Consider the following 115,343-nt stretch of genomic DNA (forward strand, 5'->3'; position numbering starts at 1 on the left):
GGGGGAGAACCCCTGCGAATCCGGGTGGACCCACCGGACATCGGCTGACGGGGGTGGGGGAGTGGGCGGGAGCCGTACGCCCCGGTCGCCCGCCTGTACCGGCGGCACCGGCCGACGGCACCGGGGACCCGGTCGCCCGCCCCGTTCCGGGGCCATCGGCTCACGGGTCGCCGCCTCACACGACCCGGCCGCCTCCCTCTACCGGCGAACCGGTAGTGGCAAGGCGGCCGGGGTGAGCGAGGTCAGCCGTTGCGCGGGCCGGGGAAAGCGCCTGGGCGGGCCTCTTCGCGGAGGGTGGTGGCCGTCGACTGCGGCGGCATCGTGCGGGCCGCCGGGACCGCGGGGGACGGGAGCGTGCGCGTCGGGGCCTCCGGCTCGACCGTGGCCGTCGCCGTGCCGGCGGCGGACGGCTGGGTCGTGCGGCGGGCGCCGTAGCGGCGGTGGACGGCCTGCTTGGTGACGCCGAGCGCCGAGCCCACCGCGTCCCACGAGAAGCCCAGCGAGCGGTCGAAGTCCACCGCCGCGGTCACCAGTGTCTCGACGCTGTCCCTCAGCTCCTGGGCGAGACGGACGGTCGGGGCGGGCGCCCTGCCGTACACGACGAAGCCCGTGGACGGGCCGGAGCGGCGCGGACGGTAGACGTTGCCCAGCTGGGCCGTGAGCGTGCGCAGAGCGTCCACCTGCCGGCGGACCCGCTCGATGTCCCGCACCAGGAGATGCAGGCTTGCCCGGGCTTGGGCGTCGTGGGTTGCGTGGTCGGCCATTTACAAGCCTCTCGAACCGGCGTTGAAAAGGGGCGGGCCGCACCGGGCGGCCCGTTTCGGTCAATCTGTCTTGACCAACGCGCCAGCCGCCGATGTGGTCACGCCCTGGGGGCGTATCCGCATATGCGCGGGGCGCTCACATATACGTACGCCCCCTGCCCGCCCGGCCCATAGACTGGTGAGCTGCCCGTCACCGCCCGGAACCGACCGGCGGCCGGCCGACGACGCCGCGGCGGGCGGCCACCCGCCGACACCGAAGATGCGAGGTATTTCCGAGTGAAGCTTGTCTTCGCAGGCACCCCCGAGGTCGCCGTACCCGCCCTGGACGCCCTGCTCGACTCCGGCCGGCACGAGGTGGCCGCCGTCGTCACCCGTCCCGACGCGCCCGCCGGGCGCGGCCGCCGGCTGGTCGCGAGCCCGGTCGCCGAGCGGGCCGAGGAAGCCGGCATCGAGGTGCTCAAGCCCACCCGGCCCCGGGACGAGGACTTCCTCGCCCGGCTGCGGGAGATCGCGCCGGACTGCTGCCCCGTCGTCGCCTACGGCGCCCTGCTGCCCACGTCCGCCCTGGAGATCCCCGCGCACGGCTGGGTCAACCTGCACTTCTCGCTGCTGCCCGCCTGGCGCGGCGCCGCTCCCGTGCAGCACTCCCTCATGGCCGGCGACCAGGTCACCGGCGCCTCCACCTTCCTCATCGAGGAAGGGCTCGACTCCGGCCCGGTGTACGGCGTGGTCACGGAGGACGTCCGTCCCACCGACACCAGCGGGGACCTGCTGACCCGGCTCGCGTTCGCCGGGGCCGGGCTGCTCGCCGCCACCATGGACGGCATCGAGGACGGCACGCTGAAGGCGGTCCCGCAGCCCGTCGAGGGCATCACCCTCGCCCCGAAGATCACCGTCGAGGACGCCCACATCGACTGGACCGCCCCGGCGCTCCGCGTCGACCGGGTCGTACGCGGTTGCACGCCCGCCCCGGGCGCCTGGACCGTCTTCCGCGGCGAGCGGCTCAAGCTCATCCAGACGGCGCCCGTCGCCGAGCGCGGCGAGCTCAAGCCGGGCGAGCTCGCGGTCGGCAAGAACAACGTGTACGTCGGTACCGGCTCCCACGCCGTCGAGCTGCTCTGGGTCCAGCCGCAGGGCAAGAAGCCGATGCGCGCCGCCGACTGGGCCCGTGGCGTGCGCATCGCCCCTGGCGAGCGCCTGGGTGGCGGCGACGTAGGCTGAGAGGGTTACCCCTCTTACTTTCGTCAGCGGAGCACCTTTTGAGCGAGCAGGCCCGTCGCCGTCCCCCCAGGCCCCACCGGCGCCCCCAGAAGGATCCCGTCCGGATCCTGGCCTTCGAGGCGCTGCGGGCCGTCGACGAGCGGGACGCGTACGCGAACCTCGTGCTGCCCCCGCTGCTGAAGAGGGCCCGGGAGAAGGAGGGCCCCGACAAGTTCGACGGGCGGGACGCGGCGCTCGCCACCGAGCTGGTGTACGGGACGCTGCGCCGCCAGGGCACGTACGACGCGGTCATCGCGGCCTGTGTCGACCGGCCGCTGCGCGAGGTCGACCCGCCGGTGCTCGACGTGCTCTCGCTCGGCGCGCACCAGCTGCTCGGTACCCGTATCCCCACGCACGCGGCGGTCTCCGCCAGCGTCGAGCTGGCGCGGGTCGTGCTCGGCGACGGGCGGGCGAAGTTCGTGAACGCCGTGCTCCGCAAGATCGCCCAGCGCGACCTGGACAGCTGGCTTGAGCAGGTCGCCCCGCCCTACGAGGAGGACGCCGAGGACCACCTCGCCGTCATGCACTCGCACCCCCGCTGGGTCGTCTCCGCGCTGTGGGACGCGCTCGGCGGCGGGCGCGCCGGCATCGAGGACCTGCTGGAGGCCGACAACGAGCGCCCCGAGGTCACCCTCGTCGCGCGCCCCGGGCGCGCGACGCCCGCCGAGCTTCTGGACGTGCTCGGTGAGGAGTCCGGGCTGCCGGGCCGCTGGTCCCCGTACGCCGTCCGCATGGCCGAGGGCGGCGAACCGGGCGCGCTCGCCCCCGTCCAGGAGGGCCGCGCGGGCGTCCAGGACGAGGGCAGCCAGCTGGTCGCCATCGCCCTCGCCGACGCTCCCCTCGAAGGCCCCGACGCCCGCTGGCTCGACGGCTGCGCCGGACCCGGCGGCAAGGCCGCGCTCCTCGGCGCGCTCGCCGCCGAGCGGGGCGCCGCCCTGCTCGCCTCCGAGAAGCAGCCCCACCGCGCCCGGCTCGTCGAGCGCGCCCTCGCCGGCAACCCCGGCCCGTACCAGGTCATCGCCGCCGACGGCACCCGCCCGCCGTGGCGCCCCGGCACCTTCGACCGGGTCCTGATGGACGTCCCCTGCTCCGGCCTCGGTGCCCTGCGCCGCCGCCCGGAAGCCCGCTGGCGCCGCCGCCCCGAGGACCTGGAGGGCTTCGCGCCGCTCCAACGCGGCTTGCTCACCGAGGCGTTGGCGGCCGTGCGGGTCGGCGGTGTGGTCGGATACGCCACCTGCTCGCCGCATCTCGCCGAGACCCGGGCCGTCGTGGACGACGTGCTCAAGAAGACCGGCGGCGCCGAGCTGATCGACGCGCGCCCGATGTTCCCGGGCGTCCCGGCGCTCGGCGACGGGCCCGATATACAGCTGTGGCCGCATCTGCACGGCACGGACGCGATGTACCTGGCGCTGCTCCGGCGCACCGCCTGACCCCCTCCACGGCACTGATTGTCCGGATTGGGGGTGTATCGAAGATCATTGGTACACACCGATCCGGACCCGAAACCGCTCCGCGGCAAAGAAGTGGCCAAGAGCATGGCAGGCTTGGCACATGGCCCAGATCAACCCCAGCATCCTGTCCGCGGACTTCGCCCGGCTCGCCGATGAGGCGAAGGCCGTCGAAGGCGCCGACTGGCTCCATGTCGATGTGATGGACAACCACTTCGTCCCCAACCTCACCCTGGGCGTGCCGATCGTCGAGTCGCTCAGCCGGGCGACGGACATCCCGCTGGACTGCCATCTGATGATCGAGGACCCGGACCGCTGGGCCCCGCAGTACGTCGAGGCGGGGGCCGGATCGGTCACGTTCCACGTGGAGGCCGCGGCCGCGCCCGTACGGCTTGCCCGCGAGATCCGGGCCAAGGGCGCCCGCGCCTCCATGGCGCTCAAGCCCGCCACCCCCATCGAGCCCTTCGAGGACCTGCTCCCCGAGCTCGACATGCTGCTGATCATGACGGTCGAGCCGGGCTTCGGCGGCCAGGCCTTCCTCGACATCATGCTGCCGAAGATCCGCCGCACCCGGGAGCTGATCTCCAAGCACGGCCTCGAGCTCTGGCTCCAGGTCGACGGCGGGGTCTCCGAGTCCACCATCGAGCGATGCGCGGACGCCGGCGCGGACGTGTTCGTCGCCGGTTCCGCGGTCTACGGAGCGCAGGACCCGGCCCAGGCCGTGCGCTCCCTGCGGGAGAAGGCGGAGCGCACCACCGCCGCCGCGGGCTGGGCCTGCAACCACTGAGCCACGCATGCACCACGGGCAGATGAACGCCGCCCAACAGGACTGATCAAGGCCCGTCGCATCTGACAGGATGAACGGCGAGTCCAGAGTGTGAACAGCAGTGAGGAGATCGCGGTGTCGGGTATGTCGGCGGGACGGTCAGCCCTGCGGATGGGACCCGCGGAGCTGGTGCAGGCGGCGGCCATGGCCCGCCGCTTCTACCTCGAGGGCAAGTCGAAGATCCAGATCGCCGAGGAGTTCGGCGTCAGCCGCTTCAAGGTCGCCAGGGTCCTGGAGACCGCCCTTGAGCGCGATCTCGTACGGATCGAGATCCGGGTGCCGGCCGAGCTGGACGCCGAGCGCTCCGACGCGCTCCGCGCCCGCTACGGCCTCCGCCACGCTGTCGTGGTCGAATCCCCCTCCGAGAGCGACGACGAGTCGCCCGATCCGGAGAATCTCGGCGAGGTCGCGGCGGACCTGCTGGGCGAGCTGGTGGCCGAGGGCGACGTCCTCGGACTGGCGTGGGGCCGCTCCACCATCCACATGGCGGCGGCGCTCGACCGGCTGCCGCCCTGCACGGTCGTGCAGCTCACCGGCGTGTACGACGCCGGAACCGCCGAGCGCGGCTCGGTGGAGGCCGTACGGCGGGCCGCCCAGGTCTCCGGCGGCGAGGCGCACCCCATCTACGCGCCGATGCTGCTGCCGGACCCGGCGACGGCGGCTGCCCTGCGCAACCAGACGGGGATCGCGCGGGCCTTCGAGTACTTCGACAAGGTCACCGTCGCGGCGGTGTCCATCGGCTCCTGGGAGCCCGGGATCTCCACCGTCCACGACATGCTCACCGACGAGGAGCGGGCCCACTACGCCTCGCTCGGCGTCGCCGCGGAGATGTCGGCCCACCTCTTCGATGCCGAGGGCCGCCGGGTCGGGCGCGACCTGGGGGAGCGGTGCATCACGGTCGAGGCGGACCGGCTCCGCCGGATCCCCGAGGTCGTCGCCATCGCGGGCGGCCAGCGCAAGGCGGCCGCGATCGGCGCGGTGCTCCGCTCCGGCCTGGTCACCAGCCTGGTCACGGACACCGCCGCGGCGGACTTCCTGCTCACCGAGTCCGAGCCGGGCCCGCGCCCGGCCCTGGAGCGCGCCGACCCGGACGAGTAGAGGGACGGCCGGCTTGGAGGTTCCTCCCAGAGGAACCTCCAAGACCTGGACGTTCGGACCGGGCCGTAGTTTCGCCCTGGCATGGGAGAATGAACTACGTGCTTTTTCCCCTGGCTGAAATGCCTAGGGGCCGATCCGAACGACTGGGATGTCAGCACGTGCGTTTCCTCAATGACGTCAAGCCGCCGTACGACCTCACGTACGACGATGTCTTCATGGTGCCGAGCCACTCGGCCGTGGGTTCCCGCCAGGCCGTGGACCTCGCCTCGCCCGACGGTTCGGGCACGACGATCCCGCTGGTCGTCGCCAACATGACAGCGATCGCCGGCCGCCGGATGGCCGAGACCGTCGCCCGCCGCGGTGGCCTCGTCGTCATCCCGCAGGACATCCCGATCGAGGTCGTCACCGACGTCATCTCGTGGGTCAAGAGCCGCCACCTGGTGCTCGACACCCCGATCGTCCTCGCCCCGCACCAGACCGTCGCCGACGCGCTCTCCCTGCTGCCCAAGCGGGCCCACGACGCCGGTGTCGTCGTCGACGAGGAGCACCGGCCCGTCGGTGTCGTCACCGACGCCGACCTCTCCGGCGTGGACCGCTTCACGCAGCTGACCGAGGTCATGTCCAAGGACCTGCTGCTGCTCGACGCGGACATCGACCCGCGCGAGGCGTTCAACACGCTGGACCACCACAACCGCCGCTACGCCCCGGCCGTGGACAAGGACGGCAAGCTCGTCGGCATCCTGACCCGCAAGGGTGCCCTGCGCGCGACCCTCTACACGCCCGCCACCGACGCCGACGGCAAGCTGCGCATCGCCGCCGCCGTCGGGATCAACGGCGACGTGGCCGGCAAGGCCAAGGAGCTCCTGGACGCCGGGGTCGACACCATCGTGGTCGACACCGCCCACGGCCACCAGGAATCCATGATCTCCGCGATCAAGGCCGTCCGCGGTCTCGACCCGCACGTCCCGATCGTCGCCGGCAACATCGTCGCCGCCGAGGGTGTGCGCGACCTCATCGAGGCCGGCGCGGACATCATCAAGGTCGGTGTGGGCCCGGGCGCCATGTGCACCACCCGCATGATGACCGGCGTGGGCCGCCCGCAGTTCTCCGCCGTACTCGAGTGCGCCGCCGAGGCGAAGAAGTACGGCAAGCACGTCTGGGCCGACGGCGGTGTCCGTCACCCGCGTGACGTCGCCATGGCGCTCGCCGCCGGTGCCTCCAACGTCATGATCGGCTCCTGGTTCGCCGGGACCTACGAGTCCCCGGGCGACCTCCAGCACGACGCCCAGGGGCGCGCGTACAAGGAGTCGTTCGGCATGGCGTCCGCGCGCGCCGTCCGTAACCGTACGAGCGAGGAGTCGGCCTACGACCGCGCCCGCAAGGCGCTGTTCGAGGAGGGCATCTCCACCTCGCGGATGTTCCTCGACCCGGGCCGCCCGGGCGTCGAGGACCTGATCGACTCGATCATCGCCGGTGTCCGCTCCTCCTGCACCTACGCCGGTGCGGGCTCGCTCGCCGAGTTCGAGGAGAAGGCCGTGGTCGGCATCCAGTCCGCCGCCGGTTACGCCGAGGGCAAGCCGCTGCACGCCAGCTGGAGCTAGTCAGCCCCGCACGAAGGCCCCCGCGATTCTCTCGCGGGGGCCTTCGTCGTACGTACGGGCCCGTGCGGGGCGTCAGACGTACGGGCGCAGCACTTGGGCCACCGCGGCCGCCAGGCGGGCGTGTCCGGCGTCGTTCGGGTGCAGGCCGTCCGCGAGGTCGTCCGGTCCGAGTACCGGCAGCCCCGGCAGCAGCAGGAGCCGGGGATCGTCGGCCATCAGCTCCCTGGCCGCGTCCTCCATCGCCGTACGCAGCTCCGCCAGGCTCGCCCCGAGCGCGTTGCGGACGCTCTCCGCGGCCGGCCGCAGCACCGGCGAGACCAGCAGCAGCGGGGCGTCCGGATGGCCGGAGCGGATCAGGCGGACGTAGGCGCGGACCGTCTCGTGGAGCAGGGGAGCGCTGTACGGGACCCCGGACCAGCAGTTGGTGCCGAAGGCGAGGGTGAGCAGATCGGCGGGGAGCCCCGCCAGCTGTTCGGCGGTGGGCAGTTCACCGCGGGCCGCGCCCGCGTACCCGAGGTTGACCGTGTCGAGGCCGAGCATCCGGCCGGCGGTGGCGGGCCAGGAGCGGGCGGGCCGGGTGGACCACCAGCCCTCGGTGATGGAGTCGCCGTGCACCACCCAGCGCGGGCGCGCGGGGGCGGGCGTCAGCGCCCCGCCGACGCCGCGCAGACCGAGGATCTCGGGTGCCTGTGCCTCGGGTGGATGGATGGTGAACGGGCCCGGGCGGGGCGGGAGTCCGAGTACGGCCACGGCCTCCTCGGCCGGCGCGGTGAACGACTCCCGCAGCAGCCGCTCGCCTTCCCACAGGGCGAAGCAGTGCGCCAGCTCCCGCATGCGGTCGTCCGGTTCCGGAACCGCCGCGCGGTAGTGGATCTCCACGGCGCGGGTGCCCGGTCCGGCGGTGAACTCCAGCCGTACGCCGATCGGCAGCGCCGCCCGCTCGGCCGTGTCCCAGGGGAGCCGGGCCATGTCCGCCGGATCCGCGCGCACCGCGCGGCCGCCGTCCAGCCAGGCCGTCCCGCGCAGGAAGGGCTCCGGTTCCAGCCAGCTCACAGGGGCCTCCGATCCTCGAGTGCGGAAGGTCACATCTACCCCGCCGGGGGCGCCTCCTACGCGCCGCCGCGAGGACCCGGCGGGCGCGTCCCACCCTGGGGCCCAATGTGTCGATTCGTGCGGCAGGGCGCAATGTTTCCCCGTCTGTGCCCCGAGCGCGCAATGATCATTCGAGGGTGCGCAACAACGATGCATTACAAGCGCGAAGCGCGTGCCGTTAGGGTGATGCCTCGTACCAAGTGTGGCGGCGACCGCCTGCTCGGCGGTTTCCTCATCCCTCGCGGCTGATCCGCCCTGCCCGCGAGCCGCCGTCGGTCGTCTCCCCCCGACAGGCAGCGATGAAGGAGCCTCCGTAGTGCTGGACCAAGGCGCAGCCCCGCCGGCCACCGAAAACATGGCCCCCAAGCCCTCCGGGCTCGCCGCGCTGATGCGCCGCAAGCCGGTGGAACGGCTGGTCGAAGAGGGTGGGCAGGGTGAAGGCGGTTCGCTCCGCCGCACGCTCTCCATGTGGCAGCTGACCATGATCAGCATCGGTGCCACGCTCGGCACCGGCATCTTCGTCGTCCTCGGCGAGGCCGTTCCGCTGGCCGGCCCGGCCGTCACGGTCGCCTTCGTCTTCGCAGGGCTCACGGCGCTCTTCTCGGCGCTGTCGTACGCCGAGCTGGCGGGCACCATCCCGGTCGCGGGCTCTTCGTATTCGTACGCTTACGCAACGATGGGCGAAGTCGTCGCCTGGATCTGCGGCTGGTGCCTGCTCCTGGAGTACGGCGTGTCCGTCGCCGCGGTGGCGGTCGGCTGGGGCGACTACCTCAACGAGCTGCTCGACGGCACGATCGGTGTGACCCTGCCGGCGGCGCTCTCCGCGCCGCCCGGTGACGGCGGGATATTCAACCTGCCGGCGCTGATCGTCGTGATGCTGGCGATGATCTTCCTGCTCGGCGGAGCCAAGGAGTCGGCCCGCGCCAACACGATCATGGTGGTCGTCAAGATCGCCGCGCTCGTGCTGTTCTGCACCATCGGCTTCATGGGCTTCAAGGCCGGCAACTACTCCGACTTCATGCCGCTGGGCGCGACCAGCATCGGCGCGGCCGGAGCCATCCTGTTCTTCTCGTACATCGGCTTCGACGCCGCCTCCACCGCCGGTGAGGAGGCCAAGAACCCCAAGCGGGACCTGCCGCGCGCGATCATGCTGTCGCTGGTCATCGTCACCGCGCTGTACGTGCTGGTCGCGGCCGTCGCCGTGGGCGCCTGGGACTGGAAGAAGTTCGAAGGCTCCGAGGCCTCCCTCGCCGCGATCATGAACGACGTCACCGGCCAGAGCTTCTGGGGTACCCTGCTCGCCGCCGGCGCGGTCATCTCGATCGCCAGCGTCGTCCTCACCGTGCTCTACGGCCAGACCCGCATCCTCTTCGCGATGTCCCGCGACGGCCTGGTGCCCAAGGTCTTCGGCAAGGTCAACCCCAAGACGGGCACGCCGCGCGTCAACACCGTGATCGTCTCGCTGTTCTGCGGCATCCTCGCCGCCGCCGTCCCGCTCGGCGAGCTGGTCAACGCCACCAGCATCGGTACGCTCTTCGCCTTCGCCCTGGTCAACATCGCGGTCGTGGTGCTCCGCTACACCAAGCCGGGCCTCGACCGCAGCTTCAAGGTGCCGTTCGGTCCCGTGTTCCCCGTCCTCGGGTTCCTGTGCTGCGGCTACAGCATGTACAGCCTCGACATGATCACCTGGGTGTACTTCGGAATCTGGATGGCCGTCGGTCTCGTGGTCTACTTCGTGTACGGCATGCGCCGCTCCCGATTGGCCACGGCAGAGAAGTGATCCACCCGTAGTGCGACTCAACGACCTCGACGAACGCATCGTGCACGCCCTGGCGGAGGACGCCCGCCGCTCCTACGCCGACATCGGCTCGATGGTCGGACTCTCCGCACCGGCGGTCAAGCGCCGGGTGGACCGGCTGCGGGCCGAGGGGGCCATCACCGGCTTCACCGTCCGGGTGGACCCGGCGGCGCTGGGCTGGGAGACCGAGGGGTTCGTCGAGATCTACTGTCGCCACAACACCTCTCCCGACGACATCCGTCGCGGCCTGGAGAGGTATCCGGAGGTTGTGTCCGCGTCCACCGTCACCGGTGAGGCGGACGCGGTCGTCCAGGTCTTCGCCTCGGACATGCGCCACTTCGAGCGCGTGCTGGAGCGGATCGCGGGCGAGCCGTTCGTGGAGCGCACCAAGTCCGTCCTGGTGCTCTCGCCGCTGCTGCGGCGTTTCTCCTCCGGTTCGCCCGCGTAGCACCGTCTCGTACCCCGTCCGCCCTGGGCCTCCCCGGCCCGGGGCGGACGTGTTTCAGGCCGCCTCCCGCCTGCGGTGGAGGCGCGCGCAATGAATCACCGCGATGGCCCACAACAGCGCAACAGTTCGACGGTCGGTCCGCAACGGTCGCGCCTTGTCCGGATCGAAGCGCAAACCGTACGGTTTTGACGTCTCCCGTACGCCTTCCTTCACCCGACTGAGGTCTGCCGATGCCGCCGCTGCGCACCGCCCTGCTCCAGAGCTCCGGACGGCCCGGTGACGTCTCCGCGAACCTCGCGGCCCTCGACGACGCGGCCGCCCGTGCCGCGCGGACCGGGGCACGGCTGCTGGTGACCCCCGAGCTCTTCCTCACCGGGTACGCGATCGACGATGACCTGCCCCGGCTCGCCGAGACCGCCGACGGCTCCGGCTCCCGGGCCGTCGCCGCCATCGCCGTACGCCACGGCCTGGCGATCGTCTACGGCTACCCCGAGCGCGACCCGGCCGACGAGGAGACCCTCTACAACTCCGCGCAGCTCATCGGCGCCGACGGCACCCGGCTGGCGAACTACCGCAAGACCCACCTCTTCGGCTGCTTCGAGCAGAAGTGGTTCACCCCCGGTGAGCAGTCCGTCGTCCAGGCCGAGCTGGACGGCCTGAAGCTCGGCCTGATGATCTGCTACGACGTCGAGTTCCCCGAGAACGTCCGCTCGCACGCGCTCGCCGGCACCGATCTGCTGCTGGTGCCCACCGCGCAGATGCACCCCTTCCAGTTCGTCGCCGAGTCGGTCGTCCCGGTCCGGGCCTTCGAGAACCAGATGTACGTGGCGTACGTGAACCGGACCGGCCCCGAGGGCGAGTTCGAGTTCGTCGGCCTGTCCACCCTCGCCGGCCCCGACGGCACCGCCCGGGCCCGCGCCGGCCGCGGCGAGGACCTGGTCGTCGGGGACGTCGACCCCGAGTTCCTGGCCGCCTCCCGGGCGAACAACCCCTATCTGCGGGACCGCCGCCCCGGCCTCTACGGCTCCCTGATCTGAGCCGGTCCCCAGCCTCCTCCCTCCCCCCCGTAGTCCGTGCAAGGAGTCCGTACCCCATGACGTCCACGGTGCCCACCACCGCCGTCCCCCACAGCGACGGTCAGCCGCCGATCACCATGTTCGGTCCGGACTTCCCGTACGCCTACGACGACTTCCTGGCCCACCCGGCCGGGCTCGGCCAGATACCCGCGACCGAGCACGGCACCGAGGTCGCCGTCATCGGTGGCGGGCTCTCCGGCATCGTGGCCGCGTACGAGCTGATGAAGATGGGCCTCAAGCCCGTCGTCTACGAGGCCGACCAGATCGGCGGCCGGCTGCGCACGGTCGGCTTCGACGGCTGCGACCCGTCGCTGACCGCCGAGATGGGCGCGATGCGCTTCCCGCCCTCCTCCACCGCGCTCCAGCACTACATCGACCTGGTGGGCCTGGAGACCCGGCCGTTCCCGAACCCGCTGGCCGAGTCGACCCCCTCGACCGTCGTCGACCTCAAGGGCGAGTCGCACTACGCGGTCACCGTCGACGACCTGCCGCAGGTCTACCGCGACGTGATGAACGCCTGGAACGCCTGCCTGGACGAGGGCGCCGACTTCTCCGACATGAACCAGGCGATGCGCGAGCGGGACGTCCCGCGCATCCGCGAGATCTGGTCGAAGCTCGTCGAGAAGCTCGACAACCAGACCTTCTACGGCTTCCTGTGCGAGTCGGAGGCCTTCAAGTCCTTCCGTCACCGCGAGATCTTCGGCCAGGTCGGCTTCGGCACCGGCGGCTGGGACACCGACTTCCCCAACTCCATCCTGGAGATCCTGCGCGTCGTCTACACCGAGGCCGACGACCACCACCGCGGCATCGTGGGCGGCTCCCAGCAGCTGCCGCTGCGCCTGTGGGAGCGCGAGCCGCAGAAGATCGTGCACTGGGCGCAGGGCACCTCGCTCTCCTCGCTGCACGACGGTGCGCCGAAGCCGGCCGTCACCCGCCTGGGCCGCACCGCCGGGAACGGGATCACGGTCACCGACGCGAACGGCGACATCCGCACGTACCGTGCCGCGATCTTCACCGCGCAGTCGTGGATGCTGCTGTCGAAGATCGAGTGCGACGACTCGCTCTTCCCGATCGACCACTGGACGGCGATCGAGCGCACCCACTACATGGAGTCGTCCAAGCTGTTCGTCCCGGTCGACCGGCCGTTCTGGCTGGACAAGGACGAGGAGACCGGCCGTGACGTCATGTCGATGACGCTGACGGACCGGATGACCCGCGGTACGTACCTCCTGGACGACGGCCCGGACAAGCCTGCCGTCATCTGCCTCTCGTACACCTGGTGCGACGACAGCCTCAAGTGGCTGCCGCTGTCCGCGCAGGAGCGGATGGAGGTCATGCTGAAGTCGCTCGGCGAGATCTACCCGAAGGTCGACATCCGCAAGCACATCATCGGCAACCCGGTGACCGTGTCCTGGGAGAACGAGCCCTACTTCATGGGCGCGTTCAAGGCGAACCTGCCGGGCCACTACCGCTACCAGCGTCGTCTGTTCACGCACTTCATGCAGGACCGGCTGCCCGAGGACAAGCGGGGCATCTTCCTCGCGGGTGACGACATCTCCTGGACCGCCGGCTGGGCCGAGGGCGCCATCCAGACCGCGCTGAACGCCGTGTGGGGCGTCATGCACCACCTCGGCGGCGGCACCGACGCGACCAACCCGGGCCCGGGTGACGTCTACGACGAGATCGCGCCGGTGGAGCTGCCGGAGGACTGACCCTCCCCGGCCCCCTGACCCGGGCCGTCGTCGTGCCTTCCCCTGGGCGCGGCGGCGGCCCGTTTCCATACCCGCAGGGGCTGAGGCCGGCGTCAGCGGCGTGGGGCGAGGGGCGTGAGCAGCATGCGTCCCACCAGCCCGACCGACCGGTCGAGGCGTTCGGTGAACTCCTCGGCAAGGTCGGGCAGCCGGCGCAGCTGCCACAGCGAGCGGGCCGCGAGCCAGGCCCCGTCCCTGGCGCGCTCCAGGCTCCAGCACCCCAGCAAGTGGGTGAGCGGGTCGGCGACCTCCAGCAGGTCGGGGCCGGGCATCAGCTCCTCGCGGATCCGTTCCTCCAGCAGGGCGAGGATGTCGCCGACCCGGTCGAACTCGTCCTCCAGGTCGGCGGGCCGGCAGCCCAGCGCCCGGCAGGTGTCGACCACGGCCAGGGCCAGGTCGTGGCCGATGTGCGCGTTGATGCCGGCGAGGGCGAACTGCAGGGGACGTACGCCGGGATGGCGGCGGTACTGCAGCAGTGGCCGCCAGCAGGCGGGCGCCCGGCCCCCGGTCGCGGCCGCGTCGACCGCCGCCAGATAGCGCGCGGCGAAGGTGACGCCGAGGGCGGAGGCGGCCCGCCGGTCGGGGAAGACGCCGTCCGTGACGGCCTGCCCGATCTCTTCCGTGACGGTCAGATAGACCCGGTTGAAGACCGCGACCCCGTCCTCGGGGTGCCACGCGGCGCGGAAGGCACGCATCCGCACCACCACCGCGTCGACCGTCGTGAACTGTTCGCTCAGCGTCATGGGGGCAGCGTCCCAGCAGCCGGGCCCCGCGAGAAGTACGCGGCCCGGCTTCGCCCGGAACGGATTACCGCCGGGCGGTGTCGCCGTCCTCGCTGTCGTACGTGGACGTGCCGGAGTCGAGCAGCGGCTCCTGCTCCTTCATGTGTGCCGGGGCGAAGGCCCGCAGGACGTGGTAGCCGGTGATCACGACGAGGGTGCCGAGCGCGATCCCGCCGAGCTCGAAGGTGTCGGTGAAGGTGAGCTTCACCCCGCCGACGCCGATGATGATGCCCGCGGCGGCCGGCACGAGGTTGAGCGGATTGCGCAGATCCACCGCGGAGTTGATCCAGATCTGGGCGCCGAGCAGGCCGATCATGCCGTAGAGGATCACGGTGATACCGCCGAGGACACCGCCGGGGATCGCGGCGACCACCGCGCCGAACTTGGGGCAGAGGCCGAAGAGCAGCGCGAAACCGGCCGCGGCCCAGTAGGCGGCGGTGGAGTAGACGCGGGTGGCGGCCATGACGCCGATATTCTCGGAGTACGTGGTGTTCGGCGGGCCGCCCACCGCGGTCGACAGCATCGAGGCGGCGCCGTCGGCGGCGATCGCCGTACCGAGCTTGTCGTCCAGCGGGTCGCCGGTCATCTCGCCGACGGCCTTGACGTGTCCGGCGTTCTCGGCGATCAGCGCGATGACCACGGGCAGGGCGACCAGGATCGCCGACCATTCGAAGCTGGGGCCGTGGAAGCTGGGCAGCCCTATCCAGTCGGCCTTGGCGACGCCGGAGAGGTCGAGCCGCCAGTGGTCGGTGACCTGCCCGCCCGGACCCATCGAGTGGATCTTTCCGAAGACCAGGTCGAAGACCCAGGAAATGGCGTAGCCGAAGACCAGACCGAGGAAGATCGCGATCCGGGACCAGAAGCCGCGCAGCGCCACCACGGCGAGACCGGTGAAGAGCATCACGAGCAGGGCGGTCCACTGGTCCTGCGGCCAGTACGTGGCCGCGGTCACCGGCGCCAGGTTGAAGCCGATGAGCATGACCACCGCGCCGGTCACCACGGGCGGCATGGCGGCGTGGATGATCCGGGCGCCGAAGCGCCGTACGGCCAGGCCGGCCAGGAAGAGGACCACGCCCACGACGAGGACCGCGCCGGTGACCGTGGCGCTGGTGCCGCCGGAGGCCCGGATCGCCGCGGCCACGCCGACGAACGACAGCGAGCAGCCCAGGTAGCTGGGGACGGTGCCTCGGGTGGCCAGCAGGAAGATGATCGTCGCGACCCCGGAGAGCATGATCGCGAGGTTGGGGTCGAGGCCCATGAGCACCGGGGCGACGAACGACGCCCCGAACATCGCCACCACGTGCTGGGCACCGAGGCCGACCGTACGGGGCCAGGACAGCCGCTCGTCGGGCCGTACGACGGCTCCGGGGGCGGGTGTTCGTCCGTCGCCGTGCAGGGTCCAGCGCACGCCGAGGTTCATGGGGTGGCTCCACTTCTGAGGATTCCGCCGGCCGGAGGTGGCCGAAAAGCGATCAGCGGCCATGGTAGTGCGGGGCCGGCGGGCCCTTGAGTGGTCATGCGCCCGTCAGCGCGGGGCGGTGGTCTGCGCCTTGTCGGCCGGTACGCTCCCGCGGCCACCGGGCCGCAGCACCCCCGCGCCCAGCACCAGCCCGAAGGTGAGCAGCGTCACCAGCCCGAAGGACACCACCAGCGAGGTCACGTCCGCCAGCCCGCCGATCGCCGAGGGGGCGATCAGGCCCGAGGTGTACGTGATCGTGGCGACGCCCGCGATGGCCTGGCTGGGGTTCGGGCCGCTGCGGGCCGCCGCCGCGAAGGCGAGCGGCACGACCACGGCCACACCGAGGCCGATCAGCCCGAACCCGGCCATGGCCAGGGCCGGATGGGCGGCGGTGACCACCATGACCCCGCCCGCCGTCGCCGCCACGCCCCCGACCCGTACGGTCCGCGCCGCGCCGAACCGGTCGACCACCCGGTCGCCCACCAGCCGTGCCACCGCCATTGTCAGCGCGAACGCCGTCGTGGAAGCGGCCGCCAGACCGGCCGACGTTCCGAGCTCGTCCTTGAGGTAGACGGCCGACCAGTCCAGGCTCGCGCCCTCCGCGAAGACCCCGCAGAAGCCGATGGCGCCGATGACCAGCGCCGACTTCGGCGGCAGCGCGAAGCGCGGCGGCGGTGCCTCGTCCGGCGCGCTGCGCAGGTCCAGGACGCCCTGGCAGAACACCACGCCGAGCACGGTCAGCACGAGCGCCGCGAGGAGATGGTGCAGCCGGGCGTCGGCGCCCAGATGCGCGGCGAGCGTGCCGCCCGCCGAGCCGATCAGCGCGCCCGCGCTCCACATGCCGTGCAGACTCGACATGATCGACCGCTCCATGCGGTTCTCGACCTCGACGCCGAGCGCGTTCATGGCCACGTCCGACATCCCGGACGTCGCGCCGTACACGAAGAGCGCCGCGCACAGCCCGTAGAGGTTCGGGGCGAGCGAGGGGAGCGTCAGCGAGAGCGTCCACAGCACGAGCAGGCCGCGCAGCGCGGCACGCGCCCCGAAGCGGTGGCTGACCGCCCCGGCCAGCGGCATCGCGAGCGAGGCGCCGATCGCCGGGAAGGCGAGGGCGAGCCCGAGCTGGCCCGGGCTGACGCCCGCGTGCTCCTGGATCCACGGGATGCGGGTGGCGAAGCTGCCGGTGACCGAGCCGTGCACGCAGAAGATCGCGGCGACGGCGAACCTCGCCCGCCGCAGCCGCTCCGTACCGAACAGTTCCTTGCCGAACTGGGCCTCGCCCGCCATGCGCCCTCCCCGGAAACCGAACCATGCCGCCGTGCGGGCCGTAAACTATCAGGAACCCTGCCTGATAAATAGAGCGCTTCTCGAAGGAGTGCCCGAGCCGCTCCAGGGTGATCTGAGAGGATTCCCGGCATGCCCGCATCACCGAGCACCGCCCGGGCCATCAACGACCGCTTCGCCCTGCGGCTGCTCCAGGACGAGGGTCCGCTGACGGCCACTCAGCTCAAGACGCTCACCGGCCTCTCCCGGCCCACCGTCGCCGACCTGGTGGAACGGCTCCAGGGCTCGGGCCTGGTCAAGGTGGTGGGCGAATCGGGCGAGCAGCGCCGCGGCCCCAACGCCAAGCTGTACGGCATCGTCGCCGACCGGGCCCACCTCGCCGCGCTCGACGTACGCACCGGCGGAGTCTCCGTCGTCGTCGCCGACCTGCTCGGCACCACCCTGGCCGAGGCGGCCCTGCCCATCGGCGGCGGCACGGCCACGGAAGGGGCCGTCGAACAGGCCGTCGCCCTGCTGGAGCGCACGACGAAGGAGGCCGGCGTCGAGCGGCTGCACAGCGTCGGCGTCGGAGCGCCCGGGCTGATCGACCCCGCGACGGGGCAGCTCAACGACTCCTCGGGACTGCCCGCCTGGCACCGGCGGCTGGTTCCCGCGCTCCAGGAACGGCTGCCCGCCACGGTCCTCGTCGAGAACGAGACCAATCTGGCCGCGGTCGCCGAACAGCGGCTGGGCGCCGCGCGCGACTGCGACACCTTCGTCCTGCTGTGGCTGGGGCAGGGCGTCGGCGCGGCCGTCGTCCTGGACGGCCGGCTGCGGCGCGGGGCCTCGGGCGGCGCCGGTGAGATCGGTTTCCTGCCGGTGCCGGGCACCTCCGGGCTGCCCTCGGCGACCGGCTGCGACGGCGGCTTCCACGAGCTGGTGTGCGCGGCCGCGGTCGACGCGCTGGCCGTACGCCACGGGCTGGCCCCCGGCGCGGCCCTGGCCTCCGGCGACGGCCCGTTCCTCGACGCGCTCGCCGAGCGCCTCGCCGTCGGCGCGGCCGCCGTCGTCTCGGTCCTGGACCCCGGGTGTGTGGTCCTCGCGGGGGAGACCGGTCACGCGGGCGGCGCGGCCCTGGCGGCCCGCGTCGAGGAGCGGCTGGCCGCCCTCTCGCCGCTGCGCACCGAGGTCCGCGCCACCGCCCTCGGCGACACCGCCGTCCTGCGCGGCGCGCTGCTGGCCGCCCGCGACGCGGCCCAGGACGCACTGTTCCCGGCGGCCGGCTGAGGCCGCGGGCCATCGACGCCTAGCCGGAACCCACCTGAGACCGGGCCAGGAATTCGGTGAAGGTCCGCAGTCCCACCCGCCGTTCGGGGGTCAGGAGGCCGCCCCGCCGCAGCGCCGTGAACGTCGCGCCCGGCAGGGTGAACGGCACGCGCACCCGGCTGCGGCCACTCGCCCACAGATACAGCTCGGCCAGGTCGTGGAAGGTCAGGATCTGCGGGCCGCCCATCTCCGGCACCCGCCCGGCGGGCGGGCCCATGGCCAGCTCGGACAGCCGGGCGGCCACCTCCTCGGCCTCCACCGGCTGCACCGGCACCCCGGCCGGCACGGGCATCAGCGGCGAGCGGGCCATGCCGCGCAGCAGCCGCAGCACCAGATCGTGGAACTGGGTCGTGCGCAGCAGGGTGAAGCCAAGGCCCGACTCCTCGACCAGCCGCTCGACGGCGCGTTTGGCCCCGTAATAGCCGAGGGGCACCCGGTCCACCCCGACGATCGAGATGTAGACCAGATGCCCCACACCGGCCCGTCGCGCCGCCGCGACCAACTGCCGGGCCGCCCGCTCGTCGCCGCGCGGCGCGCTCGCGCAGTGCACGACCGTGTCCACCCCGTCGAGGGCGGCGTCCAGGCCGTCGCCCGTACGCAGATCGACGGGGTACGTCTCGGCGTGCCGGCTCAGCACGCGCACCTCGTGGCCCTCGGCCCGCAGGCGTACGGTCGTCAACCGCCCGAGGGTGCCGGTGCCGCCGGTCACCAGAATCGTGCTCACCCCAGCAGCGTGGCAGAGGGGCGCGGACCCGGCGACGGCAAGGGCCGTGAACCGCCGCCGGGCGTTTCGTGCGGTTCGTACGGGATCAGCAGGCGCCCAGGTCCTGCCACACCCCCCACTCACCGGTGGTGCCGGGCTCCTCGCCCTTCGTCCACCACTTCGCCTTCCATGTGTGCGCCTTGTGGGAGACGGTCGTGCCGCCGCCGTACTCGGCCGCCGCGCTCCACGCGGGGGCCGTGCAGGCGCCCGGGGTCGGGGTGGGCGTCGGGTTCGTCGGGTCAGGGGACGGGCCGGGGTCCGTGCCGGGCTCGACCACCCTCGTGCCGCGCGCCAGGTCGCCGGTGAGGGCGTACTTCTTCCCGCCGACGGTCACGGTCCAGTTCGACGGCGTGGACACCGGCAGGTAGTAGTTGAACGCCAGGTCGACCGAGGCGCCGGGGGCAAGCGACTGCCAGGCCGGGAGCTTCAGGGACACCCGGTGGAAGTCGCCCTTCAGACCGCCCACGTTGCTGCCCGTGTGGTCGCTGCTGATCACCTTCGTGCCGAAGCCGGACTGGTCGGACGCGTTGTTCGGCGCGGCGGTGGCGTAGTCGAACTGGAACTCCGTGCCGCCCGGCAGCGCGGTCTTCGTGTTGTTGGTGATCTTGATCTTGGGGGTCAGCGGGTAGTTGGAGTCGCCCAGCTTGAAGTCGGTGAACTCCACGCCCACGTCCACCGCTTCGGTCGGCAGGGCCGCGTTGGACTTCTTCGCGCCGTACGGACTCGCCGACCTGAACTTGTCGTACATCAGCGTGGTGAGCGTGTCGCCCATCTCGTACTGGCCCTTGGCGGCGTTCCAGTCGTAGTCGCCGGCCATCTCCCAGACCATCGTGCCGCCGATACCGCGGTCGATCACGTAGTCGGCCTTGGCCGCCACCGACTGCTCGTCCTCGGTGGAGAGGAAGACCTTCTTCTCGGCGTTCCACAGCCACGGCGCGACCAGTGTCGAGTCGTACTTACGGGCGTAGGTGCCGGTCAGCCTGGTGTCCGCCGGGAAGCCGTACCGCGTGACGTAGTCGCCGACGACACCCTTCTCCAGGTTCTTGGCGTGCCACATCGGGTTGGAGCCGGCCGGCGACTCCTTGCCCGCCGTGTCCTTGTCGTGCCACAGGTTGTCGATCCCGACGGCGCCGTCACCGCACTTGGTCAGGCCCGCGCCGGCCGGGCAGGTGGCCGCGGGCGCCTTGCCCCACAGTCCGTCCGTGCCGCCCTGCACGTTCTTGAAGCCGCGGGTGTAGTACGGCAGGCCGATGTTGATACGGCCGGCCGGCATCGAGCCACGGAAGTAGTGGTACGCCCAGTCGGTGTTGAGGTAGCCGATCCCGCCGTACTGCTGGCTGCCGTAGACGTTCGCGGCCGCGAGCTCCCCGTCCTTGCCGTCGTCGAAGAGCGAGGCGTTGGGGCCGACGTACTCGTTCCAGGCGCCGTGCAGGTCGTAGGACATGATGTTGACGTAGTCCAGGTACTTCTGGACCTGGAAGGTCTCCATGCCGCGCAGCAGATAGCCGGAGGACGGCGCGGCGACCGTGAGCAGGTAGTGCCTGCCGTCGGCGGCGCCCGCCCGGTCCAGCTTCTCGCGCAGCGTCTTCATCAGCGCGGCGTAGCCCTTGACCAGCCCGGCGCGGCGGCTGTTGGCGAGCTGCCAGTCCAGCGGGTTGCCGGCGTCCTTCATCGTCGTCGGGTATTCGTAGTCGATGTCGACACCGTTGAAGCCGTACTTCTTGACGAACGCGACGGCCGAGTCCGCGAAGGTGTCGATCCCGGCCTGGTTGACCGAACCGTCGGCGTTGGTGGCCATCGAGTAGAAGCCGCCGGAGTTCACCCGGTTGCCGCTGGCGTCGAAGTAGCCGCCGGTCTCGGCCCATCCGCCCACCGAGATCAGCGTCTTGACATCGGGGTGCTGCTTCTTGAATTTGTTCAGCAGATTGAAGTGGCCCTTGTACGGCAGGGCCGGGTCCATCTCGGCGCCCGCGACACCGGGCCAGGTCATCCCGGTGGCGGCGTTGTCCGCGCCGTCGGGGCCCACGGACAGCTTGTTGTCGCCGCCGACGTGCCCGAAGGCGTAATTGATGTGGGTGATCTTGTCCCACGGGATGTTGTTGGCCAGATAGGCGGGCTCGCCGTTCTTTCCGGTGCGCCAGCCCGTGAAGTAGCCGATGACACGGCGCTGGTGGTCCGCGCCCATCTTCTCGCGCCCCTCGGTGTCGTAGACCGAGCAGTACGGCACGTCGACACCGGGTGTCTTGTAGAGGCCGTCGGGGCGACAGCTCTCCTGGTCGGCGGCGTGCGAGACACCGCCGGCGAGCGAGCTGAGCAGCAGTCCGGCGACGGCCGCGCCGGAGGCGAGCAGCGAAGCTCTCGCTCTGGTGGGGGACAACACGATCGGTCCTCCTGGGGATAGGGGAGGGCGGCAAACACAACTGGTCGTGCGGTGGGTCGTGTTGGGCCCAGATGTGCGCACACCTCAGGCCCGTACCTTCGGAGGTGACGCAGAGATTAAGAGGACTAGACCAGTCGGTCAATAGGTCTGGACCAAAGTGGGGCCGATGGAGGGGCCTGTGAGCCAGCCCACAGCCCCTCACCCGCATGGCCGACGCGGCGACGTGGCAGACTGGCCCTGTATCAGCAGCAGCGCACTCCGGGGTCGGTGTAATTCCGAACCGGCGGTATAGTCCGCGACCCGTCCGCAGCCAGCGGCCGGTTGACCAGGTGAAATTCCTGGACCGACGGTGAAAGTCCGGATGGGAGGCAGTGCGCGGCGGGTGACACCCCAGTGGTGTGCCGGCCGTATCGACGCTGGTCGCCGTCATTGGTGACCGGTGGCGGCGGCCTCGGCATCCCCCGTGACGTGTCGTACCCGCTTCTCTGTCGTCATCGACAGCCCCGGAGTCCGTGCCCGAAGAGGCAGGAGGACCCGGTGGCCACAGCGGCCGACATCGACGCCATGCGCCGAGCCATCGCGCTCGCCGCCCGCGGACTCGGCACCACCAGCCCCAACCCCGTCGTCGGCTGCGTCCTCGTCGACGCCACCGGACGGATTGTCGGCGAGGGCCACCACCAGCGCGCCGGCGGACCGCACGCCGAGATCCACGCCCTGCGCGCGGCGGGCGACCGCGCCCGCGGCGCCACCGCCTACGTCACCCTCGAACCCTGCAACCACACCGGCCGCACCGGCCCCTGCGCCCAGGCCTTGATCGAGGCCGGGGTTCGCCGGGTCGTGTACGCGGTCGGCGACCCCAACCCGCAGGCCACGGGCGGAGCGGAGACCCTGCGCGCCGCCGGGACCGAGGTGCTCGGCGGCCTGCTCGCGGACGAGGCCGAGGCGGGCAACATCGCCTGGCTCACCTCCGTACGCCTCGGCCGCCCCTTCGTCCGCTGGAAGTACGCCGCCACCCTCGACGGCCGGATCGCCGCCGCCGACGGCACCAGCCGCTGGATCAGCTCGCCCGAGTCCCGCGCCGACGTCCACCGCCTGCGCGCCGAGGCCGACGCCGTGATCGTCGGCTCGGGCACCGCCCGCGCCGACGACCCGCACCTCGCGGTCCGCGGCATCGAGGGAGCCGTACAGCCCCTGCGGGTCGTCGTCGACACCGACGCCACCGCCGTGAAGCCCGGCGCCCGCGTCCTCGACGACGCGGCCCGCACCGTGATCGCCGTGGCCGACGACATCCCCGTCGAGGACACCGCGCACTTCCCCGAGACCTGGCGGCTGACCCGCGCACCCGGCGGCGGACTCGACATCCCCGAACTCCTCGCGGCGCTCCACCAGCAGGGCGTCCGCTCCGTCCTCCTCGAAGGCGGGCCGACCCTGGCCGGCGCCTTCGTCCGCGCCGGCGCCGTCGACCAGATCGTCGGCTACCTCGCCCCGGCCCTCCTCGGCGCGGGCCCCACCGCCCTCGCCGACGCCGGAATCACCACCATCTCCGATGCGCTGCGCCTCGAAGTGACCGAGGCCGTCCGCATCGGCCCCGACCTGCGAATCACCGCCACCCCCAAGGGAGCCTGAGCGTGTTCACCGGAATCGTCGAAGAACTGGGCGAGGTCACCGCCGTCGAGAAGCTGGCGGACGCCTCCCGCTTCCGCCTGCGCGGCCCCCTGGTCACGGAAGACGCCAAGCACGGCGACTCCATCGCCGTCAACGGTGTCTGTCTCACGGTCGTGGAGGCGGCGGACGGCGAGTTCACCGCCGACGTGATGGCCGAGACGCTGAAGCGCTCCAGCCTCGGCGCACTGGAGCCCGGCTCCCGGGTCAACCTCGAACGCCCGATGGCCGTCGGCGAGCGCCTCGGCGGCCACATCGTGCAGGGCCACGTCGACGGCGTCGGCACCGTCCTGGACCGGACCCCCTCCGAGAACTGGGAGATCGTCAAGATCTCGCTCCCCGCGCAGCTCTCCCGCTACGTCGTCGAGAAGGGCTCGATCACGGTCGACGGCATCAGCCTCACCGTCGTCGACGCCGCGGCCGACCACTTCACGGTCAGCCTCATCCCCACCACCCTCGCCCTGACCACGCTGGGCATCAAGCAGAGCGGCGACCCCGTCAACCTCGAGGTCGACGTCATCGCCAAGTACGTCGAGCGGCTGCTCGGCCCCAACGCCCAGGAGAGCCTCAAGTGAACTGGCTGAACTCCGAGGCGTTCACCGTCCTCGGCCAGCACATCCTGTGGTCCGACATGATCGGCAACACCATCGGACTCATCGCCCTGGCCCTGGGCTGGCGGCGCTCCGTGCTGACCTGGCCGGCCCAGCTGCTCTCCGGTCTGATCCTCGTCGGCGCCTACGCCTCCGCCCACCTCACCGGCGGCGTCGGCAAGCAGGTCCTGGTCATCGGCGTCGCCGCCTGGGGCTGGCACCAGTGGAGCCGCGGCCGACAGCAGGCCCAGGACGGCTCCATCGCCGTCCGCTTCGCCACCTGGAAGGAGCGCGGGCTGCTGCTGGGCGGCGCGGCCCTCGGCACCCTCGCCGTCGGCGGCCTGTTCACCGCGTACCCCTCGCTCTCCTGGAGCCCCTGGGCCGACGCGTACATCTTCGTCGGCACCCTCGTCGCGATGGTCGCCCAGGCCCGCGGACTGGTCGAGTTCTGGTTCGCCTGGCTCCTGGTCGACCTGGTGGGCGTGCCGCTCGCCTTCAACAGCGGCCTCGCCTTCTCCGGCTTCGTCTACGTCATCTACGGCGCGCTTGTCCTGTGGGGTATGCGCGACTGGTGGCTCCGTTCCCGTACGGCTCCGGTTCTGGAAGGAACACCCGCATGAGTTCTCTCTCCCTCTGGGACGCCGACCTCGCCCTCGACCCCGTCGAGCAGGCCATCAGTGACATCGCCGCCGGCCGCCCCGTCGTCGTCGTCGACGACGAGGACCGCGAGAACGAGGGCGACCTCGTCATCGCCGCCGAGAAGGCCACCCCCGAGATCGTCGCCTTCATGATGAGCGAGTGCCGCGGCCTGATCTGCGCGCCCATGGAGGCCGACGAGCTGGAGCGCCTCCAGCTGCCGCAGATGGTCGACCACAACACCGAGTCGATGCGGACCGCGTTCACCGTCTCCGTCGACGCCGGCCCCGCGTACGGAGTCACCACCGGCATCTCCGCCGCCGACCGCGCCACCACCCTGCGGATGCTCGCCGACGGCGCGCACGAGCCCGGCGACTTCGTCCGCCCCGGCCACATCTTCCCGCTGCGCGCCAAGGAAGGCGGCGTCCTGGCCCGCAACGGCCACACCGAGGCCGCCGTCGACCTCGTCCGGCTGGCCGGCCTGCGCCCCGCCGGCGCGATCGTCGAGATCGCCGGCGAGGACGGGGTGATGCTCCGCCTGCCCGAGCTGATCCCCTTCGCCCGCAAGCACGGCCTGACGATCATCTCCATCGAGGACCTGATCGCCTACCGCCGCTCCAGCGAGCCGACCGTCCGCCGCGAGGCCGAGGTCGCCCTGCCCACCGCCCACGGCGACTTCACCGCCTACGGCTACCGGTCCACCGTCGACGGCGTCGAGCACATCGCCCTCGTCCACGGCGACCTCGGCGACGGCGAGGACCTCCTGGTCCGGGTCCACTCCGAGTGCCTGACCGGCGACATCTTCCACTCGCTGCGCTGCGACTGCGGACCCCAGCTCCAGGCCTCCATGGAGCGCATCACCGAAGCCGGCCGAGGCGTCGTGGTCTACCTGCGCGGTCACGAGGGCCGGGGCATCGGGCTGATGTCCAAGCTGCGCGCGTACGAGCTCCAGGAGCGCGGCCGTGACACCCTCGACGCCAACCTGGAGCTCGGCCTGCCCGCCGACGCCCGGGACTACGCGGCCGGCGCCCAGATCCTCGTCGACCTCGGCGTCCGCAGCCTGCGGCTGATGACCAACAACCCCGAGAAGACCGCCGCACTGGTCAGGCACGGACTGAAGATCCAGGGGCGCGAGCCCATGCCCGTCCAGGCCGGCGAACACAACCTCCGGTACCTGCGCACCAAGCGCGACCGGATGGGGCACGACCTGCCGTGGCTCGATGCCTCCAAGGCATCCACCTGCGGCAACCAGTAAGTCAGAGCGTTCAAGGACCGAGGAGAGAAATGAGCGGCAAGGGCGCACCCGTCCTCAGCGTGAAGAACTGCGGCGACCTCCGGGTCGCCGTGATCGCGGCACAGTGGCACGAGAAGATCATGGACGGTCTCGTCGACGGCGCCCTGCGCGCCCTGCATGAGCTCGGCATCGACGAGCCCACGCTGCTGCGTGTCCCCGGCAGCTTCGAACTGCCGGTGGTGGCGAAGGTGCTCGCCGGACGCGGTTACGATGCCATCGTCGCGCTCGGCGTCGTCATCCGGGGCGGTACCCCGCACTTCGAGTATGTGTGCCAGGGCGTGACCAACGGCCTCACCCGGGTCTCCATCGACACCGGCGTACCCGTCGGCTTCGGCGTGCTGACCTGCGACAACGAGGAGCAGGCGCTGGACCGCGCCGGCCTCGAGGGCTCCACCGAGGACAAGGGGCACGAGGCGGTCACCGCCGCCGTCGCCACCGCGACCACGCTGCGCACGGTCAGCGAACCCTGGCGCTGAGTTCCCACCCGTCGCCCGGCCACCACCCCTCATTGGAGGCGCTGCGCGCCCGCCCCTTCACACCCCGTACTCTTAGGACCATCATGGCGAACAAAACCTTCGAAGAGCTCTTCGCCGAGCTCCAGCTCAAGGCCGCGAACGGCGACCCGGCCACCTCCCGCACCGCGGAACTGGTGGACAAGGGCGTCCATGCGATCGGCAAGAAGGTCGTCGAAGAGGCCGCCGAGGTCTGGATGGCCGCCGAGTACGAGGGCAAGGAAGCCGCCGCCGAGGAGATCTCGCAGCTGCTGTACCACGTCCAGGTGATGATGGTCGCCCGCGGGATCTCGCTCGACGACGTCTACGCCCACCTCTGAGCACCCACCCACTCCCCAGAAGACTCCCAGGCAAAGGAAGCTCATCCCATGCTGCGCATCGCCGTCCCCAACAAGGGTTCCCTCTCCGGACCTGCGTCGGAGATGCTCCATGAGGCCGGCTACCGCCAGCGCAAGGAGTCCAAGGAACTGGTCGTCATCGACCCCGACAACGAGGTCGAGTTCTTCTACCTGCGGCCGAAGGACATCGCGATCTACGTCGCCTCCGGCAAGCTCGACATCGGCATCACCGGCCGTGACCTGCTGCTGGACTCCGGCGCCAACGCGGAGGAGATCCTCCCGCTGAACTTCGGCCGCTCCACGTTCCGCTATGCCACCCGCCCGGGCACCGCCAAGGGCCCCGCGGACTTCGGCGGGATGACCATCGCGACCTCGTACGAGGGCATCGTCGCCAAGCACCTCGCCGATCAGGGCATCGACGCCTCCGTCGTCCACCTGGACGGCGCCGTCGAGACCGCCATCCAGCTGGGCGTCGCCGAGATCATCGCCGACGTGGTGGAGACCGGCACCTCGCTGCGCAACGCCGGCCTCGAGGTCATCGGCGAGCCGATCCTCAAGTCCGAGGCCGTCGTCGTGCGCCGTGCCGGCGCGGTCGCCGACGACCCGCAGGTCCAGCAGTTCCTGCGCCGCCTCCAGGGCGTCCTCGTCGCCCGCAGCTACGTGATGATGGATTACGACTGCCGCGCCGAACACCTGGAGCAGGCTGTCGCCCTCACCCCCGGGCTCGAGTCGCCTACGATCTCCCCCCTGCACAACGAGGGCTGGGTCGCCGTCCGCGCCATGGTCCCGGCCAAGGACGCGCAGCGGATCATGGACGATCTGTACGCGCTCGGCGCCCGCGCCATCCTGACGACGGCCATCCACGCCTGCCGCCTCTGAAGGCCCGAAGGAACCGCACCGCCGATGTCTGCCGAAGTCCCGCTGCCCTCCCTGCCGGTCACGTTCCGGCCGACCCGCACCCGGGTCGTCCTGCTGACCGTGGGGACGGCGATGTTCGTCGTCCTGACCGCCGTCGCGCTGATGCTGGAGAGGCTCGGCCCGGGGGAGCGCGTCAGCTTCGTCTTCACCGCCGCGCTCTTCCTCGGCGTCCTGACGATGCTGAGCCGCCCCAAGGTCGTCGCCGACGACACCGGGGTCACCGTCGTCAACATCACCCGGACGCGCCGACTGGCCTGGGCGGAAATCCTCCGGGTCAACCTCCGGCCCGGAGACCCCTGGGTCTTCCTCGACCTGAGCGACGGCACGAGCCTGCCCGCACTGGGCATCCAGCCCGGTGTGGCCAAGCAGCAGGCCATCCGCGACGCCCGCGCGCTGCGGGCCCTCGCGGACAGCCGCGGGACCGGCGCGGAAGGCGCCTGAGTCCCCCGGACGGCCGCCGCCCCCTGCCGGGGGTGGCTCCCGCGTGATTACTCTTGGGGCGGCGGCGCCGAGTGCGCCGCCGCTCCGCACCATCCGGCCACGCCACACGGCCCGCGGGGCACCTGCGACCCGAGGAGTGACTCCCTCCGGCAATGGACGGATCGTCCGGTAGTACCCGCGCCGCCCCCTCCCTGGAGGCGGCGGCATGATCGTCTCCCTGCTGCTGCTCACCGCGGCATTCCTTCTCATCCTGGCCAACGGCTTCTTCGTGGCCGCCGAGTTCGGACTCGTCACCGTCGAGAAGGCGGACGCCGAACGGGCCGCCGCGAGCGGCGACCGCCGCGCCCGCGGTGTCGTACGCGCCCTGCGCGAGCTGTCGTTCCAGCTCTCCGGCACCCAGCTCGGCATCACCCTCACCTCGCTCGTCATCGGCATGCTGGCCCAGCCCGCGCTCTCCGGTCTCCTCGACGGGCCGCTGACCGCCGCCGGTCTGCCCCACGGCGCCGTCTCCGGCATCGCGGTGGTGGTGGGCATGCTGCTCGCCTCCGCCGTGCAGATGGTGATCGGCGAACTCGTCCCCAAGAACTGGGCGGTCTCCCGGCCGCTCCAGGTCGCGAGGTTCGTCGCCGGACCGCAAGCCCTCTTCTCGACCGTCTTCCGGCCGGTCATCACCCTGCTCAACGCGGTCGCCAACCAGCTCGTCCGCCTCCTGGGCGTGGAGCCCGCCGAGGAGCTGGCCTCCGCCCGTACCCCCGGCGAGCTGGTCTCCCTGGCCCGACACTCGGCCCTGGCGGGCGCCCTGGAACAGGACACCGCCGACCTCTTCGTGCGGACCCTCACCCTCGGCGGGCTCACCGCCCGGGACGTCATGACCCCCCGGGTCAAGGTCAGCGCCCTCCAGTGGGACGCGACGGCCGCCGACGTCCTCAACCTCACCCGGGCCACCGGTCTGTCGCGTTTCCCGGTGTACCGGACCCGGATCGACGAGATCACCGGCATGGTCCACCTCAAGGACGCGCTCGCCGTCCCCCGGCCCGAACGCTCCCGCGTCCCGGCCGGCCGGATCGCCGTCCCGCCGCTGCTCGTCCCCGAGACCCTGCCCGCGCAGGCGCTCCTGGACCGGCTCCGCCGCGAGCAGCCGATCGCCGTCGTCGTCGACGAGTACGGCGGGACGGCCGGAGTGGTGACCCTGGAGGACATCGTCGAGGAGCTCGTCGGCGAGGTACGCGACGAGCACGACACGGACGGCGATGCCCGCCCCGAGCTGGCCCCGGTCGCCGCCGAGGACGGCCGGCCCGCGTGGGAGGCCGACGGCAGCTGCCGCGTGCACACCCTGCGCCGGATAGGACTCGACGTGCCCGACGGGCCGTACGAGACCGTCGCCGGACTCGTCGCCGATCTGCTCGGCCGGATCCCCGCCCCCGGGGACCGCGCCGAACTCCCGGGCTGGCGGCTGTCCGTCCGGCAGGTCGAGCGCTACCGCGCCGACCGCGTCCGCCTTGTGCGCACGGACAGCGGAGCCACCCGGACCGCCGACATCGCGGAGGCCGTCCGATGAGCCTTCTCCAACTGCTCTTCGCCGCCCTGCTGGTCCTCGGCAACGGATTCTTCGTGGGCGCCGAGTTCGCCCTCGTCTCCGTACGCCGTAGCCAGATCGAACCGCTCGGCACCGCCCGGGCCCGCCAAGTCCTCCACGGCCTGGAGAACCTGCCGCAGATGATGGCCGCCGCGCAGTTCGGCATCACCGTCTGCTCCCTCACCCTCGGCGCGGTCGCCGAGCCGACAGTTGCCCACCTGCTGGAACCGGTCTTCCACGCTGCCCGCGTCCCCGAGGGCCTGGTTCACCCGCTGGGCTTCGTCATCGCCCTCGCGGTGGTCGTCTTCCTCCACCTCGTCATCGGCGAGATGGTCCCGAAGAACCTGGCCATGGCGGCCCCCGAGCGGACGGCGCTGCTCCTGAGCCCCGGCCTGGTGGCCTTTGCCCGGATCTGCCGGCCGGTCACCCGGGGTCTGGACGCCTGCGCCCGGCAGATCCTGAGGCTCTTCCGGGTCGAGCCCAAGGACGAGGTGGAGGCCGTCTTCACCAGCGACCAGCTCGGCAAGCTCGTCGAGGACGCCGGTCTTGCCGGACTGCTCGACCCGGCGGAGCAGGAGCGCCTGGAGGACGCGCTGGAGCTGGGCAGCCGCCCGGTCACCGACGTCCTCATTCCCCGCGCCGCGCTGGTGACCGTGGCGCCCACGGTCACGCCCCGGCTGGTGGAGGAGCTGACCGTACGCACCGGCTTCTCCCGCTTCCCGGTGTGCGCCGAAGGCGGCGGCCGGTTCATGGGGTTCGTGCACGTCAAGGACGTGCTGGACCTTGAGGACGGCGAACGGGCCGTCCCGCAGCACCTCTGGCGGCCCATGGCGACCGTACGGGCCGAGCTGCCGCTCGACGACGCGCTGGCCGTGATGCGGCGCGCGGCGACCCATCTCGCCCAGGTCGCCGACGCGTCGGGGCGGGTGCTCGGTCTCGTCGCCCTGGAGGACGTCCTGGAGACCCTGGTCGGCGAGGTACGGGACCCCTCCCACCGCGTGGTCGCGCCGCCTGCGGCCACCGTCGCGGAGCCCCGCCCGGCGCCGCAGCCGGGCGTGCTCACCCACTGAGTCCGTCGGGCCCGCCCGGTTCACATACCGGGCGGGTCCTGCGGCCCCCGGTCCACCGGGCCGCGGCCCGACAGGACCTCGCCGTAGGCCTGCATCAGATCCGGCAGCCGCAGCGTGGCCAGATCGTCCCGGGTCGGGGTCAGCGCGAAGCCGGACAGCCGCAGATCGCGGTAGGCGCAGGACTTCTCGTAGAGCGTGCGCAGAAACCGCCCGTTGCCCAGCTCGTCGATCCACCCCTGGTCCACCACATGGCCGCTGATCGAGCGCAGCTCGTCGAGCGCCTCCTCGTCCCACACGTCGCCGTTCTCGGCGGCGAGCACCTCCCCGATCGCGGTGAGTTCGAGCGGGCGGTACGAGGGGAAGTCGACGCGGGTCGTGAAACGGGAGGACAGTCCCGGGTTGGTGGCCAGGAGCCGGTCCATGCCCTCGGGGTAGCCGGCGAGGATCACCACCAGATGGTCGCGGTTGTCCTCGGCGCGCTTGAGCAGCACCTGCAGCGCCTCGTCGCCGTACGCGTCGCCCTTGGTGTAGCCGGAGTTGGACAGGGCGTACGCCTCGTCGACGAAGAGCACGCCTCCGAGCGCCGAGTCGATCAGCTCGTTGGCCTTCACCGCGGTCTGGCCGAGGAACTCGCCGACCAGATCGGCCCGCTGGGCCTCCACGAGATGGTCGCCGCCGAGGAGTCCGAGGGCGTAGAAGACCCGGCCGAGAATCCGGGCCACCGTGGTCTTCCCGGTGCCAGAGGGGCCGGAGAAAACAAAGTGACGTTTCGGCGGCTGGACGGGCAGCCCCTGGCTCGCCCGCAGCCGCGCCATCTCCAGCTGCGCGGAGAGCGCCTTCACCTGCCGCTTCACCGGTTCGAGACCCACCATCCGCTCCAGCTCGGCGAGGGCCGCCGCCAGCAGGACGGGGTCGGTCGCGCTCGCCGGGAAGCGCGGCGGCGCGGGCTGGACGGGGATCCCCGCCTTCTCCCGTACCCGGTCCGGCGGGGCCGGCGGACCGGGGTTCTGGGCGGGCTGCTGCGGCGGGGTCTCCGGCCCGAGCCGCAGGCCCTCGCCGGGCGAGACGTCCGGGCCGTCCTGGGCGTCGGCCGTGTCCTGGCCGAGCCCGCCGAGGGAGACCGCGGCGAGGCCCGCAGGGTCGTCGGTGCCGTCGAAGCCGTCGTACTCGGTGATCGCGGCGAGCCGGGCGGAGGTGTCCATGAAGGCCGGATCGACGCGGTGCACCGCGCGGTAGAGCGGCAGGGCGGCGGCGCTGCGGCCGGTGCCCTCGTGGGCGCGGGCCAGCCAGTACCGCAGCTCCTTGCGCTGGGGCTGTTCGCTGCGGCAGCGCATCAGCGCGGCGGACAGCAGCGGCTCGGCCTGCCCGTACATCTCCATACGTACACGTGCCATCCCGCCGAAGAGTCCCGCCTCGATACCCAGCAGGGGGTCGTCGACCAGCGGCTCGGTGTGCCGGACGAGCTGTTCCCAGTCCTTGACCAGATACGCCCGGCAGGCGTGCAGGAAGCGCACATGGGGGTCGGTGTCCACGGGCGGCAGGCCCGCGAGGGCCCGGTCCAGCTCGGGCACATGACGGCCGTCCAGCCAGTGCGAGGCGTGGGCGAGCAGCAGGTCCCGCGGGCTCTCCAGGACGGGCTGGACCCACCAGCCCAGCCAGTACCAGGAGTTCAGTGTCCGGCGGTGGCGGCTGCGCTGTTCGCCGAAGCGCTCGCGGTTGCGGTACATCCGCAGCAGCGCGGTGGTCGTGTCGACCCGCAGCGCGTGGAGTCCGAGCCAGCCGTCGGCCATCGCGGGATCGAGCCGCACCGCGGCCCGGAACTCCTCCTCGGCCTGGGGGTACGCCCCCATCGTGTAGGCGTCGACGCCGCGCAGCCAGGCGAGGTCGGCCGGGGCCTGTGCGCCCTGCGTGCCGATGTCCATCGGGTCCCCCACAAACCGTGCCCCCGTTGCTGTCCCGCCGGGCGGGCGCCCGCCGGAGCCGTACCCAACAGCGTTCTCGTGGACGGGATTTGACCGCACCGGGGGCATCGTACCTGCGCAGGGCGGGTGTGATTAAGGGCCCGGAGGGTGAACGGCGGCAGTGACCGAGGGTGATCGAAAAGTGTGGTACGGCGCCGGGGAAGGGGAGGAAGGGGCAGAACGAAGCCCCCGATCACGGGGGAACAACCGGGGGCTTCGCGTCTGCGGCGGCTCCGAAAAGCCGCACATTGAGAACGTAAGACCTGTACGCCCCGTCGGTCAAGCAGAGTTGAAGGCTTGGCCGAGGGTGAATGCCGACTGGTCAGTACGGAGGCACGAACCCCTCACGGGGAGTGACGGGACGGTCCGCGGACGCGGTCGCAGAAGGCCCCGGCAGCCACTCGTACCCCTCTGGACACTCACGTATCAGCGCATCGGCGTAGGGACGCGAAGGGTCGCCCGCGAAATGGCGGGTCTCCGCCACTGTCCAGCCGTCCCAGAAAGTGGACTGCGCAGGTCCGTCCCGGTGCCGGCCCCGGGCCCAGGACTCCTCGGGGCCGCGCTCCATCCACAGCAGCCGCGCCAGATACGGTCGCAGCGCCCGCCTCCCGGCGCCCACCCCCTCCACCAGGACCACCGGCTCCGCGGGCAGCGCGCGCGGCGGCCCGAAGCGGCGCAGATTCCAGTCGTACGGGTGATAAAGCGCCCGCTCGCCGCGCGACAGCGGCTCGATCACCTCGGCCAGCATCCGGCCGGTCCAGGAGAACAGCTCCTCATGGGTGGCAAGATCGTCGAGCCGGAGCACGGGCGCGCCGCCCAGCGCGGCGGACAGCAGGGTCGCGAAGGTGGACTTGCCCGAACCGGCGTGACCGTCCACGGCGATCAGCCGCACCGGCCCGCACGAGGGGGGCAGGGCGCGCAGCCGGGCGGCCGGACGGTCGAGAGGGTCCATGGCGCCACCCTACGAGGCGCCGCTCTCCAGGGAGCGGACGGTTCCAGTGGTCGAGACCCATATTGGTACGGCGGCACACGGCGAATCGCTGGCACGGGCGCCGTCACAGCCGGGATAGTGAGCCCACGCCCGGCACACCCCATCCATTCCGCAGCGCCGCCGTCCCGACTGGGGGTCACCGCCCATGCCCGAATCCACCCCGCGCAGGACCGTGCTGGCCGCCGCGCTCGCCGCCGTCGCGTCCACCGCCGCCGACCCGGCCGTCGCCGCGACGCGCGCACCGGACCCGGCGCCGCCCGCCCGGCCGCCGGCCCGCACCGGACTGGTGGACAACCGCTTCTGGTCCTCGTACACCGACTGGCGCGGCGGCCACGCGGCCGGCACGCGCGCGGTGGCCGGGCGCCGCCCCGGGATCGCCATCGACTCCCCGCTGGGCCGCACCGATTACACCGACCCGCACACCGGCACCACGGCGTCCTGGGAGTACGCCACCTGGACCTCCCCGCGCCACACCGCCACCGTGCCCGCCACCGAGATCATCGCCTCCTGGAACGCGGACACCCCCGCCGGCACCTGGCTCGCCGTCGAGCTGCGCGGCACCTACCCGGACGGCGGCGAGACACCCTGGTACGTGATGGGCCGCTGGGCCGCCGGCGACGGCGACCTGCGCCGCACCTCCGTCGACGACCAGGGCGACGGCCGCAGCACCGTGTGGACCGACACCCTCGCCGTCGACGATCCGACCGGCGGCCTGCGCCTGGTCGCGTACGAGCTGCGGGTCACGCTCTACCGCGCCCCGGGGACCGCGCTCACCCCGACGGTGTGGCGGGTCGGCGCGATGGCCTCCGACATCCCCGACCGGTTCACCGTCCCCGCGTCGGCCCCCTGCACCGCGCGCGAGCTCACTGTGCCGCGCTACTCGCAGAACACCCACGTCGGCCAGTACCCCGAGTACGACAACGGCGGCGAGGCGTGGTGCAGCCCCACCTCGTCGCAGATGATCGTCGAGTACTGGGGCCGGCGGCCCACCGCTGAGCAGCTGGCCTGGGTGAACCCGGCCTTCGACGACCCGCAGGTCTGCCACGCGGCCCGGTACACCTACGACTACCAGTACGGCGGCTGCGGCAACTGGCCCTTCAACGCCGCCTACGCGGCCACGTACCCGGAGATGAGCGCCGTGGTCACCCGCCTGCGGTCGCTGACCGAGCTGGAGAGCCTGATCCGCGTGGGCATCCCGGTGATCACCTCCCAGTCCTTCCGCAAGGAGGAGCTGACGGGCGCGGGCTACGGCACGGCCGGGCACCTGATGACGGTGATCGGCTTCACCGCGGACGGCGACGTGATCGCCAACGACCCCGCCTCGCCGAACAACGACGCCGTACGCCGGGTCTACCTGCGGCGGGAGTGGGAGAACATCTGGCTGCGGACCAATCGGTACAACGCGAGCGGCAAGGTCGTCTCCGGCACGGGCGGTGTCTGTTACCTCTACTGGCCCGCTGAGCCGGCACCGAGCCAGCGCCGCGTGCTGCGGTCGCTCGGCCTGGTCTGAGCGTGTGGGAGTCGACGGGCCCCAGTTTTGAGACACGGGGAGCCGCTTGATCGGGCGAAACCTCGCGAACCGCGTGCGACGGTGATCACGGGATGCCACAGTCACGCCATGCGCAGTGACGAGGCCGGAGTGAAGGGATCAGTCACCGACCTGGCACAGGAGCGGTGGGGAGTCACGCTGGGCGGAGAGTTCCCGGCGCGGTTCGCGGAGCCGGGGTGGAGCCATGAGGGGACCGTCGACCGCCGCTGTCCCGCGTGCGGTGGCGAACTGCACGCCCTGCGCAGACCGTACGAGTCCCAGGGGCGCACCTACCAGTACACGGCGCTCGTCTGCCCTGTCTGTCCCACTGCCTTCACCCTCTCGGATCTCGGGGTTCAGCGGTACGACCAGCTGACCGAAGCCGTTCCGCTCGCGGCCTGCCCGGACGGGCCGGGGGTCACCGTGACCGCGATCGTCAGGGTTCCGGCGCAGCCGGGGCCGGGCGTGCGCGCGAGCCGGCCGAGGGGCCGGGCGGCTGCTGTGGATGTGTGAGCGCATGGCCACGCCCCCGCTCGTGCCTCGCATGTGGGACGCGGCCCGGGCCCGCGGCATCGACGCGCCCGACTGGAACGGCACGACCCCGCCAGGCGACCGCGCCCTGCCCCCGGACCGCTACCGCGCCCTCCTCGCGGAGCGGGCCACCGGCACGCGCCTCACCCTCCAGGACGACGCGGTCCGGGTATGGGCCCCGCCCGGAGCCGTGATCCGCCTGTGGAACGGTGCGACCACCGCTCTGCACCTCGCCGACGGCGAGGAGACCACGCTGCTCCTGCCGCCCGCCGACCCGGCCGCCCCATCGGCGGGGCGCTGCGGCGCGACCGTCTTCACCCGCGGTGACCGGCTGGCGGGAGGGTGGCTCGGAGAGTACGCGGCGATGCGGGCCTGACCCGGCCGGCCGCGGGCCCGAGATCAACCGGCCGGTGAGGAGGGACGGGCAGTGCCGGGCTCCGGATACGGCACCCGGGCGTCCGGAACTCTCGGCGGAAGCGGAGCCGGATGCGGATCCGGAAGACGAGCCGGAAGCGGCCGCCGGAACCGTCCGGAAACCGGCCGTCGACCTCCTCCCGGCCGGGCCCGCACCGGCGCGCGGGCCATGAGGCGGGGGCGGGGAGCACCCTTCCCGCCCTTCCCGCAGACCACGCCGTGTTCGGGCCCCGCCGGAGCGGGTACTTCCACCCCGTGACGGGAGCCGCCCGATCGGGCATACTCAACCCGCCACAGCCGCTGGTCAGCCACTTCCGTGATCCGGGGAGGCAGCATCGGCGCGTAAGTGAGACCCGGCGGCGCCGCCCAACCCTTCGCGCGCGACCGCCGTAGCGCCCGACAGGGAGGAGAGCGCCGCAATGCCCGACCGCGCCCCGCAGCCGGTGGAACGACAGCTGCCCACCGAGGAGTCCAGGGATCTCATCGCTCTGGTCCGCGACATGATCCAGCGGGAGATCGCCCCCCGCGCGGCCGAGGAGGAGGAAGCCGGCCGCTTCCCCCGTGAGGTCTTCACCCTGCTCTCCGAGTCGGGCCTGCTCGGGCTGCCGTACGGCTCGGAGCACGGCGGCGGGGACCAGCCGTACGAGGTCTACCTCCAGGTGCTCGAAGAGCTCGCCGCCGCCCGGCTCACCGTGGGCCTCGGTGTGAGCGTCCACTCGCTGTCCTGCCACGCGCTGGCCGGCTACGGCACCAAGCAGCAGCAGGCGGACCATCTGCCCGCCATGCTCGGCGGCGGCCTGCTCGGCGCCTACTGCCTCTCCGAGCCGTCCTCCGGCTCCGACGCGGCCTCGCTGCGCACCAAGGCCGTCCGGGACGGCGACGACTGGATCATCAACGGCACCAAGGCCTGGATCACCCACGGCGGTGTCGCGGACTTCTACACCGTCCTCGCCCGCACCGGCGTCGAGGGCCCCAAGGGCATCACCGCCTTCCTGGTCCCGGGCGACGCCGAGGGGCTGAGCGCGGCCGCGCCCGAGAAGAAGATGGGCATGAAGGGCTCGCCCACCGCCCAGCTGCACTTCGACGGGGTCAGGGTCCCGGACGCGCGGCGGATCGGCGAGGAGGGGCAGGGCTTCGCGATCGCCCTGTCGGCGCTGGACTCGGGCCGGCTGGGGATCGCCGCGTGCGCCGTCGGCGTCGCGCAGGCGGCCCTCGACGAGGCCGTCTCGTACGCCTCGGGCCGACGGCAGTTCGGCCACCCGATCGCGGACTTCCAGGGCCTGCGCTTCATGCTCGCGGACATGGCGACCAAGATCGAGGCCGGCCGTGCGCTGTATCTGGCGGCGGCGCGGCTGCGGGACGCGGGGCAGCCGTTCTCCAAGCAGGCGGCGATGGCCAAGCTGTTCTGCACGGACGCGGCCATGGCGGTGACGACCGACGCGGTGCAGGTGCTCGGCGGCTACGGCTACACCCAGGACTTCCCGGCTGAGCGTTACATGCGGGAGGCGAAGGTGCTGCAGATCGTGGAGGGCACCAACCAGATCCAGCGGATGGTCATCGCCCGTCACCTCGCGGGACCAGAGTCCCGCTGACCCGAGCCGTCCGGTCAGCCCAGACGGGGGCCGCCGTGAGCCTGGTCCACTCCTGGTCACGGCGGCCCGGCAGGGTTCTGCCATGGCTCGCCCACTGGCGCAGCACCGCCTTGTAGATCGGCGGCTCGGAGGCGAGAGGAACCGATTCTTCGGCGCTCGGAGCGGCCGATCGGCGCCGCCCGTAGCTCCCGGGGGAGTACAGCGAAGTCATGCCCGTCCCAACGCGCCCCGCCGGGTGCGGGTCACCGCCGGGCGGATTCGACCGGCAGTTCGCTCCTTACCCGGGATTCGTATGCCCGGTCAGGGTCCCGGTCCGCCTCCGCCCGCCGGAACGGCCGCCGAAGCGCCGCCCGCACGGCTATGGCCTCCCGCAGGAAGTCTGACGTACCGTCAACTCCCCTTCCCGCCCAGGAGGTCAGGCGTGCTGGACGACCGACCGATCGCGCTCGACGAGTACCCTGTGCACCAGGCTCCGCTCTCCATGAAGCACCACGTCAGCGGCGACCGGAACGCCTACGACCGGTGCATCTTCCATGTCTTCGACCACGGCGGCCGCGCCCTGCTCATCGTCGGCCTCGGCGTCTACCCCAACACCGGCGTGATCGACGCCTACGCCACCGTGCGCATCGGCGAGCGCCTGCACGCCGTCCGGGCCTCCGACGCGCTGGGTGAGGACCGGCTGAACCTCACCGTCGGCCCGCTGCGCATCACCGTCGACCAGCCGCTGCGCCGCATCGGCCTGCACTGCGACGCCGACCCGGACGATCCGGACTCGCTCTCCTACGACCTCACCTGGACCGCGGACTTCCCCGCCCTGTGGGAACCCCACCACACCCAGCGCCGCGGCGATCGCCTCACCCTGGAGGGGCGCCGGTTCGTCCAGGCCGGCCACTGCACCGGCACGATCCGCGTGGCCGGCGAGGAGATCCCCGTGACCGCGGGGGAGTGGACCGGAACCCGCGACCGCAGCTGGGGCGTGCGCCCCATCCCCGGCGAAGAACCCGGCCGCGCCGAGGAGTTCCGCCCCGAGGGCTTCCACTGGCTCTGGGTCCCCATGCGCTTCGAGGACCGCTTCGTGATGGTGATCGTCCAGGAGGACGCCGACGGCTACCGCGGCCTCGGCGAGGCCGTGCTCGTCCGCGACGGACGGCGCGACACCCAACTCGGCTGGCCCCGCACCGAGATCACCTACCGCTCCGGCACCCGCCACCCCGAGCGCGCCGTCATCCACCTCACCGACCCCACGGGCAAGCCGCTGGAGGTCGGCGTCGACATCCTCGCCTCCTCCCCGCTCGCCGTCGGCGCCGGCTACCCGCCCGCCACCGACTGGCAGCACGGCACCTGGCAGGGCCGCGGCTGGACCGACCGGCGCGTCTACGACCTCGCCGACCCCACCGCCCACCCCATGGCCGCCTTCGGCGTCACCGACCACGCCGCCCGCTTCACGATGGACGGCCGCGTCGGCCACGGCATCTTCGAGCACGGCTCCTTCGGCCGCCACGACCCGAGCGGCTTCACCGGCTACGACTCGGTCGCCCCCTAGCGGCCGGCAGGGAGGACGTCATGGCCACGGCACCCCGGCCCCGTACCACCACCCGCGACCCCGAGGAACTGGCCCGCCGGCTCACCGCCTGGCTGGACGCCCGCCTCCCCGGCGCGAAGATCTCAGGACTCCGCGTGCCGCAGTCCAACGGCATGTCCAGCGAGACCCTGCTCTTCGACCTCGACCATCCCGAACCGCCCGTACGGGCCTGCGCGTTGCGTCTCGCCGCCGATCCCGCCGCGTACACGATCTTCCCCGTCTACGACCTGCGCGGCCAGTACGAGACGATGCGCGACGTCGCCCGCCACACGGACCTGCCCGTCCCGCGCGTGCTCTGGCTGGAGGAGGATCCCGGCCCGCTCGGCGCCCCCTTTTTCGTGATGGAGCGCGTCGAGGGCCGCGTGCCGCCCGACGTCATGCCCTACACCTACGAGGGCAACTGGCTGCACGCCGCCACCGACGCCGAGCGCGCGACCCTGGAAGCGGCGACCGTCTCGCTCCTCGCCCGGCTGCACGACCAGTACCCCGCGCCCGCCGTCGAGGGCAGCGCGCTGCGGCGCCATGTGACGGCCGCGCGGGAGCACTACGCCTGGGTGGTGGACGGGCTGCCCCGCTCACCGCTGATCGAGTCCGGCTTCGACCGGCTGGAGGAACACTGGCCCGCCGACGAGGGCCCCCCGGTCCTCAACTGGGGCGACGCCCGCATCGGCAACGTCATCTACGACGGTTTCACTCCCGCGGCCGTCCTCGACTGGGAGATGGCGGCGCCCGCCCCGCGCGAGGTCGACCTCGGCTGGACCGTCTACCTGCACCGCTTCTTCCAGGACCTGACCGCCGGCTCCGGACAGCGGGGCCTGCCCGACTTCCTGCGCCGGGACGCCGTCGAGCGGCGCTACGCCGGACTCACCGGCCACACACCGCGCGACATGGACTTCTACACCCTCTACGCGGCCCTGCGGCATGCCGTGGTCATGCTGCGGGTGGCCTACCGCCAGGTCCACTTCGGTGAGGTGCGGGTGCCGGAGAACCCGGACTTGATGATCCTGCACCACGCCGAGCTCGCCGCCATGGTGCAGGGAACGTACTGGTAGCCGTCAGGCCGCGCGCCGCATCTGCGGCACCTTCATCGGACGCGAGCCCGGACCGCCGACGTGCGAGAAGGGCTGTGTCCGCCAGTCGAGCCCCTGCGGGAGCGTCAACAGCAGCGCGGTGTCCTGCTCCTGGACGTCGAGCGTCTCGTCGGCGGCGTGCGCGTCGGCCGCGTCACGGCCCGTGCCGGCGCAGACCGACAGCACGAACGGGTTCCACGGCGTGGGGCACAGAGCGTGCTCGGGCAGCCGGTCCTCGTCCGCGAGAAGCGCGATCGGCTGCGCGCAGTCCGGGCAGATCACCCGGACCATCTCGAAGGTGTCGTACGTGTCGTACTCCTCGGACTCGTCGAGTCCGCCGGAGACGACGCCTGTATCAGGTTCCGGTTCGGTGCGTCCGGTCCGCTTCACGCTCTGCATGGGAATCTCCCCCTCGGGTGGGCCGCTCAGGCTGCTGGCCTCGACCACAGCAAGCTTTTCCCTCCGCGGCCACTGGATAACCGTAAGGTCACGGCCGACGGCGAGACTATGCCTGTGGTCTTCGTCACATGCCTGTCGCATCTGCCCCTTCGGGTTGCCCCCGACTGTGCCGTGGACCACCCGGGGCAATAGGTTGACCGCATGGAGGAGCTGGATCGTCAGATCGTGGAATTGCTCGTCAAGGACGGGCGGATGAGCTACACCGACCTGGGCAAGGCCACCGGCCTGTCCACCTCGGCGGTTCATCAGCGGGTACGCAGGCTGGAGCAGCGCGGAGTGATCCGCGGCTACGCCGCCGTCGTCGACCCCGAGGCCGTCGGCCTGCCGCTGACCGCCTTCATCTCGGTGAAACCGTTCGACCCCAGCGCCCCCGACGACACACCCGACCGGCTGGCCGACATCCCCGAGATCGAGGCCTGCCACAGCGTCGCCGGCGACGAGAACTACATTCTTAAGGTGCGCGTGGCCACCCCGCTGGAGCTCGAGCACCTGCTCGGCCGCATCCGCTCCCAGGCGCATGTCTCCAGCCGCACCACGGTGGTCCTGTCGACCCCGTACGAAGCGAGGCCGCCACGAATCTAGGCTGGTCACCATGACCGAGAGCCTGACCGAGCCGCTGCCCGACGACGCGCACCGCACCGTGCTGCTGCGCGGCGGAGAAGTCCACAGCCCCGCCGACCCCTTCGCCACCGCCATGGTCGTGGAACGCGGCCATGTCGCCTGGGTGGGCTCGGAGGGGGCCGCGGACGCCTTCGCCTCCGGCGTCGACGAGGTCGTCGACCTCGACGGCGCCCTGGTCACCCCCGCGTTCGTCGACGCCCATGTGCACACCACCTCGACCGGCCTCGCCCTCACCGGACTCGACCTCACCGGCGCCGCCTCCCTCACGGAGGCCGCCGACCGGATCCGCGCCTACGCCGCCGCCCGCCCCGCCGACCGCATCCTCATCGGCCACGGCTGGGACGCCTCCCGCTGGCCCGAGCGCCGCCCGCCGCACCGCGCCGAACTCGACGAGCTCACCGGCGGCCGCCCGCTCTACCTCACCCGCGTCGACGTCCACTCGGCCGTCGCCACCACCGCCCTGCTCGCCCTCGTGCCCGGCATCCGCGCCATGACCGGCTTCCACGACGGCGAGCCGCTCACCGGCGACGCCCACCACGCCGTCCGCGCCGCCGCGTACGCCGCGCTCTCCCCGCTCCAGCGCACCGAGGCGCAGCGCGCCGCCCTGCGCCACGCCGCCTCCCTCGGCATCGGCACCGTCCACGAGTGCGCCGGCCCGGAGATCTCCTCCGAGTCCGACTTCACCTCCCTGCTCGCCCTCGACGAGCCCGGCCCGCGCGTCGTCGGCTACTGGGCCGACCTCGACGTCGAACGGGCCCGCGCGCTCGGCGCCCACGGCGCCGCCGGAGACCTCTTCGCCGACGGCTCCCTCGGATCCCACACCGCCTGCCTGCACGACCCGTACGCCGACAACCCGCACACCGGCCTCGCCCACCTCGACGCGGCCACCGTCGCCGCCCATGTCGTGGCCTGCACCGAGGCCGGGCTCCAGGCCGGCTTCCACGCCATCGGCGACGCGGCGATCAGCACCGTCGTCGACGGCGTCCGCGCGGCCGCCGAGAAGCTCGGCCTCGCCCGGATCCGCGCCGCCCGCCACCGCGTCGAGCACGCCGAGATGCTCATCCCCGAGACCATCGCCGCCTTCGCCGAGCTGGGCCTGACCGCCTCCGTCCAGCCCGCCTTCGACGTCGCCTGGGGCGGTGAGGACGGCATGTACGCCGAGCGGCTGGGCGCCGAGCGGGCCCGTACCCTCAACCCGTACGCCGCCCTGCTGCGCGCCGGCGTACCGCTCGCCTTCGGCTCCGACAGCCCGGTCACCCCGCTCGACCCCTGGGGCACCGTCCGCGCGGCCGCCTTCCACCGGACGCCCGAGCACCGCATCTCGGTCCGCGCCGCCTTCACCGCCCACACCCGGGGCGGCTGGCGGGCCACCGGCCGGGACGACGCGGGCGTGCTGGTCCCCGGTGCCCCGGCCGACTACGCGGTCTGGCGCACCGGCGAGCTGGTGGTCCAGGCACCCGACGACCGGGTCGCCCGCTGGTCCACCGACCCGAGGTCCGGAACGCCCGGCCTGCCCGACCTGACCCCCGGCCATGACCTGCCGGTGTGTCTGCGCACCGTGGTCTTCGGACAAACGGTTTTCGTACGGCCCAACGAGTGACGTAGGGGCATTCCGTACCCCCGGCCGCCGGTTCCCCGGCTCGTCCTCGACCTGCGGATCTTCCTCACCGGCCCCCGTCCATGGGCCGTCGCCGCAGGTCAGGGCGGTATTGACAGCAAACCGCCGACGGCCGGTAGGTTCGGCCGGGTCCACCCCAGGACGTCCGGCCGGCTGAAGGTTTCTCCCGGGCGGGGGTTCCCCGTGCTCGCAGGAGCCGGCGAGGTGCGACCCGGGTGGGGCCCGGACGTTCAGTAGACAACGGCTCTCGGTCGACCCGCAGCCAGCGGGTCCCAAGGCCGGCCCGAAGGACACCCGGGCCCCCATCCGCAGACCGGCGCCGCACCGGAAGTCCGTGTGACGCGTGAGGCTCGCTATGGTGGGGATCTGCGTACGGACGTCAAAGGGGCAGTAGTGAACGACGGTGGCCAGAGGCGATACGGCCCACTCGGCAGAACCTTGGTGATCATCCCCACCTACAACGAGGCCGAGAACATCCAGCCGATCGTCGCCCGGGTGCGGGAATCCGTGCCCGACGCGCACATCCTCGTCGCCGACGACAACAGCCCCGACGGCACCGGCAAGATCGCCGACGAGCTCTCCGCCGAGGACGACCACGTCCACGTCCTGCACCGCAAGGGCAAGGAAGGGCTCGGCGCCGCCTATCTCGCCGGCTTCCGCTGGGGCATGGACAACGGCTACGGCGTGCTCGTCGAGATGGACGCCGACGGTTCCCACCAGCCCGAGGAGCTGCCCCGGCTGCTCACCGCCCTCAAGGGCGCCGATCTGGTCCTCGGCTCCCGCTGGGTACCCGGCGGCCGGATTGTGAACTGGCCCAAGTCCCGCGAGTTCATCTCCCGCGGTGGCAGCCTCTACTCCCGCGTCCTGCTCGACGTCCCGATCCGCGATGTCACCGGCGGCTACCGGGCCTTCCGCAAGGAGACCCTGGAGGGCCTCGGGCTCGACGAGGTGGCCTCCGCCGGCTACTGCTTCCAGGTCGACCTGGCGCGCCGCGCCGTCGCCGCCGGCTTCCACGTCGTCGAGGTCCCCATCACCTTCGTCGAGCGCGAGCGCGGCGACTCCAAGATGAGCCGGGACATCCTCGTCGAGGCGCTGTGGCGGGTCACCGCCTGGGGTGTCGGCTCCCGCGCGAACAAGGTCCTCGGCCGGCGGCCCGCGAAGCGCCGCTGACCTTCGCACCGCCGCCGGTCTTTATGCCGTACCGGCGAGGCGCCAGGCACACTGGGTCCATGACGACCGGCGCCCCGCCTCCCCTCGCCCGCAAGCGCTCACGCGCCCGTACGCTCGCTCCGCTCGGTATCGCCGCCTATCTGGTCCTGGAGATCTGGCTGCTGATCCAGGTCGGCGGAGCCGCCGGCGGCCTCACCGTCCTCGCCCTGCTCGTCGGAGCCGGGGTGCTCGGCGCGGTGGTGGTCAAGCGCGCGGGCCGGCGGGCCTTCCAGTCCCTCACCGAAACGCTTCAGCAGCAGCAGTCGGGCCAGGCGCCCACCCAGGACCCCAAGTCCACGCGCAACGGCCTGCTGATGCTCGGCGGCCTGCTGCTCATGCTGCCCGGCTTCGTCTCCGACGTCGCCGGACTGCTGCTGCTCGTACCGCCGGTGCGCGGCGCGCTGGGCCGGTACGCGGACAAGGCGCTGGACCGCAAGATGCGCTCGGCCACGGCCGGCAGCTTCGGCGACGCCTTCCAGCAGGCCCGCATTCACCGCCCGGACGGCAAGATCGTGCAGGGTGAGGTCATCCGCGATGACGGCCCGTCGGCGCAGCCGCAGAACGGCGGCCCTTACGGCTCCGAGGGCCCCCGCCCGCCGCTCACCCCCTGACGGCTCCGTGTCCGGGGTCGCCCGGGCGCGCACATGCGAACAGCCGCGGGGCGCGGTACACACTCGGTGTACCGCGCCCCGCGGCTGTTGTTCGACCTGAAGTGGCGCGCTTACGCGGACTTCCGGCTGTCGCGCGGATGCACGGCGATGTTCATGGCGCCGGAGCGCAGGACGGCCAGCCTCTCGGCCAGCACCTCCTCGAGCTCCTCGCGGGTGCGCCGCTCCATGAGCATGTCCCAGTGCGTACGCGCAGGCTTGCCCTTCTTCTCCTCGGGGCCGTCCCCGTCCACCAGAAGTGCCTGGCTTCCGCAGACCTTGCACTCCCACTCCGGCGGAATCTCCGCCTCGACCGAGAAGGGCATCTCGAAACGATGGCCCTTCTCGCATGCGTACTCCACCGCCTGGCGCGGGGCCAGATCGATGCCGCGGTCGGTCTCGTAGCTGGTCACCACGAGGCGCGTGCCGCGAAGAGCTCGCTCACTCATGAATCGTGCCTCCCGGGCTTGTCGCCCACAGGACAGGTGTCGCTGTCGTCGTCATCCGGTCAACGTCCGGTCGGCGGTAAAGATTCCCGTTCCGGGTAATGCGTCGCCCGTCGTGCCGCTGCTTTTTCCCAAGCTTGGGTACCCACCAGTGCCCGGTTTGTCACATCTGGCAGCAGATGTCACCCAGCGTCTTCACGAAGTCAACACGCAGTAACGGTCCGCCTGGCAGGCCAAAGGCGTACACTACCGGCCTTTCACTTCCGCGTCTAAATTCGCGGCGAATCCGGGCCGGAACCCATGCCGTGGTTCACGCCACATCCGCCGCCGCAACCGGCCCGGGCGGCTAAATCCGGTCCGGGACAGGATTGCCCGCCGCGGCCACCGCCTGCCGCACCGGCACCCTCGCGAGCAGCACGGAACCGAGCGCGAAGAAGATCACCAGGGAGATGATGGCATCCCGGTAGCTGCCGGTCACCTGGAACGCCAGCCCGAACACGAGCGGACCGAGCCAGCTCAGGCCCCGGTCGCTCATCTCGTACGCGGAGAAGTACTCCGCCTCCTTGCCGCGCGGCACCAGATGCGAGAACAGCGAACGCGACAGCGCCTGGCTGCCGCCGAGCACCAGACCGATCGCCCCGGCCATGCAGTAGAAGAACCCCGGCGCCCGCGCGGGCAGGAAGTAGCCGGCGGCAAGGATCAGCGTCCAGACGGCCAGGGACCCGAGGATCGTCCGCTTCGCTCCGTACGTCCGCGCGAGCCGCCCCATCCCCAGCGCCCCGGCCACCGCCAGCACCTGCACCAGCAGCACCGCCGTGATCAAGGTCGTCTGGTCCAGGCCCAGCTCCTCCGACCCGTAGACCGACGCCTGCGAGATCACCGTCTGCACGCCGTCGTTGTAGACGAGATAGGCGAGCAGGAAGGAGAGCGTCAGCGGATGACGGCGCATGTCCTTGAGGGTCGCGATCAGTTGGCGCCAGCCCGCGCCGACCGCGCCCTCACCACTCGGCGCCACCCTCCGGTCCCGCAGCCGCCGCAGCGGCACCAGCGTCCACGCGCCCCACCACAGCCCGGCCGACGCCAGGCAGATCCGCACCGCCGTGGACTCGGAGAGCCCGAAGGACTCATGGCCGCTGTACAGCACCAGATTCAGTACGAGGACCAGCGCCCCGGACGTGTAGCCGAACGCCCAGCCCCGGGAGGAGACCCCGTCCCGCTCCTCCGGATCGGCGATCTGCGGCAGATAGGCGTTGTAGAGCACCATCGACACCGCGAGCGAGGCGTTCGCCACGATCAGCAGCCCGGCGCCCAGCAGATAGCGGTCCCCTGACAGGAAGAACATCCCCGCCGTGGCCGCCGCCCCGAGATAGGCCGCGGCCGCCAGCAGCGGCTTCTTCCGGCCCGTACGGTCCGCGGCCGCGCCCGCCAGCGGCATCACCAGCACCGCGAGCACCACCGACACCGACACCGCGTACGGGAAGACCGAACCGGCCCGCACCGGAATCCCCAGCGGATGCACAAAGCCGTCCGCGTCAGCCGCGGCCTTGGCCACCGACGTCAGATAGGGGCCGAGGAACACCGTCAGCACGCTCGTCGAATAGACGGAGCACGCGAAGTCGTAGAAATACCAGCCGCGTTGCTCGCGTCTGCGTGCGTCCGGACCGGCCTCCCGGCCGGAGCTCTCCTCAGTGCCGACGGTTTCGCCGCTCACGCCCGCGCCCCCTCGTTCGTCCCCGTGGTGAACGCCCCCGACCGCCGGTCAGACCCAGACTCCCCGGTCGGTCAGCACCGTGCGCAGCGTCTCCAGATGATCGGTCATGATGCCATCCACTCCCAGGTCGAGGAGAGAGGCCATCCGCTCCGGATCGTTCACGGTCCACACATGCACCTGGAGGCCACGGGCGTGCGCCGCGGCGACGAACCGCCGGTCCACCACCCGTATCCCGCTCTGGCTCTCCGGCACCTGCGCGGCCACCGCACCCCGGCGCAGCGCCGCCGGTATGCCGAGCGAGCGCAGCCGCAGCCCGAGGACCCCGCGCACGCCGTACGAGGTGGCGAGCCGCGGGCCCGCCAGCTTCAGCGCCCTGGCAACCCGGCCCTCGTCGAAGGAGCCCACGCAGACCCGGTCCCAGGCATCGGCCCGGCGTATCAGCTCGACCAGCGGCGCCAGGGCCGATTCGGCCTTGATGTCCACGTTCCAGCGGGCCTCGGGGAACTCTTCCAGCAGGTCCTCGAAGAGCGGCAGCGGCTCCTTGCCGGCCACCCTGGCCTCCCGGACCGCGCTCCACGGCAGGTCCCGGATCCGGCCCCGGGCGTCGGTCACCCGGTCCAGGGTGGTGTCGTGGAAGGCGACCAGGGCGCCGTCGGCGGTGGTGTGCACATCCGTCTCGAAGTACCGGTAGCCGCTCGCTGCGGCGCGCCGGAAGGCGGCGGCGGTGTTCTCGAGACCGTCGGCCGTCCCGCCCCGGTGGGCGAACGGGATCGGGGCCGGATGGTCCAGATAGGGGTGGCGTACGCGAGTCACCGCCGCAGTATGGCCTGCTTCGGTGTCGGGGAGGCGACGGAGGCGCTGCCGTCCTGCTGAGCGGGGATGGCGAAGACGCGCAGGAAGAACTGGGCGAGCGGCCCGATGGACAGGGCGTACAGCACCGTGCCGACGCCCAGCGAGCCGCCGAGCAGGAAGCCCGTGACGACGACCGCGACCTCGATGGCGGTCCGCACGAGCCGGATCGAGCGGCCCGTGAGCCGGTGCAGCCCGGTCATCAGGCCGTCGCGGGGGCCCGGCCCGAAGCGGGCGGCGATGTACAGACCCGTGGCGACCCCGTTGAGGACGATGCCGGCCACCATCAGCGGGATCCGCGGCATCAGGCCGTCCAGCTCGGGGACGAGCGCCAGTGTGGCGTCCATGGCGATGCCGATCACGAAGACGTTGGAGACCGTGCCGAGGCCTGGCCGCTGGCGGATCGGGACCCACAGCAGGAGCACGATCGCGCCGACGATGATGGAGACGACGCCGATGGTCAGCCCGGTGAGCTCGGCCAGACCCTGGTGCAGCACCCCCCACGGCTCCAGGCCGAGCCCGCCACGGACCAGGAGGGCCGAACTCACGCCGTACACGGCCAGTCCGATGTACAGCTGAAGGAGTCGACGGGTGAGATACGGGCCGCGCAGCGCGGACGCCATGGACAAGGAGTGCCCCCCTGGGTTGGTGGTGGTGGACCGACTCATGACACTCTGTGGCGGGGAATTGGATACCAGCCAGGGCCAATTCGAGGAAGGTGGACTGAGTTCCATGGCGCAGTGGACTTCAGCGGTTGGGCCGGCTCAGCTGGCCCGGCAGCTCAACGCACAGCAGCCCCGGCCCGCGGGGCCCGGCACCCGCAAGCCGCCCGCCTACCGCGCGCTGGCCGACGGGATCCGCTTGCTGGTCCTGGAGGGACGGGTGCCGGTGGCCGCGCGGCTGCCTGCCGAGCGGGAGCTCGCTCTCGCGCTGTCGGTGAGCCGTACGACGGTCGCCGCGGCGTACGAGGCGCTGCGCGGCGAAGGCTTCCTGGAGTCCCGGCGCGGCGCCGGCAGCTGGACCGCGGTCCCGGCCGGCAACCCGCTCCCCGCCCGCGGCCTGGAGCCGCTGCCGCCGGAGTCGCTCGGCTCCATGATCGACCTTGGCTGCGCGGCGCTCCCCGCCCCCGAACCGTGGCTCACCCGCGCCATCCAGGGCGCCCTGGAGGAGCTGCCGCCGTACGCCCACACCCACGGTGACTATCCGGCCGGGCTGCCGGCGCTGCGCCAGATGCTCGCCGACCGGTACACCGAGCGCGGGATCCCCACCATGCCCGAGCAGATCATGGTGACCACGGGCGCCATGGGCGCGATCGACGCGATCTGCCATCTCTTCGCCGGACGGGGGGAGCGGATCGCCGTCGAATCCCCCTCCTACGCCAACATCCTCCAGCTGATGCGGGAGGCCGGGGCCCGGCTGGTGCCCATCGCCATGGCCGAGGGCCTGACCGGCTGGGACCTGCCCCGCTGGCGCCAGGTGCTACGGGACGCGGCGCCCCGGCTGGCGTACGTGGTCGCCGACTTCCACAACCCGACCGGCGCTCTGGCCGACGAGGACCAGCGGCGCCGGCTGGTCGACGCGGCCCGGTCGGCGGGGACGGTGCTGGTCGTCGACGAGACCATGTCCGAGCTGTACCTGGACGACGACGTGGTGATGCCCCGGCCGGTCTGCGCCTTCGACCCGGCGGGGAGCACGGTCCTCACGGTCGGCTCGGCGAGCAAGGCGTTCTGGGCGGGGATGCGGATCGGCTGGGTCCGGGCGGCCCCCGACGTCATCCGCTCCCTGGTCGCCGCGCGCGCTTACGCGGACCTGGGCACCCCGGTCCTGGAGCAGCTCGGCGTGAACTGGCTGATGCGGACGGGCGGCTGGGAGCAGGCGGTCTCGATCCGCCGCACCCAGGCCCGTGAGAACCGCGACGCCCTGGTCGCGGCGGTCCGCGCGGAGCTCCCGGACTGGGAGTTCGACGTCCCCCAGGGCGGCCTCACCCTCTGGGTCCGCACCGGCGGCCTCTCCGGCTCCCGCCTCGCCGAAGCCGGTGAACGCGTCGGCGTCCGCGTCCCCTCGGGCCCCCGCTTCGGCGTCGACGGCGCCTTCGAAGGCTACGTCCGCCTCCCCTTCACAGTCGGCGGCCCGGTCGCCCAAGAGGCCGCGGCCCGCCTGGCAGCCGCAGCCCACCTGGTGAAGTCGGGCCCCACGCCGGGAACGTCCACGGGGCCGGGTGCGGAGCCGCCGAGGACGTTTGTGGCGTAGGGGGCGGGCCCGCCTGCGGCGGGCGGCCCCGCACTTCGTGCGGCACGAAGCCGCGAGACCGGGGCCCTGCCCCTGCCGTCCCGCGCTTCGCGCGGCGCGCAGCAACCGCCGGGGGTTCGGGGGCGGAGCCCCCGCCGCCCCAGTCCCGGGCTGCCCTTCGCGGCGCGAAGCCGCGAGGCCGGGGGGCCGCCCCAGCCGTCCCACGCTTCGCGCGGCGCGCAGCAACCGCCGGGCTTGGGGCCTGCCCCGGTCTCGGCCGGCCCTTCGCTGCGCGCAGCCGCGAGGCCGCCCCGCGCGGGGCGTGGGTCGCTGCCGAGCTGTCCGGCCTTCGTGCGCTGCCGCCACGGCAGGGTTTGGGCCTGCCCCAGCCGTCCCGCGGCGCGCAGCGCCCGCGCCGGGGGTCCGGGGGCGGAGCCCCTGGTCCCGTCAGGGTTTCGGGGAGGGGCGGGGTGGGGGAATCTCCCCGCCCACCGGACCTCCGGCTTGTGTGTGCCCCCGCATCGGTGCTTGGCGGTGCGCAGCCGCCGACGGGTTTGTGGCCTGACCCTGTCGTCCCGCGCTTCGTGCGGCGCGCAGCTGCCGCGCCGGGGGGTTCGGGGGCCGAGCCCCTGGTCCCGTCAGGGTTTCGGGGAGGGGCGGGGTGGGGGAGCTTCAAACGCCCCCGGACCCCGCCGCGCGGCCCCTCAGCCCTCCGCCGGGACCGCCGGTGGCGCGACCCGGATCACCGGGAGGGACTCCGTCGGCGGGCCCGGGTCGTCGTCCAGGGACGGGGGGCGAGGGGGGAGGAGGGCCAGGACCGCCTGGCGGTGGGGGTCGCTCGTGGCGTCGTCGTAGGGGTCCGGTGTCGCCGGGACCTGGAGCCGGAGCACCGGGCCCGTGCCGAGGCGGGCGTAGCCGCGGCCCGGTGGGACGACCGGGGTCGGGGTCGTCCGGGGCTCGGCGCCCAGGACCGCCGCGATCTGCCGCGGGGAGGCGGGGCCGAGCACGACCCGGGCCCGCGTGTGGCTCCGTACCGTCTCGTCCAGCAGCTCGACCGTGTCGAACTGCTCCGCCACCACCACCGTGACCTGCGCCGCCCGCCCGTGCCGCAGCGGCACCTGGAGCAGCTCCTGCGGGTCGGTGCGGCCGTCCGCCGCGGCCAGGTGGCCGAGGACGCTGGGCCGGTCCAGCAGGATCCACAGCGGGCGCCGGGTGTCATCCGGCGCCGGATGCCCGGCCTGCCGGGCCCGGTTCGCCGCGATCAGCCGGCGCTCGGTCTCGTGCGCCGCCCATTCCAGGCTCGTCAGCGCCCCGGCGAGCCCGCACTCGACGCCGAGGACCCCCTCCCGGCCGGTCATGCATGCGTACTCGCCCGTCCCGCCACCCTCGACGATCAGCACGTCGCCGTAGGCCAGCGCCTGCAGGGCGACGGAGCGCAGCAGCGTCGTCGCACCGCTGCCCGGCTGCCCGACCACCAGCAGGTGCGGCTCGGTGGAGCGGGGCCCCGTGCGCCACAGGACCGGCGGGGCGTCGGCGGGGCCGTCGCAGGTGAGGACCGGCACGGTCCGCTGGACCGCGGCCGCGTCGGTGAAGCCCAGGACCGTTTCACCGGGCGCGGTGACGAAGCGCTGCGCGGCGATGGTCGTCGGCAGCGCGGGCAGCACGCTCATCTCGAGCTGGTTGGCCTCCTCGTCCCAGTCGAAGAGGTACTCCCGGCCGCGGCCGGACTTGGCGTGCAGCAGCTGTTCGATCCGGGCGCGGGCGGCCGGCTCGCCGTCGGTGAAGTACGCCGGGTACTTCACCCGCAGGCGGGTGGGCCGTCCGTCGTCGAACGCGAAGTCACTGAAGGCGGCCGACCAGTCGCCGCCGTGGGTGAAGAGCGGCGCCGGGTCCTCCGGGACGGAGAAGTACGGCACCAGGGCCTCGTAGAGGGCCTTGAGGCGTTCGGTCTCCGCGTCGTCGGGGCCGGTCTTCACGGCCGGCCGCTCACGCCCCTTCCACGCGGCGGCCCCCATCAGCGACACGAGCGCGAGGAGCGGCCCGTACGGGACGAGGGCGACCACCAGGACGCAGGCCGCGACCAGGATCAGCAGGGGACCGCGGCGTTCCTTGGGTGTCGCGGCCCACTTGGCTCGCGCGGTCGCGGCCAGCCTCCGCAGACCACGAGTGATCGTGATCAGCGGGTGGAGGACGTCGGTGGCGCTGTCGGCGGCCGTACGCGCGATCTCTCGGCTGCGAGCGATCTGTGCGTTGCCGCTGCTCAGAATGCGGGGGAGTGGTCGCCGGGCCACGTCGTGCTCCTGATGGGGTGGAAGGGGTCGAGGGGCGTCAGAACTTGATCCCGCCCACGAGGCTGGCGAGGCTCTGGCCGCCCGCCGTGATGCTTGGGGCGATGGCCGTGCCCGCGAGGTAGAAGCCGAAGAGCGCGCAGACGAGTGCGTGCGATGCCTTGAGCCCGTCCTTCTTGAAGAACAGGAAGCAGATGATTCCGAGCAGCACCACACCTGAGATGGACAGGATCATTTGAGGTTCTCCTGGTTGAGGGGACAGTCACCATGAGTCCTTCCAGGTTCACGGGAAGTATCTATGCGATAAAAGGCCCATCAGGGTGAAAACCCGGCGATTTCACTTGACTGGCGGACGACAGGGAGTTCCCCGGGTGGCGCTCCGGCGGAATCGGGGGTTCAGGGGCCCTCCCCGGGCCCGTGGACACCGGCCGGATCGCGGTCATCTTTGCCATGGACAGCGCCGCTCATGTCCCTGAACGGGCAGTACCCTGTCGATTCACTCGTACGGCGGGCCCTGCCGTGCGCCCCACCAGCAGCAGTACCAGCGAAAGGCGGTCCGTCCCGATGAGCGAAGCCCCGGATCCCGAGGTGATCGAGCTGGCCTCCAAGATCTTCGACCTGGCCCGCCGGGGCGAGACCGAGACGCTCGCCGCGTACATCGACGCCGGTGTCTCCGCGGACCTCACCAACGACAAGGGCGACTCCCTGGTCATGCTCGCCGCCTACCACGGACACGCCGGGGCGGTCGAGGCACTGCTCGCGCGCGGCGCCGACGCCGACCGCGCCAACGACCGTGGCCAGACCCCGCTCGCCGGTGCCGTCTTCAAGGGCGAGGACGCCGTCATCCGCGCGCTGCTCGCCGGCGGCGCAAATCCGGAAGCGGGGACTCCGTCCGCCGTGGATACTGCTCGGATGTTTGGGAAGACGGATCTCCTGGAGCTGTTCGACCCCCGGTGAACGGGGGTTGAACGCCGGGTGGGAACGGCGCCGGAAATGTGGTCGCGGTGGCGAAATGGCTGGGTCATCATGACGTCGGGCCCGCAGGGGGCCACCGACGAGAGGCAGAGGAAGATGGTCAACAGCAAGCGAAGGACGACGAGCGGCCGATCATGTTGCTGCGCGGCCTAGGCGAACACCTTGTCCCGGTACTTCCCGGTTGCGTCGACAGCTTGATGTGAGGCATCTTCCATGTTCGATCCAGTCATAGCGCCGAGCGGCACACTGCTCGGCCTGCTGCAGAGGGGCCGCGGCGACGGCACGCTGCACGCGCTCGCCGCGCCCCGCGCCGAAGCGCTCGCCGCCCTCAACCACTGCGTCCTCGAAGACCCCCGCCACGACTGGCAGGTCGAGAACCGCTCCCTCTACTACGCGCGCCTCTTCCTGGACCTGCACGGCGGGCTCCAGGCGATCGAGGCCCACCTCTTCGCCGCCGAGGACCACTACGACGACGAGGAGGCCCGCACCGGGCTCGCCCTCGCCGTCCTCGGGCACCTCGCCTCCTACGGGCGCAGGGACGCCCTGGTGGTGCTCCGGCGGTACGCCGCCACGGGTGCCAACTGGGCCTGGGCCCTCGACGAGCTCGCCCTGCGCGACGACGACGCGGGCCTGCGCTCCCTGGCCGAGCCCGTCCTCGCCCGCTTCCCGGCCACCCCCGAGGGCGACGCCGAGCTGGCCGCCGCCGTGCGCGACGCGTTCGAGCCCCGGCCCTGGCGGCTGTGGGCCGAGGACCCCCGTGACGCCGTCGGCGCCCGCGTCCGGGCCGCCCAGGAGCAGGGCTCGTTCGACCGCTGGCAGCGGCAGATGCGCCCCAGCGGGCCCCGGCCCGGCTGGAGCGTCCAGGCGGTCTTCGACTGGGCCCAGCAGGGCCTGGAACGCGGCAGCGTGCTGCACGTGCCCGCCGCCCGCTGCCTCAGCGCCGTCGCCGGACCCGACGACCGGCCCGCGATCCTCGACGCCGCCCGCGGCGGCCCGGACGGCGCCCGATGCGCCGCCCTGCACTATCTTGCCGAGGCCCGCGACCCCGCCGTCCTCGACCTCATCGAGGCCGCGGCGAGCAGCCCGTCCCGTACCGTCGCCGAAGCCGCCGTCGGCGCCTTCGAGCGCATGTGCGGCGAGGAGGCGGTCGACCGGGCCCGCGGCTGGGCCCACCGCCCCGACGCCCTCGGCGCCTCGGCGGCCGGCGTGCTCGCCTGCCGCGGCGGTGCCCAGGACGCCCCCCTGGTCCTCGGCGCCCTGCGCGAGACCGTACGGGCCGAAGGCCCCGACGCGCCTGCGCTCTACACCCTGGTCGACGGCGCCGGGCGGCTCGGCATCGCCTGCGCCGCGCCCGTACTGCGCCACGTCTACCGCGAAACCGCCTCCTCCCAGCTGCGCGGCCGCACGGCCCGCGCACTGGCCGGCACCGACCCCACCTTCGCCACCGGCTTCGCCGTCGAATGCCTGTGGGACTGCGAGGAGACCACCCGCGAGGTGGCCGCGCTGCACGCCGAGACCGGTGACATACGGGTCGCCGAGCGGCTGCGCAGGCTCGCCGCCGACCCGGCCGAGGAGGCCGAGGTCCAGCTCGCGGTACGCAGCCGCATCGGCGGCGTACAGCCCGACGCCCTCCAGCCGTAGCGGCGTACGGATCAGGCGTACGGTCCGGGCCGGAGCAGCGGCGTACGGATCGGGCGTACGGGCCCGGCCGGAGCAGCGGTGTACGGATCGGGGAGTACGAACCGGGCAGGAGCGGACACGTGCCCGCGGGGTGACCGACCGCAGGGACGGGGGAACCGCACCACCCAGCCCGGGGCGCACGCCGCCCGCGCCCAAACGCTCATAGGACGTTCCACGGGCGGAAAGATCCACGTTGGCCGGGCCACGCCGGGCGCGACGACAACACCGGTATGCGTGTCGTCATCGTCACCGAATCCTTTCCCCCCGACGTCAACGGTGTGGCGCACTGCGCCCTGCAGACCGCACGGCACCTCGCCGCCCGCGGCCATGAACCGCTCGTCATAGCCCCGGCCGTACCCGCCGGGGACGACACGGACGCGCCCTGCCCGGTGGTGCGGGTCCCCTCCCTGCCGCTGCCCGGCTATCCGCAGGTGCGCGTCGCCCTGCCCAGCCGGCGGGTGGCTGCCGCCATCGCCGACCACCGCGCCGACCTCGTGCACCTCGCCGGCCCCTTCGTCCTCGGGGTGCGGGGGATGGCCGCGGCCACCCGGCTCCACCTGCCCGCCGTCGCCGTCTACCAGACCGACCTCGCCGGCTACGCCCGCACCTACATGGGCACCGGCGAGGGCACCGCATGGCGGCGGCTGCGGGCGGTCCACGGCGCCGCCGACCGCACCCTCGCCCCGTCCACCGCCGCCCTGCGCGACCTGGAGGACCACGGCGTCGCGCGCGTGCGGCTGTGGCCCCGCGGCGTCGACACCGAGCGTTTCCGGCCCGACCTGCGCGACGACGCCCTGCGCCGCACCCTCGCCCCCGGCGGTGAGGTGCTCGTCGGGTACGTCGGCCGGCTCGCCCCCGAGAAGCACGTCGAGCTCCTCGCCCCGGTCGCCGCCCTGCCGGGCGTCCGCCTCGTGGTCGTCGGCGACGGCCCGAGCGCCCCCGCCCTGCGCACCGCCCTGCCGGGCGCCCACTTCCTCGGCCGCCGCACCGGCGACGACCTCGCCCGCATCTTCGCCTCGCTGGACGTCTTCGCCCACACCGGCCCGTACGAGACCTTCTGCCAGACCGTCCAGGAAGCCATGGCCGGCGGCGTACCGGTCATCGCCCCGGCGGCCGGCGGACCCCTGGACCTCGTCGACCACGGTCGTACGGGACTCCTCGTCCCGCCCCACGACGCGGGCGCGCTCCGGGCCGCCGTCGCCCTCCTCGCCGCCGCCCCCGCCCTGCGCCGGGAGTACGGGCGCGCCGCGCGGGCCGCCGTCGAGGGACGCACCTGGACGGCCGTCGGCGACCAGCTCCTCGACCACTACGCCGAGGTCCTGCGCGACCGGACGGCGGTGGCCGCGTGAACGGCCTGCGGATCGTCCGCCTCGCCAACTTCGTCACCCCCACGTCGGGCGGACTGCGCACCGCCCTCTACCAGCTCGGCCGCGGGTATCTCGCCGCGGGACACGAACCCGTCCTCGTCATGCCGGGCGACACCGACAGCGACCGGCACACCGCACAGGGCCGCGTCATCACCCTCCCCGGACCCGTGCTGCCCGGCACCGGTGGCTACCGCGTCCTCGCCGACCGGCGCCGGCTGCGCCGCCTCTTGGAGAGCCTCGCCCCGGACCGTATCGAGGTCTCGGACCGCACCACCCTGCGCTGGACCGGCGAATGGGCCCGGCGCGCCCGTATCCCGTCCGTGATGGTCTCCCACGAGACCGCCGACGGCGTGCTGCGCACCTGGGGCCTGCCCGCGGCCGCCGCCACGCGCGTGGCGGACCGGCTCAACCGCCGTACCGCATGGGCCTACTCACGGATTGTCTGCACCACCGAGTGGGCCGAGCGCGAGTTCGTCCGGATCGGGGCACGCAACGTCGTACGGGCCCCGCTCGGCGTCGACCTGGACCGCTGCCGCCCCGGCCGGCGCAGCACCGTCCTGCGCGCCCGGCACGCCGACGGCGCCCGCGTGCTGCTCCTGCTGTGCTCGCGGCTGTCCGTCGAGAAGCGGCCCGGCACCGCACTGGACGCGCTCGGCGAACTGCGCGCCACCGGGACCGAGGCCGCGCTCGTGGTCGCCGGCGACGGCCCGCTGCGCGCCACCCTGGAACGCCGGGCCCGCGCCGAGCGGCTGCCCGTCCGCTTCCTCGGCCATGTCGGCGACCGCGAGTCGCTGGCGGACCTCCAGGCGGCCGCCGACCTCTGCCTGGCCCCCGGCCCGGCCGAGACCTTCGGCCTATCGGCCCTGGAGGCCCTCGCCTGCGGCACCCCCGTCGTGGTGAGCGGCTCCTCCGCCCTCCCCGAGGTCGTCGCCGACGCCGGCCTGCCCGCCGCCGACACCCCGGCCGCGTTCGCCGACGCCGTGCGTACCCTCCTCGCCCGGTCCGAGCCGCAGCGGCGCGCCGCCGCACGCGCGCGTGCAGCGCTCTTCACCTGGGAACGGGCCACCGCCGCCTTCCTCACCGCCCACGACGCGCCCCCCGCCCCGCTGCGCGTCCCGCCGCAGGGAGCGCCGGCATGACGATCACCGACCCCGCCATAGGCGGCCGCCACGCGCGCGAGGACCCGCCCTCCCCGCTGCGGTTCGCCGCCCTCGGCGACTCGCTCACCGAAGGCGTCGGCGACCGCGTGGAGGGCGCCTGGCGGGGCTGGGCCGCCCTGCTCGCCGCCGGACTCGGGCCCGCCCACGCACCCGCGCTGTTCCGTAACTTCGCCGTCAGCGGCGCCCTGTGCCGGGACGTCGCCGAACAGCAGACCCCGGCCGCCCTCGCCTACCGCCCCCACGTCGCATCCGTCGTCCTCGGCGTCAACGACACCCTCAGACGCACCTTCGACATCGAAGAACTCGCCCGCCGGCTCGACCGGCTCTGCGCCGACCTCACCGGCCACGGCGCCCACCTTCTCACCGCCTGCCTGCCCGACCCCGGCCGCATGCTCGGACTCCCCGCCCCGCTCGCCCGGCCCCTGGCCCGCCGCCAACGGGCCGTCAACACCGTCGTCCATGCCCTGTCCGCCCGCCACGGCGCCACCCATCTGCACATCGCCGACGCCGCCTGGGTCGACGACCGCACCATGTGGAGCGCCGACCGGCTCCATCCCGGCGAACGCGGCCACCGCATGATCGCCGCCCGCTTCCACACCCTCCTCACCATCCAGGGCTTCGCGCACGGCCCCGCCCCGCGCCGCGAACCCGACCAGAGCCCGCCCACCCGCACCGAGTCCCTGCTCTGGCTCGCCACCGCCGGGACCGGCTGGGTCGCCCGCCGCTGCCACGACCTGCTGCCCCAGCTCCTGCGGCTCGCCGGCGCCGAACTGCGCCACTGGGCCGACGGCACCGCCGCCCACCTCGACCACCGCGCCGAACACGCCCTCCACGCCGCCCTCGCGGCGGTGTCACTGGACGTGCCCGCGGCCAGAATGGGGGAATGAGCGGGCGCTGGGAATTCTGGATCGACCGTGGCGGCACCTTCACCGACGTCGTCGGCCGGCACCCCGACGGCCACCTCGTCACCCGCAAACTGCTCTCCCACGACCCGGACCGCCGCCACGACGCGGCCGTCGCCGGCATCCGGCTCCTCCTCGGACTCGGCCCCGACGAGCCCGTACCGCCCGATCGGGTCGGCCTGGTGAAGATGGGCACCACCGTCGCCACCAACGCCCTCCTGGAGCGCCGCGGCGAACCGACCGTCCTCGTCATCACCCAGGGCTTCCGGGACGCCCTGCGGATCGCCTACCAGAACCGCCCCCGCCTCTTCGACCGGCGCATCCTCCTCCCCGAGGCCGTCTACGACCGGGTCGTCGAGGTCCCCGAACGCATCGACGCCCACGGCGCCGTCGTCACCCCCCTCCGGCTCGACACCGTGACCGAAGAACTGCGCCACGCGCGCGAGGCCGGATTCACCAGCGTCGCAGTCGTCCTCCTGCACGGCTACCGCCACCCCGGCCACGAGACCCAGGTCGCCGAATCCGCCCGGACCCTCGGCTACACCCAGGTCAGCTGCTCCCACGAGGTCAGCCCGCTCATCAAGCTTGTGCCCCGCGGCGACACCACCGTCGTCGACGCCTACCTCTCACCCATCCTGCGCCGCTACGTCGACGAGGTCGCCGCCGAACTCGCCGGAATCCGGCTGATGTTCATGCAGTCCAACGGCGGGCTGCGCGAAGCCGCCCACTTCCGCGGCAAGGACGCCGTCCTGTCGGGCCCGGCCGGCGGAGTCGTCGGCATGGCCCGCACCTCCGAACAGGCCGGATTCGGGCGGGTCATCGGCTTCGACATGGGCGGCACTTCCACCGACGTGTCGCACTACGCCGGAGAGTTCGAGCGTGAACTCGGTACACAGGTCGCCGGGGTGAGGATGCGCGCCCCGATGATGAGCATCCACACCGTCGCCGCCGGCGGCGGCTCGATCCTCCACTTCGACGGCAGCCGCTACCGCGTCGGCCCCGACTCGGCGGGCGCCGTCCCCGGCCCGGCCTGCTACCGCCGGGGCGGCCCCCTCACCGTCACCGACGCCAATGTGATGCTCGGCCGGATCCAGCCCGACCACTTCCCCGCCGTGTTCGGGCCCGGCGGCGACATGCCCCTCGACGCCGACGTCGTACGGGAACGCTTCCAGGCCCTCGCCGAACGCATCGGCGGCGGCCGCACACCCGAGGAGGTCGCCGCCGGATTCCTGGAGATCGCCGTCCTCAACATGGCCAACGCCGTCAAGAAGATCTCCGTCCAGCGCGGCCACGACGTCACCCGCTACGCCCTCACCAGCTTCGGCGGCGCGGGCGGCCAGCACGCCTGCGCCGTCGCCGACGCCCTGAGCGTCGACACCGTCCTCGTACCGCCGCTCGCCGGGGTGCTCTCCGCGTACGGCATCGGCCTCGCCGACGCCACCGCCATGCGCGAACACTCCGTCGAGCTGCCCCTCGACGACGACCGCACCGCCGGCCGTCTCCAGGCCCTGTGCGACCGGCTCACCCGGCAGACCCGCGACGAACTGCGCGCCGACCACATCCCCGACGACGCCGTCACCAGCCACGCGCGCGTACTGCTGCGCTACGCCGGAACCGACGCGAGCCTCCCCGTCACCCTGGACAGCCCGCAGGCCATGGCCGCCGCGTTCACCGCCGCACACCGCGCCCGGTACGCGTTCACCATGGACAAGCCTCTGGTCGTCGAGGCCGTCTCCGTCGAAGCCGTCGGCACGGCCGGGCCCCACGCCCCCGTCACCACCCCCGTCAGCAGCGCCCCGGCCGCGCGGCCCGTGACCGTCGGCATGTTCGTCGCCGGCAAGCGCACCGACACCCCGCTGTACCGGCGCGAGGACCTGCGCCCGGAACAGACCGTCACCGGCCCCGCGATCATTGCCGAGGCCGACGCCACCACCGTCGTCGACCCCGGCTGGCAGGCCGCCGCCACCGCCACCGGGCACCTCCTGCTCACCCGCGTACGGCCCAGGCCCGGCCGCGTCGCCGTCGGCACCGACGTCGACCCCGTCCTCCTGGAGGTCTTCAACAACCTCTTCATGGCCATCGCCGAGCAGATGGGCGTCCGCCTGGAGAACACCGCCCACTCGGTCAACATCAAAGAACGGCTCGACTTCTCCTGCGCCCTCTTCGACGCCGAGGGCAACCTGATCGCCAACGCGCCCCACATCCCCGTCCACCTCGGCTCGATGGGCGAGTCCATCAAGGAGGTGCTGCGCCGCAACGGCCCGGGCATGCGCCCTGGGGACGTGTACGCCATCAACGACCCGTACCACGGCGGCACCCACCTGCCCGACGTCACCGTCGTCACCCCCGTCTTCGACGGGGGCGTGAACGGGGGAGTGCTGCGGTTCCTCGTCGCCTCCCGGGGCCATCACGCCGAGATCGGCGGCATCACCCCCGGCTCGATGCCCGCCTTCAGCCGCACCGTCCAGGAGGAGGGCGTCCTCTTCGACAACTGGCTGCTCGTACGCGACGGACGCCTCCGCGAGACCGAGACCCGCGCCCTGCTCACCGGCGCCCCCCACCCCTCCCGGGACCCCGACACCAACCTCGCCGACCTGCGCGCCCAGATCGCCGCCAACGAGAAGGGCATCGAGGAACTGCGCGCCATGGTCGACCAGTTCGGCCTCGACGTCGTCCACGCCTACATGCGCCACGTACGCGCCAACGCCGAGGAGTCCGTCCGCCGGATCGTCGCCGGCCTGAGCGACGGCTCGTACCGCTACGAGACCGACGGCGGCGCCGTCATCCAGGTCGCCGTGCGTGTCGACCGCGAACGGCGCTCGGCCGTCCTCGACTTCACCGGCACCTCCCCGCAGCGGGAGGACAACTTCAACGCACCCACGTCCGTGGTGAAGGCCGCCGTCCTGTACGTCTTCCGCACCCTGGTCGCCGACGACATCCCGCTCAACAGCGGCTGCCTGGAACCCCTGGAGATCCGCGTCCCGGAAGGCTCCATGCTCGCCCCCGTCCCGCCCGCCGCGACCGTCGCCGGGAACGTGGAGACCTCCCAGGCCGTCACCGGAGCCCTGTACGCGGCCCTCGGCGTCCAGGCCGAGGGCTCCGGCACGATGAACAACGTGACCTTCGGCAACGACCGGGTCCAGTACTACGAGACGGTCGCCTCAGGCTCCGGCGCAGGCGACGACTTCGACGGCGCAGACGCCGTGCAGACCCATATGACCAACTCCCGCCTCACCGACCCCGAGGTCCTCGAATGGCGCTACCCGGTACGGGTGGACGCCTTCGCGGTACGCGACGGCAGCGGCGGCCGAGGCCGCCGGCGAGGCGGCAATGGAGTCGTCCGCCGCATCCGCTTCCTGGAACCCATGACGGTCACCCTCCTCACCGGCCACCGCCGCATCCCCCCGTACGGCATGGCGGGCGGCGCCCCGGGCGCCCTCGGCGACAACCGCGTGGAGCGCGCCGACGGAACCGTGGAACGGCTGGGCGGGGTCGACACCGTCGAGATGCGCCCCGGTGACGTCCTCGTGATCGCCACCCCGGGAGGCGGCGGGTACGGCCGGGCGGACGGGGCGTAGCTCTTCGGCGTCCTGCCGGGCGAGCACCGCTCTCCTAAAGCGGGTGTCGCAGGTTCGAATCCTGCCGGGGGCACAACGCATTACCGCTCTGACCTGGGGTTTCTCCCCCAGGGAGGGGTCCTATTCGGCCTCGGACTCGTCGTCCGGGGCCGTTTGCGTGAGCGGTGCGTGAGCGGACGGGTCGCCAGGCTCCGATATTTCTCCCGATGGATCAGCACCATCCGGCACGGAGTCCGCTTCGGCTTCTTCGGCTTCGCCGGGCTCTTCGGAGTCCGCTTCGGGGGTGGCGTTCTCGGTGGTGACGTTCTCGGTGGTGGCGCGGGCTCGCGGTACGAGCCGGGCTGCGGCCTCGGCGATGGCGAGGTCCGCCTCCGGGAGCAGGCTCGTGTACGTGTCGGCCGTGATGGTGATCGAGGAGTGGCCGAGCATCTCCTGGATGTCCTTCAGGTCGGCCCCGGCCGCATGGGCCAGCGTCGCGGCGCCATGGCGGAGGTCGTGGAGCCGGACCGGCGGGAGACCGATCTCCTCGTACAGCTCGACGAACCGCCGCGTGACGTTGGCGGGGTGGAGCAGCTCGCCGTTCTCGCGCGTGAAGACCCGTCCGGTCTCCACCCAGGCGCTCTCCCACTCCTCGCGGTCCTTGTCCTGCTGGGCGCGGTGCCGCTTGAGAGCCTGGACCGTGTCGGAGTCGAGCGCGATGGTGCGCGCGCCGGCGTCGGTCTTGGGGTCGTCCTCGTACACCTCCCAGCCGTCCACGACGAGTTGCTTGGCGACGGTGATGAGCCCGGCGTCCAGGTTGGTGTCGGTCCACTTCTGGCCACACGCCTCGCCTCGCCGCAGCCCGCGGAACGCGATCAGGTGGAACAGCGCGTACAGGCGGTCCTCTGCAATGTGGTCGAGGAAGAGGCCGGTGTGCTCCGGTGTCCACACCATCACCGGCGAGGGCTTCTCGCCGGTCCGCTTCCAGTGAAGGATGCGCTCCTCGGTCCACACGAGGGCCTTCGGCCGCTTGCCTGCCTCCAACTCGACGTGGGCAGCCGGGTTGAAGGTGATCAACTGCTGTGCGATCGCGGCGTTCAGCGCGGCCCGCAAGGTGGAGCGGACGCGCTGCCGCGTGGCCGGACCGACGATGCGGCGGTAGGGCTCCATCTCTGCGATGGCTGCCTTCATTGCCTTACGGCGGGCGCGATGCTCGCGCCCCCTTCCAAGGAATCTGGGCGAGGTCCTCGAACGCCTTGCGCCGCGCGGCGTTGCCCTCGGCGATCTCGACGTTGGCATCGGCGATGGCCTCGAACATCTCCGACAGGTGGGCGACCCGAAGGCGGTCGAGCCGGTAGTGCCCGATCCTGGGTTTGAGGTGCACCCGGATGTTGCTCTCGTCGCGGCTGATGGCGCTCTGCCGCCCCTTCTTGCCCGCCAGCCACATGTCCAGCCACTCGCCGACCGTGAGCCTGCTCGTCAGGTCCAGGCCGTGGCTGAGGCGCCTGCGGGTCGCCTCGACGTTCGGCAGCGGCGCCTTCTCGTCTGCCACCTTCTCCAGCAACTCGGCTATCTGGGCCAGGCCCTCGGCGTCGTCGGCGTCGGCGAGGCCGATGAGCGCGCGCACGTGGTCGAGGTCGGCCTGTGCAGCCTTGAGCGAGTCGTAGCCGGCACGGCTGAAGGAGCGGCGGGTGCCGTCTTCGCGGGGCGGGAGCTCCTGGCGTATGGAGTACGAGCCGTGCTTGCGGCTGGAGAGCTTCGGGCACTTCTTGCCGAGCGGCTTTCCGGTGTGGGGATCGCGGCAGTAGCAGCGGCGGTGGGTGGAACCCTTCAAAGATCATTCTCCTCATCGGTGTTGCCGACGTCCGGGTCGACGTCGGCGAGTTCTGGTGGCAGGTCCGGTGGTGTGCCGCCGTCTTCGCGGATGAAGACGCGGGCGCTGCGGAGCCGGTACTTGGCTTCCAACACCCTTTCCGCATAGTCGGCTTGAGCGAGTACGGCTTCCTCGCGTTCGGCCTGGTGGGGTGCCGTCTCGGCCTTCCAGCGCTCGTGCTTCTCGCCCTTCAGAGCGGCCAGGGCTGCGCGCTGGTGGCGGACGTGGGCGCGGAAGGAACGGAGCATGTCGTCCTCCATGCCGAAGTCCTCGCTGTCGCCGGTGAACCAGCGCATGGCATCCCACGTCGGCTCGGAGTACTGCAGGGGAAGGCGCTGGACTCGGTCGACGTAGCCGACGGGGTAGAGCAGGCAGATCGGGTAGGTGTGCAGGGCTTCCGCGAGGACGAGGACATCGACCAGGGGCAGGTTGGCGCGGCGGCCGGATTCCATGTTGGCGATCACGTTGCGCGGGATCGGATGGCCGATCTCCTCGCAGCGGTCGGCCAGGTCCTGGGCGCTCATGCGCAGCTCCTTCCTTCGTCTGCGTACCTCGGCGGCCACCGTGGCCATCACCTGATCCACCCACTCCGGGACGTCGTCCTCGTCATCTCTAGGATCAAAACGGCTTTGTGTCATGGAGACACATTAGCTTCCCGATGATGGTTAGTGATCGCCTGGAGCCGGACGTGATGCCGCGTTCGCCGAGGGCTCACTCACGAACGGAGCACTGCATGCGCAACAACGACACCGCCGAGCACCCCAAGGGCATGACGCGGGAGGAGCTGCTGGCCCTGCCCGCCGCGGTTGACCTGGACACCGGCAACCGGGCGCTGGGACTGGGCCGGAGCAAGGGCTACGAGCTGGCCAAGCGCGGCCAGTACCCGTGCAAGGTCCTGCGGCTGGGCAAGGCGTACCGCGTCGTGACTGCCGACCTGTTGAACCTGCTCGGCCTGGCCGCATGACCACCCGAGCCCGTAGCAGACGCTTCTGTGCTGAGCTGACACAGAAGCGCTGGACTGTGGCCCGGCGCGGACGTACTGTCCGTGTTCCCTCGCCCCGGCCAAGGAAGCGAGAAAGCCCCCGGCGCGCCAACGCCGGAGGCTCCGCACACTCCACTGCCCGCATTCCAACGAACGACCTGCGTGAGTCGGGCCTGCATGCCCGACGTCACCGGATAAGGAGCTGCCCTGTGCAACCTACGACACCCGAGCCGCATTCCGCACCCGGCAAAGCCGCATGGCCGACGGTCGCCGTACCCGGCCGACCCGGCCACGCGCCCGAAGCCGCCCCGGCAGCTGACGACAGCGCGCCGGACACGGTTCCGGCGGCTCAGCCCGCCGAGGAGGCGGCGCTGGACCCGGAGCCGACGTACGGCTCCGAGCTACTGAACGAACTGCGTGCCCAGGTAGCACAGTTCGTGATCCTGCCCTCCCAGCAGGCGCTGGACGCGGTCACGCTGTGGGTCGCGGCGACGCATCTGCAGCCCGCGTGGCAGCACGCCCCACGCCTGGCGGTGGTGGGGCCGGCGAAGCGGTGCGGCAAGTCACGGCTCCTGGACGTGCTCACCGAGACGGTCCACGAGCCGATGCTCACCATCAACACCACGCCCGCGGCAATCTTCCGCTCCATCACCGACGAGCCGCCCACCCTGCTGGTGGACGAGGCGGACACCATCTTCGGCACGCCGAAGCAGGCGGAGAAGAACGAGGAGATGCGTGGCCTGCTCAACGCCGGCCACCAGCGCAACCGGTACGTCACCCGCGTCGTCGGCAACGACCACACCCCGCACCGGTTCGCCACCTTCGCCATGGCCGCGCTAGCGGGGATCGGCGACCTGCCCGACACGATCATGGACCGGTCGGTGGTCATCCGCATGCGCCGCCGGGCCGAGGGCGAGAGTGTCAAGCCCTTCCGCTCCCGCCGCGACACCCCCGCCCTCCACGACCTGCGCGACCGCATCGCCGCGTGGACACGGCCGCTGCTCGACGAGGCCGCCGACCTGGAACCGGCGATGCCGGTGGAGGACCGTGCCGCCGATACCTGGGAGCCCCTGGTGATCGTCGCCGATCTCGCCGCCGGGCCCTGGCCCCGCCTCGCCCGCGCGGCGTGCGCGCAGATGGTGGCGGCCGAAGTGGCGGCCGAGGAGGATCACCCCAGCTCGGCGCGGATCCTGGCCGACATCCGGCGGGTCTTCGTCGCCCAGCGTGAGGTCGACAGCCTCTCCACGGACGAACTCCTGCACCATCTGCGCCAGGACCTGGAAGGCCCCTGGGCGGAGTGGGGTCGCAACGGATTGAGCCCGCGTGAGCTCGGCTCGCTGCTGCGCGACTTCGACATCCGGCCCGGCAACGTCCGCCTCGCCGACGGCACCCAGCGCAAGGGCTACACACGCAACAAATTCCTCGACGCATGGCGCCGCTACTGCCCGACCGTTCACTCAGTGAACGCCGAGCCCGCCGCCTCCCCCTCGGGCTGAGCCCCGCGTCCCCCGGTGACCGTCCCTGCCGTCCCTGCCGTGATCCCGCAGGTCAAACGGCATGCGGCCGGGACGGAAACCGGAGGCAAGACGGCAGCGCGATCATGAAGACCACGCTGCCACCAACAGGACGCCGCCCCGATCCGTCTCGTGCCGTCCCGGGCGTCCCCGCCGTATCACCGCAGGTCACAGCACATGCGGCTGGGACGGCAAGACGGATCCGATCCGTCCACGGCCACCGCGCCGCAGCCGCAGCCGCAGCCGCAGCCGCACCAAGGCTGCGGGCCACCAAGACGGAAACGCTGCCACCCCTGCCGTACCGGCCCTGACCTGCGCTTGCAACGGCCAGGACGGCAAAGACGGACCACGCCACCACCGCAGGAGTATCCCGCGTGACCACCCTCGCTGTAACCACAGACCGAACCACCGCACATCGAGCGCCTAGCGCGGAACGCGCCGCGATCCGCACCCTCGCCACAACCAGCTGCACCCGGTCCTACGACACGCTCAGGGGCGGCAAGTGATGACCAAGCGCGCCGCCGAGCGGTATGCACTCGGCGCGGCGGGATTCGTCATCATCGCCCTCACCGCCGGAGGGTTCTGGCTCTCGTACGCGCACCTCGCCGAGGTCGCCGGGCAGCACGGGCTGGGAGGCTCCCCGGTCCGCCAGTGGGCCTGGCCGGCGACCCTGGACGCCTTCATCGTCGCGGGCGAGTTGCTGATGCTCCGTGCGGGCCTGCGCCGGGTACCGGACTGGTGGGCCATCGGCCTCACGGCCACCGGATCAGTCGGCTCCATCGCGCTCAACGTCGCCGGAGTCAGCCGTACAGGGAACGCCACCGCTGTCTCCCACCTCGACTACGTGGTCGCCGCAGTTCCCCCGACTGCCGCGCTACTGGCCTTCGGTGTCCTGATGCGGCAGATCCACCAGCTCGTTGCCAAGCCCACCGAACGCCACCACGCAGCCAACCACGGCCACAACCTCACCGTCGGCGCACGGCCCGCTGCACTTCCGGAACACCACCCCGGTCTGCCGGAGCCAGCCGGCCTCGACGTGGCAGACGGCCAGGGCGACGTGGCGCAGGGGCCTGCCGAGGTGGCGCAGAAGCCCCCCGCTGTGTCCGACGAGTACCTCGCGATCGCCCGCACCGCGCCGCTGGGGCGTGGAGGCCGCGCCTCGCGCCGCCACATCGAAGCGACGATCCGCGGCAAGGGCCTGTCCATCAGCAGGGCCGACGCGGAAACGATCAAGGACGTCCTGCAGGGCGAGCTCGACGAGGCCGCCTCTCAGCGGCAGGCCGAACGCGACAAGGCCCCCGCTGACGCCTACTGAGTCACCGCAGCCGCTCCCATCACCCTTCCCGCATGACCCGCACCCTTCGTCCCCGCGCAGGCCAGCGCGGGGACGAGTGCCCGAGCCGCTACGAGTCCACCTGACATCGCCGCCCCTCCCGTCCTTGCCCTGACCAGGCATGGGACGAGCGTGCTCAGTCACTGACCGGCCACCAACACCCCACGGAGAAACACCCATGCGCAAGCCGACCCACGAACTCCCCACCAGCGAACAGAAGATGACCACCACCCCAGCCACAACGCCAGCAAGGTATCCCGCTGGACCGTCCAAGGGCCGGCTCAACGGGGATCCCTCCGCCCCGGGGGTGGCGGACGGGCTCGGGCACCAGGGGGCGCCCGAGAGGAAACAGCCCGCAGGCACCGCCGCCGCCCAGCTGCAGCGTGCCGCCGACGCCGCCGCGCTGCACCGCGTCGCCCGCCGCCGCCAGCGCGAAGCCGTGCAACGCAAAGAACGCGTCGATGTGCGCTACAGCGTCGACGAGAAGGCCGAAATCCTCCGTGAGGCTCGCTCGCTGAACATCGCCGGTGCCCACTACGTCGGCGCCGTCGTCATGGCCCACGTCCACGGTGATCTCGGCCTGCCCGGCCAACGAACCGAACTCGACGACTACATAGACGAACTGACCGCCCTCCGTGGCGAGGTCGCCAAGATCGGCCACAACATCAACCAGATCGCCAAGAAGCTCAACTCCGGCGGTCATTCACAGCCTGGGGACACCGCCGTCCTGGCCCAGGCCGAACGCACCCTGACCGCAGTCGGCGCCACGATCCGCCACATCGCGTCCGCCGCGAACCAAGCCGTCGCCACGAAGGCGGTCCGGTGATCGCGAAGATCAGCAGTGGTAAGGAGACCGCCGGATTGATCCGGTACCTGTTCGACACGAAGAAGGCCAAGGACCACACCGACCCGCACCTGGTCGCCTCCTGGGACGGCTTCGCCCCCGACCCCGGCCGCAGTGACGACCCCGACGCCACCAGGAAGATCCTCGTCGCCGACCTCGACCTGCACGTCAAGCAGGCCCGGCGGCTGGGCCGCGCGCCCGAGCAGCACGTGTGGCACTGCTCGCTCCGTGCCGCCCCCGAAGACCGCATCCTCAGCGACGAGGAGTGGGCTGACATCGCCCGCCGAGTTGTGGCGGCCACCGGCATCGCGCCCGACGGCGATCCGGACGGATGCCGCTGGGTCGCCGTCCGCCACGCCTCCGACCACATCCACATCGCCGCCACCAAGGTCCGGGCGGATCTGCGCACCGCCCGCCACTGGAACGACTACCACACCGCCGACCGTGAACTCGCCGCCATCGAGAAGGAATACGGCATGCTCCAAGTGGTCCGCGGGGACCGCACCGCCGCCAAGCGGCCCACCCGCGCCGAGCAGGAGAAGGCCCGCCGCGCCGGCCAGGACAAGCCCGCCCGCGAACGGCTGCGCACCACCGTGCGCACCGCCGTGGCAGCCGCCTCCAGCATGGAGGAGTTCGTCCACCTGCTCAGCCACATCGACGACGTGCTCGTGGAAGTCGTGTACTTCCCCTCCGGCGATGTACGCGGTTACAAGGTCGCCGCCGAAGACACCACTACCGCCGGCAAGGAGCCCGTCTGGTTCTCCGGCTCCGAACTCGCCCCCGACCTGTCCTTCCCCAAGATCCGCAAGCGCCTGGAAAACATCGACCCGCAGCCCGCTGGGCAGCCGGGCCGACGCAGGCCCAACCCCTGGCACCAGGCCACCGCCGCAGCCGAACGCATCCCCCACCACCTCGACCAGACAGACGACGAAGCCTCCCAAGCCCACCTCGGCGCCTTCGGCGAAGCCCTCGACGCCCTCCCCCTCCTCGCACCCCAGGCACTGCGGCCCCAACTCCGTGAGGCAGCAACCGCGTTCGAGCGTGCCACTCGCTCCCGCATCCAGGCCGAACACCAACACGCCCGCGCACTGCGCGGCGCCGTGCGGGCGATGGTCCGCGAGCCCACCCCCAAGGACGGCGCCATCCTGTCGATGTTCCTGGACGCCGCAATCCTCGTCGTCATCGCCGTCGCCCGCTGGCACCAGCTCCGCCACCACGACCAACAAGTCGCCGCCGCCCAGCAGACCCTGCTCCACCTCCAGGCCGCCTACGACCAAGCAGCCACCGCACCGCTGGCCGCTCTCGCGCAGCGCCAGCCGCCCCAGCAGACCGTGGACCGGCACATCCGCCGCCTACGCCAGGTCGTGCCCGAGCACGCGGAGCAGATCATCGAAGACCCCGCTTTCGCGGCCCTCACCACCGCCCTCGCCGAGGCAGAGACAGCCGGACACGACCCGGAACGGCTGCTTACGCATGCGGCCGACCAGCGCGCCCTGGACGACGCCCGCCGCCCCGCACGAGTCCTGACCTGGCGCATCCAACGCCTCAGCGCACGGCCGGCACCCAGCGCACAAGCCCGCGCCGCACAGGCTCAAGCAGCACAGGCCCGAAGCACCACACAGCGCCCCACCGCCCCGGCCCACCTGGCACCCGCCGTCCCAGCTCCACAACCGCAGCGCACACGACGGCGCTGATCACGACCTTGTGGACAACCTGGGGGCACGTAGCTCCAGCCCTTCGACGAGCTCCCAGGTTCGTGCGTCCATCAGGTTCTCTCCGTAGGGCATGCAGGTCCGAGATTTGAAGGCCATGCAAGGCTTTCCCGGATCACGCTGTCGCTGGCGCGGAGTGCCGCCGTCAGCTCTCCCTTCAGCTCGTCCGGCATGGTCCCTGCCCCGAGGGCGCAGGAACGCACCAGTGCGCGGCAGTCCTGTGCTTGCAGGTCCGTGGCGATCGCGGTGAACAGAGGGTGCGCCAGGTTCTCGCGGGCCGCGTAGCCGTCTTCGGCCTCCGTCGTCCTGCGGTGGAGGTCCTCGACGATGCAGTGCGCGGCGGGCGAATCAGCGGAACCGATCGCGTCGAGGACGGTAAGGCCGAGCCGGGCATCGAAGACAGTCATCCCAGGTTCAGACCGGCGCTCAAGATAGGCGGCCGCCAGGTCCGCCACGTGGTCGTCGACCGTCTGCCCGGCGGCGCGGCGGCACAGCACGGTCAGGCATGCCGTAACGGCTTGCTCCCACGGATCGCCAGGCATCGTGTCGGCGAGGAGGAAGGCGGCTCGTGCCGTGTCGCCCTCAACGAGAGCGGCGAGTATGGCGACTTGGCGTCCGTCGAGCATCCGCTTGCCTACGCCTCGGTGAGTTTCGATGTGCGTCAGAGCCTCGGCCCAGCGTCCCTTGGTGGTGAGTGTGCGCGTGCCGTCGGCGAGGAGCACGCGCCACAGCCACGTACGGACCTCGTGGCGGTCCTCGTCGGTCGCAGTGAGGACCGCCGGTACCGCGACGCCCTCGAACTGAGCATCTACGCCCGCCTCGACGGCTCCATACAGGTCGAGCAGTCGCTGGCGGCCTTCATCGCCGCGGCCCGCGCGGATCTGGAGGCGGGCGAGGTTGACGACTGGTTCCAGCCCTCGGATTGCGCTCATGCCGGGCAGGGGGCAGGCGTGGAGGTAGGCGGCGGCGTGCTGGTGGCACATCTGGCGTGCGAGGTCGGGAAGGTCGAGATCGGAGGCTATGAGCGCGGCCTGGTTGTAGACGGCTGATGCGAGCCCTTGGTCGGTCTTGTTCACCGCGGTGTCGGCCAGGTCGACGAGAGCGCGCACACGCTCGGGCAGGGGCAGGCAGGCGGGCCGGAAGCGGGCAACGAGCGGGAAGCGTTGGGCTGTGGGTCCGTGCGGGTCCATGGGTCCCCCCAGGCATAAGTGAGAACTGGTGAGGCGACGGTGCCCGCCGGCCGTACGTCGGCGGGCACCGTCCGCTACACGTGGGGCGTCACTGCCAGTCGACGACGATGCGGTTCAGCGGGGTGTCGAGAGCGAAGAGGCCGGGGCGCTGCTCGATGCTGGGGGCGTCGAGGGGCTGGATTTCGAACGAGGCTTCGCGGCTGCGGTATTCGCGGTCCCAGGTGCGGATGGCGTCGGCGACCTTCGCGGCCAGTTCGTCGCTGCCGGGACCGTGGCCGATGACGCCGAACTCCCAGAGTTTTCCGCCCTCGGGGGTCCTCTTCTCCGACAGCCGCCGCGCCAGGTAGGTGACGGCGCCCTTGTCGACGACGGCGGTCGACGAGGGGTAGGGATCCTCGGTGAGCAGAGTGCCCTTGGCGCGCTGAGGGAACAGCATCCGGATCAGGCCGGAGGGAAGGGAGCAGGTGACGAACAGTTCCATCCACTCCGGCGACTCCATGGCTTGGACCGTCATGCCCGTCCATTCCTCGGTGCGGGACTGCTCCAGCACACCGGCAAGGGCGTCGGTGTCGATGTGCTGCCCGGCGGGGGCCTGAAGCCGGACGGTGCCGTCCGCGCTGAGCGGGATGACGCGGCGGTCGTCGTCGGCGATGCCCCGCCTCAGCGGCATGAAGGTGTTCATCTCGCTGCCGAGGGACACCCATCGGCCATCGCGCTGCTCGTAGGCGATGGAACGGGAGACGGTGCCCTTCAGGCGCTGAGGGACGAGGAGCCGGCCGCCAGGGGCGAGCTGCTGCAGCCAGGCGTGCGGCACGCCGTGCGCGCCGACGGTGGCGATGATCCGGTCGTACGGCGCTCCCTCGGCATAGCCGAGGGCTCCATCACGGGTCACTGCCTCGGCATTGGTGATCCCGGCGGCGGCGAGGTGCGCGCGGGCGCCCTCCGCGAGGTCGTCGTCGACGTCGAGGGTGGTCACGTGTCCGTTCTCGCCGACCAGGTGGGCGAGCAGACCGGCGTTGTAGCCGGTGCCGGCGCCGAGTTCGAGGACGCGCTCGCCGGGCTGGGCGTCGAGCTGGTCCAGCATGAGGGCGACGACGCCCGGCTGGGAGGCGCAGGCGATCGATGTGCCGTCGGTGTCGTACTTGATGTGCACCGGTGCGTTGGCGTAGGCATCTTCGAGCGATGCATCGGGCACGAACACATGGCGGGGCACGGTCCGCAACGCGGTCTCGACCGCAGGCGTGCGGGCGTGTCCGTCCGCGCGAAGCTGGTCGACCAAGGCGTTGCGGAGGCGCTCGGCGTCTGCCGTGGGGGTGGTGATTGTGTCGGTGTTCACCGCGCTGACGCTATCGATGTCGGCTGTTGCCTCGGTGGGCGACTCGGTGTGGTCACTCGTTCCCATGACTACCTCTCGTGCGATGTGGGACAGGGCGCTTTGATCGTCCCGGAGGAGACCGGCGCGGTTGGCGTGGAAGATCACGTGGTGGGCGATGACGGCTCGCAGGCCGCGGGTGAGGGCGCCGCGGGTTGCGAGGTCTGCGAGCGTGGCGCCGGCCCGTTCGAAGGCGGTCGCCCATTCCTCGTGCGCGTGGAGTGGGCCACTCGGGCGGCAGAGGCTGTGGGCGTCGGCGGTCATGAGCTTGCGCATGGCCGGAACCAGTTCGGCGGCTCGTTCGGGCGGCTGTGGAGCGGCGGTCGGTCGAAAGGCCGCGACCTTCGCCCATACGTCGCCCTGTTCGAACCAGTCGAGTCCGGCACCGCGCATCATGACGCTCGCCAGCAGGACGGCGGTCTCCCCGCGTCCCAAGTGCATCGGGCTCGGCTGGTAGGTGAGCAGGTGGCGGGAATCGCTGTGGAACAGTTCGTGGGCTGCGTCCATGGCCTCCGGGCCTCCGAACGCGTCGGTCTCGGGCTCGTAGACGCAGGGCAGGCACGACACAGCCACGCCGTCGCCGACGAGATCGCTCAGGAGCGACTCAATGGCTGGTGAGGGCTTGTCCGCGAGGTAACGCAGCGGCCAGGGCTGCTTGCTCATGAACCACCAGCCGGTGAGCTGCCCGTCGGCCTCTGCCTCGATCAAGGTGGGGCCGAGGCGTTCGGCAATGGTGCGCCGGGCAATCTCGCGGTCGACGAAGGTGATGTTGTGCTGCTGCCAGCGGTCGGGAGGCATAGAGGTCCTTCGGTCGGTGGATCAAGCGATGAGGAGGCAGGCGTCCCAGGCGGACCGGGGTGGTGCGGCGGTGATGGGCGCGAGAAGGGCCAGGGCTATGCCAGCGGCGCCGTCGAGTAAGCCGGGACCGCCTTCCTCCTCGTGTATGAGCGCCGTGACCATGAGTTCGGGGTCGGTGCCCCTTGGGATGACCGCAGCCAGGAGGGCCGGGATCACGGCTCGGAGTTTCCCCGCGGTCGAGGGGTGAGCGTCGTCAGCCGTACGCGCGGCAGCATGGGCGAGGCCGGCGAACCCGTGGCAGAGGCCGTTGTCCGTCGTGGCCTTCAGCTGCTCGGGAGCGGTGAGGGTGGCCACGAGCGCGTTCTCCGCGTCGATCTGGCGGCGGGTGTCGCCGAGGGCCAGCGCGGCAAGTTGCTGGGCGCGGGCGAGGCCGGCGGTGCCGTAGCACCAGGACGGCCGCCGGGGCGCGGACGGGGCGAGACTCCCGCTTCGCAGCTCTGTCTGAGTGACCCAGTACGGCCAGACCGGTCCGCCGTCGGCCTCCTCCTTCCAGCGGTCCAGCCAGGCCAAGGTGGTGTGTAGTGCTGCGTGGTGCCCATCGGTGACGGAGCCGTTCCGGGCGGCGAGGGCCAGGAGCGCGAGCACGCCGCCGATGCCGTGCGCCATACCGGTGTTGGCGTGCCCGCCGTGGAAACGGTCGTCTGGGCTGCCCGAGGGCCCGGTCTCCGCCCACCAGCCCGGCAGGCTCTCGCCGTGGTGGGTGATCGGTTCGGTGAGGCGCACGCAGTAGTCGAGAACGGCGCGCGTCGTGGAGCTGCCGGGGCTTCGGCGCAGTAGGTAGGCGCCGTATCCGGTGAGGCCCCGGATGGCGTCGAACTCGGCGAGCTGCGGCAGGCGTCCGGCGTCGATGCGGCGGTGTGCCGCGTCGAGACGGCGTCCGACGTCGACTGCGATCTGGGCGTCCAACGCGTCGAGAGCGCGCTGGTAGGAGCCGGGCAGGTGGTCGGCGGCACAGGACAGGGCGTGGGCGAAGGCAGGCACTCCGTAGAAGGGGTGACTGTCCGGGCCGCTGGTGAGCGGCTGTCGGGAGGCGGCGGCGAGCCAGTCGTGGGCGCGGTGCCACGGGCCGAGGCCGTTCGCGGCCAGCTCGATGTGCAGGAGCGCGATGCCGGGCGGGCCGTAAGCGAGATGCTGCCGGTCCCAGGACAGCGTTCTGGAGCCGAGGGGCACGGTGTCGGGATCGGCGAGCTGGGCGGCGATGGCCTCGACCAGGCCGAGCGCGGGGTGGGGGGTCACGACGCCGTCCTCTTGGTGCGGGCGGTCCAGGACAGGGCGGCGGCGCGCGCCAGGTAGTGGCACACCTCTTCCTCCGGGAAGTTCACGGAGACGTGGCGCACGAAGTGGACGTGCAGCAGGGAGGTCAGGACGTCGTCGACGGCGATGCCCTGGGTGTCCGGGCCGGGCAGGTGCGGCCGGTACGCGGCGAGTGCCGCTTCCCGGTCGGCCCATCCGGACACGATGGCGTCTCCGCCTGGGACCCTGCGCAAGGCCGACCAGTCGTCGCTCGGGTCGGCGAGCCGTACGGCGTCGCTGAACTGGGGGCGCGGAACGGGCACGGGGGCGGTCGGAGAGACATGGTCGATCAGCCACTGCATTCCAGCCTCGGTGGTGCCGAGGAACGCGGAGGTGATGGCGACCGTGTGGGCCGCCACCAGCGTGCGCTGGCCCGGACGGCGTGGCTGGGCAAGTTGGGCCAGGACAGCGCGCGAGTCCGCCCGGAACACCTCCTCGGCCGCCTCCCATGCGGTGCCGGAGCCCCAGCGGCCCATCTCGCGGTAGGAGGTGGGATAGCGCAGGTCGGCCAGCAGGCCGACGCTTCGTAGCTGGTCGGCCCAGGCGCTCACCGTTCGGGCCGTGTCGGCGAAGGCTTGCGGGTCGGGGAGGGCGATGCGTACGCGGAGGTGTTGGTCCGGGTCGCGGAAGCGGATGAACCACCACGGCGGGTTGCCGAGCTGTTCGAGGAGGGCGGGCACGTGCCGGGAGAGCAAGACGTCTTGGCGGCGGGGGTCGCCGTACAGGGCGGCCAGAAGAACCGAGGAAGCGGCAGGCGTCTGCATCTGGGCCGCAGACAGGGCACGGGCCCGGCTGGGGGCCGGCAGTGGCGGCCATGCCGACGGCCCGGTTGCTTTGAGGGGCACTACGACCTCGTGGGCTCGCCCACCGCACCAGCCGTACGCCTCCGGTTCCGGGGCCTCGACGAGCACGGCCAGGCGCGAATGGTCGAGGTGTCTGCGCAGGAGCGCGCGGTGGCTGGCCTCGTCGAGGTCGAGGAAGAGGCGCCGGTCGTCCTCTACGAGGTAGACGTGGCGCGGCAGCCTCCGCCGGGCACGCCAGTCGCTGAGCGCGGCTTCCCACTCGGCCCGAGGGCGGGCATGGCCGAGCAGTTCGGACGCTTCCAGCCGCCAGCGCGCCGGGGCCAGCACGGTCCGGCCGTACCGCAGACGTGGAAGGAACGGCATCGCAGCTGCGGCGCCCCAGTCGAAGACGGTGACCTGCGCGCACTGGGCGCGGGACAGTTCGGTGAGGAACCGCACCAGTGGCGGGGTGTGGGTGCGCAGGTTCAGCGCATGCATCCCGACGGCCTCAACACGGTGGCCTCGCTCGGGGACGGCGAGGTACATGCGGCGGCCGTCGCACCCCACAGCCAAGTCCTCCGGGGTGAGGACGGTGTCCTGCTGGGCGCGGTGCTCCTGGAGGCTGATCACTGTGGGTAAGACCTGTGGGGAGCGGGTGATGTGGGTACTCTCGGGGAGCAGGGGCGGGAAAGAGAGCTGCGCGGGCATGGTGTTGCCGTCGGCTGCCGCGAGGTCGGAAAGCTCCGCGACCAGGGCCTCGCGGGCGGTGGGGGTTAGCACGCTGAGGAATCGGCCCGTGGAGACGCCGGCACCACGGGACACGCTCGCGACCTCCAGCCGGAAGTGCCCGCGCTGCAACTCTTCCAGGCTGGCCGCATGTACCCGTACGCCGATCTCCAAGTGCGGCGGCGGCCGGAGCTCGTCGGGACCCACGTCCAGGGCCTCGATCTGTTCGTCCGTGAGGATCACTTCGTCACGGCCGTCGAGCGCGGCGGCCTGAGCCAGTCGTACGAGCGCGTCATCGCGAGCGGAGACGCGGGGCCTGCGTGCGCCGGCCGGAGCGCCTGGGTAGCCGCCGGGATAGCCGGTGCCGCTGTCCGCCACGGCCTCCATGAGCGGCACCATCGTGCCGATGCCGTACCGCTCGTAGAACCGCTGGTGGTACTCGTTCCAGGCGGCGGTCCCGTACGGACGGCTGCTCAAGCGGGTCAGGATGAGAGCGGCGCGCTCGATCTCTCGGGCGACCGCTTCCGGCAGAACGATCTGTGCGTCCAGGCGGAGGTCGAGCGCGACGGGGTGGCGGCGCAGGCCAGGGACGAGGTCTCGCATCCGCGCCGCGACGCTGTCCCGGCCGCCGTGCGTGGCACATTCCTTCATGCCCGCCCGGACCGCGTGGAGTTCGCGCACGGTCTCCGCGACCGAGGCGAGGCTTCCGGCGTCGACGACGTCGAGCTGGCCCACCAGATACCCGAGGGCATCGGTCTCGGTGCTCGGAGCGTGCAGGCACGTGATCAGCACCCGCCGCCGGATCAGTTCCGTCAGCAGTTGACGCGCCTTCTTGGGACCGGCCTCGGGGAACTCCGCCTGGAGCTTGTCCACGAGGGTGGCGAACCGGATCGGCAGTCGGGTCGCGGCAAGGACCGCACGCACAGGTCCGGTCAGGGCCAGAGACGCCTCGACCGCGCGAGTCCGGTCGTCGTAGACGTCGGGCTGGAACGGCACGATGAGGCGGTCTCCGCGGAACGTCACGGTGTTGTTCATGACGACGGGCAGTCGTTCGAGGAGGTCCGGGGACGACTCCAACCGCTCGACCACGGCAGCCAGCCACTGTGCGCCGGCGCGGCCGACGGCCATGTGCTCTTCGCCCCAGTCGGACCGCACCTGCGGGCCGAACTCCGCGGTGGCCACGCCGGCGAACAGGCCGAAGGGGGTCGCCCGGTGCTGAGCCCGCAGCAGGTAGCGGGCCACGGACAGCGCCGCGCGCTGCACATCACGGAGGGCGGGGTGCTCGACCGTACACAGGGCCCGTACCTGCATGGCCAGGACGGGGCTGGAGTGCTGGAGTGCCTCGGCGACATCCTTGTTCGCCCAGACCGCGCGGAGCCACGCCACACGGGCAGACGCACCACTGGGCGAGCGGTCATCGAGGTCAGGGCATGGAGGGAACGGGAGCGAGGGCCGGGCCACGGCGCGCACGAGAGCGGTGGAACCGGTGCGGAACGCTGCGGGCGGAGCAACCACCGAGTACCTCCGTAAGGCGAGGGGACGGGCGGCTGGTGCCGCCGCGCGGAGACGCGGCGGCACCAGACAGGGGTGATCTGGGGTCCGGTCAGGCGACGTTGGTGGTGCAGGCGCCGCAGGTGGATCCGCAGTTGTCGTCGGTGAGGTTGACCAGGCCCGCCGGGTCGGCGATCTCGACGAGGGAGACGTCCAGGTCGAAGCCGTCCGATGCCCCAGGGATGTGCGGGCGTACTTCGGTGCGGCCGGTAACTACGGTGCTGCGTGTCATGCTTCAACTCCTCGTAATCGTTGTGGTGTTACTGGGCTGGAGCGCCCACCAGGTGCCGCCGCGGGAGCGTTGCCGGACGGCTGCTCACCGGACGGCGCCTGGCCGCCCGGAAGGAGGGGACGTACTCCGCGTAGGAAGTCCTCGCGGGGTGCCTGCCTCACGCCGGGAAGTCATGTGCCGGGATTCTGATCAAGCGGATGCCGGTCGTCGCTCCATGAAGTAGGCGAGTGCCTGGGCCTTGAGACGATCGAGGCACGGCTCGCACGTGTGGAAGGGAGCGTGCTGCCCGTCCCACTGCACCGGACCGAGCCAGATCACCAGGACGCCGGTACGCCCGCAGCCGAGCCAGCAGTCACCGGTGATCCACGGCCACTCCATGGAAGAACGTCCCCTTTCTCAGCTGGTCGGGATAGCCGATCTGGCGGCCTGGCAGTTGGGAGCGCAGGCCCAGAGCTGGAACGGCAGGCCCCGGTGGCGTATCTCGCCCAGTCGTCGACCGCTCGCTCCCAGTGGCCGGGCGCAGAGGGCGCAGTCCATGGCCATCTGCTGGCGGGGCCGGAGTCGGGCCAGATCCGGAAGGGGCGAGGGTGCCGTGGCCGGGATGCTCACTTGCCGGCCTCGGTACGGAGTTCCGCCCAGACCTCTTTGCCCCAAGGGCGTCTGCCCGAGCCCTGGAGGTCGTAGCCCCAGCGGTCGGCGACAGCATCGACGAGGAGCAGCCCGCGCCCCGACTCGTCGTCGGCAGCCGCCTGGCTGAGTATGGGCAGACGCGCTGGTTCCTGGTCCACGACCCCGACACGCAGTCGTGTCGCGCTCGGCCGCCCAACCGTGAGGCGGATCTCGGGACACGGAGTGTGCCTGGAGGCGTTCGCGATCAGCTCCGTGACGATCAGCGCGGCACGGTCGGCGAGGCCGTCGAGGTGCCACACACCGAGGACGTCTCGGACGAGTTCGCGGCCGAGCTCGGCCGTGGACGGCTCGCACGGGAAGGTCTGGCTGTACGTGGGGTGGCCGACGGAGAGGGCCTCAAGTGGTCTTCTCAGACTCGTCATTGGGGTGGAGCCTTCGTGTCGTCTCGGCGCCCGGCCCGCCCCCGCGGGGGAACCTCAGGGGCGGGCCGGGCCGTCAACAGCCGCCCGCACGGTGGGCGTGGCGGGCGACCAGCACCCAGACAACTCCCTTTCCCAGCAGGTTGGTTAGGGCGTTCAGGCGCTCAGCCGACGGACCCGCCTAGGGCGTTTTGACCTGCCCTTTACCTGGCGGGTGGGGATCGCGCGGACTACCGTGCCCGCATGGACACCACCCGCAACACCGTTCTTGAGGCGTGGATGACCGAACACGGCTACAGCTCCAACAGCCTCGCCGAGGCCGTGAACAGCGCCATTGAACGGTTGACCGGACACCCTGGAGGACTCGACGGCTCATCGGTCCGAGCATGGAAAGCGGGCCGGGTCACGTGGCCAAAGTCAGCCGCCCGCAAGGCACTTGAGGACGTCACCGGACTACCCGCCGTCGCCTTAGGGTTCGTGCCACGGAGCCGGCCTTCGTCCACCCCGGCCCCACCGCAGCAGGAGGACCCCGACATGAAGCGCCGTACCCTCGTCGGCAGCATCGCGGCGGCTGCCGCCGCAGCAGCCGCACCCGGCACCGCATCGCCGCGCCGTATCGGCATGAGCGACGTCAACCGCCTCAACAAGCGCTTCGCCGAGATCATCGCCAGCGACCACCGCCACGGCGGACAACTCGGCATCGAACAGCGGGCCGCCGCCCTCGCCGACGAGGCACTCAACCTCCAGAACGCCGGCAGCGCCACCCAGCGCGTACGCAGCAACCTCTACGCCTCCGCAGCCGCCTTCCGCTCCTCCGCCATGTGGGCCGCCATCGATGGCCGCCGCTACGACGTCGCCAAGGCGCACATGCGTGAGGCCCAGGCCCTCGCCGAGATGTCCGGCGACCAGGCCATCAAGTTCCGCATCTGGAGCCACGCGGGCACCATGTACCGCCACATGGGCCGCCCCGCCGACGCACTCGCCGCCAACGACGTCGCCCGCAACCTTCACCTCACCCGCCGAGACCCCCTGTTCGCCTCCCTCGGCCTGGCCCGCCAGGGCGCCATCCACGGCACAGCGCAGGACCGCACCGGCACCCGCCGCGCCTTCGAGCAGGCCCAGGACGCCATGCTGCGCGCCGACCCCGCCGACTACCGCCCGGTATGGATGCTCGCCTTCTACGACCAGGCCGAACTGGACTCCCTGGCCCTCTCCGCGCACTTGGCGCTCGGCGACTACTCGACCGCCGAGTACCACGCCCACCGCTGCCTGTCCGCCCTCCGGCCCCACATGATCCGTTCCCGCGCCATCACCACCACCCGGCTCGCCCACGCCCAGCTCGCCCAGGGCGCCCCCGACGCCGCCACAGCCACCGCGATGAAGGTCCCCGCCGACGCCGCCACCCAGCACGCCCGGGTCACACGCATGCTGCAGGAGTTCGGGGCCGCACTGCGCGCCACCGCACCGGGCAGCTCCACCGTGCAGACCTGGACCGAGCACGCCGCCACCTGGAGGATGGCCGCATGACCACGGCGCCCCCCATCGAACTGCGCACGTTCACCACCCTCGACACTGTCCGCGGCGACCTCCTCGACGTGTACGCCGACGTGCGCGCCCCGCTCCTCCACCTGCCGAACTACGCCGTCACCGCGTTCGGCGAACGCCTGGACCGACACAGCACCGAGCCGGGCTTCACAGCCGTCCTCGCGTACGCGGACGGACACCCGGTCGGCTACGCCTACGGCAACACCATCGAGCACGGCGACCGCTACTGGCAGCGCACCAGCCCGACGCCGGCGGAGAAGTACACCGAGCGTCCGGCGGTGGCCCTGAAGGAGATCGGCGTACGGCCAGCCTGGCGGAAGACCGGCACCGCCCAGCGCATCCACGACGCCCTCCTCGCCGCACGCGACGAGCCGTACGTGACGCTCATGGTCAACTCGGCTGCCGGGGACGGGAAGGTTCACGCGCTCTACAAGTCGTGGGGGTACAAGGACATCGGGCAGAGCCTGCCGTCACCGGCCTCGCCGATCCTCACCGTGATGATCCGCGTCATTCGCTGATCGGCGCTTACGACCCCGCCGTCTTCGAACGACACGACTGCTCTGCCATATACAAAGCCCTGGCCAGCGCCAGTCGCACGCACGGCATCGCGACTCATGGAATGCTGATCCACGCCCCGTTCAGCGTGACTTCGGGGCCCGCAGCCCTGGCTAGTGGCCCGGCCCGCGGAAGATCAGGCAGGGGGCGGGACCATGGAAACGTTCGACGTGGGCAGGCTGACGGACTTCGACTTCGAGGCCGTGTGCAAGGACCTCCTCGAGCTGGAATTCGGCGTTCAGCTGGAGATCTTCACCTCCGGGCCGGACGGAGGCGTGGATCTGCGGCATATGCAGGGAGACGATCCCGCCCTCATCGTGCAGTGCAAGCACTTCCACCGGTCCGGCCGAGCCAAGCTGCTGGCCCACATGCGGAAGGCCGAGGCCCCCAAGCTCGCCCATCTCAAGCCAGGGCGCTATGTCCTTGCCACATCGGTCGAGCTCAGCCGTGCCGCCAAGGACAAGCTCTACGAAATGCTGCAGCCGTTCGTCAGGTCACCGAGCGACATCTACGGCAAAGATGACATCGATGCGCTTCTCCGCAAGCACGATCAGGTGGTCAGGCGGCATCTGCGACTCTGGCTCACGAGTGCTTCGGTACTCAACTCCCTCATGTCCAAGAGCATCGTCACTCGTTCACACGCCCTTGCTGACGCAGTCAAGGCCACACTGCGCACGTACGCCGACAACGGCAGCCTCGGGGAAGCGCTGCGACTTCTTGACGATCGGCACGTGTGCGTGGTCGCCGGGGCTCCGGGAGTAGGTAAGACCACGCTCAGCCATGTGCTGTGTGCCCACTACGCGAGTCACGGGTACGACATCATAGAGATCTCAGAAGACGCGGAGGAAGCAAATGCACTATGGGACCCCGACGTCCCTCAACTTTTCTACTACGACGATTTTCTGGGACAGACCGCGATCGACGAAAAGCTGGGGAAGAACGAGGACGGCCGCCTCATATCTCTGATGCAACGGGCGACGAACTCCCCCAACAAGAGGTTTGTGCTCACCACGCGGGAGTATATTCTCGCGCAGGCCAGACAGAGGTACGAGCGCCTCGACAGGCACCGTTTCGATGTCCAGACGTGCGTGCTCGATGTGGCCGATTACACGTACGGGGCGAGGGCGTCAATCCTCTACAATCACGTCTCCGCCTCCAGCCTTCCGGCCCGCACGAAGTCAATATTCGCATCTCCAGATGCGTACGCACCCATTGTCCAGCACGAGAATTTCAATCCGCGCGTCATCGCCGCGACGCTGTCCGAGGCTGTAGCATTCGGGACCACTGGGAAGCGCATCGCGACCGAAATGGTTGCGAACCTGAATGACCCCGGCCGCGTTTGGGGCCACATCGTCAACCACCAAATCGGCGCATCTGACACCCTCCTGCTTAAAACGCAACTGTCCTTCCTGTCCGGTATCCGGATGGATACGCTCGAAAGCGTCTGGGCTTCGTCGGGGGGTGCACTCCGGGACCTGCACAATGCACTGAAGGTGCTGGACGGGACGATGCTCAGGAGTGTGCGTCACGGAGAAGTGGTGTTCGTGGAGTTCCATAACCCCTCCGTGCGTGACTACATGCGCGATTTCATCTCTTCCGATCACTCCGAGATGAAGGACTTCGTCGGTCGCCTCCGGCTCTTCGAGCAGGTCGAGTCGCTATGGTCCATGCTCTCCTCCCGCAACGCGGAGCAGGTGCTGCAAGCCCTGATGCGCTGCATGCCGGAGTTGGAACGGAGTGCGGAGCTTGCCTTCCGGGCGGATACCGTCGTGGTGGAAGGTCACCACTCCGCGCATGACAACGCCCATCGGGCCCTACTCTGCATGAAGCTGGGAACCGCCGTGTCGTCCGAGCGCGTGCATGACATTGGGTGGCGGAGCATCAGCGAACATAGCGCGATCAGCGAGGCATGGGATCCACAGACGGTTCAGGACATTCTCAGCTTTCTCGGCGATTCAAAGAGGCAGGATCTCAGAGAATTCTTCCCGCAAGCAGTCGACCAGGCAGCCGAATGGATCATGGAGTTCGATCTTCCGGATTGGCGATCCTTGAGCGACGCCCTGGATTTTGCCTCACTACTGACGGATTTCGAAAAAGGCGAAGAGGCGCATGAGTATGTCGTAGGTCGAATGGACGATTACGCCGAATGGGCTCTGGAGAGCTGGATGGAACACGGTGACGGGTCCAGGTATGACCTGACCGAAATGGAGGCCATCTTCCGTCATTACGAATCCGGGGATGGGGACCTTTACCGGCTTGACGAGGAGATGTTCGCCAAGGTCCGCGCTCTCGTGGAGGCATCGGCATCGTCTCTCAGCGCCCCGAGGACCCCGAGACGCCCTGCGCCCGCCCGTTCGACCGGGCCGACGGCGGCCGAGAGGGAGGGCGTGGCCCGCATGATGGCCACGCTCACTCCCGATGCCACCTGAGGCCGCTTGACGGCGGCCCCGGCGGCTCGGGCTCGGGCGGCCGAGGCCGCCCTGCTCGTGGCGCTATCACGCAGTCAGACACGCACCACCGCTCAACGGCCCCTCATGTACAAGGCCGTTAGTGGTGCTTCAGGTTTCACCGGCCCCGTGAGTCACCATTAGGTGATGCTTGCTGCCCGTCTTCCGCCGGTCGACCGGGGACGGGCCGGTGTCGGCTCCCCCTTTTTCGCGCGGATGTGGGAGCCGTCCACGCAGGCACGGGACCAGTCGAGTTCGCCGGCCGCATTCAGCTCGGCGAGCAGGACGCGGTGTAGTTGCTCGAAGGCCCCGGCCCGCTGCCAGCGATCCAGGCGTCGCCAGCAGGTCTGTCCGGAGCCGAACCCCAGCTCCAGGGGCAGGAGTTGCCAGGCTATGTCGTTGTGGAGGACGTACAGGACGCCCTGCAGACACAGCCGGTCTGCCACTGGCCGCGCCCGGCGACTTCTCCGGCCAGGGCGGCAGCAACGGCTCGATCAACGCCCACAGGTCATCGTCCACGATCCACGGCCGAGTATTCACACATCGCGAAGGGCCGAATCATCACACCGGTCACGCCCGACCAGGGCACTTCAACAAGATCGTGTTACGAGCTCTTAGGAATCAGTGGCCACTCTGAAACACCTCACTCTTCGATTAGTTGCAGGGTGGCTGCTCGGTGGTCACCTGCTGCCGCCAACCCGTCGACGAGGCGTCGCCACCGTGCAATATGGGCCGGCAGCATTTCATCGCGTGAGTGAAGTGTCTTGAGCCAGTCGGTGACGTACCAGCACTTGTTGGCGATGACGCCATAGTTATCGTCGACCAATCGCTCCGCCAAGTCGAGCCCCCTGCCTCGCTGCCAATCCAGCGGAGCGCACTTGCCAAGCTTCGCGAGTGCGTCGAGGGCCTTGGGTTCCTGCCGGGCGATCCCTATCCAACGATCCACGAGGCCAGCGAGGCTGTCGGGGTGTAGCCAGCCTTCTCGGGCGCGATCTAGGGTCGCGTCGATGTCGGTGTCGCTCATGTCGATCTCGGGAGCAGGTAGTAGCGCCCCCAGTGCGTAGTCGCCCCAGTGGTGATCGGTGCGTAGTTCAGTGCCGTCGCCGATGGCATCGAGGGCGGTCTCCATGACGACGGACCATATGTCCAGAAGGGCCGGGCGTAGGTCATCGTCATAGGTGAACAGCACGGTGAGGTCATGGAGGAAATCGTGCAGGGCGCGACCATTGGCAGCAAAGCGCTGTACATGTGCTTTGAGCGGCTCGGTGTTACCCCTGAGCGCCAGGGCAACGATGACGCGAGCGCTCTGCCGGCTGTGCCGGTTCTCGTACCCTTCCCTCGCCCAGTGGTCGGCGGCGCGGGCGTGGGCGTCAAGCAGGACTTCAGCAAGTCCGTCCGCCTGATCTGCCGCACAACTGTTGCTGAGGGACGCTGAACCGGCAGCAATTAGTGGCGGAATCAGTGACGTCAGATAGAGCCGCTCCGTCTCGACCTCGGGCAACGTCTGCTCGTAAGGACCGTCGAGACGGGGACGGCCGAGTACACCAGTGGTGGGGTCCCAGTCGCCAAGGCGACAGTCCTGCAGTCCCGCCCGCACGACGTTGAGCACTACTTGGTGGCGGCACGGGCTCGACTGCTGGTCAGCGTCGCACGGCGCGTCCCAGACACGTTCGACAGCCAGGGCAAACGCGATGCGCACCTCGTCGAAGTGGTTCGTGGTGCAGCGGTCCAAGGCACCGATGATTGCCTGCCGATCGAGGTCGACGTCATCAGATGCCACGGCCAGGAGTGCCGGTAGTCCAGTCGCCGCAGATCGATCAGCACCCACCGAGTAGAAGGAAGAAGCGACGTACTCAGCCCGACTCGGTTCGGCGATCGCCTCGATCAGGGCATCCGTCGCCCAACGCAAGTCGTCAACCGGCACCTGGATCCGTCCGCGGGCGTGTGCGACGGCTGCGGCAGCAGCGACGGCAGCGATCGGGTCAAGGCGGTTGAGAGCAGGACTGGGTGGGTCGTCGCCCAGGGATCGCGCCAAGGCGATGTCAGCCAGAAGAGTGTCAACCGAGGCAACGCGATCTGCGGATCTGGCGTAGGTGTTCTGCAAGCGCAACGCCTGGCCGGCACGGTCGAACATCTCGGCTTCGGGCTGCATGCGAGTCGCCAGCGGCTCGGGGTGCTGATACTGCACGATCAAGTTGCCAGACTCATCAGATTCCGGATGAAAATTCTCCGGACTGAATGTCGCCGCCCATCCCCGTACTGAGGTGAGCATCCGATCAGCATCCGCGCCGCCCTGGGAGTCAGCGACCAGTTCCTCGGCACGACGGATGAGTTCCTCGCCTGTGGCCGCGAGCTCGTTCAGCCGGTTCTGATCACCGGAGAGGGTCGCTCGGATGGTGAGTTCGGCGGCGACGTCACGCAGATTGCTTCGACGGCGAGAGCGCCCCACAAGGTCAGGCTCGTCCGGGCCTTGTACGTACAGCACTCCTTCACCAGCGACTCGCGCGAATTCCAGATGCCATACGTCTGGGTCCCGCATCCAAGGATCCAGCAGATCACCTGCCTGCTCCAGATGCCGCACAAGGAACCCGACCACGAGGCCAGGCATGGCCAGGTTGTTGCAGTCACGCAACAGCAACTGCATAACCCGAGCCATCGGGATACCAGCGATGGCCACAAGCTGGTCCGCGAGGCGCTCAACCGCGAGCAGCGCACTCATGCACGGGTACGGGCCGACTGACGACCCTCGATACCAGGCCCATACGTGTTCGTCCCCGACGCAGTGCCTGACACCGACCCCCGGCAGATCCAGATCCACGCCGGTCAGCTCATCTTCGGGAATCTGAACGTGGCTATCGTGGCCTCCGACCCGGATGGCCGCCGCATGGTCGAGCATCCGGTTGATCAACGCCAGCGTCGGCACGGTGCGGGCCTTCAGCAGCTGCCAGAAGGGGCCGTGGTACCAACCTGCCATCCGTTCAGTGATGCCTCCACGAGCGCGGTGGTGCCGGATGCCATCATCAAACGGGTACGAACGAAACCCGCCGTATTTAGCCGCCTCGGAGTCGTATCGTTCGATGTAATAGGACTCAGCAAAGACCAAGAGCAGATCCGGCTGATGCCTAGCCAAGCCCGTCACGGGCCAGAAATTCTCCACGACAGGGTCAAGACGTGCACCACCGTCGTCAGCAATTCCCCTGAGGAACGCCTCGGCCCGTCCATCGAGATCTGGGCCAAGCAGTGCCAATGCTTCCACAGCAAATTCGTCCCAATGCTCTGGCTCGGCTGCGAGGATGCGGTCCCTCACCGTCTGCCGAATTGGGATGGATACACCCACCTCAGCTCTCACCAGTCCGCGCAGCCAGGCCAGCACCAGTTCGCGGATGGCGCGACTCATGTCAAAGCTAGCCCGGGAGCTGTCATCGGAGTCGGCATCGTGTTCGCGGCAGAAGGTCAACTCGACCAGCGGCGCAAGCACCACCGGGTCGCCGACGTCATGGGACGCGTAGCGCTGCATGGCCAACCGAATCGTTGTACGCAATCCGGCTTGCCGGTCCTTCTGCAACTCGGGCCATGCCCGGCCGAGGATCTCGCCGGCTGTACCAAGGGTGAGCACTGCCTCCCACGGCACATCCGACCACCGCTCGCCGTGGTCAACCGCGATCTGATCAAAGACGGCGCGTAGGTGTGCAAGTGACCGCCTGACGTCAGCAGTAGTGAGTAGCTGGGCCTGGCATGCGACACGTGCGGCACGTAGCGCCCAGCGCGGCGCATCGGCAGCTGAGAGGAGATCGAAGCCGTCCGTGACGAGCAGCCGCACCATTGCCATGTCTCGCACGAGATCGCTGGCAAATCGATCGGACGGGTTCCAGGCACTGGTCGCGTTCAGCGGCGCCAGCAAACCGTCGGAACGCAGGGAAGGCAACGCGGCTGAATCAGGTGGCGCAGAGTTCTCTTGCGGAAGCAGCTGGCGCCTGGCCAGTGCACGAAGAGATTGATCACGAGCGTCAGGTGAGGGCCCTCCTGCCACCACCATCTCTCCGCGGCGCACCAAGTGCCCCCAGACGGCAGCGAACAGGTCGGCCTCCGACGCCACTCCTTGAGGGGCCGCCACGCTCGGACCTGCACGCAGCAACATGTCAACCAGACCTGGCCTGCCCAGCAACCACTGCGCCCGCTCGTCACTGGCCCACCGCTGCAGTTGTGGAAAGACCTCAACCAACTGCGTGATCTCAACCGAGGTCAGCCGAGGGACCTCATGCTCACGAACGAGGTTCTCGATGACCTCGCCGTGCCGCTCCACACTTTCCGCTGCCTGCATGAGGACATCACGTGCGGCTCCTGAACCATCAGTGCGGGTTACCGCCACCACGCCAAGCCCGGCGGTTATGGCCGCCCGTGCAAGGTCGGAGAGCAACCGGGCACGGCCTTCCAGCACCGACTCCGCGCCATCAACGACCAGCAGGCGCCCCGTACCGATCGCCGAGGCACCGAGCACCACTGCGAGGCGGGCACCGAGCAGCGTCTCGAATTCCACCAGGGTCGCGGGAATCTCTCGCAGGTTCAGCACTGTGACTGCGACCCCGTCGGCTCGCAGCTGGCCCGCGGTACGCAAGGCCAGGGCCGACTTGCCAGCATCAGGCTCACCGTGAACGATCAGTGCGGTCGCCTGCAATGCGACCGCTCTTGCTTCGGCAGCCAGGGCGCTTCCGGCCTCGACGCGCTCCAACTCAAGGTTCTCGCCCGCGCCGGTCAACCGGAACCGTACGAGATTCTCAGCCGTCTCCGACAAGGCGTCGAGGACACGCCACGCTGCGGGGTAGGACGGGGAGCGGTCAAGAGCCGCAGCCCCGGAAAGCTGCCTTCGCAGCATGCTCTCGGTGACAGTGGCCGCTGCCGGGGCGTACCCTTGAGAGAGCCTGCCCAGCGCTTCGAACAGTGCGTCGGCACCCTCTACGGAGGAGTCGGGAACGATACCCCGCAGACGCCCCACCACCGCTGTGCGGTCGGACTCGTCGGCTCCCTCCAGCCTCAGCTCCCACAACCAGAGCACGTGCAGGACTCGCCAGGTCAGCTCCGCGTCAGGTGTCTCGGTACGTACCTTCGGGCTGGCAGCCGCCTTAGCGATCAACGCATCCAGATGAGTCAATCGCGTGCGAACAGCGTTGCTCGTACGTCCCGCCTGTTCTACGGCTACGCGGAACGACTCCTCATCGGGCTGCCCATGAGCGATCACAGCCAGCTCACGCACCTGTTGTACGGCCGGATTGGGACTGGCCACTGCAACTGCCAGGCGCCAGCGTCCCGTACTGGCCTCGTCCCAATGGTCGGTAACAACCCGCAGGTAGGACACAAGTAGGTCCGCTGTGGAATCGTCGCTGGTTACGAAGCTCGGGGCCCTACGCACTCCGATCGACAACCGCCGCTGCGCTCCGTCGGCTGTGTTGCCGACGACGATCAGGTCGTCTACGGCACTGAAATGACTGTCCTGAAAGCGCACTTCCACCGGCGTCACTTCGTCGCCCAAAGCCGGTACTGGATCGCCTAGGAGAAGGTGAGCCAGTAGGACAGCACCGAAACGGTGCTCCAAGACCGTGCCACCGCCACCAGTCGAGTACGGGCTGGCCACCTGTTCCGCTCCGTCACGCCCCACCATCTCTGCATCATATGGCGCACCAATGACATCGCAGATGGGTACGGCGATAGGAGGTAGTCCCGCCTTCAGTCGACTGCCACGCGACGGTAGGGGCGCCCTCTCGGGCTGGAGAACGGTTGGTCACACGACCGAATGCGTGCGCGATGCGTGCGCGGACGGAGCGGCATTCGGTGTCAGGGAGCAGGGGCGGGCGTAAGGCCAGGTGGCGCTGACCTGCACAGACAGCACCACCCGGCATGGATGATCACTCCCGATCACAGATTCGATCCCACTCCTAAAGCGGGTGTCGCAGGTTCGAATCCTGCCGGGGGCACCAGAAAGTACCAGGTAATGGGACATATCGACCCTCCGTGAGTGCCACGGAGGGTCGTTTTTGTCCCAGACGGGAACCTGATGGGAACGACACGATGAGTGACTCAGGGTAACTTTGCGCCTATCAAGCCTGGGGTGGGATAGTGCGACGATCTCCCGTCCGAGATGCCGAGAACGCCTTCCGCAGCCTCGACGACTTCGCAAGCCGCCCGGCGCAAGCCGTCCTGGGTGATGACTTCCGAAACGGAGACGGTCTGCCACGGCGCACCGCCATCACGGCCTTCCTACCGGAGAGGTGATCACCTCTCCGGACATCTGACAATTGCGTCGCCCGTGAGGTGCGTTTCCGGACGCCGTTTCAGCCCAGCGCGGAGGGAAGCGTCACCGGCAGGGGGAAGTTCGACCGCAGTGATGATGCACAGCGCGGGCGGGCTGCCGGTCAGGACGTCCGCGCCGAACGTCGTCTGCAGTTGCTGGCTGCCCTGCACGGTGATCGGAATCGTGGCCCCGGTCACGCTGAGCGCGAGGGTTGCCCGTACGACGCAAATCATGAAATTGCGTGTTCTCGGCATCATCTGACTTCGTCCTGGCCTTGATCCAGTCGTCACAGAAGTTGCTGCGGCACAGCCGACCAGGCTCCGGTCCGAGGAAGACGTGTCCGTCGCACAAGTCGCCCCCGCAGCCGCGACAGGGCTGTCTCGCTGAAGCGGAGCACGGAACATCACTCTCCGGTGCAGGTCAGTGCAGTCCGCGGCTAAAGCCCCCTCAGTTGTGGGCAGATCCGAAATACTTGACGCCTGCCGACAACACCCAGGGGGGACGTGGCCCAGCTCGAACTCGAAGTGCTCACGGACGATGCCGTTGAGGCAGCGGCCTTCGAGGCGTATTGGCGACTCAACGAAGACGGTGAGACGTGGGCCCAGACCGTCACCGCCATCCGCGCGGAGTATGGGCTGAAGCCGCAGCAGATGACCCGCATCGCCCAGCAGGCCGGCACGGCCTACCTGGCCGACTTGTTGTGCGAGTCCTGCGAGGACCCCTACCCCGTGTCCAGCCGCACCGACCTCACCCAAGCCCTCCGTTTCCCGAGCTGGAAGTGCCCGAGCTGCCACGAACGCGAAGTGGAAGAGCGCGCCGCGCGGGTCATGGAACAGAAGGCGCGGCGCCGCTCCGAGATCTACGAGCAGTACCCCATCTTGAACGGCCCCGACTTGGAGCCCACCGACCTCACCCTTTTCGAGGCCATCGCGCTGCATGCCCTCTTCAGCGACCCGGCAGTCGAAGACGCCGGGCTGACGTCTCCCACCGACATCTGGCCGAAGGAGTGCCGTTGGGCTCCCGAGCAGCTTCGGTACAACTTCGAACGTGGGCTTCTGAAGGCTGTGCCGCGCCGGCTCAAGGTGCACCCGGACTCGCACCTCGATGCCTTCGCCCTGGACGACGAAGGGGAACTAAGCGATTCCTTCTACCTCGGCCGCGTCAGCTACTACCTCATGGGCCAGGCCAACGAGCTCACTGATCGGCACCCCCGCCTCCTCCAGGCTCTGAACCACACCTTCCGGGAAGGCCCGTGGCCGAGCTCCTGGGCGGGTCAGTGGCGCAACCTATGGGACGAGCTGGTGCTGGCGGACGCACAGGACTACCTCGCGATGAAGCTCGGCGAGCACCACCTTGAGATGAACCAGGGCGAGGGGACCCGCACCGCCCTCCAGGATGCCCTGAGCACCTTCAGCCTCGGCCAGGTCTTCAACTTCATCTACCGGGCGGCCAAGGACTCCGCCGCCTACTACCAGCGTGGCGGAGTGAACAAGCGGCAAGCCGCCAACAGCACCATCGGGCGCATCAGCGCCAGCGCCGACAGGGCCCGCGCCAACGGCTGGGACGTCAAGCCCTTCGGTCGACCATGGAATCTCCCTCTCTCGGCCATCGGGGAGACGTTCTTCAGCAAGGTGATGTGGCAGCCAGCCATGATGCAGGTGGCATCTCGCGACGCGCAGGTCCCCTTGCACGCCTGGCCCGCTGAAAACGCCGCCGAGGGCACAGAGGACGAGGGCTTCGAGGAAGTACCGCACCCGGTGCCTGGCATCGATGAGGAAGGCACCTGGATCGACCTCGGCAAGATTCCTGGTGCCACTCCGTGGCCGGACGTCAACGACCTCCTGAAGCTTGAGCCTGGGACGGTCACCGCGATCGTGTCCGTGCCGACTGCCGGCCGCTCGACGATGGCGCTGAACATCGCGCTGCACAATGCCACAGCAGAACGATTCACCGTCTTCAGCACCTGCGAGATCAACTCGGACGCGATCGAGCGGAAGCTCGTCAGCGCCACATGCGGAGCAGATCTGCGATACCCCGCCGACACGGTGGACTTCGACTCCGTGCGTCGCCGCGCATCAGAGTCCTCAGTCAGGGTGCCAGGCTGGCACACCCCGACCATCGGGCTCCCGCTTGAACAGGTCTTCCGGGAAGCCGCAACTACGGTCATCCCACCGCAGCGTGGTCGCCTTGCCCTGTGGGTGGTCGACACGATCCAAAGCTACAGCGAGCTGGACGAGGAGGGCCTGGCATTGAGCATGGACGTGGCACGCCGCATTGCGGAGGAACACAACCTCGCGGTTCTGATCACAGCTCGAGCGTTGAGCGAAGGGCCTGACAAGCCGCTCGAACTGCACCACGTCCCGACGTCTATCGCACGCAGTGCCGACACCATCGTTGAACTACACCGCGACGGGGTCTACTGGACCAGCCTGCCCGACGCCGACTCAGCCACTGTGCGAGCTTTGAAGGTCGGAGGTAAGCAGTGCAAGGAATCCGTCTCGCTGAACTTCGAGGCTTCCTTCTGCCGCTTCGTCCGAACTGACACGTGACCAAGCCCTCAGGAGACCTTCAGCGGTGCTTGCCCACGGCGCACCGAGGCGCCCCAGCCGGGTGAATCAGCGTCGCCGTGCGCGAACCACAGGGCAGGCCAGGGTTTGCGCCCCAACCCGGAGCGCCCATGGGCTGCGGCACTGTCCTCACCGACTCCTGATCTTGATGGGGGCAACCGCGGGCACCATGAGCAGTGTCCTGGCGCAGCACCAGCAGACACCTGGTCGCTGCCGCCGATCACGCGTCTGGCCGAAATTCCCCGCTGAGCGCAGGGGGAGTTCTCGCTGTCAGGGCCTATGCGCAGTCGCCCGGCGGCAGCCCGCAGGACCTGCTCGCTGAACCGCGGCGGCTTCCAGCGACTGTGCCAGCCGTACTACCGCACCCAACGGCAGCGGCCGTAGGGTGCGGCAGCACGGCCGGCCTACTCATCCAAGTGTTGCAGTGGGATGGGCGCATCGAAGACGTCGACGACGAACTCCGAGGATCCGTTGCCCTCGAAGTCGACATCACGGTCGCTGTGAAGCAACGTATGGATCCTTACCCAACGCCCCTCGGCGCTCGCATCCTCCGCCACATTGAGCGCGCTACGAACGGGGCCGATGCCGCCAGTCAGCCGCTTACTCGTCCAGGTTTGCAGGAGCTTCGCTTCTGCGGGAAGCGCCCACGTGCGAGGCTCGGCGCTGGCTGGCACGGAGACCTCGTCGCTGAGCAATTGCATAACCCAGTCGACGTCTCCATCGCTGCCGCGCGCGTTCGACATGCGAATGCCGAGCCCGATCATGTACGCGCCCTCAAGGTACTCCTCGAGTTCATCATCGATATCGCTGAAGTAGACGGCAGGGCGAACCACATCGATCGGCCCGAACCCGGTGAAGACTCCAAGCATCGGTGCGCACTTGTCCTTGAGATATTGCTGCGCGGCCATGCGCACAGGCTTCGGGACTCGATCCAGCACCACTCCGAGAGCAGTCTCGTCCCGGTCGGCCAGGAAGCAGTTGAGTGCATCGACCAGTTCCCCGGTCAGATGGAGATCACCCGCTCCCAGTGTGGTCACCGCCTCCAACTCGTCGCGAGGACCTTTGACAAGGGCGAATACTCTGCTCCGCCCCGGACTCGTGTGCGCGATGAACGAATGAATCATTTCCTGTCTCACATCACGTCTCAGAAGCAGCACCAGCACAAGCACGCGCCGATACCGCCACAAGTAATGGGGAACCCTGCCAATCGACGTGTCGTCTGAGCTACATGCTCGTTCGCATGGTCAAAGGTGGGTTGCTGTCAGACCCAGCACTTCAGCCCGGGTCCGCATGGCTAGCGGCAGGTTACCCGGGCGCAAGCCCGGTGACAATGGCGCACAAAGACGTGAGCCGGGCAAAGACAGTGCTAGGGCGGCTTGAACGGTCGGCGGATCAAGTAGCACAAATCGCCGGGGCCACACAGGAATGCGGCACCGCCAATGAGCCACTGTCACACGCGCTCCTCCTCGCTCCGCGATAGCAGTTCGCAAAGCCCCCTCGCCGAGTTTCGTCTCATGCCAGGATCACCTTGAGGCCCTGGTCCGTGGCGGCCAGTGGGCCTGACACGCCAGCCCGAAGGAGCAGCATGGAACCCCGCAGCGCAGCTGCTGTCGGCAGGGACTTCCCATACACCGCGAAGACGCTCTGCTACATCGAAGTAGCCAAGGACGGAACAGTGTCCCACGGCGTTGATACCGGTACTTACGAGCGGGCTCGCAGCGGGGAGTCCCAGCTGTTCGCCGTATGGCCGGGCTCCTGGCGAAGCGACCTGTTCGTCATCGATGACCTCGACGAGTCCGCCCGCGCACACGGGCTCCTTCACGATCAACAGCGCACCGGGCTCGCTGCCCACGAGCACGCCATCCGCTGGACGCTGGACCCCAGCGAGAAGAAGCCGATGGGCAGCTACATCACTGTCCGCGTCCATCTGGACTGCGGATGCGCCATCAATGACCTCGACGCGTTCGCCAAGCAGATGCGCGCCCAGCAAGGATGGGACATCGCCACGACAGGCGGGTGGGGCGGGAGTACCACATCAGGGACCTACATGCGCGTGCGTCGCAAGAGCCTGGACTCCTGACCGGCCTCGCGTGCGTGCCCGATGCGTGAGCGGACGGTCCGGCACAGGGTGCGCAGGGCCTGCTCAACCTAGCTCGCCGTCTTCTCCTGAAGGGCGGTCAGTTCGGCGCGGGCCGGCGGGGCCAGCACGTGTACGGCCAACTGATCGGCTTCCGCGAACAGTTCGGGGCGAGCATCCAGCAGCCGGTCCAGCACCGCGGCCTTCCCCCCGGCGGTGAGTGCGTCCAGGGCTTCGCCGGGGGTACGGCGAGTGTCGTCGACAGGCACGGCCTGCCAGGACATGCCCCGTTCGACGGCGTGCAGGGAGAGTGCGACGGCATGTCGGCACAAGCGTCCTGATGCCGGGTTGCACGAGCCGTCGCACTCCGCCGTCAGCTCCCGCCCCACGACCCGCACCCAGACACCACAGGCGGCGCCCGAACCGTCCCGCACCAGGCCGCAGATATCGCGGGGCTCGCTCTCCGCCTCGATCACCGCACCGTCGGCGAGCAAGGTCCGTCCCTCAGTGACCTCGGTGTCGTCGGCGAACGCGTAGACCGTCTCCTCGTCCATGACCACAGCCATGCGGTCATTCAAGCGCACCCCCGGGTGAGCATGCGGCCCTGGCTACGCTCGGCAGCGCGATGCATGGCAACGTGCCCGGGCTGAGTAGGAATGGCCTTCGGTGCCGCATTCGAGTTCGGCGGCTGCGACTGTGGCGATCCCTTCTGGGGGTGGGCAGCGGGGCGTCCGTACCGCGTCCGCGCGGCCCGCGGACCGTCGCCGACCTGCTCGACGAGGCCATGGACACGGTGTGTGCCATCCCGCCCGCCGACACGGCGCGTCGCGAAGCCGCTCTGGGGCCGGGCCGCCGCCCGTTCCCCAAGGCGGGCATGGGTCGCGCGGTACTGGCGGCTGGCAGTGAGGTACTGCACGCGGGGTGTGACACCGTGGCTGGCAGCCCGCCGATGCGGCGCGCGCCCCCTGGCCAACGCCGGGCGCGCCCGCATGAAAGAAGAGTCTAGAATAAGTCCAGGTATAATAAGTGCACCTATCCATGCAGAGGTGTACCGTGGACAAACCTGCCGAGATGTTCGACCGCGACTTCGAGTGGGCCGAGCTGACCCGCTTCGCCGCCCTGCCCGGACCGCGTGCCACCCTCGGTGTGGTCTCCGGCCGCCGCCGCCAGGGCAAGACCTTCCTCTTGGACGCCGTCGCGCGGGCAAGCGGCGGCTTCATGTTCACCGCCACCGAGACCACCGAAACCGACGCCCTGCGCCAGTTCGGCGAAGCCCTCGCCCGCCACCGCGACCAGCCCACCCCGTTCCGCTTCACCCACTGGGACGAGGCCGTCACCGAGCTCATGCGCATCGCCGACAGGGGCGGCCCCACCATCGCGGTCATCGACGAGTTCCCCTTCCTCGCCAAGGCCTCCCCCGCCCTCCCCTCGATCATCCAGCGTGCCCTCGACCCCGCCGCCCAGCACACCAACACCCCCGTACGGCTCCTGCTGTGCGGCTCCGCCCTGTCCTTCATGGGCGGACTCCTCGCCGGCAACGCCCCGCTGCGCGGCCGTGCCGGCCTGGAACTCGTCGTCCCCACCCTGGACTTCCGCCTCGCCGCCGAGTTCTGGGAGATCACCGACCCGCGCACTGCACTGCTCACCCACGCCATCGTCGGCGGCACCCCCGCCTACCGCCGCGAGTTCACCCAGGGCGATACCCCCGCCGGGCCCCACGACTTCGACGCCTGGGTCACCCGCGCCGTCCTCAATCCCGCCCGTCCGCTCTTCCGCGAGGCCCGCTACCTGCTCGCAGAGGAACCCGAACTCCACGACACCGCGCTCTACCACTCCGTCCTGGCCGCCATCGCCGCCGGAAACGCCGCACGCGGCGGCATCGCCGACTACCTCGGCCGCAAGTCCACCGACCTCGCCCACCCGCTCAGCGTCCTCCAGGACGTCGGCATGATCACCCACGAGGCCGACGCCTTCCGCCGCAACCGCTCCGCCTACCGCATCGCCGAACCTCTCATCGCCTTCTACCACGCGGTCATGCGCCCCGCCTGGGGCGATCTGGAACGCCCCGGACGCGCCCCCGCCGTCTGGCGCCGCGCCCAGTCCACCTTCCGCAGCAAGGTCGTCGGCCCGCACTTCGAACAGGTCTGCCGCGAATGGGCCCGCTGGCACGCGTCCCCCGCAACCCACGGCGGGCAGGTCACAAGGATCGCCAGCGGGACCGTCAACGATCCTGCCGCGAAGACCAGCCACGAAGTCGACGTCGCAGTCCATGGCGAGACCGACAGCGGCCGCGAAACACTACTCGCCATCGGCGAAGCCAAATGGAACGACGTCATGGGAAAGGGCCACCTCGAACGTCTCCAGCACATCCGTGCTCTCCTCACCGCGCGCGGCACCGCCACCGACGTCACCCGGCTGCAGTGCTACAGCGGCACCGGCTTCACCGACGAACTGCGCCACCTCGCCGAGAACGACCCCGCCATCCAGCTGATCGATCCAGTTCGCCTCTACCGCGGCGACTGACCCGCTCGCAGTCACCGCCCCTGTACGGGGAACATGGCCTCCGGATGGAAGCGCGCCGGAAACCGCCGTCCGGCAGCCGTCTCCTCGCTGCCCACCGAGTTCGAACAGATCATCCAGGAAGCGCGCCGGGAGGCGACCCAGGCCCCTGGATTGCATCGCGCTGCGGGTGCCGTCGTTGCTCCGCGTCGCCTGGCCGGAGGAACTCCCCGGCCGAGCAGGCCCTGCCACAACCCATTGCCACCGATGCCTACCGGACGGCCGCGCAGATGGAGATCAGGCCTCGCGGGAGCCGTCGTACATCCCCTCGATGACCTCGGCGTACTCGCGCTCCACGACAGGCCGCTTGACCTTGAGGCTCGGGGTGAGTTCACCGTGCTCGATGTCGAGGTCGCGCGACAGCACCGAGAACTTCTTGATCGTCTGCCACCGTTGCAGGTCGCCGTTGACCCGCTGGACGAAGCCGTCGATCAGCTCGTGGACCTGTGGCGAGGAGACGACCTCGGCGTAGCTGCGGCCGCCGAGGTCGTGAGACGCCGCCCACGGCATGATCACGGTCTCGTCCAGGGTGATCAGGGCGCTGCAGAAATTGCGGCCGTTGCCGATGACCAGGATGTTGCTGACGAACGGACAGACGGCCTTGAAGCGGCCTTCGATCTCGGTGGGCGCCACGTACTTGCCGCCCGAGGTCTTGAACACGTCCTTCTTGCGGTCGGTGATCCGGACGAAGCCGTCCTTGTCCATCTCGCCGATGTCGCCGGTGTGCAGCCAGCCGTCGCTCTCCAGCACCTCCGCGGTCTTCTCGGCGAGGTTGTGGTAGCCGCGCATGACGCCGGGGCCCCGCAACAGGATCTCGCCGTCCTCGGCGATGCGGACCTCGGTGCCGGGAAGCGGTTTGCCGACCGTGCCGACCCGGTAGTCGTCGGCGGGGTTGACGATGCAGCCCGCGCTGGTCTCGGTCAGACCGTAGCCCTCGAGCACGTGCACGCCGGCGCCGGAGAAGAAGTAGCCGATATCGGGGGCGAGTGCGGCACTGCCGGAGACGCTGGCGCGCAGATTGCCTCCGAAGGCCGCGCGGATCTTGCCGTACACCAGCCTGTCAGCGATGGCGTGCTGCACGACCAGCGACAGTGGCACGCTGCGCCTTCCGGTCGCCGCCATGCTCTCCTGCCCGGCCCTGGCGTAGTCGCGGGCGACCTTCGCCGCCCAGAGGAAGATCTTGTACTTGGCACCACCCTCGGCTCTCGCCTTTCCCGCGATGCCGTTGTAGACCTTCTCGAAGATCCGCGGCGCGGACGCCATCAAAGTGGGGCGCACGGCGGGCAGGTTGGTGATGATGCGGTCCACCCGACCGTCCACCGCCATCACGTGGCCGGTCCTGATCTGACCGGAGATCAGAGCCTTGCCGAAGACATGGGACAGCGGCAGCCACAGGAACTGCACATCCTCGGAGCGCAGCAGCCCGCCGGCCTCCTGTGCCACGGCCTGGTACGACCAGCAGTCGTGCACCAGGCGCACGCCCTTGGGTCGGCCGGTGGTGCCGGAGGTGTAGATCAGGGTCGCGAGTTGCTCCGGCTCGATTGCCCGGACCGTCTCCTCGATCGCGTCCGGGTGTTCTTCGAGGTACACCAGACCCCGCTTCTCCAGTTCGCCGAGGGACAGCACCTCCAGCCCCTCCACCTGAGGGAGCTCCGCCTGAGGGTCGAAGAGGATCGCGTGCCCGAGTTCGGGCAGGCGCTCGACATGGGCGACCACCTTGGCCAGCTGGGTGGCGTTCTCGACGAAGATCGCCCGGCTGCCGGAGTCGGAGAGGATGTACACCGTCTCATCGGCATTGGTACTGGGGTAGACGGCGGTGGCGGCCGCGCCCGCGCACATGACGCCCAGGTCGGCCAGGATCCACTCCACCCGCGTGGAGGAGGAGATCGCCACCCGCTCCTCGGGCCGCACCCCGAGGGCAAGCAGGCCGGCCGCGATCGCCTTGACACGCTCAGCGGTCTGCGCCCAGGTCAGCGAGCGCCACGGCTCGGTGCCGTGAGCGCCGTCGGCGGCCGGCACGGGATAGCGGTATGCCTCTCGGTCGGGTGTGGCCTCGACCCTTGAGAGAAAGAGGTGCGCCACGGAAGCCGGGCGATTTTCAAGAGGGGACTGCGCGGAACTCACATTGACCTCCGGGCCCGGGTGCGCCCATCAAACGACTTGTTAACTGACAGGTAACTCGCAAGCAGTGGTCAGAGTAGGGGGTGAGCCTGCCGACGCGTAAGGGAGGAAGGCCCGGCACAAGCCGCAATGTCGAACCTTGGGCGCACGCACAAGGAGCCTCCCCGCCGGGACTCCGGCGCCTCGGCGACATGCGAGTGATCCACTGGCGTGGTAGCTGAGTTCAGGGCGATGACAGAGGCCGGGGACACCTGTCCGGCATCGACAGACTGGGCTTCACGCGATACACCCCCCCGGCCACCGTCTCGTACGCGTTGAGGATCCGGTCCCGGTGCGTCGGCGGCCACCGTTCAACTCGTGAGGGAAATTTCCGTCACAGGGTGAGCACGAGTTTTCCGCGGACCTGGCCGGTCTTGCTGGTCCGGTGTGCTTCGGCCGCCTTGTGCAGGGGCAGGACGTCCTGGACTTCGACATGGATGACCCCGGTGTCGATGAGCGTGCTGATGCGGTGCAGCGCCTCACCGTCCGGGGTGACGATCACGCGCTGCCCGTTGATCCCCGGCACGCGGTGCGTCTCGTCTATGGGTTCCGGCAGGGTGATGAGGGTCCCGCCCGGTCGCAGCAGAGGCCACGACTCCCGCTGGGTCCGGCCGCCGACGGTGTCGATGACAGCGTGGACCGGTTGGATGGTGTGCAGGCCGTCCGAGGTGCGGTCCACAGGCTCATCGACACCGAGCCGGCGTAGGAAGTCGAGATTGCGCGGTGAGGCGGTGGCCGAGACATGCGCCCCGCGGGCTTTGGCGAACTGTACGGCGAAGTGGCCGACCCCGCCCGCGCCGGCGTGCACCAAAACCCGCTGCCCTGAGGCCACGTGTGCGGCATCGAGAGACTGCCAGGCGGTCAGGGCCGCCAGCGGTACGGCCGCGGCCTGGGCGAACGACAGGCCGGCGGGCTTGGGCGCCACCGCCGATGCAGGCAGGACGGCGAACTCCTGGTAGGCGCCGCCGTGCGGCAGGGGCAGCATGCCGTACACCTCGTCTCCGACAGCTGGACCGTCCGCCGTCGCCGTTGCGACGACCTCCCCTGCCACATCCCAGCCCAGCGCCAGCGGGAATTGGCGGTCCGTGCCGACCGCACCTTCACGGAACTTCCAGTCGACGGGGTTGACCCCGGCTGCCCGAACCCTCACCAGGACCTCTCCGGCCGCGGGGGCCGGTACTGGTTGCTCGGTCAGTTCCAGGACGCCTTCATCGCCGTAACGAGAGAAGACCACTGCACGCATGACACATACTCCTATGAAGTCGGAATGAGCCGCTCGGCCGTGATCGGCGACGGTTGTGTGCGGGGGCGCACTGCGCTCAACGTGGACCAGAAAGGGTCTGCCGACCATTACCCTGCAAGTGTCGGCCTCCGGCATGGAGGGTGGTACTGAAAGAGGCAGGCTTGCTGGGCAGTTGGGTCGTGACAAGCTCACGCCAGTAGGGGGAGTTCACAAAGGCTCCAGCAGCGGCGGAAGAGACGGTCGGCGGTCCGGTCACTTGAACGGCTCAGAGATTCCCTTTAGACCTGAGCCCGTTCTCGAGCCCGCACCGCCCCGACCGCTCTCCATCAGGCTGATTCGGTGGGCGCAGAGCGGTATCAAGGACCTGTCCGCCACAGCCTTTACAGCAAGTTTCAGACGTGCCCGGGCGCCGGGCGGCGCATTGCCGCCTCTGTGCCGACGACGAGCTCGTCGAGGTAGGCGCGGGCACCACGCGGCCGGGTGAGCGCCGCCGCTTGGCCGGACCAGAGGTTGACGTAATCGGCCAGACCGCGTTCCGCGGCTGCCGTGCGCAGCGGGCGGGTGAGCGTGTACTGGAGCGGGTAGGGCGCCAGTTCGCTCTCGTACGCCAGTGCCTCACGAGTGAAGCGGTTGGGGATGGCTCGCGCGAGCCGTCCCGAGAAGGCTCGGGTCAGTACGGTCGTACGCGCGTCGGGGCCGTGCAGTGCGGCCCGGTGGATGGCGCTCGCGCCGGACTCCTCGGTGGCTAGGAAGCCGGTGCCGATCTGTACTCCGTCAGCGCCGAGCGTCAGCGCCGCGGCAATACCGCGGCCGTCGGCGATGCCGCCGGCGGCCACGACGGGGATCGACACGGCCTGCGCGACCTGCGGGACGAGGGAGAAGGTCCCGACGAGGGACTCGTTCACGGGGCGCAGGAACGAGCCGCGGTGCCCTCCTGCGTCGCTGCCCGAGGCGACGACGGCGTCGATGCCCGCCGCCTCGATCGCGAGGGCCTCCTCGACGGTGGTCGCGGTACCGATGGTCCGGATGCCCCGGCACCGGGCCTCGTCGAGCACCCGGGCCTCGGGGATGCCCATCACGAAGCTGATCACCGGCGGCGCCGCCGCGAGCAGCGCGTCGATCTGCTCCGCGAAGGCCGGGGCGGGTGGTGGCTCCTCCAACTGGCCGGTCGGCAGCCCGAGTTCCTCGAACCACGGGCGCAGCAGCCCGGTATACCGGGCCGTCCGGTCACGGTCGGGCGGTGCCGCGGCTTCGTCAGGGTGCGGGACCCAGAGGTTGACCGCGAAGGGTCGCGCGGTGGCCTTCTGCAGCTCACTCACGAGCTCGCCGATTCCGTCCGGGGTGAGGATATGTCCTCCGTACGAGCCGAGCCCGCCGCCGTCGGAGACAGCGGAGGTGAGCGCCACGGACGAGAGTCCGCCGCCGAACGGTCCTTGCACGATGGGGACTTCCAGGTCCAGTAGCTCGGCGAGCCGGCCACGGGCCCAGGAACGCTTTCCGTCGGTCATGACAGTGGTCCTTGGAGTCGAGAAGTCGAGGGAGGTCCGAGGTCGAGTGCGTTCACCGCACGAGGGCGAGCGCCGTGCGGCCCGCCACCTGCTCAAGGGCGGTCTCGGCCAGCCGCCGCCCGAGGTGCTCAGCGGTCCGAAGGTCCGCCCCGGAGGGCGAGTCGCCCGGGCCCATGTCGGACGGCGACTGGGCCATCGCGCCGAGGAAGCCGCCGAGGCGGTTGAGGTCCTCCGGGGTTCCGGTCGTGGAGTACTCACCGCCGGGCGGCAGGCCCAGCGAGACCCAGTTCATGCCGTGCTGCGCGGCGAAGACCGAGAGGGAGACCAAAACGTTCAGCTTGTCGCCGTTGACGCCCGCGGAGTTGGTGAAGCCGGCGGCGAGCTTTCCGGCCCAGCCCTGCTCCATCCAGATCGGCGCGCTGGCCTCGGCGAAAGCCTGGAAGACGGCGGACTGGCTGCCCATGTAGGTCGGCGTGCCGAAGACAATCGCATCGGCGGAGGCCAGGGTCTCCCACAGCTGGTCGTTCACAACGGCCACGTCGCACAGCTCGGCCTGCGCTCCGGGCACCGACCCGGCTCCGGCGGCGACCGCACGAGCCTGGCGGGCGGTGTGGCCGTAGCCGCTGTGGAAGGCGACGGCGACGGCGACGTTTTCGGGCATGGTGAAGTCCTCGCAGGTCTGATAGTCGGCGGGCAGGTTTCCCACCACCGGAAGAGACAGTAGGCGACCGGTCAACTAAAAACCACCCTCTATAGTTGACCGGCCGTATACTTATCCTCATGGGACGGACGAGCACGGCACGGGAACGACTGCTGGACGCTGCCTGCGGCCTGATGCTGAAACGCGGTTACGGCACGATCGGCGTCGCCGAAATCTGTGCCCGCGCGGACGTGAAGAAGGGCAGCTTCTACCACTTCTTCGAGTCGAAGCAGGCCCTGACGATCGAGGCGATCAACGCCCACTGGGCGGCCCAGCGGCCGGATTGGGTGGCGACCTTGCGCGGCGACGGGCCGGCGGAGGACCGGCTGGAACGGCTCTTCCTCGACCAGGCGGCAGCCCAGCGCGCGGCGAAGACGGAGGGCGGCGCGGTCAACGGGTGCCTGTTCGGCAATCTGGCGCTGGAGATGAGCACCCAGGACGTGGTCGTCCAGGCCCGCCTGGCAGCGATCTTCGACGAGCAGATCGACCTGGTTCACGCCACGCTGACGGATGCCGCGGAGCAGGGCACCATCCCCACTCCTGCCGCGACCCGCACCACCGCCCGCGCGGTACTCGCCCAGCTGGAAGGCATGGTCATGTTCGCGAAGCTGGCAAACGACCCCTCCGTACTGGACGAGCTGTGGGCGCAGACCTCCCGGCTCCTGCGAAGCTAGGGGGCGCGCAGCGCGCCGTGTGCGGACGCGGACGTCCTTGCGGACTTGAGGGGGTGGCTGTGCAGGGGGAGCATGGAGACACCTGGAGCGTCAGGAGACCCACACGGCGCGGGTTGAAGCCGTCCAAGGCGCGTTTCCTGCTGGCAGGCGGCGGGAGCGCCCGGAATGAGCCCAGTCGATTCCTTCGCGGGGACTCCGGTCAGCCGCTGGCCCAGCCGCCGTCCCGGCTCGGCTGCTGGACCGCCTCAGCGTTGCCGCGATGGTTCTGGCACCGAGGGGCGGATCGTGTTCGGGAGCCCGCAGGCCGAGGAGCTGTTCGGATACACCGCCGAGAAGTCCCTGGGCCAGTACGCGGGACGAGTGCTGCTCCACGAGCAGGACCTGGACCTGGTGATCCGGCTGTTCGCCGAGGTGATGGAGCAGCGGGCAGAGCTGGGCGGGGCCCTCCGCGTACGGCACAAGGACGGCAGAGCCCGGCTGGCGGAATTCCGCAACATGCGGCTGCTGGACGACCGCGGCGATGTGTACGCCCTCGGCATCGCCGCTGATCACAGCGCCCTCGAAAGGGCCGAGGGACCTCGCCCTGTCCGAGCGGCTTGTCGCTCAGACGCGGCGGGCGATGGCCGTCGTGGACACCGATCTGCGTTACATCCTCGCCAACCGTGCCATGGAGGTCATAGACGGGCTGCCTGCCGACGACCATCTCAGACGGCACATCCACGAGACGCAGCCCTTCGCCACCGTACGGCAGTTGGAGGAGGCGGCCCAGGCGGAGCAGTTCCGGTTCCGAAGGGGGCAAGGACGAGCTAGCCTGTCGTCAGGCGACTGACCTGCGGAAACGGCCACTTGCTCAACCCCCGGGCCAAGGGAGCGATCCTGTAACCCCTCCCAAAGCATCTGCGGTGCTCAACGGAACCCGACTGGGTGACAGAGCTGCGTAGACCTCCTGCCGACTCTCGAAGACCGTTCCCAAGGCCTCAGTTGGGAACCTGATGGGAACAGCAGGACAAGGAAGCTCGCGAAGGATCGCGAAAGATCACTCCCCCGCCTTCCCTCATCAGTCCACTGACCTGTGAAAACGGCGAAACATCAAGCCAGATCAGGCAAGACGAGCAAGCTTGTGATCACGCTCCTAAAGCGGGTGTCGCGGGTGCGGCTATGCGCGCGCCGGTGCCCCGCCCGCCGCCACGAACCGCACCGGTGTCCCCGGCGCCGCCTGGGCCGCCTGGGCGAGGTCGTGTTCGCGGACCACCGCGATCACCGGGTACCCCCCGGTCGTCGGATGGTCCGCGAGGAACACCACCGGGCGTCCGTCCGGCGGAACCTGGACCGCTCCCAGGACCATGCCCTCGCTCGGCAGCTCCCCGGGGACCGCCCGCTCCAGGGCCGGTCCTTCCGTGCGCAGCCCGATCCGGTTCGTCGCCGTGGACACCCGGTACGCGCGCGTGGTCAGGGTCCGCAGCGCCGCCGGGGTGAACCAGTCGTCGCGCGGACCGAGCCGTACCCGCAGCACCAGTTCGCGCGGCGGGCCCGGCCAGGGCGCGGGGCCGGCGTACGGCGGTGATGCGGGTGCCGGGCCGAGCGGCAGGACGGCTCCGTCGGCCAGCGGCGCGGGGCCAAGTCCCGAGAGGAGGTCGGTGGAGCGGCTGCCCAGGACCGGCTCGACCGCGACGCCCCCGCCGAAGGCCACGTACGACCGCAGACCCCGCACCGCGCGGCCGACGTCGAGCACAGAGCCGGCCGGGACCCGTACGGCCGCGCCCCAGGCCGCCGGGCGCCCGTCGATCCGTACCGCGCACGGCGCCCCGCCCACGGCGACCGTGACCGCGCACCGGGGACGCACCGCGCAGCCGTCGAGCGTGGTCTCCAGGACGGCCGCGTCCTCGGCGTTGCCCACGAGCCGGTTGACCAGACGCGCCGCATACGGGTCCAGCGCCCCCGAGTGCGGCACGCCCAGATGGGCATGGCCCGGCCGCCCCAGGTCCTGCACGGTGGTCAGCGCCCCGGCCCGTACGACGGCGAAGGCCCGGTCGGTCATCGCCGCTCCGCCGGTACGGGGACGAAACGGACCCGGGTGCCCGGTGCGAGCAGGGCCGCGGGTTCCCGCGCCACGTCCCACAGGGGCACGTCGGTGGTCCCGATCAGCTGCCAGCCGCCGGGCGAGGAGCTGGGGTAGATCCCGGTGTACGGCCCGGCAAGGGCGACCGAACCGGCCGGTACGGACGTACGGGGGGTGTCCCGGCGCGGCACGGCGTACTCGTCGCCGAGCCCGGTCAGATACCCGAATCCGGGGGCGAAACCGCAGAACGCGACGCGGAACTCGGCCGTCGAGTGGATCCGTACGGCCTCCTCGGCCGGCACCCCCCAGAGCCGCGCCACCGACTCCAGATCGGGCCCGTCGTACCGCACCGGCACCTCGACCGCGGCCGCCACGCGCGCGTGGAGCGGCGGAACATCCCACCCCGGAAGCTCAGCGGCGAGCCTCGCGGGCCGCTCCAGCCCGTCCAGGAGCACGGTCCGCGCCGCAGGCACGATCTCCCGGACCCCCGGCAGGGCGCCCGAGGAGCGGCGGCGCAGCAGCTCCGCGTGGAACGCCTCGGCCTCCTCGCCGCTGTCCAGCTCCACGAGCAGCGCACGGTCGCCGACCTGACGGGTCCTCATACGGATGCTCATACGAAGGCCTCCACGCGGACCCCGGAGGCCTCCAGCTGCGCCCGGACCCGGCGGGCCAGACCGACCGCCCCGGGCGTGTCCCCGTGCAGGCACAGCGAGCGGGCCCGTACCGCGACCGACTGCCCGCAGCGGGTGGTGAGCACCCCGAACCGGGCCATCGACACGGACCGTTCCACGACCGCGGCCGGGTCGGTGACGACGGCACCCTCCTGCCCCCGTGGCACGAGGGTGCCGCCCGGTGTGTAGGCCCGGTCGCCGAACGCCTCGGTGACGACCGGCAGCGCGGCCTTCTCCGCCATGGCGTGCAGCCGCGAACCGGGCAGCCCGAGGACCGGCAGCCGCCCGCCGGCCAGCAGCACGCCGTCGACGACGGCCTGCGCCTGCTCCTCGTCGTGCACGACCCGGTTGTAGAGCGCACCGTGCGGTTTCACATACGACACCCGCGACCCGGCCGCCCTGGCGAACACCTCCAGGGCGCCGATCTGGTAGGCGATCTCGGCCGTGAGCTCGTCCGCCGGCACGTCCATCGAACGCCGGCCGAACCCGGCCAGGTCCCGGTAGGACACCTGGGCCCCGATGCGTACCCCGCGCTCGGCCGCGAGCGCGCAGACCCGTCGCATGGTCGCGGCGTCACCTGCGTGGAAACCACAGGCGACGTTCGCGCTGGTGACCACCGACAGCAGTTCTTCGTCGTCGGTGAGCCGCCAGCGCCCGAAACCCTCTCCGAGGTCGGCGTTGAGGTCGATCGAGGTCCAGGTCATGGTGGGAACTCCGCCCTGGTCAGGCGACGCGGTACTGCGCGTCGCGGACGTCGGTGATCAGCATCCGGCCCGGCGCGTGGGTGAGCGCGAACGGCGGCCGGGACGCCACCACCGCCGCCTGCGGGGTGACCCCGCAGGCCCAGAACACCGGTACGTCACCCGGCTCGGCGGCCACGGCGTCCCCGAAGTCGGGACGGCCGAGGTTGCCGATGCCCAGCGCCGCCGGATCACCCGCGTGCACGGGCGCGCCGTGGACGGCGGGCATCAGCGCGCTGACCCGCCGGGCCGTCTCCACGAGCGGCCCGGGCACCGGCCGCATGGAGACGACCATCGGGCCGTGCAGCCGCCCGGCCGGCCGGCAGCGCCGGTCGGTGACGTACATCGGGACGTTGCGGCCCTGTTCGACATGGCGCAGCGGCACCCCGGCCGCGGCGAGCGACGCCTCGAAGGTGAAACTGCACCCGATCAGGAAGGCCACCAGATCGCGCCGCCAGTGCGCGGTCACGTCCGTGGGCTCGTCGACCAGCAGGCCGTCCTCCCAGACGCGGTAGCGCGGCAGGTCGGTCCGCAGATCGGCGCCCGGCGCGAGGACCGTGGTCCAGGCCCTGGCGTCGGTGACGTCGAGCACCGGGCAGGGCCGCGGGTTGCGCGTGCAGAACAGCAGCACGTCGTACGCCCACTCCGCGGGCACCGCGATCAGATTGGCCTGGGCGTGGCCCGGCGCCCAGCCGGCCGTCGGCCCGGTCGCTCCCGCCCGGGCACGCGCGCGTGCCTCCCGCCCGGTCCGCGGAACCGTCTCCGTCCGCGCCCCGGTGGTCATACGAGCTCCTTGCCGCGCGTCTCGGGCAGCCCGAGGAGCGCGACGACGGCGATGCCATAGCCGATGGCCCCGAACACCAGCGCGCCGCCCACGCCCCAGCTGTCCGCGAGGAAGCCCACCAGGGTCGGGAAGAGGGCGCCCACGGCGCGGCCGGTGTTGTACGTGAACCCCTGGCCGGTGCCGCGGACCGCGGTCGGGTACAGCTCGGCGAGGAAGGAACCGAAGCCGCTGAAGATGGCGGACATGCAGAAGCCGAGGGGGAAGCCGAGGACGAGCAGCAGGCTGTTCGCGCCGGCCGGGATGTTGGTGTAGGCGAGGATGCACAGCGCCGACAGGACCGCGAACAGCGCGATGTTCTTCTTCCGCCCCAGCCGGTCGGTGAGGTAACCGCCGGTGAGGTAGCCGATGAACGCGCCGGAGATCAGGAACGTCAGATAACCGCCGGTGCCCACAACCGTCAGCCCGCGCTCGGTCTTGAGGAAGGTGGGCACCCACGTGGCGAGCGTGTAGTAGCCGCCCTGCACACCCGTGGAGAGCAGCATCGCGAAGAACGTGGTGCGCAGCAGGTCCGTGCGGAAGATGGCGGTGAACGAACCGCGCTCGGCGCTCGCCCGGCGCGCCTCGGCCGCCCGCGGGGCGTCCTCGACGTTGCGCCGTACGTACACCACCAGCAGGGCGGGCAGCGCGCCCGTCCAGAACATCACGCGCCAGGCGGTGTCGGCGTCGAGGAAGTGGAACACCAGCGTGTAGACGATCACGGCCAGCGCCCAGCCGGCCGCCCACGCGCTCTGGATGCCGCCGAGCGTACGGCCCCGGTGCTTCGCGGAGGCGTACTCGGCGACCAGGATCGCGCCGACCGCCCACTCGCCGCCGAAGCCGAGCCCCTGGAGGGCCCGGAACACCAGCAGGGTCTCGTAGTTGGGGGCGAAGCCGCACAGGAGCGTGAAGAGCGCGTACGTGATCACCGTGATCATCAGCGCCTTCACGCGGCCGATGCGGTCGGCGAGGATGCCCGCGAGCGCGCCGCCGACGGCGGAGACGACCAGCGTGACCGTGGTGAGCAGACCGGTCTGGCCGCTGTCGAGGCTGAAGTAGGCGGCGATCGCCACCATCGACAGCGGCAGCGTGAAGAAGTCGTAGGAATCCAGGGCGTATCCGCCGAAGGCGCCGCCGAACGCGCGCCGGCCGCGCGGTCCGAGGGCGCGCAGCCAGGCGAACGCGCCGGTGTCGTCGGGGCGTTCGCCCTGGAGGGACTGCGGGGACTGAACCGTACTCATCTGCACCTCGCAGAGGGGAGGAGCGTGCCTGAGAGACGTACCGAAGGGTCGTGCGGTGTTGTCAACGTAGGGGATTGTTCAACGATCCGACAAGAGGCATGTTGTCTCGTTCTGAATTCTGCGATTGACTCGGCCGCGGACGACGGACGAGAAGAGGCGCGGTGAGCACCAACGGGACGGGGATCGGCGAGCTGGCGGACGACCGCCCGCTCCTTGGGCGGACCAGCACGGCCGAACGGGTCGCGGACATCCTGAGCACCCGGATCGCCGAAGGCTTCTTCCCGCCCGGCGCCCGCCTCTCCGAGGACAGCATCGGCGGCGCCCTCGGCGTGTCCCGCAACACACTCCGCGAGGCGTTCCGCCTGCTCACCCGCGAACGCCTGCTGGTCCACGAACTCAACCGCGGCGTCTTCGTCCGGGTCCTCGCCGTCGACGACGTCGACGACATCTACCGCACCCGCCGCCTCGTCGAATGCGCCGTGGTCCACGGCCTCGGGCAGCCCCCGTACCTCCTCGACGGCCTCGTCGCCGCCGTCACCGAAGGCGAACGCGCCGCCCGCGAGCAGGACTGGAAAGGCGTCTCCACCGCCAACATCCACTTCCACCGCGAACTGGTCGCCCTCGCCGGCAGCGCCCGCACCGACGAGCTCATGCGCGTCGTCCTCGCCGAACTCCGGCTCGCCTTCCACGTCGTGGCCGACCCCCGGGCCCTCCATGAGCCCTATCTCATAAGGAACCGGGAGATCCTGGACGCCCTGCGGGCCGGCGAACGGGCCACCGCGGAACGGCTCCTCGTCCGGTACCTCGACGACTCCCGGGCACGCCTGATCGAGGTCTACGCCCGGCTGGTCGACGACGCCGACGACCCCACCGCCGACGACTGACCGGCCCCCGCACGCAAGGTCCCGACGCCTGACCGGCCCGCTGCCGCGCCCCGTCGCCGACGCCCGACCACCCCGCTGCCGCGCCCGGCGCCGAAACCGACCGCGCCGTCGCCGAAGGCTGACCACCCGGCCGTCGCGCGCCCTCGCCGACGCCCGACCGGCCCGCTCCGGCGCCCCACCGCCCACGCCTGACCGGCCCTCCAGTGCCTCGCCGCCCACGCCTGACCGCCCGGCCCCGCGCCCCGTCACCGACGCCCGACCACCCCGCTGCCGCGCCCCGCCGTCGGCCGCATCTGCGCCGTTTCGACCGTTGTCAGTGCGAGGACCTAATCTGTGCACCGTGACTTCGCCTGCCTCGACGGACTTCGCTCCGCCCCAGCTCAGCGCGGGGCCGCGGCCCGCGCAGGGCCCGGCCGCCGACGAAGGGCTCGCGCGGCGGCTGCGCGCGCTCGCGTGCACCGCGCCCCTGCACGACCTGGACGCGCGCAAGGCGAATCTGGCCGGTGAGTACTCGGTCTACGCGATGGCGGAGGTGGCCCTCGCCGCCATCGACCTCGTCACCCTCAACATGGACTTCGACACCGGCGCCGACCACGAGCAGATCGTCGCCCGGCTGCTGCCCCGCGTCGCCGCCCAGGCCCCCGGCCGCCCCGCCGCGGAGCACGAGCGCGTCGCCCGCTGGGTGCTGGAGAACCTGATCAACGTCGGCAGCGTGGACCGCGGCTTCCGAGCGGTCTACGGCACGTTCGGCCCCGACGGCGTGTACGTCCGGCGGGACTACGACTTCAAGCTGATCGAGGAAGTCCCCGGCTACGGCGGCAGCGTCTACCTCCGTACGACCGACGAAGCCGTCAACGTCCTGGTCGGCGCCCTCGACACCGATGTCACCAGCGCCCAGATCGCCGCCGAGGTCAAGCTCGAGGTCCTGATCAGCCGCGGCCGGCTCGCCGACGCGCAGCTCGCCGCCGAGCAGGCGCGCTACCGCACCGTGCAGTACGCCGAGACCCTCCGCAAGACCCTGGAGGCGACCCGGCGCAACGTCCGCGCGGTGGACTGGCTGCAGGCCGTACCCGACATGATCGCCGAGGCGCTCGACCACGTCGCCGACCGCTACCGCCACGAGAACGCGATCCTGACCAACATCCGCAAGGCCCGCGACGAGGCGGAGGACCAGGAGCACAAGCGGCGCGCCGCCGAGCTCGTGGACATCGTCAAGGACTGCATCCGCCGTCACACCCAGCTCCAGTCCCGCCTCCTGGACGCCGGACCGCTCTTCCGCGCCGAACAGGACCGGCAGGCCTTCGCGGCGCCCGCCCCGCACACCGGCATGGACCTCTACGGCCAGCTGGTCGCCCCGATCCTGCCGCTCCCCGTGGAACAGGCCATACGCGTCACCGACGCCTTCTTCGCCAAGGGAACCGGACTGCGCACCCCCGTGTCGGTGCGGGTCACGGACCTCGTCGACATGCTGCTCACGCCGCCCGTCGAGCGGGAGCACCTGGGCGCGGAGATGCCCGAGCCCGACCTGATCGCCACCCCCGACGACAGCCGCTTCAGCGAGGAGCAGCTGGCCGCCGCCATGGAACTCCTCGACCTGGAGCACGACGCCCCGCGCCGCCTCTCCGGCCTCCTCGCCGAAGCCCGCCGCCGGGACCCCGACCTTCCCTACCTGGTGGCCCTCCTCGCCGTCCACGCGGCGAGCCCTCCGGTCGGCACGGCCTACCGCCAGGGCGAGGAGCGGCTGCTGTTCGCCGTCGACGACGGCACGGAACTGAACGACCCCGAGTTCGGCGGCGCCGACCTGATAGTCGGCACGGCCCTCCTCGACGCGGCCGGCATGGCCGCGGACCGCCAGGAGTCCACATGACGGCCCCGGGCCGACAGAGGGCGCTCCCCGCCCAAGTCGGCCCGACCCGACCCCGGGCGCACGCTCGCCGCCCCGCCGGGCCGGCCACCGCGAGGTCCGAGCCGAGCGGCCCGGACCTCGTGCCGGCCTCCCGCGACCTCGCGCCGGAGACCCGGTCCGTCCGCGCGGGACATGCCGTGCTCGCCCGCCGCTCGGCCCCCGCCCGCCCCCGGACACGGACCGCCCCGCACCCCCGCCCCACCGCACCACCGATCACCCGCACCACCGATCACCCGCACCAAGGAGCCCCAGCCGTGAGTGACCACCACGCAGAGCACGCCGACGCGTGGAGTGAGGCCGAGGGGGCGCCGGCCGCGCCCGTCGCCGCCGGCGGGGTCACTCCCGCCGACGCGGCCGACGCCGCACGGCTGGTCTCCTTCGGGCTGCAGCCCAAGCTGCTGCCCGCCCGGGACGCCGAGTACGCCGACCTGCTCCGCCGCTACCGCGAGGAGCCCGCCTTCGCGCGGCTCGCCGACGCCGTCGCCACCGGCCTTGGCCTCGTCGTCCTCGAAGTCTCCCCGCGCGCGGGGATGGCCGTCACCGCGGGCGAGGACTCCGTCTTCGCCGTCCGCATGGGCGACTACGCCCGCCGCGCCTCCACCGACTCCGCCGACCGCTTCCTGCACGGCCTCGCCCATCTCGCCGTCGCCGCCATGGCCTTCCCCCGCCCCGAGGACCTCGCCGACGACGGCTACATCGGCCGCCTCACCGTCAACGGCGTCGACGCCTTCGTACGCCAGGCCTGCCGCCGCCTCGAAGAGCGCGCCGAGGAGCAGGGCGAGAACACCGACCCCGCCACCGACGCCCCCGGCCTTGAGGCCGCCTGGCGGATCTACGCCCGGCGCAGTGCCACCGGCGCCACCAAAGACGCCCGCCGCCTCGCCGGTTCCACCACCGGCATCGTCGGCAAGGCCGTCGCCTTCCTCACCGACTCCGGCTTCCTCCAGCGCACCGGCGACGACGCCGGCGGCTCGTACCGCACCACCGCCCGCTACCAGCTCCAGGTCCGCGACATGGCCGGCAGCGCCGCCATGGCCGAGCTCCTCGACCTCGGCATCGTCCCGGTCACCGACGGCTCCGCCACCCTCCTGCCGCCGCCCGAGGGCGACGACCTCGAGCTCGCCGCCGACGCCGGCCTGCCCTTCCACGCGTAACCGCCCCTCCAGACGACGAGAGTCCGCCGCCATGTACGAGCTGTCCCGGGTCCGCCTCTACTCCATCGGTCCGGCCGGTGCGCGCTACGCCGACACGGTGCTGGACCTGCGGGGAGTCGGCGAGCCCGTGCCCAACCCCGCCCCCACGCAGGCGGAGTTCTTCGAGGAGGAGCCGGTCGGCCCGCCGCGCCGCCCCGCCCCCGCGGGCGTGCTCTTCCTCGAGAACGGCGGCGGCAAGTCCGTACTGCTCAAGCTGATCTTCTCGGTGATGCTCCCCGGCCACCGCAACACCCTCGGCGGCGCCAGCTCCGGCGTGCTGCGCAAGTTCCTCCTCGCCGACGACTGCGGCCACGTCGCGCTGGAGTGGCAGCACACCCTCACCGGCGAACTCGTCGTCGTCGGCAAGGCCAGCGAATGGCGCGGCCGCCAGGTCTCCAACGACCCGCGGAAGTTCGCCGAAGCGTGGTACTCCTTCCGGCCCGGGCCCGGCCTCAGCCTCGACTCGCTGCCGGTCGCCGAAGCCACCTCCGTCCGGCCGCCCGCCGAAGGCACCTCCGGCGCCCAGGGCCGCCGCCGCACCATGAAGGGCTTCCGCGACGCCCTCACCGACGCCGGCAAGGCCTACCCCCACCTGGAGGTCTACTGGGAGGAGATCCACGACCGCTGGAACGAACACCTCGGCGACCTGGGCCTCGACCCGGAACTCTTCCACTACCAGCGGGAGATGAACGCCGACGAGGGCGAGGCCGCCGGCCTCTTCGCGGTCAAGAAGGACTCCGACTTCACCGACCTGCTGCTGCGCGCCGTGACCGACACCCGTGACACCGACGGCCTCGCCGACCTGGTCAGCGGCTTCGGCAACAAACTGGGCCGCCGCGCCGAACTCACCGCCGAACGCGACTTCACCGCCGGCTCCGTCGACCTCCTCGGCCGGATCGTCGACGCCGCCGAGACCCGCGCCCACGCCCGCGACATCCACGCCGGCGCCGAACGCCGCACCCGCACCCTCGCCCGCCGGCTCTCCGCCCGCGCCGCCGAGGAACGCGGCCGCGCCGCCGAGCTCGCCCAGCAGGTCACCGCCGCCGCCCACACCGTCACCGAAGCCGAGGCCGCGCGCAGCCGCAGCTCCCTGATCGCCGCCGAACTGGCCTACCGCCATGCCTCCCTGGCCCTCACCGCTGCCGAGAAGGGCGCCGCCTCCCAGCGCCGCGAGCTCACCGACGCCCGTACGCTCCACTCGGCGTGGCAGGCCGCCGAATCGGTCCTCCGGCACCGCGCCGCCGCCGACCGCTCCGCGCGCGTGGCCGCCGCGATCCGCGAAGCCGAGCGGGACGCCGCCCCCGCGCTCGCCGCCCGCGCCAAGGCCGCCGCCGATCTCGTACGCGCCCTGCAGGCCGCCGCCGAGGAAGGGGAGCGCCACGCGAGCGAGGAGGAGGAGCGCTCCGCCGCCCTCCAGGATGCGGGCGAGACCGCGCACCGCGACGCCACCGCCGCCGCCACCGAGGCCCAGCGCGCCCGCAGCGAGGCACAGCACCTGCGCCAGCGGCTCGCCGAGGTCGAGCAGGAGACCGCCGAGGCGGTACGGGCCGGCTGGCTCGACGACACCGCCCCCGACGCCGACCCCGCCCGCGCCGCGCTCGCCGCGAGCGACGCCGAGAAGACCGCCGTCGCCGCCTGGGACACCGCGCGCGACGCGGCCCGCATCGCCGGCGACCAGGCCCGCGAGGCCGCCGCCGCCGAGACCCGGGCCGAACTGGCCGCCGCCCGCGCGGCGGACGCGGCCCGCGCCGCCGCCCACGCGTACGACGCCGAGCGCCGCGCCGCCGAGTCCATCGCCGCCGACCCCCGCCTCGCCGAACTGCTCAGCCTGCCCGCCGCCACGGCGGCCCTGCCCGGCCAGCGCGGCGCCCAGCCGGCTACGCCGGCCGACGGCACCGGCCGCGCCCCAGGCTTCCCGGGCACCGGCTACGCCACCGGCACCGCGGCACACGGCGCCCGCCCGGACGGCCCCCTCACCGTCACCGAGTTCGACCGCTACGCCGACGAACTGCGCGAACTGCTCGACCAGTCCATCGCCTCCGCCGAGCGCAGCCTCTTCGAGCTGCGCACCGCCGCCGCCGACGACTCCCGGATCCTCGGCGCCCTCGGCGACGGCGGCCTGCTGCCGCCCGGCCCCGACGTCCTCGCCACCGTCGAGTACCTCGGCGAACACGGCATCCCCGCCCTGCCCGGCTGGCGCTACCTCGCCCAGGCCGTCGACCCGGCCGACCACGCCGCCGTCCTCACCGCCCGGCCCGAGCTCGTCGACGGCGTGGTCATCACCGACCCCGTCTCCTACGCCCGCGCCCGCGAAGTGCTCGCCGGGGCCGCGCTGCTGCCCCGCTCCACCGTCGCCGTCGGCACGGCGGCCGCCCTGCTCGCACCCGTACCGGCCCCGGACGCCACCGGCGACACCGACGTCTTCCTCGTCCCGCCGAACCCGGCCATGCACGACGAGCACGCCGCCGACGAGGAGCGCCAGGCCCTGCGCGCCCGCGCCACCGCCCGCGACGAAGAGATCCGTACGCTCGCCGCCCGGCTCACCGGCGACCGCTCCCTCGCCGCCCGGATCGGCTCCTGGCGCGCCGACTGCCCGCCCGGCATGCTCACCGAACTCGCGGCCGCCGCGGACACCGCC

General features: G+C 71.1%; 91 protein-coding genes, 3 pseudogenes and 1 riboswitch (1 of these 95 running past the window's edge). Of the genes and pseudogenes, 55 read left to right on the forward strand and 39 right to left on the reverse strand.

Going from position 1 to position 115,343, the window contains the following annotated elements:
• Positions 1-242: 242 nt before the first annotated feature.
• Positions 243-764: a hypothetical protein gene (locus IEZ01_RS22645; protein WP_019884804.1), complete on the reverse strand. Its 522-nt coding sequence runs from the start codon at positions 762-764 to the stop codon at positions 243-245.
• A gap of 276 nt (positions 765-1,040) precedes the next feature.
• On the opposite strand from IEZ01_RS22645, the gene fmt reads away from it, so the two are divergent.
• From fmt to IEZ01_RS22670, 5 genes are all read left to right on the forward strand, one after another.
• Complete coding sequence (gene fmt / locus IEZ01_RS22650; protein ID WP_019884803.1) at positions 1,041-1,985, forward strand: methionyl-tRNA formyltransferase; 945 nt, start codon at positions 1,041-1,043, stop codon at positions 1,983-1,985.
• A gap of 38 nt (positions 1,986-2,023) precedes the next feature.
• Positions 2,024-3,454, forward strand: a complete 1,431-nt coding sequence (locus IEZ01_RS22655; RefSeq protein WP_189203450.1) for an RsmB/NOP family class I SAM-dependent RNA methyltransferase — start codon at positions 2,024-2,026, stop codon at positions 3,452-3,454.
• Positions 3,455-3,575: 121 nt separating this feature from the next.
• Positions 3,576-4,259: a ribulose-phosphate 3-epimerase gene (gene rpe, locus IEZ01_RS22660; RefSeq protein WP_019884801.1), complete on the forward strand. Its 684-nt coding sequence runs from the start codon at positions 3,576-3,578 to the stop codon at positions 4,257-4,259.
• Between the two features lie 90 nt (positions 4,260-4,349).
• The gene (locus IEZ01_RS22665) at positions 4,350-5,396 is read left to right on the forward strand and encodes a sugar-binding transcriptional regulator (RefSeq protein WP_019884799.1); all 1,047 of its coding nucleotides are present in this window, start codon (positions 4,350-4,352) and stop codon (positions 5,394-5,396) included.
• A gap of 158 nt (positions 5,397-5,554) precedes the next feature.
• Complete coding sequence (locus IEZ01_RS22670; RefSeq protein WP_019884797.1) at positions 5,555-6,997, forward strand: GuaB1 family IMP dehydrogenase-related protein; 1,443 nt, start codon at positions 5,555-5,557, stop codon at positions 6,995-6,997.
• A 72-nt stretch (positions 6,998-7,069) separates the two neighbouring features.
• Here the strand turns inward: IEZ01_RS22670 and IEZ01_RS22675 are convergent, their stop codons facing one another.
• Positions 7,070-8,050: a GDSL-type esterase/lipase family protein gene (locus IEZ01_RS22675; RefSeq protein WP_189203452.1), complete on the reverse strand. Its 981-nt coding sequence runs from the start codon at positions 8,048-8,050 to the stop codon at positions 7,070-7,072.
• Positions 8,051-8,405: 355 nt separating this feature from the next.
• Between IEZ01_RS22675 and IEZ01_RS22680 the strand changes: the two genes are divergently transcribed.
• The 4 genes from IEZ01_RS22680 (at position 8,406) to IEZ01_RS22695 (ending at position 13,123) form a co-directional block, all read left to right on the forward strand.
• Positions 8,406-9,869, forward strand: coding sequence for an amino acid permease (locus tag IEZ01_RS22680; RefSeq protein ID WP_019884795.1), 1,464 nt, complete (start codon positions 8,406-8,408; stop codon positions 9,867-9,869).
• 10 nt (positions 9,870-9,879) lie between these two features.
• Positions 9,880-10,335 carry an Lrp/AsnC family transcriptional regulator gene (locus IEZ01_RS22685; RefSeq protein ID WP_019884794.1) on the forward strand — a complete coding sequence of 152 codons (456 nt, stop codon included), beginning with the start codon at positions 9,880-9,882 and terminating at the stop codon, positions 10,333-10,335.
• Between the two features lie 230 nt (positions 10,336-10,565).
• Positions 10,566-11,372, forward strand: a complete 807-nt coding sequence (locus IEZ01_RS22690) for a carbon-nitrogen hydrolase family protein (RefSeq protein WP_019884793.1) — start codon at positions 10,566-10,568, stop codon at positions 11,370-11,372.
• Between the two features lie 56 nt (positions 11,373-11,428).
• Entirely contained in the window at positions 11,429-13,123 is a 1,695-nt protein-coding gene (locus tag IEZ01_RS22695; protein WP_019884792.1) for a flavin monoamine oxidase family protein, read from the forward strand.
• A 92-nt stretch (positions 13,124-13,215) separates the two neighbouring features.
• Here IEZ01_RS22695 and IEZ01_RS22700 read toward each other — a convergent pair whose 3' ends face one another.
• From IEZ01_RS22700 to IEZ01_RS22710, 3 genes are all read right to left on the reverse strand, one after another.
• Entirely contained in the window at positions 13,216-13,905 is a 690-nt protein-coding gene (locus IEZ01_RS22700) for a DUF5995 family protein (protein WP_019884791.1), read from the reverse strand.
• 64 nt (positions 13,906-13,969) lie between these two features.
• Entirely contained in the window at positions 13,970-15,364 is a 1,395-nt protein-coding gene (locus IEZ01_RS22705; protein WP_019884790.1) for a uracil-xanthine permease family protein, read from the reverse strand.
• A gap of 105 nt (positions 15,365-15,469) precedes the next feature.
• The gene (locus IEZ01_RS22710) at positions 15,470-16,690 is read right to left on the reverse strand and encodes an MFS transporter (RefSeq protein ID WP_189203453.1); all 1,221 of its coding nucleotides are present in this window, start codon (positions 16,688-16,690) and stop codon (positions 15,470-15,472) included.
• A 129-nt stretch (positions 16,691-16,819) separates the two neighbouring features.
• Here IEZ01_RS22710 and IEZ01_RS22715 point away from each other — a divergent pair, with 129 nt between their 5' ends.
• Entirely contained in the window at positions 16,820-17,953 is a 1,134-nt protein-coding gene (locus tag IEZ01_RS22715) for an ROK family transcriptional regulator (protein WP_019884788.1), read from the forward strand.
• 19 nt (positions 17,954-17,972) lie between these two features.
• On the opposite strand, the gene IEZ01_RS22720 is transcribed toward IEZ01_RS22715, so the two are convergent.
• Positions 17,973-18,716, reverse strand: a complete 744-nt coding sequence (locus tag IEZ01_RS22720) for an SDR family oxidoreductase (RefSeq protein ID WP_189203454.1) — start codon at positions 18,714-18,716, stop codon at positions 17,973-17,975.
• 85 nt (positions 18,717-18,801) lie between these two features.
• Positions 18,802-21,135: a chitinase C-terminal domain-containing protein gene (locus tag IEZ01_RS22725; RefSeq protein ID WP_189203455.1), complete on the reverse strand. Its 2,334-nt coding sequence runs from the start codon at positions 21,133-21,135 to the stop codon at positions 18,802-18,804.
• A gap of 249 nt (positions 21,136-21,384) precedes the next feature.
• Positions 21,385-21,514, forward strand: a riboswitch (FMN riboswitch).
• Positions 21,515-21,672: 158 nt separating this feature from the next.
• Here IEZ01_RS22725 and ribD point away from each other — a divergent pair.
• From ribD to IEZ01_RS22775, 10 genes are all read left to right on the forward strand, one after another.
• Positions 21,673-22,761 carry a bifunctional diaminohydroxyphosphoribosylaminopyrimidine deaminase/5-amino-6-(5-phosphoribosylamino)uracil reductase RibD gene (gene ribD / locus IEZ01_RS22730; protein WP_189203456.1) on the forward strand — a complete coding sequence of 363 codons (1,089 nt, stop codon included), beginning with the start codon at positions 21,673-21,675 and terminating at the stop codon, positions 22,759-22,761.
• 2 nt (positions 22,762-22,763) lie between these two features.
• Positions 22,764-23,372, forward strand: coding sequence for a riboflavin synthase (locus IEZ01_RS22735; protein ID WP_189203457.1), 609 nt, complete (start codon positions 22,764-22,766; stop codon positions 23,370-23,372).
• A 56-nt stretch (positions 23,373-23,428) separates the two neighbouring features.
• On the forward strand, positions 23,429-24,007 hold the full coding sequence (locus IEZ01_RS22740; protein ID WP_229833166.1) for a nicotinamide mononucleotide transporter family protein: 579 nt from the start codon (positions 23,429-23,431) through the stop codon (positions 24,005-24,007).
• Complete coding sequence (locus tag IEZ01_RS22745) at positions 24,004-25,278, forward strand: bifunctional 3,4-dihydroxy-2-butanone-4-phosphate synthase/GTP cyclohydrolase II (RefSeq protein WP_189203458.1); 1,275 nt, start codon at positions 24,004-24,006, stop codon at positions 25,276-25,278. The genes IEZ01_RS22740 and IEZ01_RS22745 overlap by 4 nt, the downstream gene beginning before the upstream one ends.
• Positions 25,279-25,307: 29 nt before the next feature.
• On the forward strand, positions 25,308-25,793 hold the full coding sequence (ribH, locus tag IEZ01_RS22750) for a 6,7-dimethyl-8-ribityllumazine synthase (RefSeq protein WP_189203459.1): 486 nt from the start codon (positions 25,308-25,310) through the stop codon (positions 25,791-25,793).
• An 83-nt stretch (positions 25,794-25,876) separates the two neighbouring features.
• Complete coding sequence (locus IEZ01_RS22755) at positions 25,877-26,149, forward strand: phosphoribosyl-ATP diphosphatase (protein ID WP_019884780.1); 273 nt, start codon at positions 25,877-25,879, stop codon at positions 26,147-26,149.
• 48 nt (positions 26,150-26,197) lie between these two features.
• Positions 26,198-27,046: an ATP phosphoribosyltransferase gene (gene hisG / locus IEZ01_RS22760; protein WP_019884779.1), complete on the forward strand. Its 849-nt coding sequence runs from the start codon at positions 26,198-26,200 to the stop codon at positions 27,044-27,046.
• A gap of 24 nt (positions 27,047-27,070) precedes the next feature.
• Complete coding sequence (locus IEZ01_RS22765; protein WP_019884778.1) at positions 27,071-27,526, forward strand: PH domain-containing protein; 456 nt, start codon at positions 27,071-27,073, stop codon at positions 27,524-27,526.
• Between the two features lie 205 nt (positions 27,527-27,731).
• A complete protein-coding gene (locus IEZ01_RS22770) occupies positions 27,732-29,084 on the forward strand; it encodes a hemolysin family protein (RefSeq protein ID WP_189203461.1) in 1,353 nt (450 codons plus the stop codon).
• A complete protein-coding gene (locus IEZ01_RS22775) occupies positions 29,081-30,172 on the forward strand; it encodes a hemolysin family protein (RefSeq protein WP_019884775.1) in 1,092 nt (363 codons plus the stop codon). The genes IEZ01_RS22770 and IEZ01_RS22775 overlap by 4 nt, the downstream gene beginning before the upstream one ends.
• 20 nt (positions 30,173-30,192) lie before the next feature.
• Here the strand turns inward: IEZ01_RS22775 and IEZ01_RS22780 are convergent, their stop codons facing one another.
• Together IEZ01_RS22780 and IEZ01_RS22785 are read right to left on the reverse strand one after the other, a co-directional pair.
• Positions 30,193-32,094, reverse strand: coding sequence for an AAA family ATPase (locus IEZ01_RS22780; protein WP_189203463.1), 1,902 nt, complete (start codon positions 32,092-32,094; stop codon positions 30,193-30,195).
• 361 nt (positions 32,095-32,455) lie between these two features.
• On the reverse strand, positions 32,456-33,085 hold the full coding sequence (locus IEZ01_RS22785; RefSeq protein ID WP_189203465.1) for a uridine kinase family protein: 630 nt from the start codon (positions 33,083-33,085) through the stop codon (positions 32,456-32,458).
• Between the two features lie 184 nt (positions 33,086-33,269).
• On the opposite strand from IEZ01_RS22785, the gene IEZ01_RS22790 reads away from it, so the two are divergent.
• From IEZ01_RS22790 to IEZ01_RS22815, 6 genes are all read left to right on the forward strand, one after another.
• A complete protein-coding gene (locus IEZ01_RS22790; protein WP_189203467.1) occupies positions 33,270-34,634 on the forward strand; it encodes a C39 family peptidase in 1,365 nt (454 codons plus the stop codon).
• Between the two features lie 108 nt (positions 34,635-34,742).
• Entirely contained in the window at positions 34,743-35,165 is a 423-nt protein-coding gene (locus IEZ01_RS22795; protein WP_158685652.1) for a hypothetical protein, read from the forward strand.
• Between the two features lie 4 nt (positions 35,166-35,169).
• A complete protein-coding gene (locus IEZ01_RS22800) occupies positions 35,170-35,559 on the forward strand; it encodes a hypothetical protein (protein ID WP_229833164.1) in 390 nt (129 codons plus the stop codon).
• A gap of 457 nt (positions 35,560-36,016) precedes the next feature.
• Positions 36,017-37,189, forward strand: coding sequence for an acyl-CoA dehydrogenase family protein (locus tag IEZ01_RS22805; protein ID WP_019884768.1), 1,173 nt, complete (start codon positions 36,017-36,019; stop codon positions 37,187-37,189).
• Positions 37,190-37,613: 424 nt separating this feature from the next.
• Complete coding sequence (locus IEZ01_RS22810; RefSeq protein WP_028797307.1) at positions 37,614-38,732, forward strand: Rv3169 family protein; 1,119 nt, start codon at positions 37,614-37,616, stop codon at positions 38,730-38,732.
• A gap of 20 nt (positions 38,733-38,752) precedes the next feature.
• The gene (locus tag IEZ01_RS22815; protein ID WP_019884766.1) at positions 38,753-39,823 is read left to right on the forward strand and encodes a phosphotransferase family protein; all 1,071 of its coding nucleotides are present in this window, start codon (positions 38,753-38,755) and stop codon (positions 39,821-39,823) included.
• A gap of 3 nt (positions 39,824-39,826) precedes the next feature.
• Here the strand turns inward: IEZ01_RS22815 and IEZ01_RS22820 are convergent, their stop codons facing one another.
• Entirely contained in the window at positions 39,827-40,240 is a 414-nt protein-coding gene (locus IEZ01_RS22820; protein WP_189203469.1) for a hypothetical protein, read from the reverse strand.
• Positions 40,241-40,441: 201 nt separating this feature from the next.
• On the opposite strand from IEZ01_RS22820, the gene IEZ01_RS22825 reads away from it, so the two are divergent.
• The 4 genes from IEZ01_RS22825 (at position 40,442) to fxsA (ending at position 44,359) form a co-directional block, all read left to right on the forward strand.
• Positions 40,442-40,882, forward strand: coding sequence for an Lrp/AsnC family transcriptional regulator (locus IEZ01_RS22825; protein ID WP_019884764.1), 441 nt, complete (start codon positions 40,442-40,444; stop codon positions 40,880-40,882).
• A gap of 10 nt (positions 40,883-40,892) precedes the next feature.
• The gene (locus tag IEZ01_RS22830) at positions 40,893-42,521 is read left to right on the forward strand and encodes an amidohydrolase (protein ID WP_189203471.1); all 1,629 of its coding nucleotides are present in this window, start codon (positions 40,893-40,895) and stop codon (positions 42,519-42,521) included.
• A 411-nt stretch (positions 42,522-42,932) separates the two neighbouring features.
• Positions 42,933-43,709 carry a polyprenol monophosphomannose synthase gene (locus IEZ01_RS22835; protein ID WP_028797305.1) on the forward strand — a complete coding sequence of 259 codons (777 nt, stop codon included), beginning with the start codon at positions 42,933-42,935 and terminating at the stop codon, positions 43,707-43,709.
• A gap of 59 nt (positions 43,710-43,768) precedes the next feature.
• Positions 43,769-44,359, forward strand: a complete 591-nt coding sequence (gene fxsA, locus IEZ01_RS22840) for an FxsA family membrane protein (protein WP_189203473.1) — start codon at positions 43,769-43,771, stop codon at positions 44,357-44,359.
• A gap of 110 nt (positions 44,360-44,469) precedes the next feature.
• Here fxsA and IEZ01_RS22845 read toward each other — a convergent pair whose 3' ends face one another.
• The 4 genes from IEZ01_RS22845 to yczE all read right to left on the reverse strand — a co-directional run bounded on the left by IEZ01_RS22845 (position 44,470) and on the right by yczE (position 48,030).
• Positions 44,470-44,844, reverse strand: a complete 375-nt coding sequence (locus IEZ01_RS22845) for an RNA polymerase-binding protein RbpA (protein ID WP_026278069.1) — start codon at positions 44,842-44,844, stop codon at positions 44,470-44,472.
• Between the two features lie 343 nt (positions 44,845-45,187).
• The gene (locus IEZ01_RS22850; protein ID WP_019884759.1) at positions 45,188-46,552 is read right to left on the reverse strand and encodes an MFS transporter; all 1,365 of its coding nucleotides are present in this window, start codon (positions 46,550-46,552) and stop codon (positions 45,188-45,190) included.
• Between the two features lie 48 nt (positions 46,553-46,600).
• The gene (locus IEZ01_RS22855; protein WP_019884758.1) at positions 46,601-47,365 is read right to left on the reverse strand and encodes a glycerophosphodiester phosphodiesterase family protein; all 765 of its coding nucleotides are present in this window, start codon (positions 47,363-47,365) and stop codon (positions 46,601-46,603) included.
• Positions 47,362-48,030, reverse strand: a complete 669-nt coding sequence (yczE, locus tag IEZ01_RS22860; protein WP_189203475.1) for a membrane protein YczE — start codon at positions 48,028-48,030, stop codon at positions 47,362-47,364. Before yczE ends, IEZ01_RS22855 begins: the two co-directional genes overlap by 4 nt.
• Positions 48,031-48,133: 103 nt before the next feature.
• Here yczE and IEZ01_RS22865 point away from each other — a divergent pair, with 103 nt between their 5' ends.
• Entirely contained in the window at positions 48,134-49,651 is a 1,518-nt protein-coding gene (locus IEZ01_RS22865) for an SCO1417 family PLP biosynthesis transcription factor (protein ID WP_189203477.1), read from the forward strand.
• A 683-nt stretch (positions 49,652-50,334) separates the two neighbouring features.
• On the opposite strand, the gene IEZ01_RS22870 is transcribed toward IEZ01_RS22865, so the two are convergent.
• Positions 50,335-51,921, reverse strand: coding sequence for a hypothetical protein (locus IEZ01_RS22870; RefSeq protein ID WP_189203479.1), 1,587 nt, complete (start codon positions 51,919-51,921; stop codon positions 50,335-50,337).
• Between the two features lie 37 nt (positions 51,922-51,958).
• Complete coding sequence (locus IEZ01_RS22875; protein WP_019884755.1) at positions 51,959-52,153, reverse strand: hypothetical protein; 195 nt, start codon at positions 52,151-52,153, stop codon at positions 51,959-51,961.
• A gap of 329 nt (positions 52,154-52,482) precedes the next feature.
• Here IEZ01_RS22875 and IEZ01_RS22880 point away from each other — a divergent pair, with 329 nt between their 5' ends.
• The 6 genes from IEZ01_RS22880 (at position 52,483) to IEZ01_RS22905 (ending at position 61,580) form a co-directional block, all read left to right on the forward strand.
• Positions 52,483-52,875: an ankyrin repeat domain-containing protein gene (locus IEZ01_RS22880; RefSeq protein WP_019884754.1), complete on the forward strand. Its 393-nt coding sequence runs from the start codon at positions 52,483-52,485 to the stop codon at positions 52,873-52,875.
• Positions 52,876-53,106: 231 nt separating this feature from the next.
• Positions 53,107-54,534, forward strand: coding sequence for a HEAT repeat domain-containing protein (locus IEZ01_RS22885; RefSeq protein ID WP_189203481.1), 1,428 nt, complete (start codon positions 53,107-53,109; stop codon positions 54,532-54,534).
• A 269-nt stretch (positions 54,535-54,803) separates the two neighbouring features.
• Positions 54,804-55,922, forward strand: coding sequence for a glycosyltransferase family 4 protein (locus IEZ01_RS22890; protein WP_019884752.1), 1,119 nt, complete (start codon positions 54,804-54,806; stop codon positions 55,920-55,922).
• On the forward strand, positions 55,919-57,079 hold the full coding sequence (locus IEZ01_RS22895) for a glycosyltransferase (protein ID WP_189203483.1): 1,161 nt from the start codon (positions 55,919-55,921) through the stop codon (positions 57,077-57,079). Before IEZ01_RS22890 ends, IEZ01_RS22895 begins: the two co-directional genes overlap by 4 nt.
• On the forward strand, positions 57,076-57,987 hold the full coding sequence (locus IEZ01_RS22900; protein ID WP_189203485.1) for an SGNH/GDSL hydrolase family protein: 912 nt from the start codon (positions 57,076-57,078) through the stop codon (positions 57,985-57,987). The genes IEZ01_RS22895 and IEZ01_RS22900 overlap by 4 nt, the downstream gene beginning before the upstream one ends.
• On the forward strand, positions 57,984-61,580 hold the full coding sequence (locus IEZ01_RS22905; RefSeq protein ID WP_189203487.1) for a hydantoinase B/oxoprolinase family protein: 3,597 nt from the start codon (positions 57,984-57,986) through the stop codon (positions 61,578-61,580). Before IEZ01_RS22900 ends, IEZ01_RS22905 begins: the two co-directional genes overlap by 4 nt.
• A 120-nt stretch (positions 61,581-61,700) precedes the next feature.
• On the opposite strand, the pseudogene IEZ01_RS22910 reads toward IEZ01_RS22905, so the two are convergent.
• Together IEZ01_RS22910 and IEZ01_RS22915 are read right to left on the reverse strand one after the other, a co-directional pair.
• Positions 61,701-63,393: pseudogene (locus IEZ01_RS22910) on the reverse strand (site-specific integrase).
• Complete coding sequence (locus IEZ01_RS22915; protein ID WP_189203489.1) at positions 63,390-64,070, reverse strand: helix-turn-helix domain-containing protein; 681 nt, start codon at positions 64,068-64,070, stop codon at positions 63,390-63,392. Before IEZ01_RS22915 ends, IEZ01_RS22910 begins: the two are co-directional and overlap by 4 nt.
• 95 nt (positions 64,071-64,165) lie before the next feature.
• Between IEZ01_RS22915 and IEZ01_RS22920 the strand changes: the two genes are divergently transcribed.
• The 5 genes from IEZ01_RS22920 (at position 64,166) to IEZ01_RS22940 (ending at position 69,799) form a co-directional block, all read left to right on the forward strand.
• Positions 64,166-64,396: a hypothetical protein gene (locus tag IEZ01_RS22920; RefSeq protein ID WP_189203491.1), complete on the forward strand. Its 231-nt coding sequence runs from the start codon at positions 64,166-64,168 to the stop codon at positions 64,394-64,396.
• Positions 64,397-64,623: 227 nt separating this feature from the next.
• Positions 64,624-65,910, forward strand: a complete 1,287-nt coding sequence (locus tag IEZ01_RS22925; RefSeq protein ID WP_189203492.1) for a DUF3631 domain-containing protein — start codon at positions 64,624-64,626, stop codon at positions 65,908-65,910.
• A gap of 523 nt (positions 65,911-66,433) precedes the next feature.
• On the forward strand, positions 66,434-67,243 hold the full coding sequence (locus IEZ01_RS22930) for a DUF2637 domain-containing protein (RefSeq protein WP_189203494.1): 810 nt from the start codon (positions 66,434-66,436) through the stop codon (positions 67,241-67,243).
• A 196-nt stretch (positions 67,244-67,439) separates the two neighbouring features.
• Positions 67,440-68,087: a MobC family plasmid mobilization relaxosome protein gene (locus IEZ01_RS22935; RefSeq protein WP_189203497.1), complete on the forward strand. Its 648-nt coding sequence runs from the start codon at positions 67,440-67,442 to the stop codon at positions 68,085-68,087.
• The gene (locus IEZ01_RS22940) at positions 68,084-69,799 is read left to right on the forward strand and encodes a relaxase/mobilization nuclease domain-containing protein (RefSeq protein ID WP_189203499.1); all 1,716 of its coding nucleotides are present in this window, start codon (positions 68,084-68,086) and stop codon (positions 69,797-69,799) included. The genes IEZ01_RS22935 and IEZ01_RS22940 overlap by 4 nt, the downstream gene beginning before the upstream one ends.
• A gap of 71 nt (positions 69,800-69,870) precedes the next feature.
• Here the strand turns inward: IEZ01_RS22940 and IEZ01_RS22945 are convergent, their stop codons facing one another.
• The 7 genes from IEZ01_RS22945 to IEZ01_RS22975 form a co-directional block, all read right to left on the reverse strand.
• Positions 69,871-71,007, reverse strand: coding sequence for a hypothetical protein (locus IEZ01_RS22945; RefSeq protein WP_189203500.1), 1,137 nt, complete (start codon positions 71,005-71,007; stop codon positions 69,871-69,873).
• 88 nt (positions 71,008-71,095) lie between these two features.
• Positions 71,096-73,177 (reverse strand): methyltransferase, FxLD system, encoded by a 2,082-nt coding sequence (gene fxlM / locus IEZ01_RS22950; RefSeq protein WP_189203502.1) that lies wholly within the window; start codon positions 73,175-73,177, stop codon positions 71,096-71,098.
• Positions 73,178-73,198: 21 nt separating this feature from the next.
• Positions 73,199-74,473 (reverse strand): lanthionine synthetase C family protein, encoded by a 1,275-nt coding sequence (locus IEZ01_RS22955; RefSeq protein WP_189203504.1) that lies wholly within the window; start codon positions 74,471-74,473, stop codon positions 73,199-73,201.
• Positions 74,470-77,424, reverse strand: coding sequence for a lantibiotic dehydratase (locus tag IEZ01_RS22960; RefSeq protein WP_189203506.1), 2,955 nt, complete (start codon positions 77,422-77,424; stop codon positions 74,470-74,472). The genes IEZ01_RS22955 and IEZ01_RS22960 overlap by 4 nt, the downstream gene beginning before the upstream one ends.
• Positions 77,425-77,641: 217 nt before the next feature.
• On the reverse strand, positions 77,642-77,821 hold the full coding sequence (locus IEZ01_RS22965; protein ID WP_189203508.1) for an FxLD family lanthipeptide: 180 nt from the start codon (positions 77,819-77,821) through the stop codon (positions 77,642-77,644).
• A gap of 189 nt (positions 77,822-78,010) precedes the next feature.
• Entirely contained in the window at positions 78,011-78,199 is a 189-nt protein-coding gene (locus IEZ01_RS22970; RefSeq protein ID WP_189203510.1) for a hypothetical protein, read from the reverse strand.
• 227 nt (positions 78,200-78,426) lie between these two features.
• Positions 78,427-78,873, reverse strand: coding sequence for an ATP-binding protein (locus tag IEZ01_RS22975; protein ID WP_189203512.1), 447 nt, complete (start codon positions 78,871-78,873; stop codon positions 78,427-78,429).
• A 240-nt stretch (positions 78,874-79,113) separates the two neighbouring features.
• On the opposite strand from IEZ01_RS22975, the gene IEZ01_RS22980 reads away from it, so the two are divergent.
• The 3 genes from IEZ01_RS22980 (at position 79,114) to IEZ01_RS22990 (ending at position 83,399) form a co-directional block, all read left to right on the forward strand.
• Positions 79,114-80,397 (forward strand): NsdA family TPR-like regulatory protein, encoded by a 1,284-nt coding sequence (locus tag IEZ01_RS22980; protein WP_189203514.1) that lies wholly within the window; start codon positions 79,114-79,116, stop codon positions 80,395-80,397.
• Positions 80,394-80,933, forward strand: coding sequence for a GNAT family N-acetyltransferase (locus tag IEZ01_RS22985; protein WP_189203516.1), 540 nt, complete (start codon positions 80,394-80,396; stop codon positions 80,931-80,933). Before IEZ01_RS22980 ends, IEZ01_RS22985 begins: the two co-directional genes overlap by 4 nt.
• Before the next feature lie 192 nt (positions 80,934-81,125).
• Positions 81,126-83,399, forward strand: a complete 2,274-nt coding sequence (locus IEZ01_RS22990) for an ATP-binding protein (protein WP_189203518.1) — start codon at positions 81,126-81,128, stop codon at positions 83,397-83,399.
• Positions 83,400-83,557: 158 nt separating this feature from the next.
• Here IEZ01_RS22990 and IEZ01_RS22995 read toward each other — a convergent pair.
• From IEZ01_RS22995 to IEZ01_RS23005, 3 genes and pseudogenes are all read right to left on the reverse strand, one after another.
• Positions 83,558-83,872, reverse strand: a pseudogene (locus tag IEZ01_RS22995) (transposase); the annotation flags it as partial.
• Positions 83,873-84,060: 188 nt separating this feature from the next.
• Positions 84,061-88,944 (reverse strand): hypothetical protein, encoded by a 4,884-nt coding sequence (locus tag IEZ01_RS23000; protein WP_189203523.1) that lies wholly within the window; start codon positions 88,942-88,944, stop codon positions 84,061-84,063.
• Positions 88,945-89,684: 740 nt separating this feature from the next.
• Positions 89,685-89,960 (reverse strand): hypothetical protein, encoded by a 276-nt coding sequence (locus IEZ01_RS23005; RefSeq protein ID WP_189203525.1) that lies wholly within the window; start codon positions 89,958-89,960, stop codon positions 89,685-89,687.
• Positions 89,961-90,206: 246 nt separating this feature from the next.
• Between IEZ01_RS23005 and IEZ01_RS23010 the strand changes: the two genes are divergently transcribed.
• Entirely contained in the window at positions 90,207-92,252 is a 2,046-nt protein-coding gene (locus IEZ01_RS23010) for an AAA family ATPase (protein WP_189203527.1), read from the forward strand.
• Positions 92,253-92,674: 422 nt separating this feature from the next.
• Here the strand turns inward: IEZ01_RS23010 and IEZ01_RS23015 are convergent, their stop codons facing one another.
• Entirely contained in the window at positions 92,675-93,307 is a 633-nt protein-coding gene (locus IEZ01_RS23015) for a hypothetical protein (protein ID WP_189203529.1), read from the reverse strand.
• Between the two features lie 548 nt (positions 93,308-93,855).
• On the opposite strand from IEZ01_RS23015, the gene IEZ01_RS23020 reads away from it, so the two are divergent.
• Positions 93,856-94,350, forward strand: coding sequence for a hypothetical protein (locus IEZ01_RS23020; RefSeq protein ID WP_189203531.1), 495 nt, complete (start codon positions 93,856-93,858; stop codon positions 94,348-94,350).
• Positions 94,351-94,418: 68 nt separating this feature from the next.
• Here IEZ01_RS23020 and IEZ01_RS23025 read toward each other — a convergent pair whose 3' ends face one another.
• Positions 94,419-94,913 (reverse strand): hypothetical protein, encoded by a 495-nt coding sequence (locus IEZ01_RS23025; protein ID WP_189203533.1) that lies wholly within the window; start codon positions 94,911-94,913, stop codon positions 94,419-94,421.
• Positions 94,914-95,418: 505 nt separating this feature from the next.
• On the opposite strand from IEZ01_RS23025, the gene IEZ01_RS23030 reads away from it, so the two are divergent.
• Positions 95,419-96,870, forward strand: coding sequence for an AAA family ATPase (locus IEZ01_RS23030; RefSeq protein ID WP_229833170.1), 1,452 nt, complete (start codon positions 95,419-95,421; stop codon positions 96,868-96,870).
• A 273-nt stretch (positions 96,871-97,143) separates the two neighbouring features.
• Here IEZ01_RS23030 and IEZ01_RS23035 read toward each other — a convergent pair whose 3' ends face one another.
• The 4 genes from IEZ01_RS23035 to IEZ01_RS23050 form a co-directional block, all read right to left on the reverse strand.
• Positions 97,144-99,030, reverse strand: a complete 1,887-nt coding sequence (locus tag IEZ01_RS23035; protein WP_189203537.1) for an AMP-dependent synthetase/ligase — start codon at positions 99,028-99,030, stop codon at positions 97,144-97,146.
• A 370-nt stretch (positions 99,031-99,400) separates the two neighbouring features.
• Positions 99,401-100,309, reverse strand: a complete 909-nt coding sequence (locus IEZ01_RS23040) for an NADP-dependent oxidoreductase (protein ID WP_040875099.1) — start codon at positions 100,307-100,309, stop codon at positions 99,401-99,403.
• A 392-nt stretch (positions 100,310-100,701) separates the two neighbouring features.
• Positions 100,702-101,817 (reverse strand): NAD(P)H-dependent flavin oxidoreductase, encoded by a 1,116-nt coding sequence (locus IEZ01_RS23045; RefSeq protein WP_019884738.1) that lies wholly within the window; start codon positions 101,815-101,817, stop codon positions 100,702-100,704.
• A gap of 52 nt (positions 101,818-101,869) precedes the next feature.
• Complete coding sequence (locus tag IEZ01_RS23050; protein ID WP_028797301.1) at positions 101,870-102,478, reverse strand: flavodoxin family protein; 609 nt, start codon at positions 102,476-102,478, stop codon at positions 101,870-101,872.
• A 119-nt stretch (positions 102,479-102,597) separates the two neighbouring features.
• Between IEZ01_RS23050 and IEZ01_RS23055 the strand changes: the two genes are divergently transcribed.
• The 3 genes and pseudogenes from IEZ01_RS23055 to IEZ01_RS35140 all read left to right on the forward strand — a co-directional run bounded on the left by IEZ01_RS23055 (position 102,598) and on the right by IEZ01_RS35140 (position 104,020).
• Entirely contained in the window at positions 102,598-103,191 is a 594-nt protein-coding gene (locus tag IEZ01_RS23055; RefSeq protein WP_028797300.1) for a TetR/AcrR family transcriptional regulator, read from the forward strand.
• A gap of 165 nt (positions 103,192-103,356) precedes the next feature.
• A pseudogene (locus IEZ01_RS35135) lies at positions 103,357-103,752 on the forward strand (PAS domain S-box protein); the annotation flags it as partial.
• On the forward strand, positions 103,712-104,020 hold the full coding sequence (locus tag IEZ01_RS35140; RefSeq protein ID WP_028797299.1) for a PAS domain-containing protein: 309 nt from the start codon (positions 103,712-103,714) through the stop codon (positions 104,018-104,020). The pseudogene IEZ01_RS35135 and the gene IEZ01_RS35140, both read left to right, overlap by 41 nt.
• Positions 104,021-104,347: 327 nt before the next feature.
• Here the strand turns inward: IEZ01_RS35140 and IEZ01_RS23065 are convergent, their stop codons facing one another.
• From IEZ01_RS23065 to IEZ01_RS23085, 5 genes are read right to left on the reverse strand one after another with little or no spacing between them, the layout of a single operon-like run.
• Complete coding sequence (locus IEZ01_RS23065; protein WP_019884735.1) at positions 104,348-105,229, reverse strand: 5-oxoprolinase subunit C family protein; 882 nt, start codon at positions 105,227-105,229, stop codon at positions 104,348-104,350.
• Positions 105,226-105,852, reverse strand: coding sequence for a 5-oxoprolinase subunit B family protein (locus tag IEZ01_RS23070; protein ID WP_019884733.1), 627 nt, complete (start codon positions 105,850-105,852; stop codon positions 105,226-105,228). The genes IEZ01_RS23065 and IEZ01_RS23070 overlap by 4 nt, the downstream gene beginning before the upstream one ends.
• Before the next feature lie 8 nt (positions 105,853-105,860).
• Positions 105,861-106,625: a LamB/YcsF family protein gene (locus IEZ01_RS23075; RefSeq protein ID WP_019884732.1), complete on the reverse strand. Its 765-nt coding sequence runs from the start codon at positions 106,623-106,625 to the stop codon at positions 105,861-105,863.
• Between the two features lie 19 nt (positions 106,626-106,644).
• A complete protein-coding gene (locus IEZ01_RS23080; RefSeq protein ID WP_019884731.1) occupies positions 106,645-107,445 on the reverse strand; it encodes a putative hydro-lyase in 801 nt (266 codons plus the stop codon).
• On the reverse strand, positions 107,442-108,722 hold the full coding sequence (locus tag IEZ01_RS23085) for an MFS transporter (protein ID WP_019884730.1): 1,281 nt from the start codon (positions 108,720-108,722) through the stop codon (positions 107,442-107,444). Before IEZ01_RS23085 ends, IEZ01_RS23080 begins: the two co-directional genes overlap by 4 nt.
• Positions 108,723-108,883: 161 nt before the next feature.
• Here IEZ01_RS23085 and IEZ01_RS23090 point away from each other — a divergent pair, with 161 nt between their 5' ends.
• The 4 genes from IEZ01_RS23090 to IEZ01_RS23105 all read left to right on the forward strand — a co-directional run.
• On the forward strand, positions 108,884-109,606 hold the full coding sequence (locus tag IEZ01_RS23090) for a GntR family transcriptional regulator (RefSeq protein WP_019884729.1): 723 nt from the start codon (positions 108,884-108,886) through the stop codon (positions 109,604-109,606).
• 340 nt (positions 109,607-109,946) lie between these two features.
• A complete protein-coding gene (locus IEZ01_RS23095) occupies positions 109,947-111,473 on the forward strand; it encodes a hypothetical protein (RefSeq protein ID WP_189203539.1) in 1,527 nt (508 codons plus the stop codon).
• Between the two features lie 293 nt (positions 111,474-111,766).
• Complete coding sequence (locus IEZ01_RS23100; protein ID WP_189203540.1) at positions 111,767-112,666, forward strand: hypothetical protein; 900 nt, start codon at positions 111,767-111,769, stop codon at positions 112,664-112,666.
• 31 nt (positions 112,667-112,697) lie between these two features.
• Positions 112,698-115,343: the 5' portion of a coiled-coil domain-containing protein gene (locus IEZ01_RS23105; protein ID WP_189203542.1), read on the forward strand. It continues 2,091 nt past the right edge of the window; the window shows 2,646 of its 4,737 coding nt (coding positions 1-2,646); its start codon is at positions 112,698-112,700; its stop codon lies off the right edge, out of view.

It is taken from the genome of Streptomyces purpureus (assembly GCF_014648195.1).
GTDB classification, from domain to species: domain Bacteria; phylum Actinomycetota; class Actinomycetes; order Streptomycetales; family Streptomycetaceae; genus Streptomyces; species Streptomyces purpureus.

Excerpts from the sequence above, each read along its gene's own strand:
- IEZ01_RS22645 (WP_019884804.1), bottom strand. The coding sequence starts at position 764 with ATGGCCGACCACGCAACCCACGACGCCCAAGCCCGGGCAAGCCTGCAT.
- rpe (WP_019884801.1), top strand. The coding sequence starts at position 3,576 with ATGGCCCAGATCAACCCCAGCATCCTGTCCGCGGACTTCGCCCGGCTC.
- IEZ01_RS22690 (WP_019884793.1), top strand. The coding sequence starts at position 10,566 with ATGCCGCCGCTGCGCACCGCCCTGCTCCAGAGCTCCGGACGGCCCGGT.
- IEZ01_RS22695 (WP_019884792.1), top strand. The coding sequence starts at position 11,429 with ATGACGTCCACGGTGCCCACCACCGCCGTCCCCCACAGCGACGGTCAG.
- IEZ01_RS22700 (WP_019884791.1), bottom strand. The coding sequence starts at position 13,905 with ATGACGCTGAGCGAACAGTTCACGACGGTCGACGCGGTGGTGGTGCGG.
- IEZ01_RS22705 (WP_019884790.1), bottom strand. The coding sequence starts at position 15,364 with ATGAACCTCGGCGTGCGCTGGACCCTGCACGGCGACGGACGAACACCC.
- IEZ01_RS22710 (WP_189203453.1), bottom strand. The coding sequence starts at position 16,690 with ATGGCGGGCGAGGCCCAGTTCGGCAAGGAACTGTTCGGTACGGAGCGG.
- IEZ01_RS22715 (WP_019884788.1), top strand. The coding sequence starts at position 16,820 with ATGCCCGCATCACCGAGCACCGCCCGGGCCATCAACGACCGCTTCGCC.
- IEZ01_RS22740 (WP_229833166.1), top strand. The coding sequence starts at position 23,429 with ATGATCGGCAACACCATCGGACTCATCGCCCTGGCCCTGGGCTGGCGG.
- IEZ01_RS22745 (WP_189203458.1), top strand. The coding sequence starts at position 24,004 with ATGAGTTCTCTCTCCCTCTGGGACGCCGACCTCGCCCTCGACCCCGTC.
- ribH (WP_189203459.1), top strand. The coding sequence starts at position 25,308 with ATGAGCGGCAAGGGCGCACCCGTCCTCAGCGTGAAGAACTGCGGCGAC.
- IEZ01_RS22755 (WP_019884780.1), top strand. The coding sequence starts at position 25,877 with ATGGCGAACAAAACCTTCGAAGAGCTCTTCGCCGAGCTCCAGCTCAAG.
- hisG (WP_019884779.1), top strand. The coding sequence starts at position 26,198 with ATGCTGCGCATCGCCGTCCCCAACAAGGGTTCCCTCTCCGGACCTGCG.
- IEZ01_RS22765 (WP_019884778.1), top strand. The coding sequence starts at position 27,071 with ATGTCTGCCGAAGTCCCGCTGCCCTCCCTGCCGGTCACGTTCCGGCCG.
- IEZ01_RS22770 (WP_189203461.1), top strand. The coding sequence starts at position 27,732 with ATGATCGTCTCCCTGCTGCTGCTCACCGCGGCATTCCTTCTCATCCTG.
- IEZ01_RS22775 (WP_019884775.1), top strand. The coding sequence starts at position 29,081 with ATGAGCCTTCTCCAACTGCTCTTCGCCGCCCTGCTGGTCCTCGGCAAC.
- IEZ01_RS22780 (WP_189203463.1), bottom strand. The coding sequence starts at position 32,094 with ATGGACATCGGCACGCAGGGCGCACAGGCCCCGGCCGACCTCGCCTGG.
- IEZ01_RS22785 (WP_189203465.1), bottom strand. The coding sequence starts at position 33,085 with ATGGACCCTCTCGACCGTCCGGCCGCCCGGCTGCGCGCCCTGCCCCCC.
- IEZ01_RS22790 (WP_189203467.1), top strand. The coding sequence starts at position 33,270 with ATGCCCGAATCCACCCCGCGCAGGACCGTGCTGGCCGCCGCGCTCGCC.
- IEZ01_RS22795 (WP_158685652.1), top strand. The coding sequence starts at position 34,743 with ATGCGCAGTGACGAGGCCGGAGTGAAGGGATCAGTCACCGACCTGGCA.
- IEZ01_RS22800 (WP_229833164.1), top strand. The coding sequence starts at position 35,170 with ATGGCCACGCCCCCGCTCGTGCCTCGCATGTGGGACGCGGCCCGGGCC.
- IEZ01_RS22805 (WP_019884768.1), top strand. The coding sequence starts at position 36,017 with ATGCCCGACCGCGCCCCGCAGCCGGTGGAACGACAGCTGCCCACCGAG.
- IEZ01_RS22815 (WP_019884766.1), top strand. The coding sequence starts at position 38,753 with ATGGCCACGGCACCCCGGCCCCGTACCACCACCCGCGACCCCGAGGAA.
- IEZ01_RS22820 (WP_189203469.1), bottom strand. The coding sequence starts at position 40,240 with ATGCAGAGCGTGAAGCGGACCGGACGCACCGAACCGGAACCTGATACA.
- IEZ01_RS22825 (WP_019884764.1), top strand. The coding sequence starts at position 40,442 with ATGGAGGAGCTGGATCGTCAGATCGTGGAATTGCTCGTCAAGGACGGG.
- IEZ01_RS22830 (WP_189203471.1), top strand. The coding sequence starts at position 40,893 with ATGACCGAGAGCCTGACCGAGCCGCTGCCCGACGACGCGCACCGCACC.
- fxsA (WP_189203473.1), top strand. The coding sequence starts at position 43,769 with ATGACGACCGGCGCCCCGCCTCCCCTCGCCCGCAAGCGCTCACGCGCC.
- IEZ01_RS22845 (WP_026278069.1), bottom strand. The coding sequence starts at position 44,844 with ATGAGTGAGCGAGCTCTTCGCGGCACGCGCCTCGTGGTGACCAGCTAC.
- IEZ01_RS22865 (WP_189203477.1), top strand. The coding sequence starts at position 48,134 with ATGGCGCAGTGGACTTCAGCGGTTGGGCCGGCTCAGCTGGCCCGGCAG.
- IEZ01_RS22875 (WP_019884755.1), bottom strand. The coding sequence starts at position 52,153 with ATGATCCTGTCCATCTCAGGTGTGGTGCTGCTCGGAATCATCTGCTTC.
- IEZ01_RS22880 (WP_019884754.1), top strand. The coding sequence starts at position 52,483 with ATGAGCGAAGCCCCGGATCCCGAGGTGATCGAGCTGGCCTCCAAGATC.
- IEZ01_RS22885 (WP_189203481.1), top strand. The coding sequence starts at position 53,107 with ATGTTCGATCCAGTCATAGCGCCGAGCGGCACACTGCTCGGCCTGCTG.
- IEZ01_RS22890 (WP_019884752.1), top strand. The coding sequence starts at position 54,804 with ATGCGTGTCGTCATCGTCACCGAATCCTTTCCCCCCGACGTCAACGGT.
- IEZ01_RS22900 (WP_189203485.1), top strand. The coding sequence starts at position 57,076 with ATGACGATCACCGACCCCGCCATAGGCGGCCGCCACGCGCGCGAGGAC.
- IEZ01_RS22905 (WP_189203487.1), top strand. The coding sequence starts at position 57,984 with ATGAGCGGGCGCTGGGAATTCTGGATCGACCGTGGCGGCACCTTCACC.
- IEZ01_RS22915 (WP_189203489.1), bottom strand. The coding sequence starts at position 64,070 with ATGACACAAAGCCGTTTTGATCCTAGAGATGACGAGGACGACGTCCCG.
- IEZ01_RS22920 (WP_189203491.1), top strand. The coding sequence starts at position 64,166 with ATGCGCAACAACGACACCGCCGAGCACCCCAAGGGCATGACGCGGGAG.
- IEZ01_RS22930 (WP_189203494.1), top strand. The coding sequence starts at position 66,434 with ATGACCAAGCGCGCCGCCGAGCGGTATGCACTCGGCGCGGCGGGATTC.
- IEZ01_RS22935 (WP_189203497.1), top strand. The coding sequence starts at position 67,440 with ATGCGCAAGCCGACCCACGAACTCCCCACCAGCGAACAGAAGATGACC.
- IEZ01_RS22945 (WP_189203500.1), bottom strand. The coding sequence starts at position 71,007 with ATGGACCCGCACGGACCCACAGCCCAACGCTTCCCGCTCGTTGCCCGC.
- fxlM (WP_189203502.1), bottom strand. The coding sequence starts at position 73,177 with ATGCCTCCCGACCGCTGGCAGCAGCACAACATCACCTTCGTCGACCGC.
- IEZ01_RS22965 (WP_189203508.1), bottom strand. The coding sequence starts at position 77,821 with ATGACACGCAGCACCGTAGTTACCGGCCGCACCGAAGTACGCCCGCAC.
- IEZ01_RS22970 (WP_189203510.1), bottom strand. The coding sequence starts at position 78,199 with ATGGAGTGGCCGTGGATCACCGGTGACTGCTGGCTCGGCTGCGGGCGT.
- IEZ01_RS22975 (WP_189203512.1), bottom strand. The coding sequence starts at position 78,873 with ATGACGAGTCTGAGAAGACCACTTGAGGCCCTCTCCGTCGGCCACCCC.
- IEZ01_RS22980 (WP_189203514.1), top strand. The coding sequence starts at position 79,114 with ATGGACACCACCCGCAACACCGTTCTTGAGGCGTGGATGACCGAACAC.
- IEZ01_RS22985 (WP_189203516.1), top strand. The coding sequence starts at position 80,394 with ATGACCACGGCGCCCCCCATCGAACTGCGCACGTTCACCACCCTCGAC.
- IEZ01_RS22990 (WP_189203518.1), top strand. The coding sequence starts at position 81,126 with ATGGAAACGTTCGACGTGGGCAGGCTGACGGACTTCGACTTCGAGGCC.
- IEZ01_RS23005 (WP_189203525.1), bottom strand. The coding sequence starts at position 89,960 with ATGATGCCGAGAACACGCAATTTCATGATTTGCGTCGTACGGGCAACC.
- IEZ01_RS23020 (WP_189203531.1), top strand. The coding sequence starts at position 93,856 with ATGGAACCCCGCAGCGCAGCTGCTGTCGGCAGGGACTTCCCATACACC.
- IEZ01_RS23025 (WP_189203533.1), bottom strand. The coding sequence starts at position 94,913 with ATGGCTGTGGTCATGGACGAGGAGACGGTCTACGCGTTCGCCGACGAC.
- IEZ01_RS23030 (WP_229833170.1), top strand. The coding sequence starts at position 95,419 with ATGTTCGACCGCGACTTCGAGTGGGCCGAGCTGACCCGCTTCGCCGCC.
- IEZ01_RS23040 (WP_040875099.1), bottom strand. The coding sequence starts at position 100,309 with ATGCGTGCAGTGGTCTTCTCTCGTTACGGCGATGAAGGCGTCCTGGAA.
- IEZ01_RS23045 (WP_019884738.1), bottom strand. The coding sequence starts at position 101,817 with ATGACCGACGGAAAGCGTTCCTGGGCCCGTGGCCGGCTCGCCGAGCTA.
- IEZ01_RS23050 (WP_028797301.1), bottom strand. The coding sequence starts at position 102,478 with ATGCCCGAAAACGTCGCCGTCGCCGTCGCCTTCCACAGCGGCTACGGC.
- IEZ01_RS23055 (WP_028797300.1), top strand. The coding sequence starts at position 102,598 with ATGGGACGGACGAGCACGGCACGGGAACGACTGCTGGACGCTGCCTGC.
- IEZ01_RS35140 (WP_028797299.1), top strand. The coding sequence starts at position 103,712 with ATGTGTACGCCCTCGGCATCGCCGCTGATCACAGCGCCCTCGAAAGGG.
- IEZ01_RS23065 (WP_019884735.1), bottom strand. The coding sequence starts at position 105,229 with ATGACCGACCGGGCCTTCGCCGTCGTACGGGCCGGGGCGCTGACCACC.
- IEZ01_RS23070 (WP_019884733.1), bottom strand. The coding sequence starts at position 105,852 with ATGAGGACCCGTCAGGTCGGCGACCGTGCGCTGCTCGTGGAGCTGGAC.
- IEZ01_RS23075 (WP_019884732.1), bottom strand. The coding sequence starts at position 106,625 with ATGACCTGGACCTCGATCGACCTCAACGCCGACCTCGGAGAGGGTTTC.
- IEZ01_RS23080 (WP_019884731.1), bottom strand. The coding sequence starts at position 107,445 with ATGACCACCGGGGCGCGGACGGAGACGGTTCCGCGGACCGGGCGGGAG.
- IEZ01_RS23085 (WP_019884730.1), bottom strand. The coding sequence starts at position 108,722 with ATGAGTACGGTTCAGTCCCCGCAGTCCCTCCAGGGCGAACGCCCCGAC.